The organism is Achromobacter sp. NPDC058515 (assembly GCF_042721735.1).
Taxonomy (GTDB): Bacteria; Pseudomonadota; Gammaproteobacteria; order Burkholderiales; family Burkholderiaceae_B; genus Achromobacter.
Window position 1 is genome coordinate 447838 of sequence record NZ_JBHXNI010000003.1, and the last position, 109582, is coordinate 557419.

The following is a 109582-nucleotide window of genomic DNA, read 5'->3' on the forward strand; positions in this document are numbered from 1 at the left end:
CTCTCTGGATTCTTTGGGCGGGGCCCGCGCGGAATATTAAGCTCCGGCCGGCTTGGTTTATAACCCGTCGCTTCGGGTTCCCTAAATACTCGTTTGGGGGTAGGGTCGGGGCCGCCCGGGGGCGGCCGCGCCCCTAAAGGAGCGTGAGATGGCGTGTCTGTCCCGACTGTGGCGCTTGCATTCCTGGCCGATAACCTTGGGCGCTCCCGCGGGCATGGCCAGCCGCCGCCTGCGGCTGGCGCTCGCCGTGGCGGGCATGGCGGCCGGAACCAGCCTGGCGCTCGCCGGGGCCGCGCAGGCGCAGCAGGCTCCCGCTCAGGGCGCGACGCCATCCCAGGCCCAGCCAGCCTCCCCGCAGGCCGACGCCGCGCGTTCGCTGCAATGGCCGCGCAGTTTCGACGCGCCCGACGGCACGCGGGTAGAGCTGTATCAGCCGCAGATCGATACCTGGACCGCGGACCGCATCACCGGCCGCATGGCGGTGGCGGTCGGCGCGGCCAAGGGCAGTCCGACCTACGGCGTGGCGGATTTTTCCGCCCGAGCCGAGGTCAACAAGCCCGCAGGGCTGGTGCATCTGTCGGATATCCGCGTCGAGCAAGTGCAGGTGCCCACGGCGCCGCAAGAGGCCGCCAAGCTGCGTAGCCTGCTCGAAGCCCGCTTGCCCGCGAAGGGCGTGGTCACGCGCCTTGATGCGCTGCAACTGAGCTACACGCTGTCCCAGGACAATCCGGCCACCAAGACCGTGGCCGTGAACAATGCGCCGCCGCGCATCGTCTACCGAACCGTGCCGACGGTTCTGGTGCTGGTGGATGGAACGCCTGCCTACGCCGCGTTGCCCGATGCGCCGGGCTGGCGCCGGGTGATCAACACGCGCGCGCTGATCCTGGGCGACGCCGCCGGCCGCCATTATCTGCAGGCGGCGGGGCATTGGTACGAGGCCGGCAGCGTGGAGGGGCCATGGAAGGCGCTTGCGCAGCCCACCTCCGCGCTGCTTGCCGCCGCCGACGCGGCGCGCCGCAAGGCCGCGCCGGACCCCTTGATGCCCCATGGCGGCAAGCCGCCGCACCGGGCTCCGGCCATCGAGGTGTCCACGGTCCCGGCCGAACTGCTGGTGACCGTCGGGCAGGCCGAATTGCGGCCGGTGCCGGGAACCTCGCTGCTGTCCGTGTCCAACGCCGATCACGCCCTGTTCATGAACCCGGGCGACAACCGCTATTACCTGCTGGTGTCCGGCCGCTGGTTCCGCGGCGCCGGGCTGAATGGCCCCTGGTCGTACGTGCCGGGCAAGGATCTGCCGCGCGACTTCTCGCGGATTCCGCCGCAGGATCCGCAGGCGGGGGTGCTGGTGTCGGTGCCGGGCACGCCGCAGGCCAAGGAGGCCGTCATCGCCTCGACGATCCCGCAAACCGCAACGGTGTCGCGCGCGGGGGCGGCGCTGCAGGTCGAATATGCCGGCGGCTCGCCCATGCTGCGTCCCATCGAAGGCACCGCGCTGCGCTACGCGGCCAATTCGCAGGTGCCCGTGATCCAGGCGGAGGGCCGCTACTACGCCTTGTCGCGCGCCGTGTGGTTCGTATCGGACTCGCCCACCGGCCCCTGGCGCGTGGCCGACCACGTGCCGGCGGCCATCTACGCCATTCCCGCGAATTCGCCCTTGCACTACGTGACCTACGTGCAGGTCTACGGCTCGACCCCGCAGAGCGTGGTGTTCGGCTATTCCCCCGGGTACATGGGCGTGGTGGTCGCCCCGGACGGCACCGTCGTCTACGGGACGGGCTATGCGTACCCGCCCGTGATCGTGCAGGACGCCTGGGTCGGCTATCCGCCCAGCTACGGCTACGACGCCGCCTTCAATTCCGCGGCAGGCTTTGCCTTCGGGTTTGTCGCCGCCGAAACCTGGGGCGGCGCCGCGCCTTACTGGGGACCCTATTGGGGCGCGCCCTACTGGGGTGGCGTCAATGTGAACCAGGTGGACGTCTATGGCGCCTGGGGCGGGTCCGGCGTGGTCACGCACGCGGCCGGCTGGAACGGCTGGACGGGCACCGAATGGCAGGGCACCCACGCCGAGGGCTACAACCCGCAGACCGGCGCGGCGTTTGAAGGCACCCGGGGCGCGGCCTACAACGAGTACACGGGCAATGCCGCCGCCGGCCGGCGCGGCGCCTATACGAATCCCGTCACGGGCGCGTCCGGCGCCGGCCGGGCGGGCGTGGTCGAGAATGATGACGGCCAATGGGCCGCGGGCCGCCAGGACGTGCGCACGAACCCGAACACGGGCCGCACCACCGCCTCGTCCGCCACGGCGACCGGCACGGCCGGGGAGGGGCCGGGCAGCGTGGACCGGCGCGGCGCCACCTACAACCGCAATACGGACAGCGGCATGGCCTGGAACAACGGCAATGTGTACGCCGACCACAACGGCAATGTCTACGAGCACACCGATGGCGGCTGGCAGCAGCACACGTCCTCGGGCTGGCAGCCGGTCCAGCCCGGCGCGCAGTCGGGCGGCGGGAACTACCTGAACGCCCAGCGCCAGGCGCGCGATTTTTCGAACCAGCGCATGGGCGGGACGGAAGGCGGGGGCTGGCAGGGCCGAGGCATGGGCGGGATGGAGGGCGGCTTGGAAGGCCGCGGCATGGGCGGCCGCAGTTTCGGCGGCGGCGGTTTTGGCGGGTTCCGCGGCGGCGGCGGGTTCCGCCGCTGATCCGCGCAGGGGCCTCGGGCGCCCGGAAGGCGGCGCAGGTTCAATGAACCATGCCGCGTTCCGGGTGCTGCACTGCGGCAATATCGCCACAGGCATGAGACTTGCGGAGCCTGCTCTCCCGACCCGCTGGGAGACCCCCCATGACCGATTCCAAGCTCGATATCCGCACCGGGCAGTATTCCGGCGTGCTCGCGCGCGATACCTTCCGCCTGCGCTTCATGCGCCGCTTCTACGACCCTGCCTTCCAGGCGGAGAAGGACGCGCTGGAACGGTTAGAGGCCATCGCATGGGACGCCTATGAAGGCGGGCGCAAGGCGCCCCTGACGGTAAAGGCGGGCCCCGGCTACGCCGATCCCGATTACGACCTGTCGGTGGAATGGAAGGAGACGCGCGACCGCCTGGCGCGCGCCGCGCAAATCCAGCGCGATCCGCATACGCGCTCGCGCGTGCTGGTCGTCATCGGCGCATCGCGCAACGACGGCACCTGTCCGGGCGAAGTCTCCAAGACCTGGCGGCTCGCGCAGATCGTCCGGCAAGAGGTCGAGGCCGGCGGCATGCAGGCCGACATGCTCGACCTGAGCCTGCTGGTGTCGGAGTACCAGTACCTGATCCACCCCTGCAAAGGCTGCGTGTCCACGGCAATGCCGCTGTGCCACTGGCCGTGCAGCTGCTATCCCAACCATTCGCTGGGCCAGGACAACGATGCGATGAACGACATCTACGAGCAATGGGTCGCGGCGCACGGCGTGATACTGGTCGCGCCCACCTATTGGTATCAGTCGCCCAGCCCGATGAAGCTGATGATCGACCGGCTGGTGTGCGCCGATGGCGGCAACCCAGACCCCACGTCGACCGGCGGCAAGGACGTGATGAAGGCCAAGAAAATCGAAATGGACGGCTGGCCCTACCCGAAGCATCTCTCGGGCCGGGCCTATGGGCTGGTGGTGCACGGCGACGTGGCCGGCATCGAGGAACAGCGGCGCGCCCTGAGCGACTGGCTGGACTGGATGGGATTGATCGACGCGGGCGCGTCTTCCAGGCTGGATCGCTACATCGGCTACTACAAGCCCTATGCGACCAGCCACGCTGAACTCGACGAGGACAAGGCGGTGCAGGAAGAGGTGCGCAATGTGGCGCGGGCGGTGGTCAACTGCGTGCCTAGGCTGCGGGCGGCGGATTGGACGCCGCCGGACGCAGGGTTGCGCAATCCCCGGCCGAAGTAGGCGGGCGGCGGCAAAAACCGCATGAGCGGGCGCGCCCGCTTCGAGGTAAAATTTGCTTCCTCCTTGGGGAGTAGCTTCCTTTCAGAATTTTTGCCTGAAAGGGCGTGCGTCAACATTCTTGGCCTGTCCTGGCCATGGCGCACGCGGCCTGCGTGGCTTGGCGAGACCATGGATCTTTCACATTCTGCTGGGCGATGTGAACGGATCCATGTCGTTCTCGCCCAGCAGGATAGACCACCCCATGAATGCACTTTCCACGCTGGTCCTCGCGCTGGCGATGTCGACAGACGCTTTTGCCGCAGCGGTGAGCAAAGGCGCCGCGCTGCACAAACCCCGACTTTCAGAGGCCCTGCGGGCCGGCGCCATCTTCGGCGTGATCGAGGCGATTACGCCTGTCATCGGATGGGGCCTGGGTTCCGTTGCCGCGAAGTACGTCGAGGACTGGGATCATTGGATCGCGTTCTGTATGCTCTGCATCCTGGGGCTGATGATGATCCGCAACGCCTTCAAGACGGCGGACGAAGATGCCGCTCCCGTCACGCGCCATTCGTTCTGGCTGCTGGCGGCAACGGGCTTTGCCACAAGTATCGATGCCATGGCGGTTGGCGTAAGCCTTGCCTTCATCGACAACAACATCGCCGTCACGGCCATCGCCATCGGGCTTGCAACCACCACGATGGTGACGATAGGCGTCATGCTGGGCCGCGTCCTGGGCGATATCGCCGGCAAGCGCGCCGAGATACTGGGCGGGCTTGCCCTGATCGGCATCGGATCCACCATCCTGTATGAACACCTGACTGCCGCCGTTGCCTGAGCCGCGGCGCCGGCGGCGAATCCGGCGCGCGGCGCAAGCCGCTTCAGGCGGCCGGCTCCCATAGGCCGCAGTCCGGGCGCACAACGGCGCGCGCGCCGTCCAGCCAGACCTGTTCTTCATCCAGCCGCGGGGCCGCCGGCGGAGCCGCGTCGAAGGCGACGCCGAGCGCATGCGCGACGCCGGCCGCCTCGATGGGAAGCTCCCAGGTCAGGAACAGTTGCGTGCGGTCCTGGCCGGACGCGAAGTCGGCCTCGTGAAAGCCGCTGCCGTGGCGGGCAATGACGGCATGGGGCTGGCAGGTATCGAACACCATGGCCGTGCCCCGCACGAGCGGAATCCGGTGGCCGGTTCCGGGAAAATGCACATCCAGTCCCTTGTCCTCGCTCAGGAAAAGATTGCAGAAGGCGGCGCCGCCGTACTGCTCGCCGTCATGGTGATATCTGGCGCCTCGGCAGGCCATGAGCGCGATGTCGCTGGACGCCAGCACATCGCCCAGCCCCAGCGAGCGCGTCCAGGCCTGCATGGCCCGCAGGCACTGTCCGTATTCGGGCCAGCGCGCGCGGGTGCGCGCCAAAGGCATTTGCTCGACGTCCCCCGGCTCCAGGAACAAGCGCGTTGCGATCTCGCGTTCCCAATCGGCAAGCAGGCGGGCGGGCAGGGCCGGCACGTCGACCGCGCCCGTCAGCACCACGCCGCCCACACTGCGGCTGCGGATGGCGTCGCCGCTCCAGAAATAGGACGTCAGGCGGTCACGGGGGGCGTGATTCATGTCGAGCGCTGTTCTTGCGCGGCGCGGCGGCGCCGGGCAGGTTGGGAGGGCGGAGCCACGTTCAGGGCGGCGAACGCTTCCTGCACGCATTCGGCCATCCGCCTGGCCAGGATGCCGACCGGGAAGTGGTCGGAGGTCACGCCATAGCTGTGAAACTCGACCTTCTCGGAGAAGGGGATTTCACGCAGGTCCGGCACGAGGAGCGCCCGCGATACGACGGGATTGACGATCGACACGCCGAGCCCCTTGCCGACCATCGTGCATATCGTCGTGGCGTAGGGCGTCTCGATGGAGATGATTCGCGAGTCTTCGGGGAAGTGGCGGTCGATCGCCGCCCTGTTGAAGCTGCCGGCCGGCAAAGAGATGAAATTCTCGTCGTCGAAGTCGGAAGGCTTCAGCGCCTTTTTGGCGGCCAGCCTGTGCGACGCGGCCACGATGCCGACGCCATAGGCGGTATTGATCCGCTGATAGTGCAAACCCGGAATGTCGGTCTGGATCGAGCAAAATCCGATGTCGCAAAACCCGGTGGCCATCCACTTCGCCACCACGTCGGACCCTCCCGTGTTGACCACGACCGGTATGTCCGAGACCTGTTCCCGGAACAGCCGGATGGCGTCCGGCAAGACGCATTGCGTGATGGAGCCCACCGCGGCCACACGGAGCAGGCCCGTGCCCCTTCGGCGGATGGAGCTGGCGCTGTCGTTCAGGGATTCCAGGCCGATGAATGCCCGCTCCACGTCCGCATAGAACGCCTCGGCCTCCGGCGTGGGAACCAGCCGGGTGCCGACACGCTGGAACAGCACAAAGCCCAGCGTCTTTTCAAGCAGGGCGATCCAGCGGCTGACATTCGGCTGCGAGGTATGGAGCAGGCCGGCCGCCGTGGTCATGGAGCGCGTCATCATCACGGCGCGAAAAGCCTCGACTTGCTTGAAGTTCATCGGTGGGTCCCAAAACGTCCAGAACCAATCATATCAATTTTGTATTAGTAGCCGTAAATGTCTGATTTGACGTATGGATTGGCGCGGCGGGAGACTATGGTTTCCCGGTACTTACGCGATAAAGAAAATGGAATCCAAAGTCAGCAGCCGCTTGAAGCAACCTCTCGCCAAGGAGGTGCTTGAACACATTTTTCTTCCGCGCCTGAATCGGGAGTTCCACGCCAATTTCGAGATGCTCAACCAGATCAATCTTGCGCATCTGCTGATGCTGCGCGAGCAGGGCATTCTCGACGCGGGCGCGTCGGCCGGGCTGGCCGAGGCGCTGCTCAGGATGCAGGCCGAGGGGCCGGATGCGGTGGCGCTGGACCCCGCCAGGGAAGAGGCCTATTTCAACTACGAAGCGCACCTGATCAAGCTGGTGGGCCAGGAACTCGGCGGACGCCTGCACACGGCTCGAAGCCGCAACGACATCGGCGCCACCATCGACCGCATCCGCGCGCGGGATTTCGCGGCGCGCATCGGCCGCGCGCTGATCGATGTGGCCGAAGCGGCCCTGGCGCGGGCCGAGACGTTCGCCCATTGCGTCATGCCCGGCTACACGCATATGCAGGCCGCGCAGCCCATCACTTACGGCTATTACCTTTCGGCGCTGGCGGACGCCTGGACCCGCGACGTCGACCGGCTCTTGCATGCGCTGGATACCGCGGACGCCTCGCCCTTGGGCGCCTGCGCGCTGGCGGGCACGTCGTTTCCGATAGACCGCGCCGTCACGAGCTCGATGCTGGGCTTTACCCAGCCGCTGCCCAACGCGCTGGACGGCGTGGCGTCGCGGGACTTCGCGCTGGAGCTGAGCGCGGCGCTTTCGATCATGATGATCACCTGCAGCCGGATGGTGCAGGACTTCTACATCTGGTCGACGCCCGAGTTTGGATACCTGTCCTTTCCCGACAGCATCGCAAGCACCTCCAGCATCATGCCGCAGAAGAAGAACCCGGCGGTCCTGGAGTACTTGCGCGGAAAGACGGGACACCTGATCGGGCTGACGTCGGCCGCCCTTGCGACGGTGAAGTCCACCCATTTCACGCATTCGGGCGACAGCAGCCGCGAAAGCACCCGGACATGCTGGGAGGCATGCGAGGAAGCGCTGAAATCCCTGGCGCTGATGAAGCTGCTGGTGGAGCAGGTGGAGCCCAACCCCGCGCGCATGGCGTCGCGCGCGTCGGAGGATTTTTCAACCGTCACGGACTTGGCGGACCTGCTGGTCCGCAAGGCCGACGCTTCTTTCCGCGACGCGCATCACATCATCGGCGCGGTTGTCCGGCAGGCGCTGGACCTCGGCATGCCGGCCAGGGAAATCACGCCGGCGATGATCCGGGCCGCGTCAGTCCAGGAGCTGGGGCGGGAGATCCTGCTGGAAGCGGAGGACATCGAGGCATGCCTGGATCCGGTGCGCAATGTCGCGGCGCGCCAGTCGGCCGGGGGGCCGGCTCCGCGGCTGGTTCTTGAACATATCGAGGAGCAGAAAGCGCTGCTCGGTAAAAAAAGAAGCGTCATCGACGCGACGGTTCAGCGGGTCGGAGATGCCCGCGAACAGTTGCAGCGGCGCATTCGAGTGCTGGTTTCATCCGACGCCGGCGCACCTGCCGTCCAGGGCGCCTGATTGATTCAACAAGGGGAATTCAATGATGCGGAAATACTTCGTGGCGCTTGCCATTGCAGGGGCGATCTGCCCAAGCGCCCATGCCCAGACCTATCCCAGCAAGCCCATCACGCTGGTCGTGCCATTCGCCCCGGGCGGCACCGTGAACCTGATGGGGCGCCTGCTGGCCAATCATATGTCCGAGGCGCTCGGCCAGCCGGTCATCGTTGAGAACAAGCCCGGCGGCGGCGGAAGCATCGGAGCCAATGTCGTCGCAAAGGCGCCGGCGGACGGCTACACGCTGCTGCTGGCGACGATGGGGCAGCAGTCCATTCAGCCCTTGCTGACGAAGAACCTGCCCTACGACGCCGCCAAGGACTTTGCGCCGGTCGCGCTGTTTTCCACCGTGCCGAACGTGCTGGCGGTTTCCGTCGACACGCCGGCCAGCAATGTCGCGGAGCTGGTGGAGTACGCCAGGCAGAATCCCGGAAAGCTGAACATGGCTTCCGCGGGCATCGGCTCGGTCAATCACCTGACCGGCGAGCTGTTCATGTTCAGGTCCGGCGCCAGGTTCGAGCATGTGCCCTACCGGGGCGCGGGGCCGGCGACGGCCGAGCTGCTGTCGGGACAGGTGCAGGTGCTGTTCGCCAACCTGCCGAACGTGCTGGCTTACGTGAAGCCCGGGAAGGTGCGCGTGCTGGCGGTGGCCAGCGAGAAGCGCAGTCCGGCGATCCCCGATGTGCCCACGCTGGCGGAAGCCGGCGTGAAGGACGCCGTCGTCGAATCCTGGTATGGCGTCATGGCGCCCGCCGGAACCAGCGCGCAGGTGATCGCAAAGCTGCAGGACACGGTAATCGGCATCGCGAACGACAAGGCGCTGATCGCGCAGCTGGCCGAGCAGGGCGCGGTGCCGTACCCCGGCACCAGCGCGGACCTGGCCAGGCTTTCCGACGAAGAGACGGGCCGCTGGAAGCGCATCATCGAAAGCGCGAAGATCCAGACGAACTGAAGGCGGCCTGAGCCTTAGCCGCCGCGGTTCTCGTAGGCCCCTTCGCTTCCTTTGTCGTCTTCCATCGCCGCCTGGGCCCGCTCCAGAAGATGCTGCTTCAGGCGGTCCAGGGCCTCGGGCGGCCAATCGCGCACGTCGGTCACGGCCACCCAGGCGTCCACATAGTGCTGCGGCGCGTACACGTGGCCAAAGCCCATGGGGGTGTTGGTGCCCACGGCCATGTCCAGCGCAAGCTGCAGCATGGTGACCACGGGATACCAGCGCAGCTCGGGCGAGACGTCCGGTCCGAGGGGCTGCTCCATCCAGGCCGGACGGCGGTACAGGTCGTGGTAGTCGAAGAAGGTGACCGGGTCGCTCGCGTACTGCAGGTAGACGACGCGCATCGGGCCCCAGGGCGCGTCGGCGGGCACGGGCGAGCCGTCCTGGTTCATGAAGCGCACGAAGGCGCCGTCCCGCAGTTCCGGCAGCCAGGCGGGCGAGCCCGGGTTGCGGGCGTTGGTGATGGTGCGCCAGACCCGGCTTTCGAAAGGCGGGCCGCTCCACAAGGCGCCTTGGATAGGGTCGCCGATCATCTCGAAGAGTTCGGCTGAGCCGGCGGAGTTCATCGCGCCCAGGCTCAAGCCATGCAGATACAGCCTGGGCCGCCGGTCCTTGGGCAGGGCGGTCCAGTATCCATAGACTTCCAGGAAGAGGGCGCGGGCCGCCTCGGCGCCGTACTCAGGCTGGGCCAGGAGCGACAGCGGGCTGGACAGATAGGAGTACTGCATGGCGACGCTGGCGACGTCGCCATGCTGCAGGTATTCGATGGAGTCCATGGCGGCGGGGTCGATCCAGCCGGTGCCGGTGGGAGTGATCAACACCAGGACGGAGCGCTCGAAAGCGCCCACGCGCTTCATTTCTTCCAGCGCCAGCCGGGCCCGGGCCTGGGGCGTGGCGGCGCCGCGCAGCCCGACGTACACCCTGATGGGCTCCAGCGCGTCGCGGCCGGACTCCGCCTTGATCTCGCTGGCGGTCGGGCCCGAGGCGATGAATTCGCGGCCCGCCCGGCCCAGCTGGTTCCACTGGACCAGCGACGCCGGACTGCCCGTTTTCGTTGCGGCGGTGGGCTGCGGGCGCTCGGGTTCGAGCAGCGCGTCGAATTCGCGGAACGACGCATCCAGCACATGCAGCGCCCCACGGAAGAACACGTCGGTGGCCAGCAGCCAGAAGATCAGGATGGCGATCACCGCGCCCGTCACGTTGGCCACGCGCCGGGGCACCACGCGGCGCACCTGCGCGGCAAGAAAGCGCGCGACCAGCTTGAACAGCCGGGCCAGCGCCAGCAGCGCGGCGAAGGTCAGCAGGGCGATCGCGCTGACCTTGAAGGGGTGCGCGCTGGTCACGGGCTCCATGTGCATCAGGGCCCGTATCGTGTTCTGCCATTCCGCCGTGCGCCACAGGAAGACGACCGCCACCGACAGGCACAGCACGCTGATGATGGCATTGACGATCCGCCCCGCGCGCGCCCTGGGCTCGGGAAGCTCCATATAGGCCCACAGCCAGTGCCACAGCACGCCGAGCCCGTAGCCCGCGGCAAAACAGGTGCCGGCGAGCACGCCTTGGGTGATGTGGGTACGGGGAATGAGGGTGGGCGTCAGCGCCGCGGCGAAGAACAGTGTGCCCAGCATGAGGCCCACGCCGGAGAGCGATTCCAGATGAGACCGGAAAAATGAAGGCAGGTGTCGATGCAAAGTTTGCAGCACTGGTGTCATCCTCATCCGGAGGTGGGTTGGGGGATTCTCGCACACCGGGGCTGCAAATGCCGCCCCGGACGCGCCCCTTCAATCCCGGTCCGGCGCGCCAAGGGGAAAGAGCGGGCGGAATGGCCGCGCTTCCTCCACGGCCCGGGCGACGGACGGGCGGGCCAGCAAGCGCGCCCGATAGGCCCGCAGCAGGGGGAAGGCCTCGGCAATCCGGTGCGTCCAGTCCGCGTAGAACAGCGAGGGCGCGGCCGCGCAGTCCGCCAGGGTGAAGTCCGCGCCCGCCGCCCAGGTCCTGCCGGCGAGCTGCCCTTCGAGCCAGGCGTAGGCGAGCTCCAGCTTTTCCGTGGCCAGCGCCAGTCCTTCCTTGCGCTTGACCGGGTCGCCCGACAGCGCGCCGTTCACCGCGTGCTGCATCCAGTTCATGACGTGCAGGTCGAAGAAGCGGTCCAGAAAGCGCACGTCCAGCGCGGCCATCGGATCGGCGGGCAGCAGGCGCGCCGGCCCGGGATGCGCAAGCTGCAGGTATTCGATGATGATGCTGGTTTCGGCCACGTCGCGCGCGCCGTCAACCAGCAGCGGGAACTTGCGCAGCGGCCAGCGGCGCAGCCACTCGCCGGCATGTTCCGGCGTATCCGGCCCGATGCAGCGGAACTCGAAGGGCGTGGCGTTTTCATACAGCGCGATAAGCACCTTCTGCGTGTACGAGGAAAAGGGATGGCCATAGAGCGCGAGCGGCATTGCGAAAGTCTCCTGAATTTGGCCGACAGGGGAGCCGGTCCGAGTGTGTTTCACCAGACGGACGGCGGGGCCTCGCCCGCCGTGCCGTTCTTGCCCGAAAGGAATAAAGTGCATGGCAGACCCCGTGGCGCAGTGGCTGCGGGCGCATATCAGAACTGGAGACGGGATGGACACGGTAAGCAAGCAAGGCGCCGGGGTGCGCGAACAGGTCAGCGCAACGGAATGGCAGGTCCGCAAGGATCTGGCGGCGCTGTACCGGCTGGTGGCGCTGTTTGGCTGGGACGATCTGATCTTCACGCACATCACCGCCAAGGTGCCCGGCACCGAGCATTTCCTGATCAATCCCTACGGCATGATGTTCGACGAGATCACGGCGTCCAGCCTGGTGAAGATCGACCTGGACGGAAACAAGGTCATGGAGTCGGAATACGACATCAACCCGGCCGGCTTCACCATCCACAGCTGTATCCACGCGGCCCGCAAGGACGCCATGTGCGTGCTGCACACGCACTCCATCAACGGGGTCGCGGTGTCGGCGCAGAAGGAGGGGCTGCTGCCGCTGTCGCAGTTCGCCTTCATTGCGCTGCGCTCGCTCAGCTATCACGACTACGAAGGCCTGGCGCTCAACGCCGAAGAACAGCCGCGGCTGGTGCGCGACCTGGGCAGCAACAACTACCTGATCCTGCGCAATCACGGCCTGCTGACCGTGGGGCAGACCATGGCCGAGGCGTTCCAGGCCATGCACCGGCTGGAAGCGGCCTGCATGGTGCAGGTGCGGGCGCAGGCGGGCGGCGAACTGACCTTCATCCCGCCCGAGATCCTGGCGCGCGCCGCCGTGGAATCGCCGGCGGACCGGGCGCACAAGGCCTCGCTGGCGTGGCCGGGACTGCTGCGCAGGCTCGACCGCCGCAACCCCGGATACGCCGACTAGCATCGCGGTCTACTTCTTCTCTTCCGGAGAGGCCTGCAGGAATTCGCCGCAGTCCGGCAGCGGCGACGCGGGCTCATAGACCGAGCGGTCGGCCTGCCATGTGTAGGTGACCGTGTAGCTGCACTGCTTGTCGGCCTGGGGCGCCAACTGCGCCTTCGTCAGCGCGGGCATCGCGCTGGAGTCGGCATGGCGGCTGACGCCGGCGGGAAAGCGGGTCGCCTTGGTGGTGACCTGCAGGTCCGGATATTCCTTGCCCGGCAAGGGCTTCAGGGCGGCCTTGAAATCGTAGATGTCGCTGCAATGGCCGCCGCGCTTTTTCTGGTCGGCGTCGTTGAAGCACGCGCGGATCGATGCATCGGCCGAGTACGGCATGATGAACACCAGGTTGCCGCCGGGTTGCTCGCCCAGGCTGACGTCGAACAGATAAAGATCGCGACGGGTGAAGCCGCCGCCGGAGAACGGCGTTTCCGCCTTGAACTCGGGCTGCTCGGGGCCGATCACGCCCACGAGCGCGCGTTCCTCGCTCAGGCGGATCAGCTCGGGCCAGACCGAGAACTGCGAGAAATTCGGGACTTCGGGCGAATCCCAGAGCCGTTGTTCGGCGCGCAGCGTGCGGCTGGTGGCGAACGGCCCGTTCGTCTCGAAGGTGCCGTCCGTCTTGATGCCGACGCAAAAGTCGGTCTGCGCGTTGCAGAACAGCTTGTTGTCCGCATTGAGCTTTAGGGGCTCCACGGCGGGCTGCGCGAGCGCGGCGACAGGCAGGACGGCGGAGAGCAGCAGGGCGAACACGTTGTTCACAGGCATTCCTTTGATGGGGCGAGGCGCGCGGCGGATTGCCGATTTATGGTGCCGGATCGCATTTTCGAGGCTGCGGCGACGCGTCATCGAGAAACATAGTGTCAAACTATGAAAAAAAGTATCCGCATTCGGGCCGAGGCGGGCGTCGTTTACCTGGGCTGCCGCAGGCCTTATCCTGGGCAATCCGATCGCCGTCCAGGAACCGCCATGCCTTTCGATTTCTTCCAGGTCGACGCCTTCACCCGTCAGCCGCTCAATGGCAACCCCGCCGCCGTGGTGTTTGCCAGTGGCGTCCTGCATTGGTGAGCCGCCATGAAAGACCAGAAAGCAGGCGCGAAGGATGAAGGGGGCGCCAGCCCCTCCGGCCTGATCGACGCCCGGATCGCGGAACTGAACGATTGGCGCGGCCAGACGCTCGCGCGGGTGCGGGAACTTATCAAGCTGGCCGATCCCGACGTGGTCGAGGAATGGAAGTGGCGGGGCGTCCCGGTGTGGTCGCACGCCGGCATCCTCTGCACGGGCGAGACCTACAAGAACGCCGTGAAGCTCACGTTCGCCAAAGGCGCGTCGCTTGCGGACCCCGCGGGCCTCTTCAACGCGAGCCTGGACGGCAACACCCGGCGCGCCATCGACCTGCACGAGGGCGACAGGATGGACGAAAAGGCGTTCACGGCGCTGATCCGCGCCGCCGTCGCCCTCAATACCTCGCGGTAGCAGGGGCCGGCGGGCGGCGCGCCCGGGCTCAGTCGGCAATCTCGGGCTCGACCAGCCTTGCCAGCTGCCTCAGCGAGTCCTGCCAGCCCAGATAGCACATCTCCGTGGGAATGACCTCGGGCACGCCCTCCTGCACGATGGTCAGTTCCGTGCCGCACGACACTTCCCGCAATGTAATGGTGGTCTGCATCTCGCCGGACAGATTGGGGTCGTCGAATCGGTCCGAGTAGCGGATCTTCCGGGACGGCACGAGTTCGAGGTATTCGCCGCCAAACGACTCGACGTGCCCCGTGCCGAAGTTGCGAAAGGACATCTTGTGGCTGCCGCCGACCTTGGCGTCCAGTTCCTGGACCTGGCAGGTGTAGCCGTAGGGAGGAAGCCACTTGGCGACCGCGTCGGCTTCGAGGAAGGCGCGATAGACGCGCTCGGGGGGCGCCCGCAGGACGCGAAGATGGTGAATGGTTCCGGTAGTCATGGTGTATCCGCCTTTGTTTAAGGGTGGGTGTACAGCTACGACGAATCGGCGACACGGGAATCGACAGAATTTTCTAGGGGGATACCCTAGGGCCTGTTAACACTAAAGGCGTTCTGGCCGGGATTCGAGCGCAGCAGCTCAATATAGGCCGACAAGGTCTCGGCGTGCCGCTGCTCGGCGCGCAGGCCGACATGACCATCGGCGCGGACCACGAGAAGCACGACATCGCCCACGCCCAGCAGGTCGGCCGCGGCGGGCTCCAGGTAGGCGTCCACGTCCGACACCCCGGCATTGGCCGTGATGGCGATGACCATCTCGATGATGGCGCCGTCGAAAAATGGCTCCATGTCGCGGCGGACTTGCTCAAGCGCCTGCTGCGGCGTGGATGGGCCGCCGATGATCAGGGCCGTGTGGCCGGAGCGTTTGGCGTAGTCGTGCAGCTTGCCCGCGCCGCCCGCCGCAAACCGGATGTCGATATGGTCCGGCAGCCGCTGGCCCGGCCAAAGGACGGCATGCGCGTCGCCCATGACGATGGGAGAGCCGGCATAGTCGATATCCAGCTCGGCTTCCGCGACGGCTTCGTGGTGCCGGGATTCGGGATTTGCGAAGGCGGCCCGGATCGCCGCGTCGCGCTCGCGGCGCTGGCGCGGGTCCGCGACCATCTGCGCGCTCTCGGCGGCGTCGCCCGAGGCCATCACGTGGTCCGCGGCGGGACGCCGTTCCGCGTGATAGCTGTCAAGCAGCGCTTCCGAGCAATGTCCGTGGCAGACCAGCGCAAGCTTCCAGCCCAGGTTGAAGGCATCCTGCAGTCCGGTGTTCATGCCATGCCCCTGCGCGGGGCTGCAGGTGTGGGCGGCATCTCCGGCAAGCAGGACGCGGCCGGAACGAAAGCGCCGGGCGATCTTCGTGTGGCAGTCGAAGCGGGCGGGGTGGGAGACGTCTTTAAAGTCCGCCTGGGGCAGATAGCGCCTTAGCGTGGACAAGGCATCGGCGACAAGATCGGACTCCGGGGAGCTGGGCCTCAGGTAGACGCGCCAGCGCTCGCCGGGCAAGGCCGTCAGGATGACCGGTATCTGGTCCAGGTAGGCGTAGTTCGCTTCGAACGAATGCGGCCAGTCTCGGATGCCTGCGTCGAACACGGCCCAAGGCTGGCTGATGTCGTGCCCGTCCTGCTCGATGCCCGTGAGCATGCGGACGGTGCTGTGGTGGCCATCGCACCCGATCACCCACTGGGCCAGGACCTCGGACTGCACGCCTTGGTGTTCGACCGTGGCCAGCACGCCGTCCCCGCGCTCCTCCAGGCCGACGAGCCTGGTCGCGCGCGTGACCTTGCCCCCCAGCCGGGCCAGATGGTCGGCCAGCACGGTTTCGGTGACTTCTTCCGATATCCCGATGTTGAAGGGGTAGCGGCTGCCGCTCAGTTCCAGGTCGATCACGCCCAGCACGTCGCCGCCCGCATGGATGCGCGCCCGCCGCTGCTTGACCCCGGCCGCCAGCAGCGGCTCCAGGATGCCGAGCGTATCCAGTATTTCCAGCGAGCGCGGATGCACGACGGTGGCGCGGTCCCAATCCAGGGGGCGTTCATGCGCGTCGATGAGCAGGCATTCGACGCCGCGGCGCTGAAGCTCCGCGGCGGCGAGCAGGCCGGCGGGGCCGGCGCCAACCACCAGGACGGTTGTCGCGATCATGTCTGGTCCTCCGCGTACGGGGTCATCATGCCCTGCCGGATGGGAGTGCCGCTAGCCCTGGCAGTAAGGTGCAGCACCGCGATCCTGGCGGCGAGCCGGAGGACGGCAGAGGCGGCGCATGGCGCCGCCTCTGTCGATCGCGTGTTGGAAAATTAAATCAGCGCGGAGCCATCGTCAACGGTATTGCGCCGTCAAGCGGGCGCCGGACTGATGCGTCCGGCGCGGGAGTATGCGCGCATCGGTGCGCACGCCATCGGTCAACAGGATGACGAGGGCGCGCCGGGCTGCGCCCTTAGTAGGCGCCCATGTAGTCGCGCTTGCCGACTTCGATGCCGTTATGGCGCAGGATGGCGTAGGAGGTGGTCACATGGAAGAAGAACTGCGGCAGGCCATAGTGCAGCAGGTAGGCGCTTGCCGACAGCTTCTTTTCCTTCGGCGTGCCGGGGCGCAGCACGATCTCGCGCGCTTCGCTTTGCTCGAACTGTTCCGGCTTGAAGGAGTCGACATGCGCCAGGGTCTTGGCGATCAGCGCCTGCAGGTCGGCAAACGTGACTTCCGTGCTTTCCCACGACGGCACTTCGGCGCCCGCCAGGCGCGACGCGATGCCCTTGGCGAAATCCGAGGCGATCTGGACCTGGCGCGTCAGCGGGAACATGTCCGGGAACAGGCGGGCGCCCAGGTAGGCGTTCGGATCGATGTTCTTGGCGGCGGCGTGGTCTTCGGCCTTCTTCAGCACGTCGGACAGGGCCGACAGCATCTGCTTGAGGACGGGAATGGAGGCGGTGTACAGGGGGCTGGTCATGGCGCTTTTTCGCTTGATCGTTGAGGGGGGCGTGGGAGATGCCACGCGGTGGGGGCAAGACTAACAGCAAACGGTCCTGGACTTCTTTCCGCGGGCGCGCTAGCCCGGATGGGCCGCGGCGGCCAGGTAGGCCTCCAGGAATTCCACGAACACGCGCACCTTCGCGGACGAGTTCAGGCGCGACGGATACACGGCCCAGATATTGGCTTCCTGGCGGTATTGCGCAAGCACCTGCACGAGCTTGCCTTCTGCGATCAGGGGCCCGACGTCCCAGGCGGAGCGCAGGATGATGCCGCGTCCGTCCACCGCCCACTGCACCGCCATCTCGCCGTTGTTGGCCGACAGCGGCCCAAGCACCTTGACGGTGTGCTCCTGGCGTCCGCGCCGCATGCGCCAGACGCCGAAGGGATGGTCGCGCTCTTTGATGACCAGGCAATCGTGCGTGGCCAGCTCGGCCAGCGTGCGGGGCGCGCCCCGCGCTTCCAGGTAGGAAGGCGCGGCGCACAGCACGCGGTGATTGCTGGCGATCTTGCGCGCGATCACGTGCGGCGCGATGTCGTCGCCCACGCGCACGTCCAGGTCATAGCCCTCGGCCGCCACGTCGACCAGCCGGTCGAAGACCTCGAAGCGCACCTGCACCGCCGGGTGTTGGGCGACGAAGGCGGACAGCGCCGGCGCGACCACGCGCCTGCCGAAGCCGAAACTGCTGCAGATGCGCAGCAGGCCGCGCGGCTCGCGCCGCGTGACGCCGACCTCTTCGACCAGATGGTCCACGTCGTCGAGGATGCGCCGGGCCCAGTGGTAGGCTCGCTCGCCGGCCTCGCTGACGACCACCCGCCGCGTCGTACGGTGAAACAGCGTGGTGCCCAGGTGTTCTTCAAGCAGCCGGATGCGCTTGGTGACATACGCGGGCGACATGCCCAGCCCCTCGGCGGCCTTGGAAAAGCTGGAGGCGCGCACCACGGCGCAGAAGACACGCAGGTCGGCGGGCGGGAGATCATTATTCATGATTCGTGCATATTCAATTCACGGTGCGGCTCATTGTAGATGGAGCGGTGTGGCGCATACCATCGTTCCGATCCAGTTTCTCACTCACCGGTTACGCACTCATGTCTCAAGTTTTCAAGATCGCAGCCATCGCCGGAGACGGCATCGGCAATGAAGTCCTGCCCGAGGGCCTGCGCGCGGTGCACGCCGCGGCCAAGCGCTACGGGCTGTCCCTGCAGATCGACACCTTCCCCTGGGCCAATTGCGAGTACTACGCGCGCCACGGCGACATGATGCCCGCCGACTGGAAGGCCCAGCTCCAGGGCTATGACGCCATTTTCTTCGGCGCGGTGGGCTGGCCCGACACGGTGCCGGACCACGTGTCCCTGTGGGGCTCGCTCTTGAAATTCCGCCGCGAATTCGACCAATACATCAACCTGCGCCACGTGCGGCTGTTCGACGGCGTGCCGTGCCCGCTGGCCGGCCGCCGCGCCGGCGATATCGACTTCTTCATCGTCCGCGAGAACACCGAGGGCGAATACACCAACCTGGGCGGGCGGCTCTTTGCCGACACCGACCGCGAGATCGTCATCCAGGAATCGGTGTTCACGCGCCATGGCACCGACCGCGTCATGCGCTACGCGTTCGAACTGGCCAACCGCCGCGAGCGCAAGGCGCTGACGGTGGCGACCAAGAGCAACGGCATCGCCATCAGCATGCCCTGGTGGGACGAGCGCGCGGACGCCATGGCGCGCCACTACCCCGACGTCAAGACCGACAAGCAGCACATCGACATCCTGGCCGCGCGCTTCGTGCTGCAGCCGCAGCGCTTTGACGTGGTGGTGGCGTCCAACCTGTTCGGCGACATCCTGTCGGACCTGGGGCCGGCATGCGCGGGCACCATCGGCATCGCTCCGTCGGCCAACCTGAACCCGGAACGCGCCTTTCCCTCGCTGTTCGAGCCGGTGCACGGCTCGGCCCCGGACATCTACGGCAAGGGCATTGCCAACCCCATCGCCATGATCTGGTCGGGGGCGCTGATGCTGCAGTTCCTGGGCAGCCAGGAGGCGCACGACGCGATCCTGCGCGCCATCGAGCACTGCCTGAAGGACGGCCCGCGCACGCCCGACCTGGGCGGCCAGGCCAAGACCGAAGACATCGGCCGCGCCATCGCGGAGCACATCGCGGCGCACGGCTAGGCCTGCTCGCGCGGGGGGGCGCCTAGCGTGTGGCTGGGGCCGCCTCTTCCTGGCGCAGCGGCCGCAGGTCCACGCGGGCGGTGAGCAGCGTCTGGCCGGGCGCGGATACGACTTCAAGCGTGCCGCCCGCCCGGGCGATGCGGGTGTGCATGCTGCGCATGCCGACGCTGACGCCGGCTTGCCGCACCGCCCCGACATCGAAGCCGACGCCGTCGTCCTCGATGCGCAGCTCCAGCACGTCCGCTTCGGGCTGCCGGATCTGCAGCCGGATGCGCCGCGCGCGGCTGTGCTTGATCACGTTGGTCAGCGATTCCTCCACCAGCCGGGTCAGCGCCAGGCACTGCAAGGCGTTGGGCGCGGGTTCCCATCCTGGCGGAATCCCCCATTCCGAGGCGATGTCCAGCTCATCGAACAGCTGCACGAAGCGGTGGCGCAAAGGGGCGATCCATTCTTGCGGCGTGGCGGGCACCTTGACGCCCGCGCTGGAGCCGCTGTCGATGGTCTGGCGCAAGTCGTCGCGCAGCAGCTTGAGCATGGACAGGAACTGCCGGCTTTGCAGCGGCGCGCCGGACTGCTCCACCACCGCCATCATGCGCACCAGCGAGCCGCCCAGCCCGTCATGCAGATCGTGGGCGATCTGCAGCCGCTCGTGCAGCCGGGTGTTGGCCATTGCCAGCGCGTGCTCGCGCTCCAGCGTCGTGGCCAGGTCCGTGCGCGCCTGCTCGATCCCGTCGGCCAGCTCCTGGTTGAAGCGCTCGATGCGCCGCACATTGCGGGCATGGCGCAGCCCCAGGATGGCGGATAGGCACAAGGTCACCACCAGGCTGCTGAACGGCGTGTATGCGTGTTCGCTGTCGATAAGCTTCAAGATCAGCAGCAGGTCATGGGCGCTGACGAAGAAAAAGATCAGCAGGCAGACCGCCAGCATGCCGTGCTCGGGCCGCCGGGTTCGCATTGCGTGCAGCGGAAACTGCAGGCAATTGGCGAAGAACACGGTGGCGGCGACAAGCGTGACGGTGATCTGCGCCCAGGGCAGGCTAGCGTCCGGCGTGAGCGCGGCAATGGCCAGCAGGGCGGCCGAGAGCATCCACAGCGCCTTTTCCGTGCGCGGCAGCGATTGCCCGCCAAAGCGCCAGGTGAAGATGCAGAAGCACGCCACGTACAGCACCAGCACCATGGCATTGGCGCGGGCCGCCATCAGCGTCGTCGGAAAGGGCCACGGGCTGGTGACCAGCACGTTCGCGATGAACAGCACCCAGAACAGCGCCATCAGCGCATACCAGCCATACGTGCGCTGTTCGCGGCGCACGACCCAGATACAGAAGAACAGCCCGCCCAGGACGGCGGAGACGATCAGGTTGACCTGGAACAGGGTGCGGCTGTGCCACACCTGGTCCTCGTACCGTTGCAGGACCGCCAGCGGCTCGCCAAGATGGACCGGACCCAGGCCCGGCGACTGCCCGGCCACGCCGACCACCCGGATCCACAGCGTGTTCACCCCGTCGCGCATCAGGGCCTCGGGGATGAGCCAATAGCGCGGCATGTTCCAGCTGCGCGACAGCGGCTCGGTCAATTGCGGGTCGCGCCAGATCAGCGCGTCGTTGATGAACACTTCTCCCGCCATGATCACCGACTCCAGCGCCAGCGCGACCTGCCCGCCCGCGCATGGCCGCCGCCAGTCGATCCGATACCAGGCCGTGCCGCCGTAGCCGGGCCAGCGGCGGCTCCAGTCATCGGGCAAGGTTGCGGGCTGCCAGGAGCCGGCTCCTGGCCGGCTGCCATCGTCGGCGCCCTGCGCCACGTCGATGGACAGCACCTGCGCGGCGCAGGCCGCCGGTTCCTGCGCCCAGGCCGGCATCAACAGCAGCGCCAGCCACAGGCCGACCAGCCACCTCAGTCGAGCAAGCCCCGCGACCGCGCCGCGTGGACCGCCCGCGTGCGCGAGGAGACGGCCAGCTTGCGGTAGATGTGCTTGATGTGGCATTCGACGGTGTAGCGCGACAGGTGAAGTTGCTCGGCGATCTCGCGATTGCCCAGTCCTTCGGCCACAAGGCGCAGGATCTGGCTTTCGCGGGGGCTAAGTATCTCACCCGTCGCCGTACCGGCCTGTTCCGCCGGCCGCGGGCGCAGCTCTTCGATGATGCGCCGGGCGACAAAGGGGTCGATAGGCGCGCCGCCGCGCAGGACGCTGCGGATGGACAGCGCGACCTCCATGTCGTCGCGTTCTTTGAGCACATACCCCGTGGCGCCCGCGCGCAGCGCCGAGAGAATCGCGTCCTCGGTGCACCAGGCGGAAATGACCAGGATGGCCAGGCCGGGATCGCCCGCATGCATCTCGGCGATCAGATCGATGCCGCTGCCGTCGGGCAAGCCCAGGTCCACCAGCGCCAGCGCGACCGGCTGGCCGGCAAGACAGGCGCGGGCCTCGGCGAGCGATGAGGCGTAGATCAGGGCATCGGGCTGATAGCCCAATTGCAGCAGCAGGCCTTCCAGCCGGCGGCAGACCAGGGGTTCGTCCTCCACGAGTAGTACCGGGGCGGGTAGGGCGAGCTCGGAAGTCAGCATGGGGGAGGCGGGCATGGGGGAAGGCTGGGGGGCAGGGGCGGCGGCGGGCCAGGCGCGATTGTGACGCGGTGGGGTGGGGGTGGGTATCCCTTGAATTGGGTATTTTTCGATTCGGACCGGCGCAGTGTGCCATTCGCGCCGCACGCTACGCCGCTTGGCCTATGCACCAGGACTCGACCGCTCGTGTGTCATCCGGCTGCGTGATGTCGAAGTCGTGTTCCAAAAAAGAGTCTGGGACCACGAATCCGAGACGCTCGGAGAGAAGCTATCTGCCTCATGATCTTCCTTCCATCGGCATTTACTCGGGCGTGGCCGCCGGTGCCGTGCTGGCGAGCGCCATCGCGCGCTGATTATCACTTAGCGATTCTCCGCCATGTCGTTAGCGAGGACGCGCGGTTCGAGGAGTGATTATGACGGATCAGGCGAAGGGTGGTGCTAGTTCGCTGGGGACCGTTTCCGCGTTGGCGGACTAACAGGGAAGGGCTGCTTCCGGCCAGACGCAGTCGCGCCAAGGTTGAGTCGAGCCGGGTGCAAGCGCACAGCTAAAGATTCGAATTTGCAGGCTGATCTGGAGGCGTGCAAAAGTCGAATCCAGTAGGATGTCCAACCCTACTGTCGCGCCAGCACGCCACTCATCATCGACCCGGCTTACTTTCATGTACTAAGTGCGGCGCTCGTCAAAGAGAAAACCACATGCATCGACGTTTTCCACTTGCCCTGTTGATCGCCCTAGTGAGCAGCTCCGGCGCTTTTATCGCTCCGACGCACGCCCAAGTCCCATCGACGCCAAAGGTGCAGCCTGGCGACGGCCACCCCTACGAAATCGCCGACAGCGAGGTATGGGACGTGCCCGATCCCGTTTCTAAACGCGGCTACCAGGTCTTCGTTGCGCTGCCGCCGTCCTATGCCAAGCAGCCGCAGCGGCGCTACCCCGTGCTGTATGTAACCGACGCCGACTACGCCTTCCCGATCATCCGCCAGCTAGGGCGCCGCCTGAATGTTGAAGGTCCCCAGATCGAAGAGTTCATTCTCGTCGGCCTGTCCTATGGAAAGGGCGAGGACGGCGGTGTCAGCCGCCAGCGTGATTACACGCCGACACCGAACGGCCCAAGTACTGCACCACGCAATTCGATCCACGGTCAGGCGCACGCCTATCAACAATATCTGCGCGATCAGGTAAAGCCCTTCATCACCGCTCGCTACCGGGCGGACCCTGCCAGGGCGATCTTTCTGGGCCATTCCTACGGCGCACTGCTTGGGACGCAGATTCTTTTCACCGAACCTGGCTTGTTCAGCAGCTATATCCTCGGCAGTCCGTCTCTCTGGTACGACAAGCGACATGCCTTGACGCTCGAAGCGGGCTACGCCAAGCAGAATCAGGACCTGAGGGCAAATGTCTATCTTTATGTCGGCGCCTTTGAGGCCTTGCGCAAAGGGGATCGACGCTACAACCAGACGGTGGACATGGTTGCCGACAACCGGGCGTTGGAAGCGGCGCTGCAAAGCAGAAAGTACCCGAGCTTGAAACTGAAGTCAGCGGTCTTGAACGACGAGGATCATCTCACCGTCGCACCACGAGGCTTCACGCAGGGGCTGAAATATCTGCTGCCGGTGCGGTGAACCATTACATAGCACCGACAAGTCGCAGCCAGGCTTTGCCGAATCTTGGCACCCGCTGCGCGCAACCGGGTGGCCGCTAGGAGTCGGATGCGGACAATCGAGAAAGCCCGCTCCCGGCCAGAAGCCGACGTTGGTGGCAACAAGAAGACCGCACATCATTGTGACGTGCGTGTGGGCTCATTATGGCTAGAAATCATTGCTCTTCTATCTCGGGCAGCACCGTTGGATCGAGCAGTATAGTGTGTTGCCTCGGATTTCTCTCGCAAATGAACATATCGTCGCGAGGACCATCTTTTGGACCGACGTTTCGAAGATTCATTCTGGAGCCACACCAAGGACAGGTTGCTGTGAAGCTCGTCAGATATAAACTACCCTGGGTTCCCGACTCCAAGTAGTACTTACGCAAAAGGAAGTTTTCGAATTTCCTTCTTTTTAGCACTCGGGAAATAACAAAAGATGTCGTCGCGACAGCGAATAAAAATAGAAATAGTGTTGACCACGAAGAAGGAATTGGTTGTGCGAAGGCTTGGAACAATGTGAGATAGAGCCCTACTAGGCTTGCTATTCCAGTGACTATGCCAAAGGTGCCAAGGCTTTCGCTCTTGACACTACGCCCGCCAAAGGCGGGATGTCGTGTAACTCCCATCTGCTCAGGAGTAAAGGTCGGCTTTCCACCACCTCCAACATTGACATTCGCTCCTCGGAAATCGCCAACACCCACATTGATGCCGCCATCTCCGCTCTGTGAACCATTATTTTTGTACACAAAAACTCCCCGATTTCGAACGTATCGCGATCCTTGCAAACCTCTGCTCACCTATAGGACTTGCAAGAAATTTAACAAATGGCATGCCATCGCCTAGACAGGCGGCTTTCCACACGACCTTAAAAGACCGCTCAGGGTCGAGAACAGTCGGCCATCAAAGGCTGCTCCCGGCCAGAAGCAGACATCTGGACAGCCAACTTGACAGTCAACACTGATCCAATTTCCGGGGATACAGCAGCAGTCTGACGAACTCTGACAAGTAACGCATTGGTTTGTACTTTAATCGTCGGCCCCGGGGTATGTGGTCAGATTGAGAGCTTCCCTCATCCAAAGATTATGTCGGGTGAGGGAGATCGCCTCCTGTTCCTTGAGGCCGAGGCGCGAGAGAATTTCAAGGTTGGACAATGCCATTAGGAAATCACCATACCGAAACAACAACCATCCTTTCGCGGCCTTGGCCCTGAGATCTGCTGCTGCATGAGCATGATAGTGGCGACTGTCCTTAATATGACGAAGAACGTCATCGGATGGCATTCGGTGAAAAGCTCCAGCCCATCGGTCTCTCATCGCTTTAAGCCGATCAATCAGATCTAATTTCTTTCTGCCAAAACGCATCTTGTGCAGTTCTTCTAACGCGGCCACGTTCCAGACAAAATGAAGTACACGATCTTTACGCTGCCGATCGAACGCGTGGAAGTAGTGCTGGAGCGGCGCGGGATGCTCCGCCATAAGTTCCATCCATCTGTTTATTAACGCATTGACTTTACCCTCTACTTCATGGGAATAAATAAGAAACTCGTGTCGGTTTAGCCGCTTCTGATCGTTTGAATTTGATTCAATATGATGGATTTTGACGTCCGGTTCATAACTAGTTGTGAGGGAAATATCATATATTTTCACGCCCTCATAAAACAGGCGGTGCTGTATCAAAAATTCAAATAACCGCTTCAGTTGATTCATCATGGCCCAATGCTCATCGAGGTTCAATCGGCTGTCGGATTTGAGTCGATAAATCATCTTTCTAACTATCTCATAACTCTCTGTACCGCTCCGATTTCCTGCAATTGATGCTCTGTAAGTACGCTCTAACGTCACGCCGTTGGTTAAAACGGACTCGAACGACTCCCAAGCTTTGAAATGAAGATGCATTTCTTGAGCATCTCCGATTTTTAGATCAAAGCACGGGTCGTTTAGCCATTTTTCACTGCCTGGTAAACGAAATTCACAGCAATAGCCGCCAACATCTTCCCGGATGCAGCCCATCGCTACCAAAGTCGAACTCACTCGAGAGGACAGAATTTCCCTCGTTCCATTTCGCGTCCAGGAACCGTAGCAATTGAAAAGCGTGGCCTGGGTGCAGCGCCCTTGCAGACGGGCAAAGATGGTCGCGTCATCCAATTGCTCACCGTCAAGTAGATCGCGAAGCTGGATCGTAGCGCCATCCTTATCTAGGGTCATCACTCCCTCCACGGCGCTATCCTCGCCCCTGTGAGGTAGCCAAAAGCGCCCTAGATAGGTTTTGTCCGCATCACGATCAGTCAATTTCCATACCCCACAAGTGCCCCATTTAATTCTTTTCACGCTCAAATTACAGGCTCCGGCTGTCTACCGTACCGGGGAAAGTCCACAACAGCCATTTTTCGTGGAGGCTATAAAGCAGTGCATCAACCGCGAAAGTCGAGTTTTTATTTGGAGATCACCAGGAAAGCTCGCACCTGGGCCACTTCCGTCGGTGACATATCTGCTTTCTCGGGCCACCCTCGGGTCTCGGGTGGAGCAACTTAAGTCAGCTTTGGCTCGGATTCTGCCCTTTAGTGGTTTGGCTAAAATCGGCCAAAAGCGGTCAATAGAACCTGGCAAAAGCGGTCGCCCGACGATCGATTTAGCCAGTACCTCGTTGCAAACACATCGAATGTTGACTGCCATTCAGTACCGGTCTTGACCCGTCTGTTATGCCTAGTGACCCTTCGGAACGATAAGAACCTTAACCTCAAGGTCTCCCTCGTTACGCGACAAGTCGTTCTCAAGACCTCGTGGATTTGCCACCCATCCTTCAGGGTCATAAACAAAGCAAATCAGCTTCTTACAGTCAGGGTGAGAACGATAGCGTTGTATGTCGATAATTAGCTGCTCCCCAACGTCCTTCGCCTTCAAGGTTGCCCGTGTCTTCTTCACTTCGACAATGATCTGTTCTTCCTTTAGTAGGAAGTCAACTCTTGAACTCGCACCTGCATAGCTTGGAGTCCACTCTTCAGGTCGAATATCCTCGAAGTGGACCCTCAACAGCGCGTGCAAAAGGTCTTGCACGTCATACTCATCATTCACCAGCAACGAAGGTCGATCCGCGTGTCTCGTTCGGAGTTGCTTCGCAACTAAATGGAAACGGCTACAAATGTGCTCGAGCAATTTGAAGCCATCCGATGTGGTGTCCGCGACTGCGGCAACGAACTGCTTTTTCTTCTCTGCCCATGGGAATGACGTGCCGCAGTCTTCACAGTGGGTCGGAACAGGAGTGTTAAATCCAATCGCTACCACCCCTTCCACATGGTAGTCGCCACGAATGTTCGTGCCGCAAGATTGGCATTTGTGTATCGTTTCTGCCCCACAAGTTGAACAGTGCTTTCGTCGGAATTGTGGCGATCGGTTATACGAATCGGTTATCTGATGGCCGTTCAGGCAGACTTGCTGGACGTCGTGATATCCCACGGGTTCTCCCAAGAGGCGTAAAAAGGGGCGTGTATCAATCCGGGCATAATATCCGGCCATGGCGGTTTAAAGGAGCGAACCAAGAATGTCAGTGTAGGCTGATAAATCAACTTCGGATCTAGTCTTACACCCAAAATACCCTGCCGAATTTTTCATCAAGAATTTGCGAATATTTCCTCACGAGGCTCTCCGCCGCCATGAGCCGACATTGGTGGAATCAAAAAGCAGACAGTGCAAGCCCTTAGGCTGCAATTGCACGCAGTGCAATTGACGTCAAGTGGAGCGTCTGGCTAGCGTCTATTTTCAATCTCTGTGACGGGATGCTCACCCAAATCTTTTGGAAGTTCTTCTAGCAATTCTGCAGAGTGATATTTAAGCACTATCTCTCCCCTTGTTAACCTTTCTGTCCAATACCTACCCACCAATTTTCGTTCTGGACTTTCAATAATATTGAACACTGCTGTTCCATCATGAGGGACACTTCTTTCATTCAGGCTTAACCTAGGCTTGCTGCTATAGGAATATGCGACATTTTTTTTCTGTCGGTCAGGGTCTATAAGAAATCCTTCAGAATAAGAAGAGCTCTCCATTTCGCTTGTTCGCATCATGCAGCTAATGTGGAAAAACGACTGCTTCACGGTCAACATTACAGGTATAGGAGGTGGTTTCTCTCCTGTCTCTGGGTTTTTCCAATCTGAATATATGTGTCCCACCCAGCTTCCGTTTAAATCTGGAAATGGAACAAGCCACCCACGAAACAGTCTAAGTTTCCAGCCCCATTTAACAAACACGGCGACAACCAAAAGGTCGATACTCACGACTTTTGGAACAAGTCCAAAAAAGTCTATTAATTTCGATAAGTCTAGTCCGTTAAGATGCGCGAGTAAAAACCAAGCAACCGCTGAAATTCCCACCAGCAGATATAGCGAGTTTTTAAGTGTTACATTACGCATTACTTGAATCCCAAGTAGTTCCAAGCAGCATTAGCAAAATCTCGACCGTCGGCGCGTGACCATTTTTGCTTGGGGTGAAATAGATAATAACAGTCGTTTACCTCAACCCACCGCCCCGAGCTCGGCTCATCGCCCTGAAGTTGGTCCCAAATGTGAAAAAGCATTCCGCGGAGACAATCCGTCCATGTTGAATGATTAAATATTGAATCCGGGCAGTTGTATGCTAAACATTCCATGAAGTAAGACGGCAGGGTCCGAAACGATCCGCCTTCGACCATTGAATTCTCAATGCGTTTTAAAAGTCGCACCCCTTTTTTGTACGCGTAGCCGGTTCGATTGTTCTTGGCTATTCCATTTTCCAATTGCTGAGCAGGGTAGTTGACGACATTGCCACCATTGGTCTTGAATATCTTTGTTCCAGACCTTTCCCCATACTTCATAAAGTATTTGTAGCTAAAACAAGGAACGACATCCGCATCAACACGCGAAGAACTGGAGTTCACTTGTATAGCCGTCGTTCCCGTATCATCGACTTGATTTGGAAATTTCTTTTTCAGCGCAGCAACTAGTTCTGATCTAAGCTTTTCTGGAGTCCACATGCCCTTGTATGGGGCTCCCGGCGTGTGCGATCCCGGCTCATCCTCCTCCCAGTAAAGAACGTCTACACATTCAACCGCAATATCTACGTCGCTGTCTGACCGGACATTCGTATTATTTGCATAAGACCCTTTAGCATATATCTTTAGGGAGCAATTGTTGAACGGAGCGTGAGAACTAACGGCGTCTCGTATCATTCGTTCTGTCCGGTCCTGTTTGTCTTGTTCTGTGTCACTCGAAGGACCAATCCAACCACACAGCTTTTCTTCTAAGCTCATGACCTCTCCCGTTGTAATACGCTGACGCATTGTGGAATGAACTATGTCGAAAGTCGGATTATGGCGTTTGCGGCCTAAAGTGACGGCAAAGAAATTCCTCAAACGACTGACACCCTAACTCTGCGGCACAATGCAATAAAAATTCGACCGCTATATTTGGCCATGAAACCCGCAATCGTTACTGCGTGTGCCTCACGGTTGTCAAGCAAGGTTCGCGAGCGATTTAGTTACAACTACTATAACCGACGCGCCGGCCCGGAGTGTTTACAGTGAGTGTTCGTGAAATGGCACGGTTCGCCACATACATGAGACCCCGGACCAAAGCACATTGAAGGTGTTCTGGACATGTTGGCCACCGAGGTGCGAGTGGCAGAAGCTAGGCACAAGTTGGCGTTGAGCACATCGCTATTCGTCCACCGCAAAGTGCAGGAATTGCTAGGGCATTCGGATGTGAGCTCGACCATAATCTATAGCCATGTCCGGAAAGTCGCTGCGGGCGAAACCTCCGGACAATTAGAAGCCTTAACGTTGAATTTGCTTCGTGCTGAATGACGACTTTGGAGCTTGTATCGGGATGTCCGTTCCGGGCCGGTAGCGGACCATCGCGAACGCGGGTTCCGCACTGAAACCACCCATTGAGCAAACGTGTCATATGTCCTTCAAGCCAGAAACGAGCGGCCGTAGCTTCGATATGTTTTATCTCCATCGACCTGGAATCTGACCAAGGCGCATATGCGCCAAGGCCCTTCTATTTCAAGCCATCACCAGCACCAGCTTCCCGGTAGTAGCACGGCTCGCCATATCCGCATGTGCCCTCGCGGCATCCGCCAGCGCATACTCGCCGCCAACATGAACCTTCAGCTTCCCATCGCCAATCCAATCAAACAGCCTCTTCGCCCGCGTCCTTAACAATTCCGGCGTGTGAATATGATCAAAGAACGTCGCATACCCCAATTTGATGCTCTTCGGCAGGCTCATGATGTCCAGCGGCCCAGGTCCACCCAGCACCGGCCCATACCAGCAAAACGTCCCGCACCGGCGCAGCACATCCAGCGACCCCTGGAAAGTACTGGGCCCGGACCCGTCGAACACCACATGCACGCCTTCCCCGCCGGATAACCGGCGAGCTTCTTCGACAAACTCCCCCTCGGCATCGACGATCACATGATCCGCACCTGCCGCCCTGGCCACCGCCACCTTCTCCGCCGATGAAACGCGGCCGATCACCTGCCCGCCGCGCAGTTTGATGATCTGGGTCAGCAGCAGCCCGACCCCGCCGGCCGCCGCATGGACGAAGGCGATGTCGCCCGGCTGGGTGGGGTAGAAGTCGGTGGCGAAATGGCTGGCGGTGAGGCCTTGCATCATCACCGACGCGGCGGTCTTGTCGTCGATGGCATCGGGGATGGGCACCAGGGAGGTGGCGGCGATGGCGATTCTTTGCGCGTAGCTGCCGGGCGCGTAGACCCAGGCCACGCGTTGGCCGATGGCGAAGCCTTCGACGCCCGCGCCCAGGGCCAGCACGCGGCCCGCGCCCTCGACGCCGAGGATCTTCGGGTTGGGCGATTCGTTCCATGCCATGCCCTGGCGCACGCCGATGTCCATGAAGTTGACGCCGGCCACGGCGATCTCCACCAGCACCTGCCCGGCGCCGGGCGCGGGGTCCGGCTGGTCCGTATACGCCAGCACGTCGACACCGCCTGTTTGGTTCATTACGACAGCCTTCATTGCTGCTCCTTCAAGGTGGTTTCAAGAGATCGATGGCGTCCATGGTATTGAGGCATAGGTAGACGAACAATTCTCAAACGTCTATTTTTATAGTCTGATCGTCCAATTCTGGAGAATCATGGACCCCTTGGCGGATATTCTTATGGGCCAGCGCGTTCGCGCGGCCAGCTTTACGCGGATGGACGCCAGCGCGCCGTGGGGCGTCAAGTCGCCCGGCGAGCGTGGCGTGAACTTCGTGCTGCTGGTGCGTGGCTCGGCGATCCTGGCCACGCCCGGCAGCCCGCAGCCGATTGCGATGCGCAGCGGCGATGTGTTCATCAAGCTGGACGACACGCCCTATCGCCTGTTCGACCGCGAGGACTCTGTCCTGATCGATTGCGTGGAGGTGGAGAAGCTGCGTGTCGGCAACCGCATCCAGGTGGGCGGCGGCGGAGCGCTCACGACTTTTGTCAGCGGTTCGTTCGAGTTGGATGCGCTGGAAGCCCGGCCCTTGCTGCGCGCGTTGCCGTCGCTGCTGCATCTGAAGTTGGATCAGCATCGCAGCCTGGCCTTTCAATCGGTGCTGGAGATGCTGGCCCTGGAGACCGAGTCACCGGGGTTGGGTTCCGAAGCAGTGGTCAGCCGTCTGTTCGAGTTGCTGTTCGTGCATGCGATCCGCGCGTATTCGACGCAGCCTGACGGTCCGACTCGCGGTTGGCTGGGCGCCATCGCCGACCGCCACCTGGCGCTGGCGCTGCAGGCAATGCACGACGCCCCGGCCCGAGGCTGGACGGTGGAGTCGCTGGCGCACGTGGCCGGCATGTCGCGCTCTGGTTTTGCGGCGCGCTTCAAGGCGGTGGTCGGCCAATCGCCGCTCGACTATCTGACCCAATGGCGCATGTACTGCGCGAGCCGGCTGCTGCAGGGCAATGTGGCCCTGTCCGACGTGGCGCGCCAGGTTGGCTATGAGTCGGCGGCCGCTTTCAGCCGCGTTTTCCGCCGCGAGATGGCGGTGACGCCGGGGGCGTTTCGGAAGGCCGGCCCGGTGAGCCCGGCGTTTGCGGGTGCTTGATCTGCGGCGGCTCCGAGCAATGACCCCACTCCAAACCGATTTTTTCTTCGACCAGGGCTATTTGCTGCTGAAGGGATTCCATCCGAAGAAGCGGATGAGCGCGATCCGTCAGAGCCTGCTGGACGAGCTCAAGCGGCTGTCCGGGGGCGGCAGTACGCCCGGCTCCCTGCATAGGCTCCCCGTCTTCCAGCAAATCGGGAAGTTGTCCTCGCTTGTAAAGTCTCCTGGTCTGCATGAAGCGCTGATGACCGGCGAGCTGGTCGATCACGTGGCCCGCCTGGCCGGGCGGGCGCCGGTCGCCATTCAGGCCACGCAATTGCTGCTGTCGCCGGCCCGGCAGGGGCCTTGGACGCTGCAAGGGCTGAACTGGCATGTGGACGCGAAGGCCCGGACGCCGGACCTGCTTCCAGGCATCCAGGCGTTTTTTCTGATCGACGATGTGGCGCCCCGTGGCGGCGCGACGCTGGCGTTGGCCGGGTCTCATCGGGCGGCGGCTTCAGGCTCGCCGCTGCGGGAAGCGCTGAGGGCGGGAGTGGACTTGGAGCGCAAGCTTCAAGAGCTGGGCATTACGGTGGTCGAGATGGCCGGACGCGCCGGCGATGTTTTTCTGATGGATATGCGCCTTTTGCACACGCCGTCGATCAATTCGACGGCGAACGTGCGGATGATGGCGACGTCCCGTTGCCTGCTGACTGCTTGACGGCGCGAAAGGTCCATTACTATCCCTTTCATGAGCCAGCGTAAGACTTCCTCCAAGACCCGCCCCGACGACTGCATCCGCGTGCGGGGCGCGCGGGAACACAATTTGAAGAATGTGGATGTGAGTATTCCGCGGGATGCGCTGGTGGTGTTTTCCGGCGTGTCGGGGTCGGGGAAGTCGTCGCTGGCCTTCGGCACCTTGTATGCCGAGGCGCAGCGCCGTTATCTGGAATCCCTGTCTCCCTATGCCCGGCGGCTGATCGATCAGGTCGGCGTGCCCGATGTGGACGCCATCGACGGGCTGCCTCCGGCCGTGGCGCTGCAACAGCAGCGCGGCACGCCCAACGTGCGGTCGACGGTGGGCAGCGTGACGACGCTGTCCAGCATGCTGCGCATGCTGTATTCGCGAGCCGGCGCTTATCCGGCGCGCCAGCCCATGCTGTATGCGGAGGACTTTTCGCCCAACACGCCGCAGGGCGCGTGTCCGAACTGCCATGGCCTGGGTTATGTGTACGACGTGACGGAACAGTCGATGGTGCCGGACCCGTCGCTCACCATCCGCGAACGCGCCATCGCGTCCTGGCCGCCGGCCTGGCACGGGCAGAACCTGCGCGACATCCTGGTGACGCTGGGCTACGACGTGGACAAGCCGTGGCGCGATCTGCCCAAGAAGGACCGCGACTGGATCCTGTACACGGACGAACAGCCGACGGCGCCGGTCTACGCCGGCTTCACGCCCGCCGAGACCCGCGCCGCCTTGCGCCGCAAGCTGGAGCCCAGCTACATGGGCACGTACACGGGCGCGCGCCGCTATGTGATGCATACCTTTGCCACGACGCAGAGCGCCATGATGAAGAAGCGCGTGGCGCGCTTCATGACCGGCGCGCCGTGTCCCGAGTGCAAAGGCCGGCGGTTAAAGCGCGAGGCGCTGTCCGTGACCTTTGCCGGCCTGGATATCGGCACCTTGTCGCAATTGCCGCTGAGCCGGATCGCGGAGGTGCTGACCCCCGCCGCCGAAGGCCGTTTCGATGAGCCCGCGGGCGCGGCAGCGGGCTCCACGCGCAGCAAGGCCGCGGGACGCAAGGACAACGCCAGGCGCGTGGCCGCAGGCGGGCTGGCGCACGCCGGCAGCACCGACATCCGGCGCACGCCGGATTCGTCTCCGGAAAAGCGCATCGCCGCGCAACGCATCGCGCATGACCTGGTGGAGCGCATCGGCACCTTGCAGGCGCTTGGACTGGGGTATCTGGCGATGGACCGGTCCACCCCGACCCTGTCGCCGGGCGAGTTGCAGCGGCTGCGGCTGGCGACGCAGATCCGCTCCAATCTCTTTGGCGTGGTGTATGTGCTGGACGAGCCGTCCGCCGGTCTGCATCCGGCCGACGGGCAGGCGCTGCACCGCGCGCTGGATCAGCTCAAGGCGGCGGGCAATACGCTCTTCGTTGTCGAACATGACCTGGATACGCTGCGGCGGGCGGACTGGCTGGTGGACGTGGGCCCGGGCGCGGGCCAGCACGGCGGGCAGGTGCTGTACAGCGGTCCGCCGGACGGCTTGCGCAAGGTGAAGGAATCGCTCACGGGCCAGTATCTGTTCGGCGCCCGCGCCGGCGGCCGCCGCGTTCCGCGCGAGCCGTCGGGGTGGCTGGAGCTGCGCGGCATTCATCGCAACAACCTGCACGGCATCGATGCGCGTTTTCCGCTGGGCGCATTTACGGCGGTGGCCGGCGTGTCCGGTTCGGGCAAATCCAGCCTGGTAAGCCAGGCGCTGGTGGAACTGATAGGCGAACACCTGGGCCAGGAGCCGGCGGTCGAGGAAACCGATGGGGACCTGCCGCAGCCCGGCAATCTGCCGCGCACGACGGGCCGCATCCACGCGGGCGCGGAGGCGATCAAGCGGCTGGTCAATGTGGACCAGAAGCCCATCGGGCGCACGCCCCGGTCCAACCTGGCGACCTACACGGGCCTGTTCGACCATGTGCGCAAGCTCTATGCCGACACCAAGGCCGCGAAGTCGCGGCGCTATGGCGCGGGCCGCTTTTCCTTCAATGTGGCGCAAGGCCGCTGCGAGACCTGCGAGGGCGAGGGCTTCGTCCATGTGGAGCTGCTGTTCATGCCCAGCGTGTACGCGCCGTGCCCGGCCTGCCACGGCAGCCGCTACAACGCCAAGACCCTGGAAATCGAATGGAACGGCCGCAACATCGCGCAGGTGCTGGCGATGACCGTGGACGAGGCGCTGGCCTTCTTCAAGGACGAGCCCGTGGTGCAGCGCCCCTTGGCGCTGCTGCACGAGATCGGCCTGGGCTACCTGCGCCTGGGCCAGCCGGCCACGGAGCTGTCCGGCGGCGAAGCCCAGCGCATCAAGCTGGCCACCGAGCTGCAGCGCAGCCAGCGCGGCAATACGCTGTACGTGCTGGACGAGCCCACCACGGGCTTGCATGCGGCGGATGTGGACAAGCTGATGGCGCAGTTGCACGGGCTGGTGGACGCCGGCAATACGGTGATCGTGGTCGAGCACGACCTGCGCGTGGTGGCGGGCAGCGATTGGATGATCGACGTCGGACCCGGGGCGGGCGAAGAGGGCGGCGGCATCGTCGCGGCCGGCACGCCGGAGCAGGTCTGCCTTGCCAAGGTCGGCGCGACCGCGCCGTTTCTCCAACGCTTGTTTGCATGAGCGGATATGAGCATTTCCTATAGAGCCGCGCGTCCGGAAGACGTGGCGGCATGCATCGACATACGCGGCAAGACCCGCGAGAACGCCTTCTCGGCCGAGGATCTTGCCGCCGTCGGCGTCACGCTTGAGAGCTGGAGCGCGGCGGTCGCGGATGGTTCGCTGCCGGGCTATGTCGCGACGTCCGGCGGCCGCATCGCGGGCTACTGCTATGGCGACCTAAGCACGGGAGAAATCGTGGTCCTGGCGCTGTTGCCCGAGTACGAGGGCGCAGGCGTCGGCAAGACCTTGCTCAACCTCGTGGTCCGGGTGTTGAAGGAACAGGGGTTCGACAGGGTGTTCCTGGGCTGCGCATCCGATCCGCGCGTCCGGTCCTACGGCTTTTACCGGCACCTGGGGTGGCGGTCCACGGGCACGTTCGACCTTGCGAACGACGAGGTGCTGGAGTTCTTTCCCTGAGCTTGCAGGCGCGCGCGTGCGCTACTGCTTCAGTTCCTGTTCCAGCGTCGCCTGCATGCGCTGCATGCTTTCCTGGCTGACCTGGATCAGCCCGCTGCCGGTCTGGTCGATGTCCACGATGAAGGTCAGCACCAGTGAGATTAGCGCGGCGAACATGCCGGTCGAGATGAGGCGGCGGCGCCCGTGCAGGCCGGTGCTATAGGCGATGTAGGCCATGGAGCCGGAGGCGACGATGAAGAGCAGGTAGTACACCGGCTCGGGAACGTGATTCTCCAGCGCGACCCGGCGCTTCTCGTTGATCTGCGCCATTTCGTTGATGGCCTGGATGAACATGATTGTGGAGATCGAGGGCGGGTTTTCCGCGGCGGCGGCGACGGAGGTCCGGATCTGGCGTTCGATGCGTCGCGCCGTGGCGTTGGCGGCGTTGAAGCGGGGCGAGTCCTGGTCGGCCAGGTGGTAGTCCAGCGACGCGGACGTGTACTCGTGCAGCAGGCCCGCGACCATGGGGCGGTGGCCGGCGGGGATGAGCTGCGAGCGCCAGTAGGCGTTGCCGATGGCGTTGGCTTCTTCCAGCACCAGGTTCTTGCGCGTTTCAAAGCGCGTGACGGACATGGCGAAGGTAAAGCCCAGCAGCAGGGCCAGGAGGCCGAGCAGGGCGGTTTGCAATGTGGAAATGTGGCTTTTGGCCGAATCGTCGGCAGGCTTGCGCAGCCTGCGGCCAAGCCGGTAGCTCAGCTCGATGATGCCGAGGAAGATGAGGAGCCCGGCGAAGAAGAGGAGGGTCTCGTCCAGTTCCGTGAACATGCGGTCTCCCAGGAGTTATTTTTCGGTCCAGCGTATGCCGATTGGACGGCGCAGGCAAGCGCGCTTCGCAGGCGGGCGGCGCGCCGGGCGCGGCCCTGTCAGCGCAATGCCAACATCCTGGAGTAAGGTGTCGCTTCCCCTTTACGAGATCCCGCACGGAGCAGAACTTGAAATACCGCAAACTCGGCCGTACCGACCTGGATGTCAGCCTGATCGGACTGGGCACCATGACCTGGGGCGAGCAGAACACCGAAGCCGAAGCGCACCAGCAGCTGGATTACGCGCTGGAGCGCGGCGTCAATCTGGTCGACGTCGCCGAGATGTACCCGGTGCCGCCCAAGCCTGAAACCCAAGGGCTGACCGAGACCTGCATCGGCACCTGGCTGGCGCGCGGCAAGCGCCGCCAGGACATCGTGCTGGCCAGCAAGGTGGCCGGCCCCGTGCGCGACCCCAAGCGCCCCGGCCATATCCGCGACGGCAAGACCTTCCTGGACCGCAAGAACCTGACCGCCGCCCTGGACGCCAGCCTCAAGCGCCTGCAGACGGACTACCTGGACCTGTACCAGCTGCATTGGCCCGACCGCACCACCGCCACCTTTGGCCAGCTGAACTATCCCTGGGTCGAGGACGAGCACACCGTGCCGATCGAGGAAACGCTGTCGGTCCTGCAGGATTTCGTGCGCGCCGGCAAGGTCCGCCACATCGGCGTGTCCAACGAAACGCCGTGGGGCGTCAGCCAGTTCCTGCGTCATGCCGAGAACCAGGGCCTGCCGCGGATTGCGTCGATCCAGAATGCGTACAGCCTCTTGAACCGCGTGTTCGAGATCGGCCTGTCGGAATTCACGCACCATGAAGGCGTGGGCTTGCTGGCCTATTCGCCGCTGGCGATGGGCATGCTTTGCGGCAAGTACCTGGATGGCGCCCGGCCGGCCGGCGCCCGCCTGACGGTGTATTCGCGCTTCACCCGCTACAGCAACGCGCAGGCCGAGGCCGCCACGAGCGAGTATGTGGCCCTGGCGCGCCAGCATGGCATCTCGCCCACCCACCTGGCCCTGGCCTGGGTGAACCAGCGCCCGTTCGTCGCCAGCAACCTGATCGGGGCGACCTCGCTCGCGCAGCTGAAAGAGAACATCGACAGCGTGGAGGTGAGCTTGTCGCCCGAGGTGCTGGAAGCGATCAACCAGATCCACGTGCGCCACCCGAACCCGGCGCCCTGATCGTGGACTGATCGCAGACGGAAGGGAGAAAGCCCATGGCGCCAGGAGCGTTGCGGGTTTTCCGGCATAGGTGTCCATGAGGCTCTGACGGTGAGACAGGGCTTCGCATTCGAGCAAAGTAGGCCTAGCTGCATTGCGGGTCTACGCCCTTCGATTATGGGGACAAATCTATGCTCTTTGGATCCAATGACTTACACTCAAATCTGGCCCGCACTTGGGTCTAGCCTAGAGTCAGGAATCATGTCGAAGCGCGAATGGGATTATGCCTTACATATCAAGGGGGTTAGCTTCAATACCCTTGGTTTGGCACGCCTCGCGGATTACATGAAGGAATTCGCGTCGCTACTCGGCGACGATGCGCGGCCGACTTTCGCGGGGGCGGTGAAAGGCAGCGTGGTGTTGCGGGCCCGAGATCATAGCGAGTATCCCGTCCTAACAAAGTCGCGAGTGCGGCAGGCCGCGGCGGGCACTGAATCGCCTGGCCATAACGCCTATGAGAGGATTTCGTCTTTGATGCGCCGTGATGGCGCGCGAGGACAGATCATTGATCGCACGGATAATGTTCTCGCGACCTTCGCACCCCATGTGCCTGCCAACGACGAGATGCCGGAAATAGTCATCCCTGATGAAGGGGAGTTGGATGGCGTCGTTGTGGGAGTTTCCGGGGCCGATGACACAGCGCACATCCGACTACAGGCCTCATCCGGCTCGATCTATAGCATCACTGTGCGGGATATGGCATTGGCGCGAGATTTGGCAACACGATTTCGCGCAAGCACGGTTCGCCTTCATGTTCACGGGACATGGAAGCGTACTGCGGCGGGTGTGTGGGAGCCGCATGCTCTATATGGTGATCGCTTTGAAGATCTGAATCAAAGCGATGCATATGAGACGTTCTTGGAGTTGGCTGCCATACCTGGAAATGGCTGGGCAACCACTGAGGATGCCGACGAGGTATGGAAAAGGATCCGGGGAATAGATGATAGTCGCGCTTGACGCTAACTGTCTCGTCAAATGGGCTGGTCAATCGAAGTCGGATGATATCGCCCGGCTTGATGATCTGTTGAAGTCGGTGGCTGCCAAAAACGGCAAGATTGTCATTCCCATGCCGTGTTTCGCCGAATATTTAGTCGGCACGGACGAAGCCACTGCTGCTTGGATTGGCGCCCTTGAACGAAGGAAATCGGTTGCACTCGCGCCGTTTGACCGCCGTGCTGCCTTTGAATGCGCATTGCTTGACCGTCGAGCGTTGTCCGCAGGGGATAAGAAGGGAGGACGCCAGGAACCTTGGCAGAAGATTAAGATTGATCGGCAGATTATCGCTATAGCTCGTGTGCAACGTGCAGATGAGCTGATCTCCGATGATGGTGGCCTGCGGTCAACAGCATTGTCGACCGGGTTGGTCGTGCGAGCCATTTCGGATTTGGATCTACCCAATTCCGCGAGGCAAACGACCTTGGATCTTCCCGAGACCGAATAGGCTCCAGAACCACTTGGGGCCTCCATCTGCTACCTAACGGGCGCAGAATGCGTCAACTTATCCCTCTTGATAAGTGCTGCCTCTCATCGATCTTTCAGGGCGTGAATCGTGCGTGGTCATCATTGTTTAAGGCCCCTCAGGTAAGACCGCAAGTACTCCGACAAAACGGGATGTTTCTTCAAGTCATCCAGATCCTCTTCTGCGAACATCACTCGGTCTATAGGATCCTGAACGCCGCTCCAGCCGGAAAACTTGACAATTACAAAAGCTGAGCGTGGCTCGATTTTTCTTCCGGCTTCTATCTGGTCATAGAAACCATTTTCGAGGCAAATGGGATGCAGAAAGTCGTAGAAGCGGTAGCGCCAGTATTCCTCGTGTTCATCTAGGACGATTTTATGTGCGTCAGGGCAATGCATGAGACTACGGAGGCACACGAAGCGTTCAAGATGTCGGGCGGTGGTGAGCCAGATAACTCGATCCGCTTTCGGACGACTGGCTTTGCCCCTGTCGGTAAAGATATCCCATGCGCGCTCAAGCGACAGGATCGCTTGTCGCGCCAGAAGATCATTTCGCTTGAAAGTGGAATCGGATCGGTAGACCAGAAGTCCGATTAAAAAAGCTAGACTCGTGGCTACCGCACCGAATGCCTGAAAGGCATTGGAAATTTCCGTTTCCATGTTCAACTCTCTCGCCAATTTCGAAGGCTGCATTGTGCCAGCGAGGGGCGAATGAGTCTTCGAACCTTTCCATTTTCTCGGGAGCTTCATACCCAGTTTCGACAGGCTGCGATCGAGCGTTTGTAGCATCATTGCAAGAATCCATGCCTATAGATCCTCGGAAATGCCAGCCTCAAGTTCCAGGCGGACGCCGGCCCGCCGGGATCACCTGGCGGGCGCCGCCACGTCCCAGATCCTGTCGGGCGCGAAGTTCTGCTGTTCCCCCTTCTTGGCATAGCCCAGGGGGTTGGCGATGATGCGGCAGCCGTCCTTCACGTAGTCTTGCGCGCAGTGCAGGTGGCCGTGCAGCCAGTAGTCGGCCAGCGGCAGCAGGCCGTCGAGCGCGTTGCAGAAGCCCGCCGTGCCGGCGGTGACGCCGTAGCGCGGGTCGGCGCTGGCAAGCGTGGGCGCAAAGTGGGTGATCGCGATGGTCGGGCCATCGAAGGGCGCGCGCAGGGCGGCGTCCAGCCATTGCTGGCAGGCCAGGCCCTGTTCGCGCATCTGCTCCGCCATGAAGGGCGCGCCGTGCCGGCGCATCTCGGCCTTTTCCAGATAGAAGTCCGCCGCGCGGAACGCCTTGGCGCGCTTTTTCAGGACATCGCCGATGGTGTCGCCGGCGGCGGCCAGCGCGTCGAAATCCGTCCACAGCGTGGTGCCCACGAGCCGCACGCCGTCGATCACGCAGGTTTCCCGTTCCAGCCATCGGATGTCCAGCGAGTGGCACAGTTCGCGCAGGCGGTCGTGCGTGTCGTCGAAATCCAGGTTGTCGTATTCGTGGTTGCCCGGCACGTACACCACGGGCGTGGGCCAGCCGTTGCGCGGCGAATAGCTTCCCAGCCCGAAATCCGTTCCGTTCAGCCGCGAGCCCCGGCGGTACGAGCCGATGTCTCCCGCCAGCACGAGCAGGTCGGCGCCGGGCGCGGGCTGCGCGAGGAAAGTGGGGTCGGACTCTAGGTGCAGGTCGGAAAGCAGTTGGATCTTCATGGCCGCTATCTTAGGCGACGCCGGCCGGGGCTGCCGCTGCGAGGCAGGCCCCATCCGTGCGACACTTTCCACAAGGACCGACCCACCCCGCAACCAGGAGGAAATTTCATGCGTATAGCAATCGCCGCGGCCGCCGCGCTCTTCATGGCGTCCGGCGCCCAGGCGCAGGTGCTCAAGTGCGACAAGGCGTCCACGCAGACCGACATGAATCTGTGCGCCGACCAGGCCTACCGCAAGTCGGACGCCGACCTGAACGCCGCCTACAAGGACCTGATGACGCGCCTGAAGGACGACAAGAACGGCGCGACCCAGTTGCAGGCGGCCCAGAAGGCCTGGCTGTTTTTCCGCGATGCGGAATGCGCTTTTTCGTCCGGCGGCACCACCGGCGGCAGCGCCTATCCCATGGTGCTGAGCATGTGCCTGGACAAGCTGACGCAGGCGCGCACCAAGGAGCTGCGCGCCTACCTGAAGTGCGAGGAAGGCGATACGAGCTGCCCCGTGCCGGCCAAGCCGTGATGGCCGCCCAGCAAGCAGGCGCGGCCATGGCCGAGCCGGACCCGGGCCTGATCCTCGATGACCGGGGCGTGCCGCGCTGCTTCTGGCAGCCGTCCATGCCCGACTATCACGACCACGAATGGGGGAGGCCGGTGGCCGACGACCGCCGGCTTTACGAAAAGATCTGCCTGGAGGGCTTCCAGGCCGGCATGGCGTGGATCACCATCCTGCGCAAGCGCGAGGCGTTTCGCGCAGCCTTCGATGATTTCGATTTCGAGCGGGTGGCGCGCTACACCGACCAGGACGTAGACCGCCTGATGGCGAATGCCGGCATCGTGCGCAACCGCAGCAAAATCCTGTCGGCGATCAACAACGCCCGCCGCGCGCAGGCGCTGGCCGAGGAAACGGGCTCGCTGTCCGGCTGGCTGTGGAAGCATGAGCCGCCCGCGCACGAGCGCCCCGGCACGGTGGACCGGGACTACTGGGACAGCAATCCGACGTCGACGGCGTCGGTCGAACTCTCGCGCGCCTTGAAGCGGCGCGGCTGGACCTTTGTGGGGCCGACGACCATCTACGCATTCATGCAGGCCGTGGGCATGGTCAACGATCACATGAGCGGCTGCGTTTGCCGCCAGGACATCGAAGCCGCGCGGGCGCGCTTCAGGCGGCCCGGATAGCGGGGCTTTCTTGATCCAGCCTTTGTAGGTGCTTGAGTTAGTTGCGGTTCGCAAGTATATTGGTTGCGCACCGCAACTTCAGGCGAGCGCCATGGATCTCATCGACTTTCCCTCGCAGTCCCGAGAAAAGACCATCCAGGACCTGCGGGAGTTTTCCCGCAAGCTGGTTCGCGAACTGGGCTTCATGCGCGCGTCGCTGGCCGGCAGCGACCTGGCGCCCTCGGCGGTCCACGCCATCATCGAGATCGGCCTGCAGCCGGGCATCCAGGCGCGCGACCTGGCGGCGATCCTCAGGCTGGACAAGTCCAATACGAGCCGGCAGGTGGCCAAGCTGGAATCGGCCGGGCTGCTGGCGCGCGAGGCCGCGAGCGACGACGCGCGTTCGTCCAGGCTCTACCTGACCGACGCCGGCAACAAGCTGCGCGCGCGGATCGACCAGTTCGCCACGGACCAGGTGTCGCACGCGCTGCGGCGCCTGTCGCCGGCCGATCAGGAATCGCTGATCCGCTTTCTGTCCTTGTACGCCGACGCGCTGTCCAGCGAAAACCCCAACGTGGCCGCCGCGAATGCGGCCGGCGGGATCGAGGACCAGATCCATCAGGGCTATCTGCCCGGCTGCATCGGCGACGTCGCCAGCCTGCATGCGCGCTACTACGCGCAAGCCTCGGGCTTTGGGGTGTATTTCGAACGCAAGGTGGCGACGGAGCTGTCCGGATTCGCGGAAGGCTTGCCCGAGGCGGGCAAGAACATGTGGCTGTACGTGGACAACGGCAGGACGCTGGCCTCCATCGTCATCGACGGAGACCTGGCCGCCCGCCAGGCGCATTTGCGCTGGTTCATCGTCGACGAGTCGCTGCGCGGCATGGGCGTGGGCCGGGCCTTGCTGGCGCGGGCCATGGCCTTTGCGGACACGCACTACGACGAAACCTATCTGTGGACCTTCAAGGGCCTGGACGCCGCCAGGCACCTGTATGAAGCCGCGGGCTTTACGCTGACCCACTCGTCGGAAGGCAGGCAGTGGGGCAGCGTGGTGGTCGAGCAGCGGTTCAGCCGCCGCCGCGGGGCCTGACCGGTCGCGCTTCAGATCACGCTGATGCGCAGCTCGGCCAGCAGCGCTGCCGCCTGGGTCTGGGAGATGGTGGCGCCCGCCAGGCGCGCCGCGGCGGTCAGGTCTATGCCGCTCAGGTCGACCTCGCGCAGGTCGGCGCCTTCGAAGCGGACGTTCTTCAGGTTGGCATTGCGCAGGCTGCCGCCGTGGAAGACAGTGTCGCGGAAATCGCTGCCGGCCAGGTCGGCGTCCGAGAAGTCCAGCTGAAGGATGTCCGACTTCCGGAACGACACGCCGCGCAGCAGGGCGCCGACGAGCAGGCATTCTTCCAGGGACCAGCCCAGGCATGCCATGCCGTCGAAATCCGAGCCCGTCAGCTTGCAGCCCTGGAACCGGGCCGAGGCCAGCCTGGCGCGGCGCCAGTTGGCGTTGTTGAGGTCGCAGTTCTGGAACGCGGCGTCGCTCGCGTCAGCCGAGGCGAAGCTGGCTTGCCCGCCGCGGCAGCGCAGCCACCGGGTGTCGGCCAGTGTGGCGCCCTGAAAGGAGGCGCCGGCGATTGCGCAAGCGGTGAACTGGAAGCCGCGCAGGTCCAGGCGGGAAAAATCCGCGTCCTGGAAGTCGCAGTCCTGGAACGACAGCGCGTTGCCAGCGGCCTGTTCGATCAAGGCCTGCATGGCCTTTCTATCCACCTGCTGGCCCGCCAGGGGCTCGATGGTTGCTTGCGTCATGCCATTCGTCTCTGTTGATTCAGCCGGTGCGGCGGAGAGCCGCGCAGGCCCCAAGGATAGCAAGCGGCCCCATCCCGCGCAGGCCGGCTACAGGAACATCTCGCTTTCCACGCAGAAGGCCACCAGTTCCTGGTCGGTCTGCACGTTCAGCTTGCGCATGGCCGAGATCTTCTGGCCGCTGACGGTCTTGACGCTGCGCTTGAGCGTTTCCGCCACCTGCATCATGGATTCGCCGCGTATGAAATGGCGCAGCACTTCGAATTCCTTGGGCGACAGGCTGTTGATGCGCTCGCCGATGAATTTGCTGCGGGAATCCACCGTGTCGTCGCGCTGAAACCCCGGGGGATAGTATTTCCGCCCCGCCTGCAGCGTGTGCAGCGCGGTGACAATTTCAGCCAGGTTGTCGCGCTTGAACACCACGGCGGCGACGCCCGCGTCGTAGAGCGCGGAGATGATCATCGGGTTCGACACCATGGTCAGCACGACGACCCGCGCGGGCGGGAAGTGCCGGGTCAGATACTTGACGAGGCGCATCCCGTCGCCATAGCTTTCGTCGCCGGGCATGGAGTAGTCGGTGATGACCACATGCGGCAGCTCGCGGGCCAGGTGGTCGACCAGCGCGGTAGGGCTGGCCAGCGCGGCGATGACGTGGAAGCTCAGTTCCTTCTCGAGCAGGTCGCGCATGCCCATCAGGACCAGCGGGTGGTCGTCGGCGAGGACAATTCTGAGTCTTTCCATTCGATAGCGCTGTCAGATGGACCTTGGGGTTATCGGGTGGATTTTGCATCAAGCGTCAGACTTGAACCAGGAGATTGCGGAGTTCACGAACCAGGCCGGACGCGTCCTGAAAGGCCCTTGCGCTCGGGCCGCCGCGGATCAGTTTTTCCTCGATGGCGTGGACGCTTGCCGACAGCGCCGCCATTCTCATCAGCAGCAGCGCGCCGCTCATGCGGTGCAGTATCTGCAGGGCGAGCCGCAAGTCGTGGCTTGCGATCGCGCTTTCCAGCCTGGCCAGGTCGCTGTTCATGGTGTCCAGGAACAGGGTCCGATACCTGGCCGGGAGCAGGGGTTCGATGGGCTTCACTGCGCCGCGCGCTGAAGGGCGCGGCCGTCCGCAACGAGCATCTTGCAGTCGCCAGGCATGTTCAGTTCCGGGGTTCCTTCACTGCCTGCAAGGTTTGCCGCAGGAGGGGCAGGGGCAAGGGCTTGACCAGCAGGGTGTTCATGCCCGCGCTCGTCCCGCGCCGCAGTTCTTCGGGAAAGGCGTTGGCGGTGATTCCGAGGATGGGCTTTTCATAGCCGCGCTCCCGCAATCTGCGGGCCAGTTCATAGCCGTCGACCCGCGGCATGTTGAGGTCGGTCAGCACGGCGTCGAAGCTCATCAGGTCGGGCAGGGCCAGGGCCTCCTGGCCATTGGCCGCCAAGGCCACCGAGCAGCCCAGGTGTTCGAGCTGCTCGCGCAGGATCACCTGGCTGATGGGGTTGTCTTCGGCGACCAGGATGCGCAGCGCCAGCGGGTCTGGCTGCGCATGGGGGCCGTAAGGCGCTGCCAGCGCCGCGCTGCCCTGCGCCTGTTGCACCGCATGTCCGATGCCGGCGAGGCTATAGGCGCTGGCGAACCAGCGGCGGGGGGCGTCGTCGGCGCGCGGCCGCAGCCCCGGAGGGTGGACGATGACCCGGGGCCCGCTCCAGTTGGCGGGTTCCGGGGCGGGCGGCCAGGCCTGCAGCAGGACCGCGGGTTCGGCGGGAGGCGCGCCGTTCGACGGATAGGGCGGCGCCATGGCCCCCCAGCGGCGCAGCCAGCCGCGCAGGTTGGCCACGACCTCGGGGACGGCGCCCAGCACGTATACGGTCATGCTGTCCAGCCTGAGCGGATCGGCCTCGGGCGTGTCCGGCGCAAGCGGCAGGCGGATGTCGAACGTGATGCTGGTGCCCAAGCCCGGCTCGCTGACGGCGTTGAGCTTGCCGTTCATCAGGTCGGACAGGCGCCGGCAGATGGACAGCCCCAGGCCGGTGCCGGGCGTATGCACCCGGCTGTCGCCGTCCACCTGGTAGTAGGGCTCGAAGAGGCGCGCCTGGTGTTCCGGCGCGATGCCCAGGCCCGTGTCCGCGACCTGGAAGCTCAGGCCGGCGCCGTCGGGGCCGATGCCGGCCAGTTTCAGGCGCAGCACGATCTGTCCGGAATCCGTGAACTTGATGGCGTTGCTGACCAGGTTGTCCAGGATCTGCCGGATGCGGGTGGCGTCGCCGACCACGGCATCGGGCGTGTCGGGGGCGGCCACCGCGTAGCTGCGCAGGCCCTTGACGTGCGCGCGGGCGGCAAAGCTTGCGACCACGTCGTTCAGGAGTTTGGCCGGCGAGAACGGGGCGTACTCCAGCATGGCGTGGCCAGCCTCGATGCGGGACAGGTCCAGCGTGTCGTTGATGGTGCGCAAGAGCGTCGCGGAGGACTGCTGGATGGTTTCCAGGTACTGGGCCTGCTGGCTGCTGACGGGCGTCAATGAAAACAGCTCGAGCGTTCCCAGGATGCCGTAGAGGGGCGTGCGGATCTCGTGGCTCATCGTGGTGAGGAACACCGTCTTGGCGTGGCTGGAGGCTTCCGCGTCGCGCTTGGCCTGAAGCAGCGAGTGTTCGACGCGCTTGAGCGCGGAGATATCGCTGATGCCGCAAAGCACTACGGCCTCGCCGCGGTAGGTCATGGGCGCGAAGGTCAGGTAGGCGCTGCGGCCATCCCGCAGCTCGTGTTCCCGTCCGGCCTGCTCGCCCATGCAGGAGAGGATATCTTCCCGCCAGATCGGCGAGCCACGGAACCAGCGCCGCGCCATGTCGTTGGACAGCACGACCGCGCCGTCCGAGCGCCGCAGCAGGCAAAGGCCCACGGGCGCCGCTTCGATCAGCTTGCGGTTCAGGGCCTCGGTGTCCGCCAGGGCTTCGTACTGGCGCCGCGCGGGCAGGACAAGGCGGCGGCGGATGTGGCGCACCAGCAGGATGACGATGGCAAACAGCAGCAGCGAGACGATGGCTGCCGCTTGCAGCGCAAATGCGTTCTCTTGCAGCACCCGCCGGAGCGGCGTGTAGTAGACGAGCCGCCAGCCGTTTTCGCCAACGGACTTGCTGAGCGCCAGGCGGTCGGGCAGCCGGCCGTTGCCGTACAGGCCGAAGGAGTCCTTCGCGATGGCGTGGCCGAACACGCCGTCCGCGATGTTCGCCCCTGGGCCATGCAGCATGGTCCGGCCCTTTTCATCGAGCAGGACATAGCTGCCGCCTGTCTCGCGCGAGAGATCCACGGCGGCGTCCACGCCGGCGACTTCCAGCCCGAGCCAGCCGGCCTGCGGGTTGGCGAGGTCCAGCGGCGTATAGAGGAAGAGCTGACGCGCGGAGTCGTCCCTGGGGGCGTGCAGCCATACGATAGGCGCCTGCCCGTCCGCCTGGTTCTGGGTTTTGATTTTGGCCAGCGTGCTGGCCAGCCACTGCTGCGTGTGCGCGGCGATGGCCGGCGGGGCGGGCTCGCCGTCCGCCGCGATGCGCACGGTTCTGGCGTGGCGCATCGAGCTGTAGACGAGGCCGGATTTCGCCTGGGCGATGTCGTAGAGGTCGCGGTGGGTGAGGATGAGCGCCCAGTCGAACGCGGCGGGCTCTTCCTGCAGCGGCAGGACTTCGACCTGCCGGGAGGCATCGAGGTAGGAAGGAGCGTCCGCAAAGGAGATTCTCCTGGCGTTGAGCACCGCCGATGCGGAGATGGACCGGAGCAAGGCTTCGCGCCGGTCGAAGAAGAGCTGCGCCTCGTAGGCCGCCGCGTTCATCTGGCGGCGGTAGGTGGACACGACGTTGCTGAAGGCCCAGTACAGATAGAGGGTGGCGCCCGCCGCGATGCACGCGAGCAGGGCCGCTGCAAGAAAATGCAGAAGCAGGGAGGCCGTGCGCGGTGCGGCCTGGGGGTCGAGCGAGAGGGCGTCACGGTCGTCTACCAGCATTTGATGCATGGTAGGAACGCGCGCCCGGTCAGAGAATAAGAAGAATCTCAAAAGCGCCGGCGGCGCTGTGCGAGAAAATCGTGGCGCGGCCGCGCCTGGTTGGCCGCGCCTAGCCGGCCACGCCTAGCCGGCCGCGCCTAGCCGGCCGCTTCCGATTGCAGCCGGCCCAGGATGAAGCCGTCGACGGCGCTGGTGCGTCCGCGCCACAGCGTGGGCTGGCCGGCGATGGGCGTGCCGTCCGCCGTGAAGAACAGGGCATCCGCAAGGTGGATGTAGTTTGGCAGCGGGTCGGCCGGCTGGGGCAGGCGGAAGACGTCGCCCAGTTCCGCGAGCGACGCGCGCACCGTCTTGCGGGTGTCCGCATCCAGCGAGTCCAGCGAGCTCGTGAAATTGACGGCGAAGCTGTCGAAGTACTCGGCGCCGGAAATGATGGACCCCGACACCAGCATGCCGCCCATTTGCAGCGTGACGCCGATGCTCTCGATCTGGCTGCCGTTGTTCACCAGGTTGACCAGGAACTGCAGGAAGGCGTCTGCCTCGGGGGCGCCGCCGGCGGTCTGGCCGAGGGTGGGGGCTATGGTCATGGAAGGGATCTCTGGAAGGTTCGCAAGAGCCACAAGATACTCGAACGGCGTGAAAAATACACAGCCGCAATAGGGGGATAAAAGGCCGATTCGGGTATCTGACCGGATCTTCCCGCCGCCCGCATGCGCGGTAACTTGCCAGCCTGAGGGGCAGTCCCGCAACGGGCGGGGAGCCCGCGGCGCACCGTATTCTTTTGGAGCACTCCATGAGCATCGTCAATTCCTTGGGCATTGCGGCCGGTTCCAAGCCATCCGCCGCGGCCTCCCGTTCCGGCTCGGCCGACGGCGATTTTCGCGCCGCCTTCGCCAGCGCGACCGAGCGCGGCCGTTCGGCCATGGCGGGTGGCGTCTCGGGCGCTTCCCAGGCGGCGCCTTCCCAGGCCGAACAGGAATTCATGGACTATGCCTCGATGTCGCTGGAGGACAAGATGTTCTATGCCGCGCTGGCCAGCCTGGGCATCTCCAAGCAGGAGTACGACGCCATGTCGGCGGCCGAACGCCTGGAAATCGCCGAGCAGGTCTCGCTCGTCATGCAGCAGCTCGCCAAGGCCGAGAACGCCCAGGAAATGCTCTGAGGCGGCTACAGGCCGCCTGCCGAGCGCGCCAGGCTGCGCGCCAGGCGGTCTTGCGCGAGTCGCAGGCGGTCCTTCAGCTCGGCGGGCGCCAGTACGTCGAACTCCACATCCAGCGCCATCAACCAGTACACCAGCGAATCCAGCGCATGGTTGGCGCAACGCAGCAGGCAGCGTTCGGCGTCCAGCGCCTCAAGCTCGCCGGCTGACGCGGGTATGCGCGCCGCCATGGCTGCGCGCGGCGCGTGCAGGATGACCCGGGCCAGCTCGGAATAGGGCGGCGCGCTCACCGAGCGCGATACGTAGGCGCGCAGGTCCCCGCCTTCCGGCGAGGGGCGCGGCGCGAAATGGCCGCCCACGCTGGGCGCGCCCGCGATGCGGTCGATGCGGAAGGTGCGCCAATCGTCGCGCGCCGGGTCCCAGGCCACCAGATACCAGCGATGCCCCGTGTGCGCCAGTCCCTGTGGCTCGACCTGCCGGGTGCTGGCCTGGCCGCGGCCGTCGGAGTAGTCGAAGCCGATGCGCAACTGGTCGCGGCAGGCGGCCGCCAGGGTGGCGAGCACGGCCGCGTCCACCCTGGGGCCGGCGCGCTCCATCGGCACGATGGACGAACGCAGCGCGTCGACCCGGCCGCGCAGCCGCGAGGGCATGACCTGCTCCAGCTTCACCAGCGCGCGCAGCGCGGTTTCCTCGATGCCGCCCACCGTGCCGGTGGCGGCCGTGCGCAAGGTGATCGCGACGGCCAGGGCCTCGTCGTCGTCCAGCAGCAGCGGCGGCAGGGCCTGCCCGGCGCGGAAGGCGTAGCCGCCCGCCACGCCGCTGCTGGCGTGTACCGGGTAGCCCAGCTCGCGCAGGCGGTCGATGTCGCGGCGCAGCGTGCGGGGGTGGATCGCAAGCGCCGCGGCCAGCTCGGGGCCGGCCCAATGGCGGCGGGTCTGCAGCAGCGAAAGCAGGCGCAGGAGGCGGTTGCTGGAGGTGAGCATGGCGGCACGATAGTGCGAATCGAGGGCGGAATCTGTCCGCAATGGATTCTACAGTGGACCCCGTTGTCAGCGGCATGCGCCGCGGCCTTCCCCCCTAACGAATTGGAGATTCGCCCATGTCTATCGTCCTGTATTGGCACCCCATGTCCAGCGCCTCGCCGGTGGCCAGCGCCCTGGCTGAACTGGGTGTGCCCCACGAACGCGTCAAGGTGGACATCAGGACGGGCGAACAGCGCCGCCCCGAATTCCTGGCGCTGAACCCGAACGGCAAGGTCCCGACACTGACGGTGGACGGCGCGCCCATGTTCGAAACGCTGGCCATCCAGCTCTGGCTGGGCGAGCGCTACGGCGTGGAGCGCGGGCTGTGGCCCGCCGCCGATGCGCCCGAGCGCCTGTCGGCGATGTCCTGGTGCGCGTGGGCTTACGTCACCTATGGCGCGGTGATATCGCGTTTGCACGTGGCCGCGCACGGGGATGAATCGCGTCGGGACGCCGCCCAGGCACAGGCGGCCATCGACGATCTCAGCGCCTTGCTCGCCGTGCTGGACGGCCATCTTGCCGCGCGCGCATGGGTGCTGGGACCGGCCTACTCGCTGGCCGACCTGGTGGTGGGCTCGGTGATCGGCTACACCGCCTTCCTGGGCGCGCCGGTGGCCGCGCACCCGCATGTGCAGGCCTGGCTGAGCCGGGTGCAGGCCAGGCCCGCGATGCAGGGCGACATCTAGGCCCCGGGGGGCCGGCGTTCAGCGCAGCGGAATCGCGACGGGGCGCAAGGGCGCCGCGTCGCCGCCGCGGATCTTCAGCGGACCGCCGATGAAGGCGAATTCATAGACCTTGTCGCGCGACAGCTCGTCCAGCGCGATCAGCTCGATGATGGGCACGCCCTGCTGGGCCAGCAGGTAGGTGTGCAGCGGCACGTAGTCGTCGGCGACCTCCGACGGGAACGTCTCGAAGCTGAGGTTGTCGGCGCCCACGATCATCGCGCCGCCTTCTTCGACCAGATAGCGCGCGGCGTCCAGGCCCATGCCCGGCGGATTGGCCATGTAGGCCTTGGGATCGCCGTAGTGCTTCATGCGACCGGTGCGGATCAGCACGATGTCGCCGCTATGCAGGGTGGTCTTCTGGCGGGCGAGCGCCGCCTTGAGGTCCTGGCGGGTGATGCGGTATTGGTCCGGCAGCTCCTCCACGCCTTTTGCCGCCGCCACGTCGATCATCACGCCGCGCGCGATCAGCGGCGGGAACTTCTCGATGCCGCCGCGCTTCCAGCCCCGGTCGCCCAGGTGCTCGTCGGCGGCAAAGCCGTTCCAGATCTTGCCGTGGATGCCGAAGTGGTTCAGCGCGTCGATGTGCGTGCCCGTGTGGCTATACATGGAGAACGCGGTGCCGGTGTAGCTGCGGGCGGTGTTCATGTCCCGGCCGACGCCCATCGGATCGTCGATCTCCGTGCCGCGCGGCGTGTGCGTCATCCAGAACTGATACTTCGGGTCGCCGGCGTCCTGCCAGCTCGGCATGCCGACGTAGTAGTCGGTGGCCAGGTCGTACACCTTGTCGCCCTTCAGGCGCGACAGGACCGCGGCGCGGGATTGCGGCGTGATGAGGTTGAGGCGCCCGATCTCGTCGTCCGGCCCCCACGGGCTGACGCCGACCTGCTGCGCGGGCGCATGGTCGGCCATGGCGGCGGGGCGCTGCGGCCCGCCGTGGGCGTGCGCGGCCAGGCTGCCCGCGCTCATCAGAATCAGGCCGAGCAGGCGACGGGAAATGCGGAAAGTCATGACGGTGTTCCTGTAGGAATGGCATCGATTGCCGATGGATGCCAGCTTACGGAGCAGGGGCCGTCCGAGTAAGCACGCCGCGGTGCGGACAGTATTCGCTGGCGGTCAAGAATCCGCGGGCATGGCGGCGGGAAGATGCTCGGCCAGGAAGTCGATGAAGGCGCGGACCTTGGGCTGCAGATGCCGGTTGGTGGGATAGACCGCGTAGACGTGGCGCGCCGGGGCCGCCAGCGCCGGCAGCACGCGTTCCAGTTGTCCGGCGGCGATGGCGGGATGGGCCAGGAAGGACGGCAGCGCGCCGATGCCCAGGCCGGCCACCAGAAGGTCGCGCAGCATCAGGCTGTTGTTGACCTGCGTATGCGCGCCCGCGGGCAGCGCGTACGCGGGCGCGTCGGCGTCGTCGTCCTGCGCAATGCCTGCCGCATGCGCCAGGCTGTAGGCCAGCATGCCGTGGCGTTGCAGATCGCCGGCCGTCGCCGGGCGTCCGCGGCTGTCCAGGTAGGCGGGCGCCGCGCACAGCACCTGCGTCAGCGAAGCCAGGCGCCGTGCCACCAGCGTGGAGTCGTCCAGGCTCGCGCGCAATCGGATGGACACGTCGAAGCCATGCGCCACCGCGTCGACCAGCCGGTCTTCCATGGCCAGGTCCAGCGTCACCTCCGGATACTGTTTCAGGAATCGCGCCAGCAAGGGCGACAGCACGCTCAGCGCGAACGACAGCGGCGCGTTCACGCGCAAGCGTCCCGAGATGCGCTGCGATTGCTGCTTGACCGATTTCTCCAGCGAGTCCAGTTCGTCCAGCAGCCGGCAGCAATCGGCGTAGTAGCCCAGCCCGACCTCGGTAAGGCTCATCTTGCGCGTGGTGCGCTGGATGAGCACCACGCCCAGGTGCGCCTCCAGGGCGCGCAATTGCTTGCTCAGGCCCGCCGATGACATGCCGAGGTCTTCGGCAGCCTTGGCCAGGCCGCCAAGCTCGACGATGCGCCGGAACGTGCGCATGGTGTTGAAGGTATCCATGGACCGCTCACCACCCCCAGCAAGTGCCGGCCGCCGGCTTTCCGCAAGTGCGGTAGTTGACGGCGAACCACAGCTTGCCGGCCCCGCGCGGGCTGGTGTCCGCCTTGACGTCGTTGCGCGGAAGTTCCTCCAGCGTGTCGCGCGCCTTCTTGGTGGGCGTGCCGCTGGCGGCGTTGGGAACCAGGGCAATGCGGCCCAGGCTGGCCGCGTCGCGGTCGTCGAATACGATGTCGGCGTCCTTCAGCGCGCTCATCTTCAGCGATGCGTCGCGCACGGCGGCGGCGTAGCTGTCGTTCGAGCCGGCGCCGATCAGGTCCTTGTCCAGCGTGCTGACGGCGAGGATCTGCGCGGCGGCGGCCGGCGCCTGCGTCTTGTACTGGTCCAGCGCGGGCAGCTGGCCGCCCGCGGCCTGGCGGCGCAGCCAGTCGCCCCACAGGAATTCGGCGAATTCCGGCAGGTTGCCGTTGCTGTAGGCGATGTCGCGGGTGAAGTACACCAGCGAGCGATAGCGGTCTTCCTGCATGCCGCCGGCTTCCTGGGCGTTGGGCAGGCCCAGGCGGACGGGCAGCTGATCGACGGTGATGGGCTGGTTCTGGCCGTCGCGCAGCCAAGCGCGGCGTTCGTCGACCATGCGCTGCCAGAAGGCGGCGGCGGTGGCCAGGCTGCTGTAGTTGGCGTCGACCTTGACCCAGACGGGCAGCTTGGGGCCGCCATCGGATATCTCGCGCAGCGCGGAAAACGTGTGATGGCCGTCGGTCAGGTAGAGGTTGCCGTCCCAGCCGACGACGACCGTCTTCAGGTTGGCGGCGAGCGAGCCCGGCGCGCTTGCGCAGGTGAAGGTGGCGGGCTGGTCCAGCCGGGCGGTGCGCGCCTCGGCGATGCTCTGGAATTTCTGCGCGCGCTTGCCGCCGCCCATGTCTTCGCAGTAGTCGTCGAACTTCTTGCCGACGGTGTTGTCCAGGTAGTCGAGCTGTTGCGCGGGGCTGGCAGCCCATGTCGCGCGGTCGAAGTCGCCTTGCCAGCGGCCCAGCTTGTAGTAGATCTGGTCGTAGCCGATGGCGGCCTGGGTGGGATGCAGTTCCTCGATGAGGACCTGGATGACATCGCCCGGCTTGGTTTCCAGCCAGGCCGTGTTGCGCGCGGGCGTTTCGGGCGGCGGCGCCGGGGTTTCGACGACGGGCGGCGTGGCCGGGGCGTCATCGCGGTCGTCGCCGCCGCCGCCGTTGCACGCGGCAAGGGCTAGCGGCAGCAGGGCCAGGGCGAGGGCGCGCAGGAGGGCGCGCGGCCGGGCCGGCATCGGGAAGGATCGGTCGGAAAGCGAGGTCAGGGGCATGGCAGTTCTTGGGGCGGCATTAAGTGAGGCTCGATCATGCCGGACGCTTGTTGCCCGGGCATTGCACCGCGGGTCGCGCAGGCAAGCCCGGCTGCGTCCCGCGCCGCCGCGCGGCGTTCATAATACTTTGGCATTCATCAAAACCACGACTTATCGACAACGGAGGCTGCCGACCATGGCAATCATCAAATTCTGGCGGGTTTTCGTCGTGCTTGCGCTGGCCGCCATCGGCGGGGGCGCCGTAGCGGGCGACCGCGCCGCCCAATTGCTGGAAGCCTCGGGCAAGGGCGAGACCGCGCGCGTGCGCGAACTGCTGGCCCAGGGCGCGCCGCTGGAGGCGCGCGATGCGCAGGGCAATACGCCCCTGCTGCGCGCCACCCAGGGCAATCACGCGGATGCCGCGGGCGCGCTGATCGAGGGGGGCGCCGATGTCAACGCGCAGAACCGCATGCAGGACAGCGCCTACCTGCTGGCGGGCGCGCAAGGCTATCGCCAGATCCTGGACCTGACGCTGCGCCACGGCGCCGACTTGAAGAGCACCAATCGCTATGGCGGCACGGCCCTGATACCCGCCTGCGAGCGTGGGCACGTGGAAGTGGTGCGGACCTTGCTGCAGGCCGGGGTGGACCCCGACCACGTCAACCGGCTGGGATGGACCGGGCTGCTGGAGGCGATCATCCTCAGCGATGGCGGGCCGCGCCATCAGGCCATCGTCGCGCTGCTGATCGAGGGCGGCGCGGATGTGAACCTGGCCGACGGCGATGGCCGCACTCCCTTGCAGCATGCCCGCCAGCGCGGGCAGGCTGCGATCGTCCAGCTTCTGGAGCGCGCGCATGCGCGTTGACGGAGCCTGCATGCGGATGGGAAGGCCGGCGCCGCAGGGCGGGCCGGCCGCCGGCAGGCTTAGAACTGGTGGCGGACGCCCACGCCCGCCGCGGTGCTCTTCAGGCCGTCGATGAACGCGTAGTCCGTGCCGTACGAACCGTAGGCGTACAGGTTGGTGCGCTTGGACAGGTCGTAGGTGTAGCCCACGCTGTAGACGTTCATGTTGGCGTCGTCGCCCGTCAGCTTGTCGTTGGACGGGGCCACGTGCTGCCACGAGGCGAACAGGCTGCTGGCGCCGCCGACGGGCAGGGTCGCGCCCAGCATGTACGAGTTGGCCTTGAAGCCGTCCACGAAGCGGTTGGTGCCGAACTCATCGCTGAAGGGCGTGCCGGCGGGCAGGTCCTGGCCGACGAACCAGCCGTCGGTGGTGCGGCCGTAGGCGGCGGCAAGCTTCACGACTTCAAGGTCATACGACACGCCCAGCGCGTATTGGCGCGGCGTGGCGCCGTTGTCGATGGAGCCGCCGTTGGCGCCGTTCAGCTGGTCGTAGGTCAGCGCCACGTTCAGCGGACCCTGCACGTAGCGCAGGCCGGCGGTGATGCCGCGCGTGTTGTCGGCGGTGCGGAAACCCGTCTGGTCCTCGGTGGTGTCGTCCGCATTGAACGAGTAGCCCACGCCGAGTTCGAACCCGTTTACGGACGGGGTGCGGTACATGACCATGTTGTCCCAGCGCATGGTGTTGGCCGCGCTGAAACCCAGGCCCAGGTTGGATTGGGTGTAGCTGGTGTCGAAGGGATCGATGGCGGCCAGGTAGTTGGAACCGACCGTGGCCTGGCGGCCGAATTCGAGCGAGCCCCACGCGTCGTTGGCCAGGCCGATGGTGGCTTGGCGGCCGAACATGCGGCCCGATTGTCCGCGCTGGCCGTTGCCGGAATCAAATCCGCTTTCCAGCTTGAAGACCGCGCGCAGGCCGTCGCCCAGATCTTCGGAACCGCGCAGGCCCCAGCGGGAGCCGGCCTGGATGCCGTTGATCATGCCGAGTTTGCTACCGCTGTATCCATCGCCCTTGATCTTGTTGTAGCCAAGGCCGGTGTCGATAACGCCATAGAGGGTGACTGACGGTTCTGCCTGCGCAATGCCTGCGAAAGAGGTCAGCATTGCGGCGGCGAGCAGCGTCTTTTTCATCCGGGGAACTCCTGGAGTGAGGGTGGGAAAAACAGAATCGGGTCAGGCTTTGCGGCGCGCGCGCTTTTCTTCGCGCACGAAGATCGCTACCCCGACGATCACCATCAGCGCCAGGGCGTACCAGGTGACGGCATAGACCAGGTGATTGTTCGGGAAGCTCAGCACGGTCAGGCCCCCGACGGGGGCCTGGGCGGGGTCGCGTCCGGCGCTGGAGGCCGCGTCGGCGTCGATGAAGAACGGCGCCACGTCCGTCAGGCCGCGGGCGGCGGCGATAGCCGGCAGGTCGCGGGAGTACCAGAGGTTGGACGCGGGGTCATTGTTGCGCAGGAAGCCGCTGCCTGGTTCGCCCATGCGCAGCAGGCCCGTGACATGGGCTTCGGCGGAGGGCTGGGCGATGGTGGCCTGGCTCTTGCGCCATTCGGGCAGCACGAAGCCGCGGTTGACCAGCACCGTGCCGCCGTCGGGCAATTGCAGGGGCGTCATGACCCAGTAGCCGCTGCCCAGTTCGGTGGCGGCCTGCACCAGCGTCTGGCGGTCGAACTGATACGTGCCGGAGGCGGCGACGTGGCGGTATTCGGCGTTGTCGGAGGTCAGCCCGGGCCATTCGGCCTTGGGCGGCGCCGGCGTGGCCGGGGCATGGGCGCGCTGCTCGACCTGCGCGATCAGCGCGCGCTTCCAGGCAAGGCGATGCACCTGCCAGGTTCCCAGGGCGCACAGGCCCGCGAACAAGGCGACAGCAAGCACCCCCAGGATGAACAGGGTGGCCTTGCTGCGCGGATTACGGGAGGCGTCGCGTGAAGAAGTGTCTTTTACTGCTGCCATCAGGGCATTTTCCGCATGTCGTGTGTGGACATGGGCATCATATTGGCGTTCAAGTGATACATGATCCAGATTGACCCGCTGAGCGTGATTACGACCAGCACCAGCGTGAATATTAACGCCAACATATTCCAGCCGCTTTCGGACTTGGTGTCCATGTGCAGGAAATAGATGATGTGGACCACGATCTGCACGACGGCAAAGGCGAGTATCACCAGGCCCGTGACGCGCGAACTGGCAATGACCCGGTCCATCACCAGCCAGAACGGAATGGCGGTCAGGATGGCCGCCAGCACGAAGCCCGTCGCATAGCTCTTGAGAGTGCCGTGGGCGGCGCCGTCATCGTCGTCGTGGTGGCCGTCGTGGCCTTGATGGCCGCCGTGGCCGGTGTCGGCCAGGTTATCCATGTGCGAGCTCATGGCAGCACTCCCATCAGGTAGACGAAGGTGAACACGCCCACCCAGATCAGGTCCAGGAAGTGCCAGAACATGGACAGGCACATCAGGCGGCGGCGGTTTTCGGGGATCAGACCGTGCATGCGCACCTGGATCATCATCGTGACCAGCCAGACGATGCCGAAGGTGACGTGCAGCCCGTGCGTGCCGACCAGCGCGAAGAAGGCCGTCAGGAAGCCGCTGCGCTGGGGCCCCGCGCCCAGGTGGATCAGGTGCGTGAACTCGTACAGTTCCAGCGACAGGAAGCCCAGGCCCAGGATGCCGGTGACCGCGAGCCACATCTGCGTGGCGCCGATGCGCTTGCGCCGCATCTCCAGCATGGCAAAGCCGTATGTGATCGAGGACACCAGCAGCAGCGCGGTGTTCACGGCCACCAGCGGCAGGTCGAACAGGTCGGCGCCTGACGGGCCCCCCGCGAAGTTGCGCCCCAGCACGCCGTAGGCCGCGAACAGGCAGGCGAAGATGAGGCAGTCGCTCATCAGGTAGATCCAGAACCCGAGCAGCGTGCCGTTCTTGGGATGGTGTTCGCCCGGAACGTAGAACACGGGTTCCGGGGACGGCGTCGCGCCGCCGGGCAGGGGAGGGGCCAGGGTATCAGACATGTTGCGCCAATAACCGTGTGCGGGCGTCTTCCGTGGTCACGACCTCGTCGGTCGGCACGTAGTAGTCGCGCTTGTAGTTGAAGGTATGAATGATGGTCACCAGGATCAGCGCCGCGAACGACAGCACGACCAGCGGCCACATGTGCCAGATCAGCGCAAAGCCCATCACCACGCTGATCGCCGCCAGCACGATGCCGGCCCAGGTGTTCCTGGGCATGTGGATCGGGATGAATCCCAGCCGCGGCCGTTCGTAGCCGTGCTGCTTCATCTGCCACCACGCGTCCAGGTCATGCACGCGCGGCGTGAAGGCGAAGTTGTAGTTGGGCGGGGGCGAGGACGTGGACCATTCCAGCGTGCGGCCGTCCCAGGGGTCGCCCGTGTAGTCGCGCAGCTGGTCGCGGCGGCGGTAGCTGACCACGAGCTGGATGATGAAGCTGGCGATGCCGCAGGCGATCAGCAGCGCGCCGAAGGCGGCCACCTGGAACCAGATCTGCAGGGACATGTCCTCGAAGTGGTTCACGCGGCGCGTCACGCCCATCAGCCCCAGCACATACAGCGGCATGAAGGCCACGTAGAAGCCCACCAGCCAGAACCAGAACGAGCACTTGCCCCAGAACGGGTCCAGCTTGTAGCCGAAGGCCTTGGGGAACCAGTACGTGATGCCGGCCATCAGGCCGAACAGCACGCCGCCGATGATGACATTGTGGAAGTGCGCGATCAGGAACAGGCTGTTGTGCAGGGCGAAGTCGGCGGGCGGCACGGCCAGCAGCACGCCCGTCATGCCGCCGATCACGAAGGTCACCATGAAGCCGAGCGTCCACAGCATGGGGACTTCGAAGCGGATCCGTCCGCGGTACATGGTGAACAGCCAGTTGAAGATCTTGGCGCCGGTCGGGATCGAGATGATCATCGTCGTGATCCCGAAGAAGGAGTTCACGCTGGCCCCGGACCCCATGGTGAAGAAATGGTGCAGCCAGACCAGGTACGACAGCACCGTGATGACGACGGTGGCGTAGACCATGGACGCGTAGCCGAAGAGGCGCTTGCGGCAGAACGTGGCCACCACTTCGGAGAAGATGCCGAAGGCCGGCAGGATCAGGATATAGACCTCGGGGTGGCCCCAGATCCAGATGAGGTTCACGTACATCATGGCGTTGCCGCCGAAGTCCGCGGTGAAGAAGTTGGTGCCCAGGTAGCGGTCCAGGGACAGCATCGCCAGCACCGCGGTCAGGACGGGGAAGGCGGCCACGATCAGCACGTTGGTGCACAGCGCGGTCCAGGTGAAGATGGGCATGCGCATCATGGTCATGCCGGGGGCGCGCATCTTCACGATGGTGACCAGCAGGTTGACCCCGGACAGCAGGGTACCCACGCCCGCTATCTGCAAGGCCCATATGTAGTAGTCGACCCCTACGTCCGGACTTTGCGCGATGCCCGATAAAGGCGGGTACGCCAGCCAGCCGGTGCGCGCGAATTCGCCTACGAAGAGCGACATCATCACCAGGATGACGCCGCCGGTCGTCATCCAGAAACTGAAGTTGTTCAGGAAGGGAAAAGCCACGTCCCGCGCGCCGATCTGCAGCGGCACGATGTAGTTCATCAGGCCCGTGACGAGCGGCATGGCCACGAAGAAGATCATGATCACGCCGTGCGCGGTGAAGATCTGGTCGTAGTGGTGCGGCGGCAGGTAGCCGGCGGAATCGCCGAACGCCACCGCCTGCTGCAGGCGCATCATGATGGCGTCCGCGAAGCCGCGCAGCAGCATCACGATGCCCAGGATCACGTACATGATCCCGATCTTCTTGTGGTCGATGCTGGTGAACCATTCGTGCCACAGATAGCCCCACTTCTTGTAGTAAGTGATGGAGCCCAGCAGCACGAGGCCGCCGGCGGCCACCATGAAGAAGGTGATCAGCAGGATCGGTTCGTGGAAAGGAATGGCGTCCCAGGTCAGACGACCGAAGATCAGCTTGGTGAGGTCTGGTTGATCAGGCATCTCGATTCCCGCGTAAAGACCACGATTTCATGAAGCCCAGCGTCGTCCGGTCCGGGCGGGCCGCTACAGCACCAGCCCTTCGGTGGACGTGCACATGGCGCCCACGTATTTGCGCGGCGGCGTATCCGTCAGCCCGAGGCGCTCGCGCATCTCCGGGTCCATGGTGGCGATGTTGCGCGCGCCCGGGATGCCCATGCCGCCCTGGGCGTCGATGGCCATCGCGTCCCGCATGCACATGCGGTTGGGCTCCACGCAGCGGTTCACGATGGCGTCGAAGAGGCCGGGCGCGACAGAGGCGTAGTGCTGGACCGGGTTGCGCTCGCTGGGCTGCTCAAGCTTCAGGTAGGTCTCGCGGCTGAGCGCGGCCGTGGACTTGCGGGCGTTTTCCACCCACTGGTCAAAGCCCTGCTGGTCCAGGCCGTGGAACTTGAAGCGCATGCCGGAGAAGCCCGAGCCGCTGTAGTTGGCGGACAGGCCCTCGTATTCGCCTGCGTGGTTGATCACCGCGTGCAGGGTGGTCTGCATGCCGGGCATGGCGTAGATCTGGCCGGCCAGCGCGGGCACGAAGAAGGAGTTCATCACCGTCGACGAGGTGATCTTGAACTGGATGGGGCGGTCGACGGGAGCGGCCATTTCGTTCACGGTCGCGATGCCTTGCTCGGGATACAGGAACAGCCATTTCCAGTCCAGCGCCACCACTTCCACCACCAGCGGCTTGGTGCCGGCGGGGACCTCGCGGCCTTCGGACAGGCGCGCCAGCGGGCGGTAGGGATCGAGCTGGTGGGTGCTGACCCAGGTCAGCGCGCCTAGCGCGATGATGATCAGCAGCGGGGCGGCCCAGATCAGGAGCTCCAGCATGGTGGAGTGGTTCCAGTCGGGGTCGTAGCGGGCTTCCTTGTTGCTGGCGCGGTAGCGCCATGCGAACAGCAGCGTCAGGATGATCACCGGCACGATGATGATGAGCATCAAGCCGGTGGAAATAATGATCAGGTTGCGTTGCTGCAGGGCGACGTCGCCGGAAGGCGAGAGCAGGACCGCATTGCATCCGGCGAGCAATGGCAGGGCGGCAAACAGGATCAATCCGCGGAGCCTTGGGAAGGACGACATGACCGTACCCCGAAACGTAACCGTGGGAAGTAAACGCAACACTACGCTGGAAGCCGCGAAAAATCTAGGGTAAAAAGAGCAAAAGTATGCACGGCAACGCATGCGGGGCAGCCCTGGAACCCTATGGCGCTTGCGGCTTGCCGCGTCATGGGCGTACCGTGACGGGTGTGTTGCAAGATCGTAGACAAGGCGTATCCAGAACCTCCTTTTGCGAGCAAACCCATGTCGACCACCACGCAATATCCCGGTCACCCCTCGGTTTCCGGTCCGGGCGCGATAAGCGGCGGGGCCAGCCATGCCAAGGTGGCTCCCGGCGAGATCGCGGTGGGCGTGGTGGTGGGACGCGCCTCCGAATACTTCGACTTCTTCGTCTTCGGCATTGCCTGCGTGCTGGTTTTTCCGAAGGTGTTCTTCCCCTTCGAAGAGCCGCTGGAAGGCACGCTCTGGTCCTTCGTCATTTTCTCCTTCGCCTTCATCATGCGGCCGATCGGCACGGCCCTCTCCATGGCGATCCAGCGGCGCTGGGGCCGCGCGACCAAGCTGACCGTTGCGCTGTTCCTGCTGGGCACGGCAACGGTGGGGATGGCATTCTTGCCCGGCTACAGCGCCATCGGCGTGCACGCCATTACGCTGCTCGCGGTGTTTCGCTGCCTGCAGGGCCTGGCGTTCGGCGGATCATGGGACGGCCTGCCGTCGCTGCTCGCGCTGAATGCGCCGCCCAACCGCCGCGGCTGGTATTCGATGATGGGCCAGTTGGGCGCGCCGGTGGGCTTCATGGTGGCCAGCGCGCTGTTCCTGTACCTGCACGTGACCCTCACCCAGGCCGATTTCCTGGAATGGGGCTGGCGCTATCCGTTCTTCGTGGCGTTCGCCATCAACGTGGTGGCGCTGTTCGCGCGGCTGCGCCTGGTGGTCACCGAGGAATACACGCAGCTGCTGGAAGAGGGCGAACTCGAACCCATCAGCATCCGCGAGATCATCAGCAAGCAGGGCTACAACCTGTTCATCGGCGCCTTCGCCGCGCTGGCCAGCTATGCCCTGTTCCACCTGGTCACGGTATTTCCGCTGTCCTGGATCGCGGTCAGCGGCACACAACAGATTTCCGATGTGCTGATCGTGCAGATCGTCGGCGCGGTGCTGGGCATCCTGGGCACGATCGCCTCGGGCTGGCTGGCCGACCGGATCGGCCGGCGCACCACGCTGGGCCTGCTGGCCATGCTGATCGGCGTGTTCGCGCTGGTCGCGCCCTGGCTGCTGGGCGGCGGACCGAAGGCGCAGGACGCGTTCATCCTGATCGGCTTCGCGCTGCTGGGCCTGTCCTACGGCCAGGCGTCGGGAACCGTCACCGCCAACTTCACGCGGCGCTTCCGCTACACCGGCGCGGCGCTGACGTCCGACCTGGCCTGGCTGTTTGGCGCGGCCTTCGCGCCCCTGGTGGCGCTGGGGCTGTCGGCGCGCTTCGGACTGGTGGCGGTCAGCGTCTACCTGCTGTCCGGCGCGGCCTGCACGCTGCTGGCGCTGCGCATCAACAAGGTGCTGGAGACGCGCGACTGAGCGTCGCGGCGCTCAGCCGCCATAGCCTTCCAGCACGTTTGCCACGTTGGCGCCCACGTCCGCCACGGCATAGCCGCCTTCCATCGTGAAGACGGCGGGCAGGCCCAGGCCGGCCAGCAGGCGCCCGACCTGCAGGTAGTCGGCGCTTTTCAGCTTGAACTTCGAGATCGGATCGCCTTCGTAGGTGTCCACGCCCAGCGCGATGACCACGGCATCCGCCTTGAATGCGCGCACCGCCGCCAGGCCCTGCTCCAGCGCCTGCGTCCACGTGGCGAAATCCGTGCCGGCGGGCAGCGGCAGGTTCAGGTTGCAGCCCTGGCCCGCGCCCTGGCCGCGCTCGTCGGCGTAGCCCAGGAAGAAGGGGTATTCGGTGGTCGGATCGCCGTGCACCGACACGGTCAGCACGTCGTCGCGCTCGTAGAAGATGCTCTGCGTGCCGTTGCCGTGGTGATAGTCCACGTCCAGGATGGCGACGCGCGCGGCGCCCGCATCGCGCAGCGCCTGGGCCGCCAGCGCGGCGTTGTTCAGAAAGCAGTAGCCGCCGAAGAAGTCCGCGCCGGCGTGATGGCCGGGCGGACGCGTCAGCGCCATGGCCGTGCGCGGCCCGTGGCCGGCAGACACGGCGCGGGCGGCATCGATGGCGCAGGCGGCGCCCGCGGTGGCCGCTACCCAGGTGCCCGAGGTCAGCGGACAGCCGCTGTCGAAGGAGAACAGGCCGACCCGGGCGGCGAAGTTGGTGGGCTCCACGTCATGGCGAAAGCCCCGCACCGGCCACACCGAGGGCAGCACGTCCAGCTCGGCATTGGCGGGGTCCAGCGCGATCCACTCCCGCCAGGCGCTGGCCAGGAAGTCCACATAGCGCGGGGTGTGCACGCGCTTGACGAGGTCCAGGTCCGCGGCCGACGGCGCGCGCAGTTCGCCGATGCCGCGCTGGCGCAGCGCATCCAGCACATACTCCAGGCGCGCAGGCGTTTCATGGCAGGGCACCAGCCTGCCGCGGAACATCTCCTGGCGGCCGCTGTGTTGGTCATGGACGGGGTTATGGAAGATCAGCACGGTTGGGATTTCCTTGGATTGTTTGGGCCGGAAAGCGGGCGAGCCGCTACAGCGGCCGGAAAATATACAGCGCCACGGCCGGCAGCTCACGGAAAGCGGAGTAAAGGTCCGCAGTTCAAAGTAGCGCGGATAGCCGCCGCCCACGTCCGCCACGCCCTGGCGCTTCAAGGCCAGCATCGTTCGGGGCACATGGAAATAATGCGCCTTTCGGATGCGAGGGCCGGAGCTTAAGGCAAAGGAGGTGGCCGTTTCGGGAACGGGTAGTCGAACTGGACTTCGTTCGAGTAGAGCGGCTCCGCCAGATTGCCGGGATCGGTCAGGACGACGGCTGCGCGGTAATTTCCGGGGGCAAGCTCGGGCACGAGCGCCACATGGCCGCCGGCGCCGTCCTTGATCATGTAGGCTGACGCGCCGTTATCGTCCTTGCGCCAGACCACCGGCTCGTCCGCCAGGCCGATGTTCGAGCCAGGCGGGCGCGCGCCGGCCGCTTCCAGCGCGACGGCATCGTGCTGAAATAACGGCTGCACGATGCGGTCGCCCTGCGCGTTGATGAGCAGCAGCCAGACGCGGGGGGAAGACAGCCTGGCCGGCGCCGCGCCCTGGTTGTCCAGCCGCAGCGTGAAGCGGCCGCCTGATGCTTCGTCGTCCCATTCTGCCAGGTAGTTGAACAGGGTCAGGTCCAGGCCGGCCGCATCGGGCTGCGCGGGCTGATACCGGTGCTTGTCCACGCGCAGGTCGCCGTAGCGCACCCACTTCAGGACCTTGCCGGCGGATTTGCTGGCGTAGCGCACTTGCAGCCAGTCGCGCGGACGCAGCGCCACCACTTCCAGTTGCTCGCCCTCGGCGGCGCTCATGGCCGGGCGGGCGTTGACGTCCGGGGTGTCGTACAGGTCCAGCCTGCCGACCGGCACCGCGCCGCCATCGAGCGGCGAGCCTTCGCCCTCGATGTCGATGCGGGCCACGGAGCTGTCCTCGCGGAAATGGCTGGTCAGGTCGGCGTGGGCGCTTTCCAGTCCGAACAGCGCTTGCGTGGTCCACGAGGCGGCGCGCGCGGTGCCGTCCGGCCGCAGCGCATATTCTTCGAAGCCGTTGCTGGCGGCGCCATAGCGGCAGGCCACGCGGATGACGGCGGCCTTGGGGTCGAAGACCGGGTTGACGAAGCCGCGGCAGGGGCTGGCCTGGCTGTCCGGATGCTGGATCTCCTGGAAGCCGCCGTCGCCGGGACGGTACAGGAACAGGCGGGCGAATACCTGCGTGCCGCCGCCGCTTTGGCCCAGCACCAGGTCGCGGTAGCCGTCGTGATTGATGTCCACCGATTCCATCTGGTCGATTTCTTCGTCGAAGACGCCCAGCAACTGCTCGGGGCCGTTGCCCACGCGCACCGTGGCGCGTTCTTCGGCGCCGCCGCTGGTCGTCGCCACGGCCGATAACCCCGCCTTGATGGGATAGGGAAAGTCGCGCGCGCAGGCGCCTTGTCCCAGCGTCGCCAGCATGGCCGCAAGCAGAATTCCTTTCACCTGTTCCATCCTCGCATCGGGTTTTGCCGCGCATTATGCCCCAGCGCCTTGCGGGTAAACGAGCAGTGCATGTGCGCGGGCGGCCCGTCATCCTGGGTAGAATTCAACGATAGGCCTTGCTTGCTCCGCCGGGTCCCGGCAGCCCTCCGCCATGAACTTCCCATTTCCGATCCGCCAAGAATGTCCGCCGGGCGCCTGCGTGTGCGACCGCGACCGACTGCTGGCCGATCCCGCGGCGGACGTGCGCATCCTGCGGCTGACCAAGGAAGAGGAAAAGCGGCTGGTGGCGCGCCTGGAGCGCATCGCCAGCCTGGAGGACCTGCGGGCGATGCAGGGACGCATCCATGCGCAATTGGGCATCCTGATCCGGATCACGCCCAGCGATAACGAGGTGCGCACGTCGCGGGGCATCTCGATCCAGCTCGAAGACCTGCCGGGCCTGTGCCGCAAGACGCGCGCATCGCTTCCGGCGGCGATCCGCCGCGGTTTCGACAACCGTCCCGAGATCGTCTATGCGCTGCTCAACGAGCGCGACCTGCTGAGCGGGACCTGAGCCGCGCGCTCAGGATTTCCTGCCGCCGGACGGGGCCTGGCAGGGCGCCAGCGGCACGACGTCGGCCGGGGCGCGCCCGGCCTCGGGGTGGATCGCATCCCGCTTCTTGCCGGCGCGCGCGGGGTAGATGAGCAGCACTGCGCTGCCCGCTTCCAGCTTGGGGCCCTGCTCGGAGCCGTAGGCCACTGTCCAGCCGCGCACCGCAAGCGGGGCAAGCGTGTACTGAAGCGCCGATCCGGGCGACACGTGCGCGACCTTGCCGGCGTACAGCTCCTGTTGCGGCGTGTCCACGCCGTCGACGATCTGGTAGGTGGCGATGCTGACGAGCGAGGCGGATTCCCCGCCGCGCGCCAGGATCGCGGTCTTGTATTTGCCGGGAGGGATGTCCGTCAGGCTGACGCTGATGTTCCCGCGGGCCTGGCCGCTGGCGTCCAGATGGACCCCGATGACGTCGGCGTGGGACAGCGGCGCGGCACCTGTGTTGCGCACCCGCACGCTGTACTGCCCCGATGTGCCCGTCACCGTGCAGGCTTGCACCCCGTGGGGGGAGGGCGAGGCTTGCGCATTTGCCATCGAGGCAGAGGCAAGCAGCGCCGCCAGGGGCAGGAATAGGGCACGGGGAGATCGAGAGGGCACGGCACGCTCCTGGTGAGGGCAGCGTGCCGGGCGGCGACGTTGCCTGCCCTTATTACACCACTTGACGGCCAGAGGCCGCGTCCCGCTCGCGCTTGCCCGCCAGCCAGTGCAGGATCAGCGCCAGCACCAGCAGGCCGGCCATGATGAAGCCCCAGCAGATCCAGCCCAGCACCGAGATCAACGTGCCCAGGCTGCCCGCAAACGGCAGCACCTGGTTCAGGCCTTGGGCGGCCCAGACCAGGCCGCCCTGCAGCGACTGCAGCCAGGCGGGGTCGAGCCAGGCGGCCGCCCAGCCGGGCGCGACCCACTGCGAGGTGTCGATTGCGGCGCCCGGCACCTGGGCCGTGGCGATGGTTGCCAGAACCCAGTCGGTCAGCTGCAAGGTCAGCGCCACCAGCCCGGTCCAGAGTGCGGCAAGCACGGCGAAAGCGAGCCAGATGATTTTTTTCATTGAAGCGGTACTCCGATATTTCAAAAGAGGGACCACGATAAAGCGGATTCTATTTCTGAAAAACCAGAATGGATGTGACAAACATTAAGAAAAAACCGAAGTCTTGGCCTGGGCGAGTACCGCCTGCACCAGCGGATGATGCTGGCCGCGGCGGTTGCGGATGGCGTGGATCTCTTCGTGGACGTCCTCGCGCCGGGCCAGCGGGCGCAAGCCGCGCAGCAGGCCGATGTCGTCTCCGCCCAGGCGGCTGAGCGGGAATACGCCCAGGCCCCGGGCCGCGAATACCGACATCAGCGCGCTGTCCTCGAATTCGCCCACCACATTGGGATACACGCCTTGCTCGCCGAACCAGCGGTCCAGCGTCTGGCGCAGCACGGAATGGCCTGTGGGAAGCAGCACGGGCAGGCGTTCCAGGCAGCGCGGAAAGTCCAGCGTATCCGATTTGCGCACCAGTTTGGCGGGGCCGTACCAGTCGACCGGGGACGACACCAGGCGATCGCTGGTGAGCCGCAGGTTGGGGTTGGCGGGGGCGCCCTGGCCGGCCAGCACCAGATCGAGGTGGTGCCGGGCCAGTTCCCCCAGCAGTTCCTCGACCTCGCCTTCGTGGCAGGTCAGCCGCAGGTCGGGAGTGTGCAGCACCGGGCCGAGCAGCGCGTGCGCGGCCAGCTTCGAGATGCCGTCGGATAGCCCCACCGACAGGCGGATGACCGGCTTGGTAGCCGCCGCCCGGACTTCCTGCGGCAGCTCCTGGCCGATCTGGAAGATCTCTTCGGCGCGCGCGAAGGCCGCTTCGCCGGCGTCGGTCAGCGTCACGCCCCGTCCGGCGGGCTTGAGCAGCTGATGGCCCAGGTTTTTTTCCAGTTCCCGCACTTGGGCGCTGATGGTCTGGATGGCCATGTCCAGCCTTTCGGCGGCGCGGGAGAAGCCGCCTTCCTTGGCGACCATCCAGAAGTAATACAGGTGTCGGTAGTTCAGCATGACTCGGCTCGCTTCGGTTTTTTCGAACCTTAACTCACTTTCAGGCTGATTTCTCCGGGGGCGCGGTATCCGGATCATGAACGCCTTCGAACCTAGCGGGGCATACATGGACACCTTGATCACCTTCTTCAACGCCGATTTCCTCGGCACGCCAACCTGGAGCTGGCTGCTATTCATCGGCATCGTCGTCAGCCTGCTGGTCTTCGACCTGGGCGTGCTGCACAAGGAAGACCGCGAGATCGGCGTGCGTGAAAGCCTGCTGCTTTCGGCCGGCTACATCACCGCGGCGCTGCTGTTTGGCGGCTGGGTCTGGTGGCAGCTGGGCGCGGCCAGCGGCATGGCCTATTACACGGGCTTCATGATCGAGAAGTCGCTGTCCATGGACAACGTCTTCGTGATCGCGCTGATCTTCAGCTTCTTCGCGATTCCGCGCCAGTACCAGCACCGCGTGCTGTTCTGGGGCATCCTGGGCGTGATCGTGCTGCGCGCCATCATGATCGGCCTGGGCGCCGCGCTGGTCAGCAACTTCGGCTGGCTGCTGTATCTGTTCGGCGCGTTCCTGGTGTTCACGGGCATCAAGATGTGGATGATCGCCGACCAGACGCCGGACATCGCCACCAACCCGATCCTGAAGTTCCTGAAGCGCCGCATGCGCGTCACGGACGGCCTGCGCGGCAATGCCTTCGTCGTGACCGAAACCGATCCGGCGACGTCGAAGAAGGTGCGTTGGGCCACGCCGCTGCTGCTGGCGCTGGTGCTGATCGAGTTTGTCGACCTGGTGTTCGCGGTGGATTCGGTGCCGGCCATCTTCGCCATCACGACCGACCCGTTCATCGTCTACACCAGCAACATCTTCGCCATCCTGGGCCTGCGCGCGCTGTACTTCGCGCTGGCCGCGATGATCCACCGCTTCCACTACCTGAAGTACGCCCTGGCCCTGGTCCTGGTGTTCATCGGCACGAAGATCTTCCTGGTGGGCTTCATCGGCAAGGTGCCGGCGGCGATCTCGCTGGGCGTGACCTTCAGCCTGATTCTTGGCGGCGTGCTGTTTTCGCTGTGGAAAACCAGGTCGGATGAATTGAAGCCGCAGTAACCGCGCCGTTCTCCACGGGGCCAGCCCGCCCGCCGACTCGCATCGGCGGGCGGGCTGTTTATTGATGGATATTCATATCGGCAGGATATGGCAGGGGTGGTGTTTTTGGATTTGTCATATGGGTGGCCCAGGCGTAGAGTCGGGCGATACACAGTGCCTCGCAGGAGCGATCATGACAAGCTGGTCCGCCAAGCAGTATTCCGCCTTTGAAAACGAGCGCACCCGTCCGGTGCGGGACCTGGTCGCGGCCTTGCCGAACCAGGACGTCAGGCGCGCGGTGGACCTGGGCTGCGGGCCCGGCAACTCCACGGAAGTGCTTGCCAGCCGCTACCCCGATGCCGAAGTCGCGGGCATGGACAGCTCGCACGACATGATCGTGGCCGCGCGCAAGCGCCTGCCCGCGCTGTCGTTCGAATTGGCGGACATCGCCTCCTGGAATCCGCCGCAATCCTATGACGTGATCCTGGCCAACGCGGCCCTGCAATGGGTGCCCGACCATGACACGCTCTATCCCAGGCTGGTGTCCAAGCTGGCTCCGGGCGGCAGCCTGGCGGTGCAGACGCCCGACAACCTGGAAGAGCCCGCCCATCGGCTGGCGCGGCAGGTGGCGGGCGAAGCGCCGTGGGCGGCAAAGACCGGCGGGGTCAAGCACCCGCCGCGCCACAGCGCCGCCTGGTATTACGAATTGCTCAAGCCGCATTGCGGAGTGCTGGATGTGTGGCGCACGACCTATCACCATCCGCTGGCGGGCGCCGCGGCCGTGGTGGAGTGGTTCAAGGGCACGGCGCTGCGCCCGTACCTGGATAAGCTGGACGCGTCCGAGCAGGCCAGTTTCCTGGCCCGCTACCAGTCGCTGATCGAAGCGGCCTATCCCGCGCTGGCGGATGGCACCGTGCTGCTGCCGTTTCCGCGGCTGTTCATCGTGGCCGGCCCCAAGCAGGGATAACGCGGGGGCGGCGCGGTGGGCCGGATCAGGCGTCGGCGCCGGGCGCGCCGGGCTGCCCGTCGGTCTTGTCGGCGAAGTAGCGGGCGGGCGTCTTGCCCAGCGTCTTCTTGAACATGGTGATGAAGGCGCTGACCGACTCATAGCCCAGGTCTTCCGCGGTGCGCTGCACGGAAACGCCCGCGGACAAGCGCTGCAGGGCCAGGATGATGTGCAGCTGCTGGCGCCAGCGCCCAAAGCTCATGCCGACTTCCTGCTGCACCAGCCGCGCCAGGGTGCGTTCGCTCATGGCGACGCGCTTGCCCCACTGCGCGACCGTGCTGCGGTCGGCGGGGTCCGCGTTCAGCGCGCCGGCGATCTCGCGCAGGCGGGGGTGATCGGAGATCGGCAGATGCAGGTGCTCGGTGGGCATGCGCGTCAATTGCTCGACCAGCACGTCGGCCAGCTTGCGGCTGGCGGCGGACGTGGCGTCGGCCGGGGGCAGGCCGGCCAGGTGCACGACCAGCTCGCGGACCAGCGGCGTGATCGCCAGCGTGCAGCACGCGGTGGGCAGGCCCGGCGCGTCGGCCGGGACAAACAGGAAGCAGACTTGCCCGTTCACGGTGACGCGGTTGCTGTGCGGCACGCCGCCGGGAATCCAGACGCCGCATTGGGGCGGCACCATCCACAGCCCTTGCGGCACCGAACAGGTCACCCCGCCTCGCAAGGCCAGCACGAGCTGGCCCATGTGATGGCGGTGCGTCGGGGATTCGTTGTCCTGTTCGGCCGCATGCACGGGCATGGCGAAGGTCCACTGCGTGGCGGAATCGGGATCGAAGGGAGGGAGCGGGCTGGCGGGTGTGTGCATGCGGGGCCGGCATGATCGTGGGCCTGCCGGTTGGCGGAATTTAGGGATAGTTTGTCATTGTCTCGAAATTCGGTAAAGCAGCGCCTGCGTAAGCTTGTGGCGTCGGAATGCGGCTTGTGCGCGCATTCCCCTTTCGATTCCGCAGGTTGCCGCCATGACTCACGTCCCTCTCCATACCCGCCCCAACAGCCGCCCGGTGCTGCTGATCCTGGGCATTCTTTGCATCGCCATGGCCTTGCGCGCGCCGGTCACCGGGGTGGCGCCGCTTATCGGCATGATCCGCGAACAGCTGGCGCTGTCCTCGGCCGCGGCGGGCATGCTGATCACGCTGCCGCTGCTGGCCTTCGCGGTGGTATCGCTGTTTGCCGCGGGGCTGGCGCGCCGTTTCGGGCTGGAGCGCACGCTGTTCGGGGCGCTGCTGCTGATCGCCGCCGGCATCGTCGCGCGCACGCAGGGCGCGGCCTGGGGGCTCTACGCGGGCACGGCCGTCATCGGCTCGGGCATCGCCATCGGCAACGTCCTGCTGCCCAGCCTGCTCAAGCGCGACTTTCCGCAGCGCGTCGCCGGGCTGACCTCCGCGTATGTGCTGACCATGAGCGTTGCCGCGGGCGTGGCGTCCGCCATCGCGATTCCGCTGGCCAATCTGTCGACGGGCGGCTGGCGGTTTTCGACCCTGTGCCTGCTGGCGGTGCCCGCGGTCAGCCTGCTGCTGTGGCTGCCCCAGCTTGCCAATCACACGCCGCCCGCGGCGACGACCGCGCACGCCCCGCATGGCCCGCGCCTGTGGCATTCCCCGCTGGCCTGGCAGGTCACGCTGTACCTGGGCATCAATTCCTTTGTGTTCTATGTGGGCGTGAGCTGGCTGCCCGCCATCCTGCGCGACGCCGGCTACTCGGCCGAGCGCGCCGGGTCCCTGCACGGGCTGCTGCAGATGATGTCCGCCGTGCCGGCGCTGTTTCTTGCTCCGGTGGTGCGCCGGCTGAAGGACCAGCGCGGCGCGGCGTTCTGCTCGGCGGCGGCTTCCTTCGTCGCGCTGGCGGGCCTGATCGCCGCGCCCGCCTGGGCGACGCTGTGGATCGTGCTGCTGGGATTGGGAACGGGCGGCGGCATCATCCTGGGCCTGGCATTCGTGGGCCTGCGCGCGAGCCATGCGCAGCAGGCCGCGGCGCTGTCGGGCATGGCGCAGTGCATCGGCTATCTTTTCGCGGCGACGGGCCCTGCCCTGGTGGGGGCCTTGCACGACGGGCTGGGCGGCTGGGGCGTCGCGCTGGGCGTGTGCGCCGGCCTATGCGTGGCGATGGCGCTCGTCGGCCTGTATGCGGGCCGGGCCATCCAGATCGGCCAGCACCGCAGCCGGACGCCGGCGGAACCGGCGCCGTCCGCGCGCTGAGCCGGCGCCTTACGGCCGGCCGGCCTGGTCCTTCCAGAGGCGCACCAGCGTGTCGGGCGTGTCTGCCTCGGGTACGTCGAAGCTGATCTGCGACGTCTCGGCGCCTTCGTACACCACTTCCACATGGAAGTAGCGCTGGTCGCCGCCGGCGCCGGCGTTCGCGGGCACCGCCTTGGGCGCGGCAAGCTGCAGCGCGTCGCACACCTCTTGCCGCACGCCCGGCGGGCAGGTGGCCAGGTCGATGTGGCGGGGCTGCGCCAGGCCGGGCAGGTAGGCCAGGCCGCCCTCGCGGGTCAGGCGCACCAGCTGGGCCAGGTCGAGCGGAGGCAGTTCGATCATGGCAGGACTCCCACGGTCTTCCAGGCCTGCTCGACGGCGCGGCGCACGGCGGCGTCGTGCCGTTCGCCCGCGACGTCCAGCGTCAGGCTGGCGAAATCCTTGAACTCCGCGTCGTGGCGCAGGCGCTTGTCGCACAGCGTGTCGTACCAGACCCGGCCGGCGCCGTTCCAGGCGTTGCCGTCCAGCGCGGTGGCGGCCAGATAAAACGCGCGGTTGGGGATGCCGGAGTTGATATGCACGCCGCCGTTGTCGTGCGGCGTGTCGACGTAGGCGCTCATGTGCGCGGGTTGCGGGTCCTTGCCGAGCACGGGATCGTCGTATGCGGTGCCCGGCTCGGCCATGGAGCGCAGGGCGCGCGCCTTCACCTTGGGCGTGAACAGGCCCTGGCCCACCAGCCAGTCGGCCTGCCGGGCCGTCTGGCCCAGCGCGTACTGCTTGACCAGCGCGCCGAACACGTCGCACAGCGATTCGTTCAGCGCGCCGGACTGGCCCTGGTAGAGCAGGGCGGCTTCCGTGTCGATCACGCCGTGCGTGAGTTCGTGGCCGATGATGTCGACCGCGATGGTGAAGCGGTTGAAGATCTCGCCGTCGCCATCGCCGAACACCATCTGCGCGCCATTCCAGAAGGCGTTTTCGTAGTCTTCGCCGTAATGGACGGTGCCCACCAGCGGCAGCCCGTGGGCGTCGATGGAATGGCGCTTGTAGACGTTCCAGAACAGCTTGTAGGTTGCGCCCAGGTGCGCATAGGCCTCGTCCACCGCGACGTCGCCGCTGGCCGGCTGCCCTTCGGCGCGCACCAGCCGGCCGGGCAGGCTGGTGGTGTTGGCCGCGTCATGCACGGCGCGCTCCGGCGTGCCCGCCGGCGCGGCGTGCTGGGCCGGCGCCAGCGTGGCGCGGGGCGGCTGGTCGGCCATCTCGCGCAAGCTGCGCTGCTGCTGGTCGATGATCAGCGTCTTGACGGCGGGCATGCTGACGCGCGCATCGGCGTGTTGCGCCAGGCGGTCCAGCATGTAGGGCGGGACCACTCCGATAAGGGGAGCGGACTCGGAAGGACGTGGCATGGTCGGTCTCCATCGTGGGCGCCGGATACAAGCCTGGGCGCGGGGCAGGATTACGGTAGCAGACGGGCCGGGCTGGAGGACGTAACAGTGTGCGGCGCGATGCGAGCATAGTGAAAATCCGCTCCGGGAATGTCCGGCTACCTTCTGCAAAACATGGAAACACTCGCGGCGGCTTGCGGGGTCCATCCGTCCCCCTCCCGGGATAGAATCCGTGGCTTCTTTCCCGGGGGGGACGCTCGATGAGGTATTTCCTGATCTTGGTGGGGGCCGCGGTGGTCGCCTATCTGCTGGCCCGCGGCATCGCGGCCGTGCTCTCGGACCGTAAACGTACAAAATCAGACAAGGACTACAAGTGAAGCCGACGGACATCCAGATGATCAAGACGATAGGGGTGGCCAAGCCGCGCAGCCTCAAGGTCGCCATCGGCACCGGCATCCTCTTCCTGCTGATCCTGTTCATCGCCTTTGGCTCGTGGTTCCAGGTCGACCAGGGCGAGCGGGGCGTGGTGCTGCGCAACGGCAAGCTGGTGCGCGTGTCCGAGCCCGGCCTGGATTTCAAGACGCCCTTCATCGACAACGTGATGACGGTGTCCGTGCGCGACCACACCTTTGTGTTCGAAAAGCTGGAGGCGTACAGCTATGACCAGCAGCCGGCGTCCCTGCGCGTGTCGGTGTCGTACCGCGTGCCGCCCGAGCACGTGGCCGAGCTGTATTCGGAATACGGCACGATCGCCAATCTCCAGATGCGCGTGCTGGAACGCAAGACGCCGGACGCGGTGAAGAACGTGTTTGGCCAGTACACCGCGGTGCGCGCCATCCAGGAACGCCAGAAGCTGGGCCTGGACGTGAACAACGCCGTGCTGAAAACGATGGAAGGCGCGCCGGTGCAGGTGGTGGGCGTGCAGATCGAGGAAGTGGGCTTCTCGCAGGCCTACGAGCACTCGATCGAGCAGCGCATGCTGGCCCAGGTGCAGATCGAGACCACGCGCCAGCAGAAGGAAACGGCGATGATCAATGCCGAGATCCAGGTGGTCAAGGCGAAGGCCGAAGCCGATGCGCGCCGCCAGCAGTTCACGGCCGAAGCCGACGGCATCCGCATGCGCGGCGAAGCCGAAGCGGCGTCGATCCGCGCCAAGGCCGAGGCGCTGGCCGCCAACACCAACCTGGTGAGCCTGAACGCGGTTGAAAAGTGGGATGGCGTGCTGCCGTCCACGCAGGTGCCCGGCGCGGCGCTGCCGTTCATCGGCATCAAGTAGCCGCGGCGCCCGACGGGTGCGCCGGCATGGCGGGCATCTGCTGCCGCCGGCGCGCGAAGTCCACGATATGCTCGCCGGGCACCGCCTTGCTGTAGTACCAGCCCTGCACGATGATCTCGGCGCTGGAGGCGAGCGATGAAAGCTGCTTGTCCGTCTCCACGCCTTCCACGATGATCTGCAGGTTCAGCGCCTCGCAAAAACGCAGCAGGCCGCTCATCACCAGCGCGCCGCGCTCATGGCTTTGCGCCAGCACGAAGCTGCGGTCGATCTTGACCGCGTCGATCTGGAACTGATGCAGGTAGCTCAGCGCCGAGTACCCCGTGCCGAAGTCGTCGATATAGACGCGCGCACCGATGTCGTGCAGGCGGCCGAAGGCGGTGTGCAGCGCCTGGGCGTCCTCGACCAGCGCGTCTTCCGTCAGCTCCACGGACACCTGCCCCTGCGCCTGTTCCAGCACCTTGATCAGCTTGTCCAGGTCGGCGGCCGAGGTCAGCGTCCCGCCGGTGACGTTGATGGTCATCGGCAGCGTGAAGCCTTGCGCGCGCCAGGCCTGGCATTGCAGCACCGCCTGCCTGGCGACCCACAGGTCCACGTCGCGCATCAGGCCGGCCTGCGCGAGCCAGCGCAGGAACTCCAGCGGCGCCTGCTGAGCGCCTTCCGGCCCGGTCGCGCGCAGCAGGGCCTCGCAGCCGGTGCACAGGCCGCTGCGCAGCGACACCTGCGGCTGGAATTCCAGGTAGAAGTCGTACTCGCTGATGGCGCGGATGCGCGAGATCTCGGCGCTGCGCCGCGCGCGGTTGGCATAGGTGGCCACGACGGGATCGTGCGCATACAGCAGCGACTCTTCCTGGAGCCGAGGGAAGGTGGTGTCCAGGGACTTGAAATACACCGTGGCGTCCGCCTTGCGCTGGCGTTCCAGGGCAATCACGCAGGGGGCGTAGAGGCAGGCGCCCAGCATCACCAGGAACAGTTGCAGCGCGACGCCGCCCAGGTGTTCGCCCGCGCCGACGTAGGCATTGAACAGCACGGGCGAGGTCAGGGGCAGCGCGACCGTCGCCTGCGGCAGCCAGCCCAGCTGCACCACGGCCAGCGCAATGATCACGTTGGTCACCGGCGCCAGGATGAAGGGAAGCAGCAGCCGGGGATTGAGGATCAGCGGCACGCCGAACAGCAGGATCTCGTTCACGTTCAGCAGCGATACCGGGATGCTGGCCAGCGCCAGCAGGCGCAGCGACTCGCTGCGCGAACAGAGCAGGATGGCCGCCGCCAGCGATAGCGTCGCGCCCGATCCGCCGATGAAGACAAAGGCGCCCAGCAGGGTGCTGTTCAGCGCATAGACGCTTTCATAGCCCGCCGCGACGGTGGTCGCGTTGAGCTGGGTGGCCTGGTCCAGCACCTCCATGATGGGCGCCATGGCGTGGACACCGTGGATGCCGAAGAACCACAGCAGGGAGTTCAGCGCGGCGACCAGCGCGCCGGTGGTGTAGGGGTTGTCCAGCGAGGCGAGGCTGAGCGGGATGTTGAACTGCGCCACGGCGGGAATGCGCAGGGCGGCGTGCAGCAGCGCCGTCACCAGGCAGGCTGTCAGCAGGCCCGGCATCACCATGTTCAGCGTGTCGCGGACGTTGTCGCTGATCAGGCCGTCGGGCGCCAGCCGCGTCCAGCGGCGGCGATGCAGCCATGCCATCAGCGGCACGGTCGCCAGCGGCGAGACGATGGCGATGAAGAGCATCAGGGTGGACGCCGCCTGGGGGTAAGGCGCCAGCAGGCTCTCGGCGATGACGACATAGGACAGGCAAAGCAGCGCCGTCGGCAGATGGGGCAGGCGGTGACGGATCGAGAGCATATAGCCGATGGACATGCCGGCCAGCAGCGGCATGATGCCGTTGAGCTTGCGGTGCACGCCGGCCAGCAGGTCGGCGATGCCGTCCGACAGGCCCAGTTGCCGGGCGAAGACGGACAGGACCAGGAACATCGCCGAGACCAGCAGGCAGGGCATGGTCCACAGCAGGCCTTCGCGGATGGCGCGCAGGCCGTTGGCGCTCGCCAAGGCGGCCAGCCGATCTTGTGGATAGCGCAGGAAGATCGATTTCGGCATGGCCGTCGCTCCCCCGGGTTGACCTGAGCGATGACGCCGCCGCCGCCGGGCATTGTAAAAATCCGTTGCCGCATCCTAGCGCCTGTGTTCACGCTTTAGCAATGAGATCGCCGAATTATCTTAGGGATTCCCCTCTGTCAAGAATTGAAAAGCGGGCGCATCGTGACAGGACAATCAAGACCAGGGCGCTATACGATCGGTCGGGATGCCGCCCGTTCGCGGGGTGTGCGCGCTCACGCATAAGCTTCACCAAGAAGGAGACATGGATGTCTCAGTTGGATTGGACGCCCGGCGATACCGCGCCGGATCGTCAGGGCTACTACGAAACGCGGCTGGACACGGGGTCCACCGCCATTTCGCTTTACAGCGTATTGGGCTGGATGCCGGTGAAGACGCCGGGCAACATGGTGAGCTGGCGCGCCTTGCCGCCTGCCGCCGAAAAAGAAGAGGCGGAGCGGCACCTGCAGGAAATCCGGGCCGCGCAAACCCATTTCCCCATGGATTACTGACGGCGCGAAGCGGCGGGACTGCGCGGCGTTGCGCCGCGCAGCCTTCGGCGACGGTTCCTTGCAAAGACAAAAACCGCAACTATAATTGCGAATCATTTTCATTTTGTCTTGTTCCCTGGCGGCGACGCCGGGCCGGACCGCCATGCCATCCTCTTCATTCGCCCCTCGCGCAGAGGTGCAATCCGTCTACCTTGCCCATCACCAATGGCTGCGCGGCGTGCTGCAGCGCAAGCTGGGCAATGCGTCCGACGCGGCGGACCTGGCGCATGACACCTTCGAGCGGCTGATCCGCGCCAACGTCCGCGAACCCCTGAGCGAGCCCCGCGCCTACCTGCGCACCATCGCCACCCGCCTGCTGATCGGCCGGGCGCGGCGCGCGGCGCTCGAAACCGCCTACGCCGAGACGCTGGCGCTGCAGCCCGTGGCCGTCGAACCCTCGGTGGAGGCGCGCGCCTTGATCATCGAGGCGCTGGAGCAGGTCTGCGAACTGTTGGACACCCTGCCGATGACCAGCCGCCGTATCTTCCTGATGGCGCAGATCGACGGCCTGTCCTACGCCGAGATCGGCGAGCAGCTGGGCCTGACGCCCAATGCCGTGCAGAAGTCGCTGGCGCGCGCGCTGGTGCATTGCTACACGGCCGTCTACGGGTGAGCCGCGCCGCGACGGAAGGCGCCCGGTTGCTGCGCCCGCACGCGCCCGAGGCGGGCGCCATCGATCCCAAGGTGATCCGGCAGGCCGCCGACTGGTGGACGCGGCTGCGCGAAGACGCCAGTCCTGCCGAACGCGAGCGTTTCGACCAGTGGCGCCGGGCGCAGCCCGCGCACGAACTGGCCTGGCAGCGGATCGGCGCGCTGACGCGCGACTTGGCCATGGGCGTGGCGCAGGCGGGGCCGGCCGTGGCCTCGCGCACCTTGCTGCAGGCGCCGCTGATCCAGTCGCGCCGCGCCGCGATCCGCCTGTTGGCGTCCGCCGTCGGCCTGGGCCTGGGCGCCTGGGCGGTGGGCGAGCGCGACACGATCCGCAACCTGTCCGCCGATCTGCGCACCGGCACGGGCGAGCGCCGGGCGCTGACCCTGCCGGACGGCACCCGGGTCGAGCTGAACACCGGCACTGCCGTGGATCTGCGCTATACCGCCAGCCGCCGCGAACTGGTGCTGCTGGAAGGAGAAATCCTGGTCGCGACCGCCCGCGATCCGGCGGGGCGGCCATTCACCGTGCGCACCCGCAGCGGGTTGCTGACGCCGGTGGGCACGCGCTTCGTGGTGCGCGACCTGGGGGCGGGCCGGATGCGGGTGGCGGTGCTGGAAGGCGCGGTGGACGTGCGCGGCCTGGCGCCGGGCGATGCGGCGCGGCGCGTGCCGGCCGGGGAACAGGCCGAGTTCTCGGCCGCGGGCGGCTTTGCGGCGGGGCCCCTGGAACCGGGCGCCTCCGCGTGGCTGGACGGCATGCTGATCGCCGACGAAATGCCCTTGTCGGACTTCCTGGCGGAACTGGGGCGCTACCGCCCCGGCGTCCTGAATTGTTCCGGCGGGGCATCCGGCTTGCGCGTGGTGGGCGCTTTCCCCCTGGCCGACAGCGACAAGGTGCTGGCCATGCTGCAGGAGGTCCTGCCGGTGCGCGTGCGCCGCTACACCCGCTACTGGGTGACGGTGGGGCTGGCCTGAACCTCGTCCGGCCCTGCCGGTATTTTGTAACCGCAACGGCGGATATCCCGATCTCGCGCTTCATGTAGGGAAAGCAGCCCGGTTCCGAGGCTGCGCCGATCCTTCATGAGCCCAGGGAACCCATTCATGTCTTCTCGTCCTGTCCGCGCCGCGCGCATCGCGGCGCTTGCCCGCCTACCCCTGCCGCGCACGGCGCTGAGCGCCGCGCTGCGCTATGCGCTGCCGGGCGTCATGGCCGCCGCCTTGTGGCCGGCCGCGGTGCATGCCCAGGCGCCCGCGCCGCGCGCCATTGCCTTCAGCATTCCGGCCGGCCCGCTCAGTGCGGCGCTGGGCGCGTTCGGCGTGCAGGCGGGCGTCATGGTGGCCTCCGATCCGGCCTTGACGGCCGGCGCCAGGACCGAGGGGGTGACGGGCACCTACGCCGTCGACGCGGCGCTGGAGCGCCTGCTTGCCGGCACCGGCCTGCAGGCCGTGGCGCGCGCGGAGGGCGGCTACCGGCTGCGGCAGGCGGCGTCCGGCCAGGCCACGACGCTGGCGCCGGTCACTGTGACGGGCAGCTACAACCCGACGACGGAGGGCACGGGCTCGTATACCTCGCCCGCCGTCACCATCGGCAAGACGACGCAGGCCCTCAAGGACATCCCGCAATCCATCACCGTGCTGACGCGCCAGCGCATGGACGACCAGGACATGACCAGCCTGCCGGACGCCGTCAACAACACGGTCGGCATGGTGGGGGTGCAGGGCGTGGGGCCGGGGGTGGCGATCAACTCCCGCGGCTTCCCGGTGGACCTGCTGCAATACGACGGCGTGTCCCTGCTGCGCAACAGCTACAGCCTGGGCAACTGGGAACAGGATTCGCTGGTGTTCTACGACCGCGTGGAAATCCTGCGCGGCGCGGCCGGCCTGCTGCAGGGCGCGGGCAGTCCGGGCGGTGCGATCAACCTGGTGCGCAAGCGGGGCGGAGCGGAACCGTCGGTGGTGGTGACGGGCAAGGCCGGCTCCTGGGACCACTACGGACTGCAGCTGGACGCGGGCGGGCCCCTGAACGAATCGGGCACGCTGCGCGGGCGCATGGTGCTGGATGAGGACCGGAGCCATTCCTTCGTCGACTACGTGTGGGACAAGACGCGCAACCTGTACGCGGCGCTGGACTACGACGTCACCGAGAACACCACGGTGGGCCTGGGCGTGAGCAACCGCTACAGCCGTTCGCGGCCGATGATCGTGGGCTACCCGCGGTTTGAGGACGGCGGCGATATCGACCTGCCGCGTTCGACCTTCACGGGCTCGACCTGGAACCGCGCGAAGAACGACCAGACCATCCTGAACGCGGACGTCACCCACCGCTTCAACGAATCCTGGCGGTTCAGGCTGGCCGGCGTCGCCATGAACGAGGAGAACACGACGGTGCACCAGCGCGTTACGGGCCCGGTGGCGCGCGACGGCAGCGGCCTGTCCTACGGCAACTTCGGCGTGGACTTCGACAGCAAGCAGCGCGGGCTGGACATGTCGGTCAGCGGCGAGTTCACCGGCTGGGGGATGCAGCAGGAAGTGGTGGTGGGCGCGAACTATTCCAAACTGACCACGAACGACCGGTTCGCGCGCGCCTGGGAGGACGGCGGCAATATCTTCGATATCGACCACAATCGTCCCTGGCAGGACATCGACTCCATCGCCGAGGCGGGCAACTACGACTCGCGCAGCGCCTACGATATCCGCCAGAAGGGCATCTATGGCACATGGCGCGTCAAGCCCACCGAGTCCCTGGCGCTGATCGGCGGCGGCCGGGTGGGCTGGTTCGACTACAGCTACAGCGGCGGGGGCAGCACCACCACGGCGAACACGTCGAACAAATTCATCCCGTACGCCGGCATCGTGTATTCGCTGACCGACAGCTGGTCGGTCTACACCAGCTACACCACGGTATTCGAACCGCAGACCGAGCGCACCGTGTCGGGCAGCCTGCTCAAGCCGATCGAAGGCAACAACTACGAAGTCGGCATCAAGGGCGAACTGGCGGACGGCCGCGTCAACACGTCGCTCGCGGTGTTCCGCTACGACCACAAGAACCGCGCCGTCAACGATTACGACGCCGGGTTCGCCTGCAACGGCTGGTACTGCTCGCGCGCGGCGGGCAAGGTGCGCAGCCAGGGCGTGGAGGCCGAGATCTCCGGCGAAGTGGCCAGGGGCCTGGAGCTGTATGCCGGCTACACCTACAACACCACCAAGTTCCTTGAGGACCCCGACAACCAGGGCAAGGTCTTCAGCACGTGGACGCCCAAGCACATGCTGCGCCTGTGGGCCAACTACAAGCTGCCGGGCACGCTGAACCGCCTGAGCGTGGGCGCCGGCGTCAATGCGCAGACGCACACGATCAGTTCGGACCGCGAGTTCAAGCTGGCGGGGTTCACGGTCTGGAATGCGCGCCTGGGCTATCAGGCCACGCCGGAGCTGAGTTTCGGGCTGAACTTCAACAATGTGTTCGACAAGAAGTACTACGTGCCTTCCTACAACACGCTGTCCAGCAACAACTACTACGGCGAGCCGCGCAACGTAATGCTGACCGTGCGCTACGCGCCCAAGCTGTAGGGTGGCGCGCCCAGGTTAGGCGCGCATCAGCGCATCCACGCGCTGCGCCAGGTCTTCAAGCGCAAAGGGTTTGGGCAGGACCGGCGTGCCCGGTTCCAGCCCGCCCTCGCCGTACGCGTTCTGGCCATGGCCCGTCATGAACAGCACCTTCAGGCCGGGCCGCAGCACCCGCGCCGCCTCGGCCACCTGGCGCCCGCTCATCCCACCGGGCAGGCCCAGGTCGCAGACCAGCAGGTCCAGCCTCATGTCGGAGGAAAGGCGCCGCAGCGCGCTGGCGCCGTCGGTGGCTTCGACCACGGCATACCCCAGTTCCTGCAGCACCTCGGCCGTCACCGCGCGCACCGCGGGCTCGTCCTCCGCCACCAGCACGGTCTGGCCTTGCGAGGCGCGCGGCGGCTCGGCCCTGTCCGCCGGTTCGGTCTGGCCCACGGCGCCGGCATGGCGCGGAAAATACAGGCTCATGGCCGTGCCCTGGCCCGGCTGCGAGCGCACCTGCACCTGCCCGCGCGATTGCCGCACGAAGCTGTACAGCATGGACAGCCCCAGCCCGGTTCCCTGGCCCGCCGACTTGGTGGTGTAGAAGGGCTCGAAAATGCGCTGGACGGTTTCCGGCGTCATGCCGCAGCCCGTGTCCGATACGCGCAGGAGCAGGTAGTCGCCGGCGTCGAGCCCGCGTTCGCGCGCCGGGCCGGCGGGCAGGCTGACGTTGCGCGTTTCGATCCGCAGCGCGCCCTGGCCGGACATGGCGTCGCGCGCATTCAGGCACAGGTTGAGCAGGGCATTTTCCAGCTGGTGCGGATCCACCCAGGCGGGCCACAGCGGGGGCGAGCAAGCGATGTCCAGCGTGATCCCGGGACCGGCGCTGCGGCGGATCAGATCCTCCATGCCGCCGACGAGCTGGTTGATGTCGAGGGCCGCAGGGGCCAGCGGCTGGCGGCGGGACAAGGCGAGCAGGCGTTGCGTCAGGGAGGCGGCCTTGCTGGCGCCGCTGCGCGCCACCTCGATGTGGCGGGCCAGGTCGTCGTGCCGCTGCTGCGCCAGGCGCAGGCTCAGCAATTCCAGGCTGCCGGAAATGCCCATGAGCAGGTTGTTGAAGTCGTGCGCCAATCCGCCCGCCAACTGCCCCACGGCCTCCATTTTCTGGCTTTGCCGCAGCGTGTCCTCGGCCAGGCGCAGGGCCTCCGCCTGCGCCCGTTCCGCGCTGACGCGCGAGGTGGTTTCTATGACCGTGTCTATCATGCCGGCCACGGCGCCGTGCTCGTCGCGCACCGGGCTGTAGCAGAAGGTGAAGCTTGCCATTTCCGCCTGGCCGTAGCGGTGGATTTCCAGCGAGTAGTCTTCGATGAAGGTGGCCTCGCCGGCGTAGGCGCGTTCGGCCAGCGGGCCGATCATCGGCCAGGCTTCGCTCCAGATGTCGCTGAACGAGCGTCCCAGGGCGTCGGGCTTTGCGCCCAGGATGGGGACGAAGGCGTCGTTGTAGATCGCGGTCAGGCTTGGCCCCCAGACCAGGCAGCTGGGGAACTTGGACGCCAGCACCATGCCGGTCGCGACACGCAAGGCGCCGGGCCATTCGGCGATGGGTCCCAGCGGCGTGGCGGCCCAATCGTGGCGGTGGACCCGCGCAGCCATTTGTCCGCCGCCAGCAAGAAACAGAGGCATGGACGGATCTTTCTGCATGGGGGCGCGAGGGTAGCCGGAGGGTGATTGATTCTATCCCACGGCCATTGCGGTGTTAAGCAGCGGCCAGGCCGTCAAGGCCGCCGAACCGGCCGGCCCGGAGATCATATAAAATAAAAACCATTCCTATTTACAAATTCTCTTGAGGTGCGCCTTGCCTCCGCCCGACTCCCTGCCGATCGACACTGTCACGAAGCTTTATCGTGACCATCACGGCTGGCTGGCGGTATGGCTGCGCAAGAAGCTGGGCAACTCCTTCGATGCCGCGGACCTGGCCCACGACACCTTCGTGCGGCTGATGGCCGGACGGCGCAAGGAAGGGGCGGGCGCCGAACCGCGCGCGCTGCTGACCCACATCGCCAAGGGCCTGGTGGTGGACCATTGGCGCCGCCGCGCGCTGGAAGACGCCTACCTGGCCGCCGTCGCGCGGCTGCCGGCGCCGGAGGCGCCATCGCCCGAAGCGCGGACGCTGATCCTGGAAACCCTGCACGCAATCGACGCCGCCTTGCGGGCCTTGCCCGCCAAGACGCGGGAGATCTTCCTGCTGTCCCAGTTCGACGGCATGGGCTACGACGCGATCGCGCAACGCCAGCGCGTGTCGCTGTCCACCGTCAAGCGCCATATGCAGGCGGCGCTGACGGCCTGCCTGATCGCCTACCAGGTCGACGCGCCGTGAGCGTGGCCATCGATCCCTCCATCCTGAAGGAAGCGGCCGGCTGGCTGGTGCGCTTCCAGTCCGAGACCCTGTCGGCGTCGGACCGTGAGGCTTTCGACCGCTGGCGCGGACGCAGCGCCGCGCACGCCGCCGCCTGGCAGCGGGCGGAGGAAATGCTGCGCGGATTTGGACAAGTGCCGCCGCGGATCGGGCGCGACGCCCTGCGCCGGCTGGATCGCCCGGCGCGCCGGCAGGCCATGCGCGCGCTGGCCGGCCTGCTGGTCCTGGGGCCGGCGGCCTGGCTGGGCGGGCGCCAGCTGCCATGGCGGGAGTGGAGCGCGGATGCGCGCACAGCCACCGGCGAGCAGCGCCGCATGCAGCTGGCCGACGGCACGCAGCTGGTGCTGAACACGGCCACCGCCGTCGATATCGACTACACCCCGGGGCAACGCGTGCTGTGGCTGCGGGCAGGCGAGATCCTGCTGACGACCGGCGCCGATCCCGCGCCCGGGCATCGCCCCTTCATCGTCCAGACCGGGCAGGGCTCGATACGCGCGCTGGGCACCCGCTTCATGGTGCGCGACGAAGGCGGCAGCGTGCGCGTGGCGGTGTTCGAGGGCGCGGTCGAGATCCAGCCCCTGTCGGCGGGCGCGTCGGCCGTGGTGCTGCCGGCCGGACAGCAGACCGTCTTCAACGCGCGCGAGGTCGAGCCCCAGGCGGCGGCCGACGCGTCGGCGGCGTCGTGGGAGCAGGGCATGCTTGCCGCCCGGAACTGGCGGCTGGCCGACCTGGTGGACGAACTGGGCCGGTATCGGCGGGGCGTGCTGCGGTGCGACCCGGCCGTGGCCGGGCTGCGGGTGTCGGGCGCGTTTCCGTTGAACGACATCGACGCCAGCCTGCGCCTCTTGGAAAAGACCCTGCCGGTGAAGGCCAGCCGGGTGACGCCGTTCTGGACCACCGTGGCGCCCCGCGCCGCCGTTACAAACTAATTGCCGACCGGCTGACACTTTTTTCCGCTTCGTCCGGTGTACCGGGTGAATCGTCGCGACATGCGAGCGTCACCCAGACCCCAACGAAGGATCGTTTCATGCTTTCCCGAATTTCCCGTTCGCCACGGCCTGCCCGTGGAAAAGCCGCCCTGCTGCCCATCGCGGCGCTGATCCGCGCCGCCGGCCTGGCCCTGGCGCTGCCGGCCATGGCGGGGGCGCCGATGCTGGCCATGGCCGCCGACGCCGACGCGGCGCGCAAGTCCTACGCCATCGCGGGCGGTCCGTTGGGCGATGTGCTGGCCCAGTTTGCCGCGCAGGCCGGCGTGCCGCTGTCGTTCGACCCGGCGATGGTGTCAGGCAGGCGCAGCGACGGACTGAACGGGGACTACACCGTGCGGGAAGGCTTTGCCCATCTGCTGGCCGGTTCGGGCCACGTCCTGTCGGAGCAGGGCGGCGGCGCGTACTCCCTGCGCAAGCTGCCGTCCGGTCCCGGCGACGCAGCCACGGTGCTGCCCGTGGTGACGGTCGACGGGACGGGCGTGCACCCGTCGGCGCTGCCGGCCGAGTTCGCCGGCGGCCAGGTGGCCCGGGGCGCGCGCCTGGGCCTGCTGGGCAATCGCGACGTGATGGACACGCCGTTCAACGTCACCAGCTACACCTCCGCCCTGCTGGAAAACCGCCAGGCCGTGACCCTGGCCGACGCGCTGAACGTCGAGCCCTCGGTGCGCTTCACCGGCCAGATCGGCGGCGTGACGGATTCGTTCTACATCCGCGGCTTTCCCATCGGCGAAGGCAACCTGGGAGAGATCGCGTTCGACGGCGTCTATGGCGTGGCGCCCAACTATCACGTCTTCACCGACTACATCGAGCGGGTCGAGGTGCTGAAGGGGCCCGCGGCGCTGCTGTACGGCATGTCGCCCAACAGCGGCGTGGGCGGGGTGATCAACATGGTGCCCAAGCGCTCGCTGCCGCAGGACCTGACCCGCCTGTCCGCGGATTACGTCGGCGACTCGCAGTTCGGCGGCCGGGTGGACCTGAGCCGCCGCTTCGGCAACGAGGGCGAATGGGGCGTGCGGATCAACGGCATGCACCGCCAGGGCGACACGCCGCTGGACAACTTGTATTCGCGCACCGACATCGGCGCCCTGTCGCTGGACTACCAGGGCGAACGGCTGCGCGCCTCGCTCGACCTGCTGACCCAGCACGAGAAGATCGACGCGCCGACCCGGCCGTTCCTGGTGGCGGCGGGCATAGACGTGCCCCGCGCCGCGGACGGCCGGCGCAACGCCACGCAGCCCTGGGGCTGGTGGAAGTCCGACGGGCAGTCGGCCCTGCTGCGGGTGGAGTACGACATCAGCGACCGCCTGACGGTGTTTGCCGATGCCGGCGGATCGGACACCACGGTCTCGCGCCTGTCGGACCAGACGCCCACCATCGTGAACTCGGCCGGCGACACGCTGGTGACGCCGAACAATTTCAGGTTCGAGGTCAACCGCAGCACCTACAACGCCGGCTTGCGCGCCAAGCTGGACACGGGGCCGGTGCGCCACGCCATCAGCCTCATGGGCAGCCTGTACAGCGACCGCAACCTGCAGGCCAGCGTGTCGGGCACGCCGCTGACGTCCAACATCTATCGTCCGATCACGCGCCCGGAGCAGCACATACCCGCCCCGGCCAACGTGCCCAAGGTTTCGTCGTCGGATCTGTCCGGACTGGCGCTGGCCGATACGCTCAGCATCCTGGATGAGCGCGCGCAGCTGACGCTGGGCGTGCGCCAGCAGCGCATCGAATCGCGCAACTTCAATGCGGCAACCGGCGCGCGCACCGTCAGCTACGACGAAAGCGCGACCACTCCGCTGGCGGGGCTGGTCGTCAAGCCGTGGAGCAACGTGTCGCTCTACGCCAACTACATCGAAGGGCTGAGCAAGGGCGACGTCGCGCCCGCCACCGCGTCCAACTCGGGGCAGGTGTTCAAGCCCTACAAGGCGAGGCAAAAGGAAGTGGGCGTGAAGGTGGAGCTGGACAGCGCCATGTTGACCGTGAGCGCGTTCGAGATCACCAAGCCTAGCGGCCAGCTCACCAACGGCGTATACGGCGCGGACAGCGAGCAGCGCAACCGCGGGCTGGAGCTGAACCTGTCCGGCGAGCCCTGGCGGGGCCTGCGCCTGCTGGGCGGCGTGACGTTCCTGGACGCGGAGCTGACGCGCACCAACAGCGCGGCCACGCTGGGCAACCAGCCCGTGGGCGTGCCCAAGGTGTCGGTCAACCTGGGCGCCGAATGGGATACGCCCTGGGTGGCGGGGCTGACGCTGACCGGCAGCATGATCCACACCGGGCGCGAATACATCAACCAGGCCAACACCCAGTCCGTGCCGTCATGGACCACCTTCGACCTGGGCGCGCGCTACGCCGTCAAGGTCCAGGGCAAGGACGTGACGCTGCGCGCCAATGTGGTCAACCTGTTCAACCGCGCGTACTGGTCGGGCGTGGCGTCCTACGGCACGATCTCGCAGGGCGTGCCGCGCACGCTGATGCTGTCGGCGTCGATGGACTTCTGAGGGCGTGGCGCCGCGCGCGGATCACGTCCGGCGCCGCGCAAACGCCATGCACACCGGGCTGCCGACCCGCAGCTCGTAGCCGTCCTGGATCAGCGTGCCGTCCCGCGGGCTGACGCGAAAGCGCACCAGCGTGTCGCTGTCCTCGTTCAGCGCGAACAGGAAGCGGCCGTCGGGCGACAAGATGAAAAAGCGCGGCGTCATGCCCTGGGTGTGGGCGTGCTGCACCGCCGCCAGCCTGCCGCTGACGGGATCGACGCGGAACACGGCAATGCTGTCGTCGCCCCGGTTCGACACGTACAGATGCAGGCCGTGCGCATCCATCGCGATGCCCGCGGCGCGGCTGTTGCCGGTGTAGGTGTCGGGCAGGGTGGGCAGCACCTGGAACGGGCGCAGCGCGCCTGCCTCCAGCCCGTAGGCGGCGACGGTGTTGTCCAGTTCGTTGACCACGTACAGCCAGCGCCCGGCCGGGTGAAAGGCCGCGTGGCGCGGGCCCGCTCCCTCGCGCGTGGCGGCCACGCTGGCCGGCTCGGCGCTGATGCCGCTGGCGTCCAGCGTGAAGAGGAAGACGCGGTCCAGGCCCTTGTCCGGCACCACCACATAGCGGCCGGACGGATCGACCAGGTTGTAGTGCGGCTTGGCGAAAGGCTGCTCCTTGCGGTGCGGGCCGGGTTCGCCGGTCAGCGGCACGGTCTGCGACACGGGGGCGAGCGCGCCGTCCGCCGCCACGGGCAGCACGGCCAGCGTGCCGGTCAGGTGATTGGACACCATCAGGTAGCGGGCCGACGGGCCCAGCGCCAGATGCACGGGATTGCGTCCGTCGCAGGCCTGCATGCGCCACGGCTTCAGCGACCCGCTGCGCATGTCGCGGCGCAGCGCGCTGACCTCCTGGCTGTCGCCGTGCACGGTGTAGAGCACGGGCAGGGAGGGGTGCGGCAGCAGATAGGACGGATTGACCAGGCCGCCCACGACTTGCGTCAAGGTCAGCGATCCGGTGTCCGGCGAGTAGTCGAACACGCTGATGCCTTCGCCGCGGGCATTGCGTTCGCGCGTGGTGCGCGAGCCGATATAGACGTGCATGGCGCGAGCCTCTTCAGATCGATATGGGCGGCCGCGGGCTGCGCGCCGCCTAGGAAGTCAGGATGCCGCTGATGCGGGCCAGGTTGTCCAGGGTGCTGCGCAAATGGCTGGCGAGCGCCGCGGCGGCGTCTTCGTTGCGTTCGCGTTCCAGCAGGTCCAGGATGGCCAGGTGCTGGTCGCAATGCTGCTTGTAGCGGCTGCGGTCCTGCATGGAGCGGTAGGACAGCAGGCGGCGCACGCGGTTGACGCGCTTGATCGTGTCGATGAAGAACGGGTTGCCGGAGGCCTCCACCAAAGACTCGTGAAAGCGCACGCCGCGCTCGTGGAGCTGGTCGGCCGTGTCGGTGGCGATGCCGCCGTCCAGCAGGTGCTTTTCGGCGGCGCGGCAGCGCGCCAGCACGTCCTTGCCTATACGAAAGCCCGGCTCCAGCAGCGCCGCCGGCTCCAGCGCCAGGCGCAGCCGGTAGGACTGCAGCAGGCTGTCCGGCGTGGTCATCATGGAAGAGAATTCCCAGCCGTAGCCGGGCCGGCGCTGCGCCCAGCCTTCCTGGGAAATGCGAGCGAGCAGGGCCTGCGTCTGCGCGTTGGTCAGCGCGTAGCGCGCGCGCAGCAGGGCTTCGCTGCATTGCATGGGCAGTTCGCCGCGCAGGAGCTCGTCAGCCAGCTTGAAGTAGCTTTGCGTCACGATGTCGTCCGCGGACGGCGGCGCGATGCCGGCATCCGTGTCGGCCACGGCGGCGTAGTCCTGTTGCAGGAAATAGCCGCGGTTGGGCTTGCGCGCCACGACGCCGTGCTGCTCCAGGATGCCCAGCGCGTCGTTGACCGGCGAGCGCGACAGCCGCAGCCGGTCGGCGAGCTTTTGCGCCGTGAGGTGCGCGCCTTCGGGCAGGCGGTCTTCCCTGATCAGCGCCAGGATCTTCGTGACGGTATTGGTTTGCGCGCTCATGGCTTGTGGACAGCGGATTCGATGGTGTCCGATAGGATAGCGGGAATGACGCCGCCCTTGCGCAACAGGCTGACTTCCAGCCGGGTCTCGACGGCGGCGGTGGCCGCGAGCGGCTCGATGGCGCCGTTGGCGCGCAGGATGCGCACCGGCACGGCCAGGCGCGGCGCCAGCGCGGCGGCGTCGGCGTCGATCTCGATCCGGTCGCCGGACTGTATCCGCAAGGTCTCGGGCGTCACGCCTTCGGGCAGGCGCAGGGGCAGGATGCCCATGCCGATCAGGTTCGACCGGTGGATGCGTTCAAAGCTGACGGCCAGCACCGCGCGTATGCCCAACAGGCGCTGGCCCTTGGCCGCCCAGTCGCGCGACGAGCCCGTGCCAAAGCGGGCGCCGGCCACCAGCACCACGGGCTGCCCGGCCTGGGCGTAGTGGCCGGCGGCTTCCCAGATCGGTTCCATCCTGCCGCTTGGCGCATGCAGCGTATGGCCCACGGGCGCGTCCGGACAGAGCAGGTTCGCAAGGCTTTTGCTGTAGAACGCGGCGCGCATCATGACTTGCCAGTTGCCGCGGCGCGAGGCGAAGACGTTCAGGTCGCTGCGGTCGTCGCCGCGCTCGACGAGGAAGTCGGCGATCAGGCTGTCGGGCGGGATGGCGCTGGCCGGCGACAGGTGGTCGGTCGTCACGTCGTCGCCCAGCACCAGCAGCGGATGCGCGGCGTAGCGGCCCAACTGGCTGCCGGCCTCGGTGGAGGCGAACGGCGGGCGGCGCAGCGCGGTGGACGCCGGGTCCCAGGGAAAGCGCGCCGAATCCGGCGACTGCAGCGCCTGCCAGGCGGGATTGGCGCTGGCGATCCTGAAGGCGGCGCGATAGTCCGCGGGACGCAGCCCGGCAGCCAGCGCCGCGTCGATGTCGGCCTCGGCGGGCCACAAGTCGCGCAGATGGACGGCGCGGCCGTCGGGCGCGTATTGCACCGGTTCCTGGCTGAGGTCCTTTTCCGCGTCGCCGGCCAGCGCGAAGGCGATGACCAGAGGCGGCGACATGAGGAAGCCCAGGTCCAGGTCCGGATGGATGCGGCCCGTGAAATTGCGGTTGCCGGACAGCACGGCCACGGGATGTACCGTGCCGGCGGCCATGGCCTCGCGCACTGCGGCGGGCAGCGGCCCGGAGTTGCCGATGCAGGTGGTGCAGCCGTATCCCACGATGTCGAAGCCCACGGCGGCCAGGTCGTCCATCAGGCCGGCGCGCGCCAGGTAGCCGGCGGCGGCGGGCGAGCCGGGGCCCAGGGAGGTCTTGACCCATGGCGGCGCCTTCAAGCCAGCCTGGCGCGCCTTGCGGGCCAGCAGCCCCGCCGCCATCAGCAGGCGCGGGTCCGAGGTGTTGGTGCAGCTGGTGATGGCGGCAATGGCGATGGCGTGCCGGGGCAGGGCGCCGCCCGTCGCGCGGGGCGTGAAGTCCAGGTCCGCGAGGATGGCTTTCGTCTGGCCGTAGGGGTGCAGGTCCTGTGGGCGCTTCGGGCCGGCCACGTGCATCCGCACACGGTCCAGCGCGATCTCGACCACACGGGTGTAGCGCGGCGAGGCGGCGGGATCCAGCGCGATGCCGGCGCGTTCGGCATAAGCCCCGACCATTGCGATGTGCGATTCGGGCCTGCCGGTCTGCCGCAGATAGGCCAGCGTCTCGCCGTCGATGGGAAAGTAGCCCGTGGTGGCGCCGTACTCGGGGGCCATGTTGGCCACCACGCAGCGGCTGCCCGCCGACAGCGTGGCCGCGCCGGGCCCGAAGAACTCCACGAACTCGCCGGACACCTGGATGGCGCGCAGGCGCTGGGTCACGGTCAAGGCCAGGTCGGTCGCCGTCGCGCCGGCCTGCAGCGCGCCAGTCAGCCGTACGCCGACGACGTCGGGGATGCGCAGCATCGTCGGCATGCCGAACATGACGGTCTGCGCCTCCAGTCCGCCCACGCCCCAGCCCAGCACGCCGATGCCGTTGATCATCGGCGTATGGCTGTCCGTGCCGATCATCATGTCGGGATGCAGCGCAATGCCGTCCGCGCCCGGTTGCCGGCAGACCACCGTGGCCAGCTGCTCCAGGTTGATCGTGTGCATGATGCCGGTGCCCGGCGGGTGGATGCGCACGTTCGACAGCGCCTTGGACGCCCAGCGCAGGAAGCGGTAACGCTCCGCGTTGCGGCGCAGTTCCAGGTCCAGGTTCAGCGCCGCCGCATCGTCGCGCGCATAGGCCTCGACGGCCAGCGAATGGTCCACCGACACGTCCACCGGCAGCACCGGATTGAGGACGCCAGGGTCGACGCCGGCCTCGGCCAGCGCATCGCGCATCGCGGCGATGTCGACCAGGGCGGGGGTGCTGGTGGTGTCGTGCATCAGCACGCGCCCCGGCTGGAAGGCGATCTCGGATTCGCTGGTGCCTTGTTCAAGCCAGCTGAACAGCGAGCCGACAGCGGCGTCGCGCTCGGCGTCCTGCATGTTGCGCAGCGCGTTTTCCAGCAGCAGCCGCAGCACGACCGGCAGGCGGAAGTAGTCCGCGCCGTACATGCCGGGCAGATCCAGATGGGTGTACAGCGCGCCGTCCAGGGTGAAGCTGGCGCGGCGCAGCGGGGCATTGGTGTTTTCCATAGCTGCCAGTTTTGCATATTGCATCTATAAAATGCAATTAAGTAAAAACCCGGCCGCAATCGAAGCAGGCCAGACAGGAGACAGACCATGCCCCGAATTCGCACCCTGGCCGCCACCGCGGCCCTGGCGCTCGCCGCCTCGACCCCGCTGCACGCCGCCGACCCGGCCGCGGGCCGTCCCATCACCCTGATCGTGCCCTTTGCCGCCGGCGGCGGCGTGGACGGCATGGGCCGGCTGCTGGCCGAACGGCTGCGCAGCGAATTGCCGCAAGGCGTGGTGGTGGAGAACCGGCCGGGCGCCAGCGGCATGCTGGGCGCGCAGACGGTGGTGCGTTCCGCGCCGGACGGCACGACCCTGCTGCTGGGGTCCGCCGGAGAAACCGCCATCAATCCCCTGGTCTTCAAGGGCAAGATGCAGTACCAGCCGGAAAAGGACCTGGCGCCGATTGCGCTGATCGCCCGCGTGCCCAATGTGCTGGTCGCCAACCCCAAGCTGCCGGCGGCCAATGTGGAGGAGCTGGTGGCCTATGGCCGCGCGCACCCGGACAAGCTGACGTACGCGACCAGCGGCGTGGGCAATCCGCAGCACCTGAACGGCGAGCTGCTGCAGTCGCTGGCGGGGATCAAGATGGTGCACGTGCCGTACAAGGGCGCGTCCGCGCAGCTGGTGGACGTGGCGGCGGGCAGCGTGGACCTGACCTTCGTCAGCCTGGCGGGCGCCTTGCCCTTCATCAAGAGCGGCAAGGTCAAGCCCCTGGCGGTCACTTCCGCCAGGCGCGCATCGTTCGCGCCCGACATCCCCGCCGTGGCGGAATACGCGCCGCTCAAGGACTATGCGCTGGAGAACTGGTTCGGCGTGTTCGTGCCCGCGGCCACGCCCGCCGAGACACAGCAAAAGCTGGCCGACGCCATCGGCCGCAGCCTGAAGGACGAGAAGTTCGTGGCCAGCATCCGCGAGCTGGGCGGCGAAGTGCAGCCCATGAGCCGGGACGAGTTCCGCGCCTTCATCAAGGCGCAGACCGCGGTGTTTGCCAAGGTGGTGGCCGATGGCCACATCACGGCGGAAAACTGATCGCGGCGCAGGGGATGCCGGCTAGCGCGTGACGGCGTCCAGCGCGCTCAGGGCAGGGGCGATCAGGGCCAGCAGCCGGCCCTTGCCCACGCCGTCGCGGGCTTGCACGGACAGCCCGTGCAGCACCACCGCGTAGTAGTCGCCCAATGCCTGCACGTCGGCGCCGGGCTTGAGTTCCCCCGCCTGCATTGCGGCTTCCAATCGGTCGATGATGGATTGCGTGCGGGCCTTGCGATGCGTGGTGAGCCACGCCATGACGGCCTCGTTCTCGGCGGCGTAATTGGTGGCGGCCGAGACCACCATGCAGCCTTGAGGACGGCCGCGCTTCGTGTAGGTGGCCACGGCGTCGCTCAGCAGTTTCTCGATGGCGTCGCGCACGCCTTCCCCGCCTTCCAGCGCTTTCTCGGCGAACGCGCCGTCGCCCGCTTCATATCGCGCCACCGCTTCGCGGAACAGGTCCTGCTTGGAGCCGAAGGCCGCGTACAGACGCGCCGACGCCAGGCCCGTCGCCGCCACCAGGTCCGCCATCGACGTGCCTTCGTAGCCTTGCTTCCAGAACGCCAGCATCGCCTGCTGTAGCGCCAGGTCGCGGTCGAATTCTCTGGGTCTGCCTGCCATGTCGATCTCGGTGCAATGAACTGGCGAGCAGTGTAGCGCGATGGCCTCCGGCGGCATCGCAAAGCCGCGGATCAAGGCCGAACGTCGCCACGGCCGCTTGCAGCGCCGCCGCATATCGCCTATTCTTTGTCGTTCGACAAACAATTGAGATGAAAAATCATGCAAACGATCAAAGGCCCCAGCCTGCACCTGGCGCAATTCAGCGATGCCGCCGCCCCGTTCAACAGCTTGCCCGCCATCGCGCAATGGGCGGCGGACGTGGGTTTCAAGGCCTTGCAGATTCCCGCCTGGGACAAGCGCTTCTTCGACGCCGCGACGGCGGCGGTCAGCCAGGACTATTGCGATGAAATCGTGGGCGTCCTGGCCCGCCACGGATTGGTGATCAGCGAATTGACCAGCCATATCTTTGGCCAGCTCCTGGCCGTGCATCCGGCGTACGACGCCATGGTCGACAACTTCGCGCCCATCGAGGCGCGGGGCAATCCGCAGGCAAGGACGGCGTGGGCCAGGCAGGGGCTGCTGGACACGGCGCGCGCGTCCAGAAGGCTGGGCCTGACCGACATGGGCACGTTCTCGGGGTCGCTCGCGTGGCCTTACCTGTTTCCGTTCCCGCAACGGCCGGAAGGCCTGATCGAGGCGGCGTTCGACGAACTTGCCAAGCGCTGGCGGCCGGTGCTGGACGAATGCGACGCCCAGGGCGTGAACCTCTGCTTCGAGATCCACCCCAGCGAGGACCTGCACGACGGGATCTCGTTCGAAATGTTCCACGAGCGCGTCGGCGGCCACGCGCGCTGCGCCATTCTTTTCGACCCCAGCCATTTCGTCTTGCAGCAGCTCGACTACCTGCAATACCTGGACATCTACAAGGACCACATCCGCATGTTCCATGTGAAGGACGCGGAGTTCAACCCGACGGGCCGGCAGGGCATCTACGGCGGCTATCAATCGTGGATAAACCGGGCCGGGCGCTTCCGCTCGCTGGGCGACGGGCAGGTGGATTTCAAGGCCATCTTCTCGAAGCTGGCGCACCACGACTATCAGGGCTGGGCCACGCTGGAATGGGAGTGCTGCCTGAAGGACCAGGAGACAGGCGCGCGGGAGGGCGTGGACTTCATCAACCGCCACATCATTCCGGTCACGTCGAAGGTATTTGACGACTTCGCCGGCGCCGCCATCGACAAGCAACAGATCAACGCCCTGCTGGGCATCGCGTAAGCGGCGAACGCCGCCTCAGGAACCATGGCAATGACACATCAGAATTCTTCCGCCGACGCCTGCACGCATCAGTACGTCAACGTGAACGGAAACCGCATCCACTGCGCCATCGCGGGCCGCGGCACGCCCGTGCTGCTGATCCCGGGCTGGCCCCAGACCTGGTACACCTGGCGCCACATCATGGCGGCGCTGGCGCAGGCGGGCTACCTGGCGATTGCCGTGGATCCGCCGGGTACGGGCGACTCCGACCGCCCGGCGGACGGCTACGACACGGGCGCAGTCGCCGCAACCCTGCACCAGCTGATGTCGCAGCTGGGCCATGCGCGCTACCAGGTGGTGGGCCACGACATCGGCATGTGGGTGGCGTATGCCCTGGCCAGCGACTTCCCGGCTGCCGTGAGCCGGCTGGCGCTGACCGAGGCGGTCATCCCCGGCCTGGCGCCCGCGCCCACCATCTTCGCGCCGCCCGAAGAGAACATCTTCCTGTGGCACTTCATGTTCAACCAGTTGAACGATTTGCCCGAGACGCTGATCGCGGGCAGGGAAAGGGCGTATCTGACCTATATGTTCGACAAGTGGTCGCATCGCCGCGACCGGGTCGCGGCCGACGTCTACATCGACGCCTATTCCTCGCCCGGCGGACTGCGCGGCGGATTCTCCTATTACCGCGCCATTCCGGAGACCATCCGGCAGAACACTCTGCGCGCCACGCGCAAGCTGGAAATGCCCACGCTGGCCATCGGCGCCGAACACGCGACCCGGGACGCGCCGCTCGTCACCATGCGCGAGAACGCCCGCGACCTGCAGGGCGCGATCATTCCCGATTGTGGGCATTTCGTCACCGAGGAATGCCACGAGGCTTTTCTGGAGCACCTGCTCCCGTTCCTGTCGCTGGAGGGGTGAGCGTCTACGGCGCCTCGTGCAGCGCCAGTTCCAGTCCGAGGCGTTCGCCGCCGAGCACCCGGCTGACCGCCTGGCGGGCCGTGACGCGATAGATGCCCTGCGCGCCCCGGACAGGCCGGTGCGACACCGCGATCACCGCCGCGTCGCCCCATTGCAGGGGCAGGACCATCGGGCGCGACTGCATGCGCGGGCGCTGCTCGGTCATCACGACTTCGCCGCCCGTGAAGTCCTGGCCGGGCTCCGAAAGCAGGGCGATCAGCCGCAGCGGAAAGACGCAAGCGCCGTCGGCATGCTGCAGCAGCGGCTGGTAGTCGTCCGCGCGCAGGCGCAGGATGGCGGACAGGCTGTGCCGTTGCCCGGCGCGGTGGTTTTGCTGTGTGTACGTCGACAGATCGTCGGGATAGGAAGCGTCCTGGCCCAGCGCCGCCGCCCAGGCGCGGGCGACCGGAAGCAGGCGGCGGTACAGGTCGGCGCGCAGGCGCGACAGCGCGGCAGGCAGCGGATCGGGCAGCGCATAGCGGTCCCCGTGGCCCGCCTGCGCGGGCGACGGGCGGGCCGTTGCGGCCATGGCCTGCGCCATCTCGCGCGCGGCATCCGCCGCGAAGAGCGAGGGCAGCATGGCCCAGCCCTGCGCGTCGAGATCTTGCGCGATGCGGGGCCAGTCGTAAGTGTCCAGCGGTTGGAAGGCAGGCGTCATGGTCATTCTGGAAGCGGGGGCGGGAGCGCAATGCGTCCGGAAAGCTTAGCCGCGGCGAAGGTCCGCCGCACTCCGCCGCTTGCTGCGCCGCGGCCGGCATGGGCCTGGGGGGCGTGAAGTATGCTTACCCGCTTCATGGACATTCCCGGTGTTGCCTGCAATGACTGATTTTCCTTTTGATGCCGTGCTCTTTGACTGCGACGGCGTCCTGGTCGATTCCGAACCCATCACCAGCCGCGTGCTGGCCGAGATGCTCAATGAACTGGGCTGGGGCATCACGCATGCGGAGACGATGGATATTTTTACCGGTAAAGCCGTCAAGGACGAACTGCCCCTGATCGAGGCGCGCACCGGCGCCAAGATCACCCAGGACTGGTTCGACCAGTTCCGCCAGCGCCGCAACGACGCGCTGGACCGCGACCTGCTTGAGATCCCCGGCGCGCCGGACGCCGTGCGCGCCCTGCACGAGGCGCTGGACGGCCGCATCGCCGTGGCCTCGGGGGCGGACCGCCGCAAGGTGGAGCTGCAACTGGCCAAGGTGGGCATTGCCGACTGTTTCGACGGACGCGTCTTCAGCGGCCACGAAATGCCGCGCAGCAAGCCGTTCCCGGATGTGTACCTGGCCGCCGCGAAGGCGCTGGGCGTGGACCCGCAGCGCTGCGCCATCGTCGAAGACACGGTGACCGGCGCGACCGCGGGCGTCGCCGCTGGCGCGACGGTGTTCGGCTACAGCCCGCACGCCAATGGCCACAGCGGCGCGCAGGCGCTGCGCAACGCGGGCGTGGCCCACGTCTTCACCGACATGCAGCAGCTCCCGGCGTTGCTGGCGGGCTGGCGGGCAGCAGCGGCCTGAAGGCTTGCGGGCGGCGGCGGGCGTCAGCGCCCGTGGGTGGCGTACTGCTCGCCGCCGTCCAGGTCGATCACCGTGCCGCTCAGGTAGCCCGCGCGGGGCGACGCCCCGAACACGACCATGTTCGCCACTTCCTCGGGCTCCATGAGGCGCCCGAAGGGCAGGTCCGACAAGGTTTCCTGCCAGCGCGACTCGTCGCCCCAGCGGGCCTGGGCGCGCTGCCGCGCCAGGGTCAGCACGCGGTCGGTGCGCGTGCGCGAGGGGTTCACCCCGAAGACGCGCACGCCGTTGCGCGGCGATTCTCCGCCCAGGGCGCGCGTGAAGGCGATGAGCGAGGCATTGGCCGCCGCCCCGCAGATGTAGTCCGCGCGCGGCGCCGACCCGGCCATGCCGATGATGTTGGCGATGACGCCCGCACCGGCCTCGCGCATCTTCGGGTAGTAGTGGCGCGCCAGGCTGATGTAGCCGTGCACCTTCAATTCCCAGCCGGCGCGCCAGCGTTCGTCCTGCACCTGGTCCAGCGCGCCGCCCGGCACCGCGCCGGCGTTGTTCACCAGGATGTCGATCAGGCCGGTTTCCTTGCAGAGGCGCTCCGCCGCGCCGGCCTGGCCCAGGTCCAGCGTGACCGCGTCGGCCTGCTTGCCCGTCTGTTCGCGGATCGCGGCCGTGGCCGCGTGCAAGGCGTCGTCGTCGCGCGCCACCAGCACCGGCTCCGCGCCTTCGCGTGCGAAGGCGACCGCGCAGGCCAGGCCTATGCCCTTGGAAGCGCCCGTGATGAGCACGCGTTTACCCGCCAGCTGCAAGTCCATGTAGAGCTCCTGTCGATACGCGCCCGCCGGGCGCGGGCTCACTGTCAGGTTGTAAACCAGAAGCGCGGGAACGTGCCAGCGCGGGATGTCCAGGCTTGCGCTGCCGGCGCCTGAGATCCCGCTTAGGGCGATCCCTTTCTAGCGCCGCCCGCGTGCTGCCTGCTATGCTGATTCCACCTCGGTCCCAAGGACGCGGCAATGTCGGGAATCTGGCTGGAAATCTGGTCCACGGTGCGTAGCGAGTTCGCCGACATCCCCGATGTCGGGGAGGCGACGCGCATCGTGCTGCGCCTGGGAATGGCCGTGATCCTCGGCGGCCTGCTGGGCTATGAACGCGAACGCAGCGGCAAGGACGCCGGCCTGCGCACGCATATGCTGGTGGCGCTGGGGGCGGCCATCTTCGTGCTGGTGCCCTTGCAGGGCGGCATGCAGGTGGGCGACCTGAGCCGCGTGCTGCAAGGCGTGATCGCCGGCATCGGCTTTCTGGGGGCGGGCGCCATCATCAAGCTCAGCGACGAACGCGAGATCCACGGGCTGACCACCTCGGCCAGCATCTGGATGACGGCCGCCATCGGCGTGGCCGCCGGCATGGGGCGCGAGGCGACCGCGCTGGTCAGCACCCTGATGGCGCTGTTCGTGCTGGCGGTGCTGCGCCGCGTCGAAGCGCGCATTTCGGCCAGGGCGGACAAGCGCGTGGTGTCCTCCGACGTGAAATAGCCGCGGCCCGGCTCAGTTGCCGCCCGACACGTCGATGAACGAGCCGCTGGTGTAGCCGGCCTCGTCCGAGAACAACCACATCACGGCGCCGGCGACTTCGTCCACGGTGCCGCCGCGGCGCAGCGGGATCACGCTCTTCAGGCGGTCGACGCGTCCGGGCTCGCCGCCGCTGGCGTGCATCTCGGTGTAGATCGTGCCGGGGCGCACGCCGTTCACGCGTATGCCCTCCGGGGCCACTTCCTTGGACAGGCCGATGGTCAGCGTGTCCAGCGCGCCCTTGGAGGCCGCGTAATCCACATATTCGTTGGGCGAACCCAGCCGCGCGGCGGCGGAAGACACGTTGACGATGGCGCCGCCCTGGCCGCCATGGCGCGTCGACATCCGGCGCACCGCTTCGCGCGCGCACAGGAAGGCGCCGACGACATTGGTGGACAGCACGCGCAGCAGCCGTTCGGCGCTCATGTCGTCCACGCGCATCTGCTTTTCCAGGATGCCGGCGTTGTTGACCAGCGCGTCGAGGGGCCCCAGGCGTTCGTCGAGCATGCGGAACATCCGCACGACCTGGTCTTCCTGGGAAACATCGGCCTGGATGGCGATGGCGCGGCCGCCGTCGCGTTCAATGTCGGCCACGACCGCCTGGGCGGCGTCGGCGTGCGAGTGGTAGTTGACGCCTACCGCGTATCCGCGGCGGGCGGCCAGCTTGGCGACGGCGGCCCCGATGCCGCGACTGCCGCCCGTGATCAGCATGACTTTGGACATGGTTGTCTCCGGTATGGACTCCACAGTAGCAGAACGGCGGGCGTTCAGATCCAGACGTCGTTGGGGGCGCGGCGCTCGCCGCCCTGGTCGCCCGTGTTCGCCACGCCGCGCGGTTCGATGAGCATGAGCTGCACCTCGCCGCGCGCGCAAGGCTTGTGCTCCACCCCCTTGGGGATGACGGTCATTTCGCCCGGGCCCAGGTCGACGTGGCCGTCGCGCAGCTCGATGCGCAGATGGCCCTGGATGACGATGAAGGTCTCGTCCGTGTCGGGGTGGGCATGCCAGAGGAAATCCCCTTTGAGCTTTGCCAGCTTGAATTGGTAGTCGTTCATCTCGGCGATGACCTTGGGCATCCAGTGCTCGTGGATCAGCGCCAGTTTGGCGGCCAGATTGATGGGTTCGATGCCGGGCATGGCGTCACCTGCGGAAAGGGGAAAGTCCCCACGATAGCGGCCCGGCGCCCGGGCGTCTTGTACGATCGAGCAGGTTCTGGCGGCGGCGCCGCGTCAGCCTTGCAGCATCCGCCGCCAGCGGTCCGGCGTCAGGCCGTAGGTCTGGACATGGCGGCGCGTCAGGTGGCTTTGGTCGGTGAAGCCCGCGTCCGCGGCGGCGTCCGCCAGCGGGCGGCCCGCGGCGATCAGCCGGCGCGCCTGATCCAGGCGGCGCAGCATCACATAGCGGTAGGGGCTGGTGCCGAACAGCGCGCGGAAGTCGCGCGACAGGCTCCAGCGGTCGGCGCCCGCCGCGCGCGCCAGCTGCTCCAGGGTGATCGCCTGTTCCAGCGACGCATGGATGTAGTGCCGGGCGCGGTTCGCGGCGGCGTAGTCTGGCAGGCGACGCAGGGCCTTGTGGCCCGCGGCGGCGCACAGCGCCTGGGCCATTTCATAGAGGGCGTCGTCTTCCCGCAGCGGATCGATGGGGCGGGTGGTGCTCTGCAGCAGCGCCTCGGTGGCGGCGTACAGCCGGGGATCGGCCGAGATGCCGTCGCGGATGAAGGGTAGCGGCCGTCCGCCCAGGATCTGCTGGATGAGCGCCGGCTTCACGTAGACCATGCGGTAGCGAAAGCCCGCGTCGGTGCCGGCCTGGCCGTCGTGGACTTCGTCGGGATGCAGCACGATGGTGCCGCCCGGCAGGCTGTGCCGGTAGCCGCGGCGGTAGTGGAAGCTCTGTACGCCGGCCAGCGTGCGCCCGATGGCGTAGGTGTCGTGGCGGTGCATGTCGTAGCCATGGCCGCGGAAGTAGGCCTCGATGCGCTCCACGTGGCCTGAAGGTTCGGCGCGCTTGATCCAGTCCTGCGCGGGCTTGGTCGCGGTCATGCTGGAACCTGCGCGCCGAGGCGTTACGCCTGCTTCACCTGGACCAGCACGAACTCGTTGCCGTACAGGTCGATGAAGTGGGCATAGACAGTGGTTTCGTCATGGACGGGCTCCTTCGTGAAGCGCACTCCCTTGGCCACGAACCGGCCGTGGTCGCGCAGCACGTCGTCCGTGTAGAACACGCCCACCGGCTGGCCGCCGGTCTGGTCGCCGACGCGGTCGCGCTGCGCCTGCGTCAGCGCTTGCAGCAGCCACACGCCGACTGCGGGCTGCTCCGGCAGGCGCAGGTGCACGTACCGTTGCTGCCCGACGGGCATATCGGCGAAGACCTCCATGCCCAGCTTGTCTTGGTAGAAGGAGATTGCGGTGTCGTAGTCGTTCACGAGAAGGACGAGACGGCCCAGCGAATGCATGTCAGGACTCTCTTTGAGGTTTTGCGTGCGGCTATGCTAACCCGCCGGGCCGTCTTCCTCTTTAATCGGCCTCGCGCAGCAGGCGCAGGCCCACCAGCGGGTAGCGCGTTTCGGGGGTGTTCCAGTTGCGGTAGGACGACCGCGTGTACAGCGCCCAGGTGTGCCAGGAGCCCCCGCGCCTGACCCGGACATTGCCGGTGGCGGGTCCTTGCGGATCGTCGGCGGGAGAGTGCGCGTAGTAGTCCTCGCCGTACCAGTCCGACACCCATTCCCAGGCGTTGCCGTGCATGTCGTACAGGCCGAAGGCGTTGGGCGCATAGCTGGCCACGGGCGCGGTAAAGGCGTTGCCGTCAGGGCGGGCCGAGGCGTAGGCCTGCCATTTCGGCCACAGCGGCTGGGCATCGGCGTCAAAGCCGTTGCCGATGTCGGGCATGGCCGCGGGGTCGTCGCCGTTCTGATAGCGGCTGCGCGCGCCGGCCCGGCAGGCGTATTCCCATTCGGCCTCGGTGGGCAGGCGGTACACCCGCCCCTCTTTCTGGGTCAGCCATTGCGCCAGCGCCGTGGCGTCGTTCCAGCTGATGTTCACGACGGGATGGTCGTCGCTCTGCGCAAAGCCCGGATTGCGCCAGGAATAGCGGTGGTCGCGGCCTTCGAAGGCGTCGCCGTGCGCGGATTTCTCGGGTTCATAGGCGGCGTTGTAGCCGTAGCCGCCCGTGCCGTCGGCCTCGGACTCCGGAACATAGCCGGACGCTTCGATGAACCGGCGGAACTGGCCCACGGTGACCTCGGTGCGTTCCAGGTAGAACGGCCGCGTGATTCGCACGGTATGCACCGGCGCCTCGTCGAACAGCTGGGTGAACCGGTCGGCGGGATAGTGGGGATAGGCGGCGGCCAGCGCCTCGGGCGCTTCGTCACTGCCCATCTGGAAGGTGCCGGCGGGCACGCGCACGAAGCTCATGCCCAGCAGGTTTTCGATGACGTCAGGCGCTTCCGCGGACAGGGCGGGCGCCGGCAGCAGGGAGCAAAGCAGGACCAGGGCAGGGCATGTACGCATGGTTGTCTAGGGCGCGAGGCGTGAAGGTGCGCAATAGTATTGCCGCCGCGCCCGCCCTGCCAGACGCGGGGAACCCTCATGCCGGGGAGGCGCCGCCGCGGGGGGGCCGGACGGACCCGCCGCGTCGTCAGGCCGGCCGGTCCTGGCATTCCAGCCATTGCCGCGGCGACGCGCCCATCTTCTGGCTGAACACGCGCGACAGCGCCGAGGCGTTGGCATAGCCCAGTTCGGCCGCGATCGTCTTGACCGCGTGGCCGTCCCGCAGGCGCGACTGCGCCAGCGTCAGGCGCCAGTCGGCCAGGTAGTCGGCGGGCGGCTGGCCGACCACGTTCCTGAAGGTCGCGGCGAATGCGCTGCGCGACATGCCGGCCTGCGCCGCCAGCGCGGCCAGCGTCCAGGGGGCGCCCGGCGTCTCGTGCATGGCGACCAGCGCGCGCGCCAGCCGGGGCTCGGACAAGCCCGTCATCACGCCGACCTGGATGCCCGCTACTTCGTGATGGTCGATCAGCCAGCGCAAGAGCTGGATCAGCACCACCTCGAACAGGCGGTCCGCCAGCAGCCGCTGCCCGCAGCGGACCTGCTCGGTTTCCTCGAACAGCAGCGCCAGGGCCTGTTCCAGGCCGCGGACGCGCGCCAGCGGCAGCGCGATCAGGGGCGGCAGCGCGCGCACCAGCGGGTGGCGGGCGCCGCCGTCGAAGTGCAGGGTGGCGCAGGTGAAGTCCGGCCCGTCTTGCGGCGGATTGTGGAATTCATGGTGGACCGGGCGCGGGTAGAACAGCAGGGTGGGTTCGGCGATGCGCAGCCGCCGGGGCAGGCCGCTGCCGGGGCGGTGGCTGACCTCCAGTTCGCCGCGGCGCAGCACATGCAGGAAGCCGCGGCCCGCTTCGGGGGCGAACCGGTTCAGGCCGCACAGCGGTCCGCTATGGAACAGCTGGGCGCGCACGCGAAACCGCTCCAGCAGGGCGGACAGGCGGTCGATGGCGGGAAGCATGATGGGATGGACGAATAGATATGAATCATGGACGTTAAGTATCCAATATAACTCCCGTCGCGAACATACTGACGCAAAGGCAGACGGCAATCGCCCTGTCTTTCTTCCCAACCTTTCAAAGGAAACATCATGTCCCGCGTTCCCCTTATCGATGCCTCCCTTGCCCCCGCCGCCAGCAAGGGCCTGCTCGACCAGATCCACGGCGCCTTCGGCGCGACGCCCAACATGTTCCGGGCCGTGGCCAATTCGCCGGCCGCGCTCAAGAGCATGTGGGGCGCGTTTGGCGCCCTGGGCGGCGGCGTGCTGCCCGCGCAGCTGGCCGAGCAGATCGCCGTCGCCGTGGCCGACAGCAACCGCTGCGAATACTGCCTGGCCGCGCACACCGCGCTGGGCAGGAAGGCCGGCGCCAGCGCCGAGCAGATGGCCGCCGCGCAGGCCGGCCGGGCGGACGATCCGCAAACCGCCGCCGCGCTGGCCTTCGCGTTGAAGCTGGTGCGCCAGCATGGCCAGGTGGGCGAGGCCGACGTGGCGGCGCTGCGCTCGGCGGGATTCAACGACGAGCAGATCGTCGAGATCCTGGCGCACGTGGCGTTGAACCTGTTCACCAACTACGTGAACGTCGCGTTCGACGTGCCGGTGGACTTTCCCCGCGTGCAGCTGCGCGTGGCGTAAGCGCCCGAAGGCGCAGGGCGGGCGTTCAGCCCGCCTTGCGGATGGTGAAGTTGATGCGCAGGCTGCCCAGCCGCGGATGCGGCCGGTCTTTCAGGGGCATCACGCCGTGGTAGCGCAGCCGGTCCACGCCGCCCCAGACGACGACGTCGCCGTGAAACAGCGGCACCCGCGCGGTCTTGTCCGCGCGCGCGTCGCCGCCGAAGAGGAACATGGCCGGCATGCCCAGCGACACGGAGACGATGGGCGCGCTGTAGTCGCGCTCGTTCTTGTCCTGGTGCAGCGACAGGCGCGAGCCGGGCTCGTAGCGGTTGACCAGGCAGGCGTCCGGCGCAAAACCGGGAAAGCCGGCCTCGGCCGCGGCGTCCCGCGCCAGTTGTTCGAAGGCTTGCGGCATCGCCGGCCAGGGCTGGCCGGTCATGGGATCGATGCGGCTGTAGCGGTAGCCGCGCGCATCGGTCGTCCAGCCCAGCGCGCCGCAATTCGTCAGCGCCACCGACATGGTGTAGCCGCCGGGCGTGTCCATGTGGCGGAACGGAGCCTGCGAGGTTACGGCGTCCACGCCGGCCAGCAGGTCTTCGATCGCAGGCAGCGCGAAGCCGCGTAGGACCACGGACTGCGCGCCCAGCGGCACCCGCCCGCGCTGCGTGGCGTCGTCGTCGCCGAAGAGGTCCAGGTTCGAGTCCATGTCAGAGCGCGTCGTGGAAGATGATGCCCAGCGTATGGCGGCGGCCGGAGAGCAGCGTGCTTACGCCATGGCGCATGGCCGCCTTGCGCCAGCCGCGCACGCCTGGCACCGGACGCTGGTTGACGGTGAAGACCAGCGCGTCGCCCTGCCGCAGGGGCAGGACATCGGCGCGCTGCTCGCGGCTGCTGGTTTCCGTCATGACGAATTCGCCGCCGGTGAAATCTTCGCCGGGCCGCGACAGCAGCACGGCGACCTGCAGGGGGAACACATGCTCGCCGTACAGGTCCTGATGCAGGCAGTTGTAGTCGCCCGGCCTATACTCCAGGATCAGCGGCGTGGGCCGAAGCTGGCCCGCCGCATGGCATCGGGCGAGGAAGGCCGCGTGTTCGTCCGGATACCGGACCGCGATGCCCATCTGCTGGTTCCAGCGGTTGGCGATCGGCGCCAGATGCGGGTACAGGGCGCTGCGCAGCCCCTGCAGCAGCTCGGGCAGGGGGTAGGAGAAATACTTGTACTCGCCCCGGCCAAAGCCATGGCGCGCCATCACGACCCGGCTGCGGTAGCGGCCGTTGTCCGCGTAGGCGCCGGCCAGGGCCGCGCATTGCGCGGGCGTCAGCAGGCCGGGCAGGATGGCGTTGCCGTGCGCGTCGAGCGCGGCGGCCGTTTCGGTCCAGTCGCGCTGCTGCAGCGCGGCGTCGGTGGGCAGGAGGTTCATGATGCGGGGTGCAAGGGCAGGAAAGCGCTATGGCCAGTCTACGCCCGCAGCGCGCGCCGGCCACTCCGCTTGTTGCGCCGGCCTATAGCAGGGGCTCCAGCGGCAGCAGGGACGCGAACCCCACCCACCACCGTTGCCACAGGCCGGTGCCCGGTTCGGTGTCGTGGCGGATGGTCTTGCCGTCGCGCTGCTCCAGCCAATAGAGTTCGCCCCTGTCGTCCAGGCAGACGCGGTAGGCAGTCTTCGGAACCTCCTGCTCGAAGGCGCCCGCGACGCCGCGGGCCAGCGTCGGGCTGTCGATTACGAAACCCAGTTCGGTGTTCAGCCTGGCCGAACGCGGATCGAAATTGAACGAACCCACGAAGACGCGCCGGCCGTCCACCGCGAAGGTCTTGGCGTGCAGGCTGGAACCCGAGCTGCCGAAGGGGCCCATGCTCTTGTTGCGCTCGGCGCCGCCCGCCATGCGCTTCATTTCGTACAGTTCCACGCCGGCGGCCAGCAGGTCCTTGCGGCGCTTTGCGTAGCCGGAATGCACCACCGCCACGTCGGTGGCTTCCAGCGCATTGGTCAGCACCCTGACCTTGACGCCATCGCGCGCCATCTTGGCGAACGCCTGCGTGCCGGCGGCGGTGGGCACGAAGTAGGGGGAAACCAGCTCCAGGTTCGCCTCGGGCGCGCCCAGGATGTCGTGCAGCTGATGCGGCAGCATCGCCTCGCGCGGCGCCGTGCCCAGCGTCTTGCGCGGATCGTCGCTCACCATGCGCGTGTCCGCCCATTCCAGGCGCAGCTCGCCCTGCAGCAGCTGCCGGATGAAGGGCAGCTCGCGCATGGCCTGGGCATAGGCGGCGGCTTCGGGCGAATCTTCCAAGCGGGCGGCGTCCGCCTGCAGTTCGTCCAGCTCGCCGGGCGAGGCCGTCTTGAGCAGGCGGTCCACCGGGTAGGCGGAATCGCTGGCCCAGTAGCGGTCGAAATCGGTCGACACGTCGTTGACCGCGGCGCCGATGGCCAACACGTCCAGGTCCGTGAAGAGCACGCCGCTGGCCGCGCCGAAATACTCGTCGCCGACATTGCGTCCGCCGACGATGGTGGCCTGGTTGTCGGCGGTGAAGGACTTGTTGTGCATGCGGCGGTTCAGGCGGCTGAAGTCCGTCAGGTAGCCGAGCGGCTTGGGCCAGCGCAGCGTAAAGGGGTTATACAGGCGCACTTCGATGTTCGGATGCCCGTTCAGCGCGGACAGCGTCTGGTCCAGGCCGGAGGTGCCGTTGTCGTCCAGCAGCAGGCGAACGCGCACGCCCCGGTCGGCGGCTTCGTGCAGCGCCTCCAGCAGCATGGTGCCCGTCATGTCGCCGTGCCAGATGTAGTACTGCACATCCAGGCTGCGCTCGGCGGCGCGCGCCAGCATCATGCGGGCGGCGAAGGCGTCATGGGCGTTGGACAGCGGGTGGATGCCCGACTTGCCGGGGTGCGCGGCCGCCAGCGGCGCGATGCCCCGGCCCAGCGGGGTGGCGAGGGATTCTTCGGGCGTCAGCGCATGCGACACGCTGCGCTTGTCCAGCGAGGGCAGGGAACAGCCGGTCAGGAATGCGCACAGGGCGGTCATGAGTAGGGATTTGGCAAATTGCATCCCCGTATTGTGCAGGACGACCGTTACGTGGCGTTCAAGCCGCGCCCGGCGTGCCGCAACGCGGGGCTGGGGCTTGACGAATTTCCAAATATGGGAGAAATTCTCGTATATGGAAAACAATGCTTCCCCTGATCCCGATCTGGACCGCCGCATGGCCGCCAGGCTCAAGACGCTGCGCCAGGACCGCGGCTGGTCCCTGGACGATCTGGCCGGCCGCGCGGGCGTCAGCCGCGCGACGCTGTCGCGCCTGGAAAACGCCGAGGTCAGCCCCACCGCCAGCGTGCTGGGCAAGCTGTGCGCCGCCTATGGGATGACGATGTCGCGCCTGATGCTCATGGTGGAGGACGACTTCGTCGCCTGGGTGCCCGAGCGCGCGCAAGCCGTGTGGGTGGACGAGAGCGTGGGCTTTCGCCGCCGTTCGGTGTCCCCGCCGGCGCAGCAGCTGGCGGGCGAGGTGCTGGCCTGCGAACTGGCCGCGAACGCCCGCATCGCCTACGACCATACGCCGCGCCCGGGGCTGGAACACCATCTGCTGATGCTGGACGGCGAGCTGTCCATCACGGTGGACGGCCAGGCCCACGATTTGCGTCCCGGCGACTGCCTGCGCTATCAGCTCTTCGGCGCCAGCGCCTTTGCCACCCCGCCGCACAGCGGCGCCCGCTACCTGCTCTTCATTGTCTGAGTCCGCCATGTCCCATCCAAGCCCTGAATTGACCCTCCTGTCGGCGCAAGACGCCGCCGCGGATCTGCCCGAACTGGCCAGCCTGCTGCACGCCTGCGTGCAGGGGGGCGCCAGCGTCAGCTTTGTCCTGCCGTACTCGGAAGAGGATGCCCAGGCCTACTGGCGCGGCAAGGTGCTGCCCGCCGTGGCTGGCGGCGCGCTGAAGCTGTGGGTGGCGCGGCAGGACGGGCGGGTGGCTGGTTCGGTCCAGCTGGATACCGACACGCCGCCCAACCAGCCGCATCGCGCCGAGGTGCGCAAGCTGCTGGTGCATCCGGATTTCCGCCGCCGGGGCATCGCTCGCCGGCTGATGCGCGAGGTAGACGCCATGGCGGCGCGGCTGGGCCGCAGCCTGATCACCCTGGACACGCGCACGGGCGACAGCGCCGAACCTTTGTATGCGTCGCTGGGCTATCAAACGGTGGGGGTGATCCCGGGCTTCAGCCGCGATCCGTTCGATGCAGCCAAAGTGGACGGGACGACGATCATGTACAAGCAGCTATGACCGGCGGTTTCGGGCGCCCCGCGAAATGGGGCGCCGCGCGCGGGCTCAGGCCAGCGGCTTGATGCCGACGCTGTAGGGCGGCGCGTTGCCACGGGCGGCGGCTTTGATCTTCAGCATGGAGCCGCCGGGCGTGAATTCGAAGTCCTGGTAGGGCACCTCGAACCACTGGTGAAAGCTGGTGCGCGAGAACTCCGGCACCCAGACCTTGGCGCGCTTGGCGTCGCAGTGGAATTCCACCAGCGTGCGGTCGATGCCCAGGGGCCGGGTGTTGCCGATGCGGTAGCTGACGCGCAGTTCGGCGCTTTCGGTCGAGCCGGGTCGCCAGGTCAGGCCGATGGATTCCATGAATTGTTCGATCGCCTGAATGCCGCGATACATAGCTGACTCCGAATGCAGGCGGGCGCAGCGCGCCCGCAAAGATCCGCCGCGTGCGGCGGCGGGAAACAGACGAATTATCCGCCATTCCGGCTTTCCGCGCCCTGGGCGGCTCCCCCGCAGAATTTCAGGATGGCGTCCGCCACGGCTTGCGGCGCTTCGCGTTGCGGGAAATGGCCCACGCCTTCGAGCACCCGGCGCTCGTAGCCGCCGGTGAAATAGGATTCCTTGCCTTCGGACGTGGCGGGCTGGTTGCAGGCGTCGGCGCCGCCGTGCAGCACCAGCGTGGGCGCTGTCAATACGGGCGCCGGCGTCAGCCGGGCCGCGTCCCCGGCATAGGCCGGATCGCCGTCCGCAAAGCCCCAGCGGTGACGGTAGGAATGCAGCACCACGGCGGGCCAGTCCGGGTTGTCGAAAGCGCGCGCCGCCTCTTCGAATTGTTCGGGCGCATACCAGGCGCCGGGCGACCAGGTGTCCCACATGAAGCGCGTGAATTCCCGGGCGTGCGCGCGCACTGCCTCGGCCCCGCGCGGCGTGGCCATGAACCAGTGATACCAGTAGTTGCGCGCCTGGGCCAGGGACAGGGCCTGGGCCGGGTCGTTGGTGCCGTAGCCCACCGACAGCAGCACCAGCCGGGACGCGATGCCCGGTTCCAGGCCGCAGGCGTTGGCCGCGGCGCGCGCGCCCCAGTCGTGTCCGGCCAGCACCGGCTGCCGCAGGCGCAGCGCGCCGATGAAATCCAGCAGATCGCGCCCCAGCGCGGCAAGCTCGCCGCTGCGCGGCGTGTCCGCGCGCAGGAAGCGGGTGGGCCCGAAGCCGCGCAAGGCGGGGCACAACACGCGATAGCCCTCGGCCGCCAGCCGATCAGCCACGATGCCCCAGGATTCGGGGCTGTCGGGCCAGCCATGCACGAGCACGGCGGTGCGCGAGCCGGCCGGATTCCATTCCTGGTAGGCGATATCGAGCAAGGGAGTCTGGATGTGGGAGTACGGACGCATGGCGGGATTTCCTGCGGGTTGGGATGCTGTCACGATAGCCGCGCCGCTTGTCATGATTCTTGATGAATGCATTGGTATTATCAGTAAATCATTGATAAAAGGAACGCGCTGCCGTGTACGCCCCGAACGAACCCGCCGGTCCCGTGCTGGACCTGACGCTGTTGCGCACTTTTCTGGA

106 protein-coding genes and 1 riboswitch (1 of these 107 cut by a window edge) are annotated in these 109582 nt (G+C 66.4%); of the genes, 44 read left to right on the plus strand and 62 right to left on the minus strand.

Going from position 1 to position 109582, the window contains the following annotated elements; genetic code table 11:
* Positions 1–256 precede the first annotated feature (256 nt).
* The 3 genes from ACFWP0_RS07970 to mntP all read left to right on the plus strand — a co-directional run bounded on the left by ACFWP0_RS07970 (position 257) and on the right by mntP (position 4741).
* The gene (locus tag ACFWP0_RS07970) at positions 257–2704 is read left to right on the plus strand and encodes a carbohydrate-binding family V/XII (protein ID WP_377841191.1); all 2448 of its coding nucleotides are present in this window, start codon (positions 257–259) and stop codon (positions 2702–2704) included.
* A 140-nt stretch (positions 2705–2844) separates the two neighbouring features.
* Positions 2845–3927, plus strand: a complete 1083-nt coding sequence (locus ACFWP0_RS07975) for a flavodoxin family protein (protein WP_377841007.1) — start codon at positions 2845–2847, stop codon at positions 3925–3927.
* Between the two features lie 58 nt (positions 3928–3985).
* A riboswitch (yybP-ykoY riboswitch) is annotated at positions 3986–4158 on the plus strand.
* 10 nt (positions 4159–4168) lie between these two features.
* Positions 4169–4741 (plus strand): manganese efflux pump MntP, encoded by a 573-nt coding sequence (gene mntP / locus ACFWP0_RS07980; RefSeq protein ID WP_377841008.1) that lies wholly within the window; start codon positions 4169–4171, stop codon positions 4739–4741.
* Positions 4742–4784: 43 nt separating this feature from the next.
* On the opposite strand, the gene ACFWP0_RS07985 is transcribed toward mntP, so the two are convergent.
* Both ACFWP0_RS07985 and ACFWP0_RS07990 read right to left on the minus strand, forming a co-directional pair.
* The gene (locus ACFWP0_RS07985; protein WP_377841011.1) at positions 4785–5510 is read right to left on the minus strand and encodes a hypothetical protein; all 726 of its coding nucleotides are present in this window, start codon (positions 5508–5510) and stop codon (positions 4785–4787) included.
* The gene (locus ACFWP0_RS07990) at positions 5507–6448 is read right to left on the minus strand and encodes a LysR substrate-binding domain-containing protein (protein WP_377841012.1); all 942 of its coding nucleotides are present in this window, start codon (positions 6446–6448) and stop codon (positions 5507–5509) included. Before ACFWP0_RS07990 ends, ACFWP0_RS07985 begins: the two co-directional genes overlap by 4 nt.
* Before the next feature lie 127 nt (positions 6449–6575).
* Here ACFWP0_RS07990 and argH point away from each other — a divergent pair, with 127 nt between their 5' ends.
* Together argH and ACFWP0_RS08000 are read left to right on the plus strand one after the other, a co-directional pair.
* Positions 6576–8108, plus strand: a complete 1533-nt coding sequence (gene argH / locus ACFWP0_RS07995) for an argininosuccinate lyase (protein ID WP_377841013.1) — start codon at positions 6576–6578, stop codon at positions 8106–8108.
* 22 nt (positions 8109–8130) lie between these two features.
* Positions 8131–9096, plus strand: a complete 966-nt coding sequence (locus ACFWP0_RS08000) for a Bug family tripartite tricarboxylate transporter substrate binding protein (protein ID WP_377841014.1) — start codon at positions 8131–8133, stop codon at positions 9094–9096.
* A 14-nt stretch (positions 9097–9110) separates the two neighbouring features.
* Here ACFWP0_RS08000 and ACFWP0_RS08005 read toward each other — a convergent pair whose 3' ends face one another.
* Together ACFWP0_RS08005 and ACFWP0_RS08010 are read right to left on the minus strand one after the other, a co-directional pair.
* Positions 9111–10838: an alpha/beta hydrolase gene (locus ACFWP0_RS08005; RefSeq protein ID WP_377841016.1), complete on the minus strand. Its 1728-nt coding sequence runs from the start codon at positions 10836–10838 to the stop codon at positions 9111–9113.
* 78 nt (positions 10839–10916) lie between these two features.
* The gene (locus tag ACFWP0_RS08010) at positions 10917–11576 is read right to left on the minus strand and encodes a glutathione S-transferase family protein (protein ID WP_377841017.1); all 660 of its coding nucleotides are present in this window, start codon (positions 11574–11576) and stop codon (positions 10917–10919) included.
* Positions 11577–11742: 166 nt separating this feature from the next.
* Between ACFWP0_RS08010 and ACFWP0_RS08015 the strand changes: the two genes are divergently transcribed.
* Positions 11743–12507: a class II aldolase/adducin family protein gene (locus tag ACFWP0_RS08015; protein WP_377841192.1), complete on the plus strand. Its 765-nt coding sequence runs from the start codon at positions 11743–11745 to the stop codon at positions 12505–12507.
* A 9-nt stretch (positions 12508–12516) separates the two neighbouring features.
* On the opposite strand, the gene ACFWP0_RS08020 is transcribed toward ACFWP0_RS08015, so the two are convergent.
* A complete protein-coding gene (locus ACFWP0_RS08020) occupies positions 12517–13305 on the minus strand; it encodes a hypothetical protein (RefSeq protein ID WP_377841018.1) in 789 nt (262 codons plus the stop codon).
* Between the two features lie 312 nt (positions 13306–13617).
* Between ACFWP0_RS08020 and ACFWP0_RS08025 the strand changes: the two genes are divergently transcribed.
* A complete protein-coding gene (locus ACFWP0_RS08025; protein WP_377841019.1) occupies positions 13618–14019 on the plus strand; it encodes a DUF1801 domain-containing protein in 402 nt (133 codons plus the stop codon).
* A gap of 28 nt (positions 14020–14047) precedes the next feature.
* On the opposite strand, the gene ACFWP0_RS08030 is transcribed toward ACFWP0_RS08025, so the two are convergent.
* The 4 genes from ACFWP0_RS08030 to ACFWP0_RS08045 all read right to left on the minus strand — a co-directional run bounded on the left by ACFWP0_RS08030 (position 14048) and on the right by ACFWP0_RS08045 (position 17992).
* Entirely contained in the window at positions 14048–14494 is a 447-nt protein-coding gene (locus tag ACFWP0_RS08030; RefSeq protein WP_377841021.1) for an SRPBCC family protein, read from the minus strand.
* Between the two features lie 86 nt (positions 14495–14580).
* Positions 14581–16182: an FAD-dependent monooxygenase gene (locus ACFWP0_RS08035; RefSeq protein ID WP_377841022.1), complete on the minus strand. Its 1602-nt coding sequence runs from the start codon at positions 16180–16182 to the stop codon at positions 14581–14583.
* 292 nt (positions 16183–16474) lie between these two features.
* A complete protein-coding gene (locus ACFWP0_RS08040; protein ID WP_377841024.1) occupies positions 16475–16984 on the minus strand; it encodes a DUF1993 family protein in 510 nt (169 codons plus the stop codon).
* A 99-nt stretch (positions 16985–17083) separates the two neighbouring features.
* A complete protein-coding gene (locus tag ACFWP0_RS08045) occupies positions 17084–17992 on the minus strand; it encodes a LysR substrate-binding domain-containing protein (RefSeq protein ID WP_377841026.1) in 909 nt (302 codons plus the stop codon).
* 101 nt (positions 17993–18093) lie between these two features.
* Here ACFWP0_RS08045 and ACFWP0_RS08050 point away from each other — a divergent pair, with 101 nt between their 5' ends.
* On the plus strand, positions 18094–19170 hold the full coding sequence (locus tag ACFWP0_RS08050; protein ID WP_377841027.1) for a tartrate dehydrogenase: 1077 nt from the start codon (positions 18094–18096) through the stop codon (positions 19168–19170).
* Positions 19171–19192: 22 nt separating this feature from the next.
* Here ACFWP0_RS08050 and ACFWP0_RS08055 read toward each other — a convergent pair whose 3' ends face one another.
* Together ACFWP0_RS08055 and ACFWP0_RS08060 are read right to left on the minus strand one after the other, a co-directional pair.
* Complete coding sequence (locus ACFWP0_RS08055) at positions 19193–21028, minus strand: ATP-binding protein (RefSeq protein WP_377841194.1); 1836 nt, start codon at positions 21026–21028, stop codon at positions 19193–19195.
* A gap of 35 nt (positions 21029–21063) precedes the next feature.
* A complete protein-coding gene (locus ACFWP0_RS08060; protein ID WP_377841029.1) occupies positions 21064–21750 on the minus strand; it encodes a LuxR C-terminal-related transcriptional regulator in 687 nt (228 codons plus the stop codon).
* A 678-nt stretch (positions 21751–22428) separates the two neighbouring features.
* Here ACFWP0_RS08060 and ACFWP0_RS08065 point away from each other — a divergent pair.
* Complete coding sequence (locus ACFWP0_RS08065; RefSeq protein WP_377841030.1) at positions 22429–23355, plus strand: alpha/beta hydrolase; 927 nt, start codon at positions 22429–22431, stop codon at positions 23353–23355.
* Between the two features lie 193 nt (positions 23356–23548).
* Here ACFWP0_RS08065 and ACFWP0_RS08070 read toward each other — a convergent pair whose 3' ends face one another.
* The 6 genes from ACFWP0_RS08070 to ACFWP0_RS08095 all read right to left on the minus strand — a co-directional run bounded on the left by ACFWP0_RS08070 (position 23549) and on the right by ACFWP0_RS08095 (position 30380).
* Positions 23549–24121 carry a hypothetical protein gene (locus ACFWP0_RS08070; protein WP_377841031.1) on the minus strand — a complete coding sequence of 191 codons (573 nt, stop codon included), beginning with the start codon at positions 24119–24121 and terminating at the stop codon, positions 23549–23551.
* Between the two features lie 279 nt (positions 24122–24400).
* Complete coding sequence (locus ACFWP0_RS08075) at positions 24401–25702, minus strand: hypothetical protein (RefSeq protein WP_377841195.1); 1302 nt, start codon at positions 25700–25702, stop codon at positions 24401–24403.
* A gap of 375 nt (positions 25703–26077) precedes the next feature.
* Positions 26078–26887 (minus strand): DUF2321 domain-containing protein, encoded by an 810-nt coding sequence (locus ACFWP0_RS08080; RefSeq protein ID WP_377841032.1) that lies wholly within the window; start codon positions 26885–26887, stop codon positions 26078–26080.
* A gap of 230 nt (positions 26888–27117) precedes the next feature.
* Positions 27118–27780 carry a hypothetical protein gene (locus tag ACFWP0_RS08085; RefSeq protein WP_377841033.1) on the minus strand — a complete coding sequence of 221 codons (663 nt, stop codon included), beginning with the start codon at positions 27778–27780 and terminating at the stop codon, positions 27118–27120.
* Entirely contained in the window at positions 27780–28655 is an 876-nt protein-coding gene (locus tag ACFWP0_RS08090; RefSeq protein ID WP_377841035.1) for a nucleotidyltransferase, read from the minus strand. Before ACFWP0_RS08090 ends, ACFWP0_RS08085 begins: the two co-directional genes overlap by 1 nt.
* Before the next feature lie 753 nt (positions 28656–29408).
* Positions 29409–30380, minus strand: coding sequence for a quinone oxidoreductase family protein (locus ACFWP0_RS08095; RefSeq protein WP_377841036.1), 972 nt, complete (start codon positions 30378–30380; stop codon positions 29409–29411).
* A 118-nt stretch (positions 30381–30498) separates the two neighbouring features.
* On the opposite strand from ACFWP0_RS08095, the gene ACFWP0_RS08100 reads away from it, so the two are divergent.
* Genes ACFWP0_RS08100 through ACFWP0_RS08115 form a run of 4 tightly spaced genes read left to right on the plus strand, consistent with a single transcriptional unit; the run spans position 30499 to position 35257 of the window.
* Positions 30499–31431, plus strand: coding sequence for an AraC family transcriptional regulator (locus tag ACFWP0_RS08100; protein WP_377841037.1), 933 nt, complete (start codon positions 30499–30501; stop codon positions 31429–31431).
* 19 nt (positions 31432–31450) lie between these two features.
* Positions 31451–32131 (plus strand): phytanoyl-CoA dioxygenase family protein, encoded by a 681-nt coding sequence (locus ACFWP0_RS08105; RefSeq protein ID WP_377841039.1) that lies wholly within the window; start codon positions 31451–31453, stop codon positions 32129–32131.
* Between the two features lie 30 nt (positions 32132–32161).
* The gene (locus ACFWP0_RS08110) at positions 32162–34801 is read left to right on the plus strand and encodes an excinuclease ABC subunit A (protein WP_377841040.1); all 2640 of its coding nucleotides are present in this window, start codon (positions 32162–32164) and stop codon (positions 34799–34801) included.
* 6 nt (positions 34802–34807) lie between these two features.
* A complete protein-coding gene (locus ACFWP0_RS08115) occupies positions 34808–35257 on the plus strand; it encodes a GNAT family N-acetyltransferase (protein WP_377841041.1) in 450 nt (149 codons plus the stop codon).
* Positions 35258–35278: 21 nt separating this feature from the next.
* On the opposite strand, the gene ACFWP0_RS08120 is transcribed toward ACFWP0_RS08115, so the two are convergent.
* Positions 35279–36061, minus strand: a complete 783-nt coding sequence (locus ACFWP0_RS08120; protein ID WP_377841043.1) for a hypothetical protein — start codon at positions 36059–36061, stop codon at positions 35279–35281.
* A gap of 167 nt (positions 36062–36228) precedes the next feature.
* Here ACFWP0_RS08120 and ACFWP0_RS08125 point away from each other — a divergent pair, with 167 nt between their 5' ends.
* From ACFWP0_RS08125 to ACFWP0_RS08135, 3 genes are all read left to right on the plus strand, one after another.
* Positions 36229–37278, plus strand: a complete 1050-nt coding sequence (locus tag ACFWP0_RS08125) for an NADP(H)-dependent aldo-keto reductase (RefSeq protein ID WP_377841044.1) — start codon at positions 36229–36231, stop codon at positions 37276–37278.
* A 240-nt stretch (positions 37279–37518) separates the two neighbouring features.
* Entirely contained in the window at positions 37519–38274 is a 756-nt protein-coding gene (locus ACFWP0_RS08130) for a hypothetical protein (RefSeq protein ID WP_377841045.1), read from the plus strand.
* The gene (locus ACFWP0_RS08135; protein WP_377841046.1) at positions 38258–38758 is read left to right on the plus strand and encodes a hypothetical protein; all 501 of its coding nucleotides are present in this window, start codon (positions 38258–38260) and stop codon (positions 38756–38758) included. The genes ACFWP0_RS08130 and ACFWP0_RS08135 overlap by 17 nt, the downstream gene beginning before the upstream one ends.
* 119 nt (positions 38759–38877) lie before the next feature.
* On the opposite strand, the gene ACFWP0_RS08140 is transcribed toward ACFWP0_RS08135, so the two are convergent.
* Together ACFWP0_RS08140 and ACFWP0_RS08145 are read right to left on the minus strand one after the other, a co-directional pair.
* Positions 38878–39567 (minus strand): hypothetical protein, encoded by a 690-nt coding sequence (locus ACFWP0_RS08140; protein WP_377841048.1) that lies wholly within the window; start codon positions 39565–39567, stop codon positions 38878–38880.
* Between the two features lie 72 nt (positions 39568–39639).
* Entirely contained in the window at positions 39640–40458 is an 819-nt protein-coding gene (locus tag ACFWP0_RS08145) for a metallophosphoesterase (RefSeq protein WP_377841049.1), read from the minus strand.
* Positions 40459–40566: 108 nt separating this feature from the next.
* Between ACFWP0_RS08145 and ACFWP0_RS08150 the strand changes: the two genes are divergently transcribed.
* The 3 genes from ACFWP0_RS08150 (at position 40567) to ACFWP0_RS08160 (ending at position 42699) form a co-directional block, all read left to right on the plus strand.
* Positions 40567–40974: a lysozyme inhibitor LprI family protein gene (locus tag ACFWP0_RS08150; RefSeq protein WP_377841051.1), complete on the plus strand. Its 408-nt coding sequence runs from the start codon at positions 40567–40569 to the stop codon at positions 40972–40974.
* Positions 40974–41630 (plus strand): DNA-3-methyladenine glycosylase I, encoded by a 657-nt coding sequence (locus ACFWP0_RS08155; RefSeq protein WP_377841052.1) that lies wholly within the window; start codon positions 40974–40976, stop codon positions 41628–41630. Before ACFWP0_RS08150 ends, ACFWP0_RS08155 begins: the two co-directional genes overlap by 1 nt.
* Before the next feature lie 91 nt (positions 41631–41721).
* A complete protein-coding gene (locus tag ACFWP0_RS08160; protein WP_377841054.1) occupies positions 41722–42699 on the plus strand; it encodes a GNAT family N-acetyltransferase in 978 nt (325 codons plus the stop codon).
* 11 nt (positions 42700–42710) lie between these two features.
* On the opposite strand, the gene ACFWP0_RS08165 is transcribed toward ACFWP0_RS08160, so the two are convergent.
* From ACFWP0_RS08165 to gvpU, 5 genes are all read right to left on the minus strand, one after another.
* On the minus strand, positions 42711–43406 hold the full coding sequence (locus ACFWP0_RS08165) for a pentapeptide repeat-containing protein (RefSeq protein ID WP_377841056.1): 696 nt from the start codon (positions 43404–43406) through the stop codon (positions 42711–42713).
* A gap of 87 nt (positions 43407–43493) precedes the next feature.
* Positions 43494–44144 (minus strand): response regulator, encoded by a 651-nt coding sequence (locus tag ACFWP0_RS08170; protein ID WP_377841057.1) that lies wholly within the window; start codon positions 44142–44144, stop codon positions 43494–43496.
* 55 nt (positions 44145–44199) lie between these two features.
* Positions 44200–44490, minus strand: coding sequence for an Hpt domain-containing protein (locus tag ACFWP0_RS08175; protein ID WP_377841058.1), 291 nt, complete (start codon positions 44488–44490; stop codon positions 44200–44202).
* Between the two features lie 61 nt (positions 44491–44551).
* Entirely contained in the window at positions 44552–47380 is a 2829-nt protein-coding gene (locus ACFWP0_RS08180; protein WP_377841059.1) for an ATP-binding protein, read from the minus strand.
* A 137-nt stretch (positions 47381–47517) separates the two neighbouring features.
* Entirely contained in the window at positions 47518–47964 is a 447-nt protein-coding gene (gvpU, locus tag ACFWP0_RS08185; protein WP_377841060.1) for a gas vesicle accessory protein GvpU, read from the minus strand.
* Positions 47965–48170: 206 nt separating this feature from the next.
* Here gvpU and ACFWP0_RS08190 point away from each other — a divergent pair, with 206 nt between their 5' ends.
* Positions 48171–48539, plus strand: a complete 369-nt coding sequence (locus ACFWP0_RS08190; protein ID WP_377841061.1) for a hypothetical protein — start codon at positions 48171–48173, stop codon at positions 48537–48539.
* A gap of 5 nt (positions 48540–48544) precedes the next feature.
* On the opposite strand, the gene ACFWP0_RS08195 is transcribed toward ACFWP0_RS08190, so the two are convergent.
* Positions 48545–49519, minus strand: a complete 975-nt coding sequence (locus ACFWP0_RS08195) for a helix-turn-helix transcriptional regulator (protein ID WP_377841062.1) — start codon at positions 49517–49519, stop codon at positions 48545–48547.
* Positions 49520–49635: 116 nt separating this feature from the next.
* Between ACFWP0_RS08195 and ACFWP0_RS08200 the strand changes: the two genes are divergently transcribed.
* The gene (locus ACFWP0_RS08200; RefSeq protein ID WP_377841064.1) at positions 49636–50244 is read left to right on the plus strand and encodes a glutathione S-transferase family protein; all 609 of its coding nucleotides are present in this window, start codon (positions 49636–49638) and stop codon (positions 50242–50244) included.
* 18 nt (positions 50245–50262) lie between these two features.
* On the opposite strand, the gene ACFWP0_RS08205 is transcribed toward ACFWP0_RS08200, so the two are convergent.
* The 3 genes from ACFWP0_RS08205 to ACFWP0_RS08215 all read right to left on the minus strand — a co-directional run bounded on the left by ACFWP0_RS08205 (position 50263) and on the right by ACFWP0_RS08215 (position 53638).
* Positions 50263–51291: a cyclase family protein gene (locus ACFWP0_RS08205; protein ID WP_377841065.1), complete on the minus strand. Its 1029-nt coding sequence runs from the start codon at positions 51289–51291 to the stop codon at positions 50263–50265.
* A gap of 105 nt (positions 51292–51396) precedes the next feature.
* Positions 51397–52305 (minus strand): LysR family transcriptional regulator, encoded by a 909-nt coding sequence (locus ACFWP0_RS08210; RefSeq protein WP_377841066.1) that lies wholly within the window; start codon positions 52303–52305, stop codon positions 51397–51399.
* Positions 52306–52312: 7 nt separating this feature from the next.
* Positions 52313–53638 (minus strand): ParB/Srx family N-terminal domain-containing protein, encoded by a 1326-nt coding sequence (locus ACFWP0_RS08215; protein WP_377841067.1) that lies wholly within the window; start codon positions 53636–53638, stop codon positions 52313–52315.
* A gap of 175 nt (positions 53639–53813) precedes the next feature.
* Between ACFWP0_RS08215 and ACFWP0_RS08220 the strand changes: the two genes are divergently transcribed.
* Positions 53814–54482: an ankyrin repeat domain-containing protein gene (locus ACFWP0_RS08220; protein ID WP_377841068.1), complete on the plus strand. Its 669-nt coding sequence runs from the start codon at positions 53814–53816 to the stop codon at positions 54480–54482.
* Between the two features lie 59 nt (positions 54483–54541).
* On the opposite strand, the gene ACFWP0_RS08225 is transcribed toward ACFWP0_RS08220, so the two are convergent.
* The 6 genes from ACFWP0_RS08225 to cyoA all read right to left on the minus strand — a co-directional run bounded on the left by ACFWP0_RS08225 (position 54542) and on the right by cyoA (position 60627).
* A complete protein-coding gene (locus ACFWP0_RS08225) occupies positions 54542–55648 on the minus strand; it encodes a porin (RefSeq protein WP_377841070.1) in 1107 nt (368 codons plus the stop codon).
* 42 nt (positions 55649–55690) lie between these two features.
* On the minus strand, positions 55691–56470 hold the full coding sequence (locus tag ACFWP0_RS08230) for an SURF1 family protein (protein ID WP_377841071.1): 780 nt from the start codon (positions 56468–56470) through the stop codon (positions 55691–55693).
* On the minus strand, positions 56470–56874 hold the full coding sequence (gene cyoD, locus ACFWP0_RS08235) for a cytochrome o ubiquinol oxidase subunit IV (protein ID WP_377841197.1): 405 nt from the start codon (positions 56872–56874) through the stop codon (positions 56470–56472). Before cyoD ends, ACFWP0_RS08230 begins: the two co-directional genes overlap by 1 nt.
* An 8-nt stretch (positions 56875–56882) precedes the next feature.
* On the minus strand, positions 56883–57524 hold the full coding sequence (gene cyoC, locus ACFWP0_RS08240; RefSeq protein ID WP_377841072.1) for a cytochrome o ubiquinol oxidase subunit III: 642 nt from the start codon (positions 57522–57524) through the stop codon (positions 56883–56885).
* On the minus strand, positions 57517–59520 hold the full coding sequence (gene cyoB / locus ACFWP0_RS08245) for a cytochrome o ubiquinol oxidase subunit I (RefSeq protein WP_377841074.1): 2004 nt from the start codon (positions 59518–59520) through the stop codon (positions 57517–57519). Before cyoB ends, cyoC begins: the two co-directional genes overlap by 8 nt.
* A 63-nt stretch (positions 59521–59583) precedes the next feature.
* On the minus strand, positions 59584–60627 hold the full coding sequence (gene cyoA, locus ACFWP0_RS08250) for a ubiquinol oxidase subunit II (protein WP_377841075.1): 1044 nt from the start codon (positions 60625–60627) through the stop codon (positions 59584–59586).
* A 222-nt stretch (positions 60628–60849) separates the two neighbouring features.
* Here cyoA and ACFWP0_RS08255 point away from each other — a divergent pair, with 222 nt between their 5' ends.
* Entirely contained in the window at positions 60850–62181 is a 1332-nt protein-coding gene (locus ACFWP0_RS08255; protein WP_377841076.1) for an MFS transporter, read from the plus strand.
* A gap of 12 nt (positions 62182–62193) precedes the next feature.
* On the opposite strand, the gene ACFWP0_RS08260 is transcribed toward ACFWP0_RS08255, so the two are convergent.
* Positions 62194–63237, minus strand: coding sequence for a histone deacetylase family protein (locus ACFWP0_RS08260; RefSeq protein ID WP_377841078.1), 1044 nt, complete (start codon positions 63235–63237; stop codon positions 62194–62196).
* A 227-nt stretch (positions 63238–63464) separates the two neighbouring features.
* Entirely contained in the window at positions 63465–64754 is a 1290-nt protein-coding gene (locus tag ACFWP0_RS08265; RefSeq protein ID WP_377841079.1) for an XAC2610-related protein, read from the minus strand.
* Between the two features lie 151 nt (positions 64755–64905).
* On the opposite strand from ACFWP0_RS08265, the gene ACFWP0_RS08270 reads away from it, so the two are divergent.
* The gene (locus ACFWP0_RS08270; RefSeq protein ID WP_377841081.1) at positions 64906–65307 is read left to right on the plus strand and encodes a hypothetical protein; all 402 of its coding nucleotides are present in this window, start codon (positions 64906–64908) and stop codon (positions 65305–65307) included.
* Positions 65308–65316: 9 nt separating this feature from the next.
* Here the strand turns inward: ACFWP0_RS08270 and ACFWP0_RS08275 are convergent, their stop codons facing one another.
* The 3 genes from ACFWP0_RS08275 to ACFWP0_RS08285 all read right to left on the minus strand — a co-directional run bounded on the left by ACFWP0_RS08275 (position 65317) and on the right by ACFWP0_RS08285 (position 67372).
* On the minus strand, positions 65317–65943 hold the full coding sequence (locus ACFWP0_RS08275; RefSeq protein WP_377841082.1) for a hypothetical protein: 627 nt from the start codon (positions 65941–65943) through the stop codon (positions 65317–65319).
* 52 nt (positions 65944–65995) lie between these two features.
* Complete coding sequence (locus tag ACFWP0_RS08280; RefSeq protein WP_377841084.1) at positions 65996–66394, minus strand: hypothetical protein; 399 nt, start codon at positions 66392–66394, stop codon at positions 65996–65998.
* 84 nt (positions 66395–66478) lie between these two features.
* Positions 66479–67372 carry a LysR family transcriptional regulator gene (locus tag ACFWP0_RS08285; protein WP_377841085.1) on the minus strand — a complete coding sequence of 298 codons (894 nt, stop codon included), beginning with the start codon at positions 67370–67372 and terminating at the stop codon, positions 66479–66481.
* 106 nt (positions 67373–67478) lie between these two features.
* On the opposite strand from ACFWP0_RS08285, the gene ACFWP0_RS08290 reads away from it, so the two are divergent.
* Both ACFWP0_RS08290 and tam read left to right on the plus strand, forming a co-directional pair.
* Complete coding sequence (locus tag ACFWP0_RS08290; protein WP_377841087.1) at positions 67479–68465, plus strand: TerC family protein; 987 nt, start codon at positions 67479–67481, stop codon at positions 68463–68465.
* 172 nt (positions 68466–68637) lie between these two features.
* Positions 68638–69411, plus strand: coding sequence for a trans-aconitate 2-methyltransferase (gene tam, locus ACFWP0_RS08295; protein WP_377841088.1), 774 nt, complete (start codon positions 68638–68640; stop codon positions 69409–69411).
* Between the two features lie 25 nt (positions 69412–69436).
* Here tam and ACFWP0_RS08300 read toward each other — a convergent pair whose 3' ends face one another.
* On the minus strand, positions 69437–70255 hold the full coding sequence (locus ACFWP0_RS08300) for an AraC family transcriptional regulator (RefSeq protein ID WP_377841090.1): 819 nt from the start codon (positions 70253–70255) through the stop codon (positions 69437–69439).
* 154 nt (positions 70256–70409) lie between these two features.
* Between ACFWP0_RS08300 and ACFWP0_RS08305 the strand changes: the two genes are divergently transcribed.
* Complete coding sequence (locus ACFWP0_RS08305; RefSeq protein WP_377841092.1) at positions 70410–71645, plus strand: MFS transporter; 1236 nt, start codon at positions 70410–70412, stop codon at positions 71643–71645.
* A 9-nt stretch (positions 71646–71654) separates the two neighbouring features.
* On the opposite strand, the gene ACFWP0_RS08310 is transcribed toward ACFWP0_RS08305, so the two are convergent.
* The gene (locus tag ACFWP0_RS08310) at positions 71655–71984 is read right to left on the minus strand and encodes a protealysin inhibitor emfourin (protein ID WP_377841093.1); all 330 of its coding nucleotides are present in this window, start codon (positions 71982–71984) and stop codon (positions 71655–71657) included.
* Positions 71981–73045: a M4 family metallopeptidase gene (locus ACFWP0_RS08315; RefSeq protein ID WP_377841095.1), complete on the minus strand. Its 1065-nt coding sequence runs from the start codon at positions 73043–73045 to the stop codon at positions 71981–71983. Before ACFWP0_RS08315 ends, ACFWP0_RS08310 begins: the two co-directional genes overlap by 4 nt.
* A gap of 373 nt (positions 73046–73418) precedes the next feature.
* Between ACFWP0_RS08315 and ACFWP0_RS08320 the strand changes: the two genes are divergently transcribed.
* Complete coding sequence (locus ACFWP0_RS08320) at positions 73419–74300, plus strand: SPFH domain-containing protein (RefSeq protein ID WP_377841198.1); 882 nt, start codon at positions 73419–73421, stop codon at positions 74298–74300.
* On the opposite strand, the gene ACFWP0_RS08325 is transcribed toward ACFWP0_RS08320, so the two are convergent.
* Positions 74293–76398 carry a PTS sugar transporter subunit IIC/EAL domain-containing protein gene (locus tag ACFWP0_RS08325; RefSeq protein WP_377841097.1) on the minus strand — a complete coding sequence of 702 codons (2106 nt, stop codon included), beginning with the start codon at positions 76396–76398 and terminating at the stop codon, positions 74293–74295. The two genes, ACFWP0_RS08320 and ACFWP0_RS08325, sit on opposite strands and share 8 nt — an antisense overlap.
* A 266-nt stretch (positions 76399–76664) precedes the next feature.
* Here ACFWP0_RS08325 and ACFWP0_RS08330 point away from each other — a divergent pair, with 266 nt between their 5' ends.
* The 4 genes from ACFWP0_RS08330 (at position 76665) to ACFWP0_RS08345 (ending at position 81164) form a co-directional block, all read left to right on the plus strand.
* The gene (locus ACFWP0_RS08330) at positions 76665–76907 is read left to right on the plus strand and encodes a hypothetical protein (RefSeq protein WP_377841099.1); all 243 of its coding nucleotides are present in this window, start codon (positions 76665–76667) and stop codon (positions 76905–76907) included.
* A 175-nt stretch (positions 76908–77082) separates the two neighbouring features.
* Entirely contained in the window at positions 77083–77559 is a 477-nt protein-coding gene (locus tag ACFWP0_RS08335) for a sigma-70 family RNA polymerase sigma factor (protein WP_377841101.1), read from the plus strand.
* Between the two features lie 26 nt (positions 77560–77585).
* Positions 77586–78572, plus strand: coding sequence for a FecR domain-containing protein (locus ACFWP0_RS08340; RefSeq protein ID WP_377841103.1), 987 nt, complete (start codon positions 77586–77588; stop codon positions 78570–78572).
* Positions 78573–78698: 126 nt separating this feature from the next.
* Positions 78699–81164, plus strand: coding sequence for a TonB-dependent siderophore receptor (locus tag ACFWP0_RS08345; protein WP_377841104.1), 2466 nt, complete (start codon positions 78699–78701; stop codon positions 81162–81164).
* A 15-nt stretch (positions 81165–81179) separates the two neighbouring features.
* On the opposite strand, the gene ACFWP0_RS08350 is transcribed toward ACFWP0_RS08345, so the two are convergent.
* Positions 81180–82823 (minus strand): ATP-binding protein, encoded by a 1644-nt coding sequence (locus ACFWP0_RS08350; RefSeq protein ID WP_377841106.1) that lies wholly within the window; start codon positions 82821–82823, stop codon positions 81180–81182.
* A gap of 172 nt (positions 82824–82995) precedes the next feature.
* On the opposite strand from ACFWP0_RS08350, the gene ACFWP0_RS08355 reads away from it, so the two are divergent.
* The 3 genes from ACFWP0_RS08355 to ACFWP0_RS08365 all read left to right on the plus strand — a co-directional run bounded on the left by ACFWP0_RS08355 (position 82996) and on the right by ACFWP0_RS08365 (position 87043).
* Entirely contained in the window at positions 82996–83517 is a 522-nt protein-coding gene (locus ACFWP0_RS08355; RefSeq protein WP_377841107.1) for a sigma-70 family RNA polymerase sigma factor, read from the plus strand.
* On the plus strand, positions 83514–84485 hold the full coding sequence (locus ACFWP0_RS08360) for a FecR domain-containing protein (protein WP_377841109.1): 972 nt from the start codon (positions 83514–83516) through the stop codon (positions 84483–84485). The genes ACFWP0_RS08355 and ACFWP0_RS08360 overlap by 4 nt, the downstream gene beginning before the upstream one ends.
* A 98-nt stretch (positions 84486–84583) precedes the next feature.
* On the plus strand, positions 84584–87043 hold the full coding sequence (locus ACFWP0_RS08365; RefSeq protein WP_377841111.1) for a TonB-dependent siderophore receptor: 2460 nt from the start codon (positions 84584–84586) through the stop codon (positions 87041–87043).
* A gap of 21 nt (positions 87044–87064) precedes the next feature.
* On the opposite strand, the gene ACFWP0_RS08370 is transcribed toward ACFWP0_RS08365, so the two are convergent.
* Genes ACFWP0_RS08370 through acnA form a run of 3 tightly spaced genes read right to left on the minus strand, consistent with a single transcriptional unit; the run spans position 87065 to position 91696 of the window.
* Positions 87065–88120 carry a lactonase family protein gene (locus ACFWP0_RS08370; RefSeq protein WP_377841112.1) on the minus strand — a complete coding sequence of 352 codons (1056 nt, stop codon included), beginning with the start codon at positions 88118–88120 and terminating at the stop codon, positions 87065–87067.
* Between the two features lie 49 nt (positions 88121–88169).
* On the minus strand, positions 88170–89066 hold the full coding sequence (locus ACFWP0_RS08375; RefSeq protein ID WP_377841114.1) for an FCD domain-containing protein: 897 nt from the start codon (positions 89064–89066) through the stop codon (positions 88170–88172).
* Positions 89063–91696, minus strand: coding sequence for an aconitate hydratase AcnA (gene acnA, locus ACFWP0_RS08380; protein WP_377841115.1), 2634 nt, complete (start codon positions 91694–91696; stop codon positions 89063–89065). The genes ACFWP0_RS08375 and acnA overlap by 4 nt, the downstream gene beginning before the upstream one ends.
* A gap of 87 nt (positions 91697–91783) precedes the next feature.
* Here acnA and ACFWP0_RS08385 point away from each other — a divergent pair, with 87 nt between their 5' ends.
* Entirely contained in the window at positions 91784–92767 is a 984-nt protein-coding gene (locus ACFWP0_RS08385; RefSeq protein ID WP_377841117.1) for a Bug family tripartite tricarboxylate transporter substrate binding protein, read from the plus strand.
* Between the two features lie 21 nt (positions 92768–92788).
* Here ACFWP0_RS08385 and ACFWP0_RS08390 read toward each other — a convergent pair whose 3' ends face one another.
* On the minus strand, positions 92789–93385 hold the full coding sequence (locus ACFWP0_RS08390; RefSeq protein WP_377841119.1) for a TetR/AcrR family transcriptional regulator: 597 nt from the start codon (positions 93383–93385) through the stop codon (positions 92789–92791).
* 159 nt (positions 93386–93544) lie between these two features.
* Here ACFWP0_RS08390 and ACFWP0_RS08395 point away from each other — a divergent pair, with 159 nt between their 5' ends.
* Entirely contained in the window at positions 93545–94600 is a 1056-nt protein-coding gene (locus tag ACFWP0_RS08395; RefSeq protein WP_377841120.1) for a sugar phosphate isomerase/epimerase family protein, read from the plus strand.
* Between the two features lie 30 nt (positions 94601–94630).
* The gene (locus ACFWP0_RS08400; RefSeq protein ID WP_377841122.1) at positions 94631–95503 is read left to right on the plus strand and encodes an alpha/beta fold hydrolase; all 873 of its coding nucleotides are present in this window, start codon (positions 94631–94633) and stop codon (positions 95501–95503) included.
* Between the two features lie 4 nt (positions 95504–95507).
* On the opposite strand, the gene ACFWP0_RS08405 is transcribed toward ACFWP0_RS08400, so the two are convergent.
* Positions 95508–96200, minus strand: coding sequence for a 2OG-Fe(II) oxygenase (locus ACFWP0_RS08405; RefSeq protein WP_377841124.1), 693 nt, complete (start codon positions 96198–96200; stop codon positions 95508–95510).
* Between the two features lie 160 nt (positions 96201–96360).
* Between ACFWP0_RS08405 and ACFWP0_RS08410 the strand changes: the two genes are divergently transcribed.
* Positions 96361–97053, plus strand: a complete 693-nt coding sequence (locus ACFWP0_RS08410) for an HAD family hydrolase (RefSeq protein WP_377841126.1) — start codon at positions 96361–96363, stop codon at positions 97051–97053.
* Positions 97054–97076: 23 nt separating this feature from the next.
* Here the strand turns inward: ACFWP0_RS08410 and ACFWP0_RS08415 are convergent, their stop codons facing one another.
* Entirely contained in the window at positions 97077–97859 is a 783-nt protein-coding gene (locus tag ACFWP0_RS08415) for an SDR family oxidoreductase (protein ID WP_377841127.1), read from the minus strand.
* A 198-nt stretch (positions 97860–98057) separates the two neighbouring features.
* On the opposite strand from ACFWP0_RS08415, the gene ACFWP0_RS08420 reads away from it, so the two are divergent.
* Positions 98058–98576: an MgtC/SapB family protein gene (locus tag ACFWP0_RS08420; RefSeq protein WP_377841129.1), complete on the plus strand. Its 519-nt coding sequence runs from the start codon at positions 98058–98060 to the stop codon at positions 98574–98576.
* A 12-nt stretch (positions 98577–98588) separates the two neighbouring features.
* On the opposite strand, the gene ACFWP0_RS08425 is transcribed toward ACFWP0_RS08420, so the two are convergent.
* The 6 genes from ACFWP0_RS08425 to ACFWP0_RS08450 form a co-directional block, all read right to left on the minus strand.
* Entirely contained in the window at positions 98589–99335 is a 747-nt protein-coding gene (locus tag ACFWP0_RS08425; protein ID WP_377841130.1) for an SDR family oxidoreductase, read from the minus strand.
* Between the two features lie 44 nt (positions 99336–99379).
* Positions 99380–99748: a cupin domain-containing protein gene (locus ACFWP0_RS08430; RefSeq protein ID WP_377841132.1), complete on the minus strand. Its 369-nt coding sequence runs from the start codon at positions 99746–99748 to the stop codon at positions 99380–99382.
* A 93-nt stretch (positions 99749–99841) separates the two neighbouring features.
* Positions 99842–100651 (minus strand): AraC family transcriptional regulator, encoded by an 810-nt coding sequence (locus tag ACFWP0_RS08435; RefSeq protein ID WP_377841133.1) that lies wholly within the window; start codon positions 100649–100651, stop codon positions 99842–99844.
* 23 nt (positions 100652–100674) lie between these two features.
* Positions 100675–101064 (minus strand): VOC family protein, encoded by a 390-nt coding sequence (locus tag ACFWP0_RS08440; RefSeq protein ID WP_377841135.1) that lies wholly within the window; start codon positions 101062–101064, stop codon positions 100675–100677.
* 61 nt (positions 101065–101125) lie between these two features.
* Positions 101126–102118: a formylglycine-generating enzyme family protein gene (locus ACFWP0_RS08445; protein WP_377841136.1), complete on the minus strand. Its 993-nt coding sequence runs from the start codon at positions 102116–102118 to the stop codon at positions 101126–101128.
* Positions 102119–102245: 127 nt separating this feature from the next.
* Positions 102246–103109 carry an AraC family transcriptional regulator gene (locus ACFWP0_RS08450; RefSeq protein WP_377841138.1) on the minus strand — a complete coding sequence of 288 codons (864 nt, stop codon included), beginning with the start codon at positions 103107–103109 and terminating at the stop codon, positions 102246–102248.
* A 129-nt stretch (positions 103110–103238) separates the two neighbouring features.
* Here ACFWP0_RS08450 and ACFWP0_RS08455 point away from each other — a divergent pair, with 129 nt between their 5' ends.
* Positions 103239–103781 (plus strand): carboxymuconolactone decarboxylase family protein, encoded by a 543-nt coding sequence (locus ACFWP0_RS08455; RefSeq protein ID WP_377841140.1) that lies wholly within the window; start codon positions 103239–103241, stop codon positions 103779–103781.
* Positions 103782–103806: 25 nt separating this feature from the next.
* Here ACFWP0_RS08455 and alkB read toward each other — a convergent pair whose 3' ends face one another.
* From alkB to ACFWP0_RS08470, 3 genes are all read right to left on the minus strand, one after another.
* Positions 103807–104466, minus strand: a complete 660-nt coding sequence (alkB, locus tag ACFWP0_RS08460) for a DNA oxidative demethylase AlkB (RefSeq protein WP_377841141.1) — start codon at positions 104464–104466, stop codon at positions 103807–103809.
* 1 nt (position 104467) lies between these two features.
* Positions 104468–105181: a 2OG-Fe(II) oxygenase gene (locus ACFWP0_RS08465; protein WP_377841142.1), complete on the minus strand. Its 714-nt coding sequence runs from the start codon at positions 105179–105181 to the stop codon at positions 104468–104470.
* An 82-nt stretch (positions 105182–105263) separates the two neighbouring features.
* Positions 105264–106805 (minus strand): phospholipase D family protein, encoded by a 1542-nt coding sequence (locus ACFWP0_RS08470; protein WP_377841144.1) that lies wholly within the window; start codon positions 106803–106805, stop codon positions 105264–105266.
* A 109-nt stretch (positions 106806–106914) separates the two neighbouring features.
* On the opposite strand from ACFWP0_RS08470, the gene ACFWP0_RS08475 reads away from it, so the two are divergent.
* A complete protein-coding gene (locus ACFWP0_RS08475; RefSeq protein WP_377841145.1) occupies positions 106915–107487 on the plus strand; it encodes a helix-turn-helix domain-containing protein in 573 nt (190 codons plus the stop codon).
* A 7-nt stretch (positions 107488–107494) separates the two neighbouring features.
* The gene (locus tag ACFWP0_RS08480; protein ID WP_377841147.1) at positions 107495–108031 is read left to right on the plus strand and encodes a GNAT family N-acetyltransferase; all 537 of its coding nucleotides are present in this window, start codon (positions 107495–107497) and stop codon (positions 108029–108031) included.
* A 45-nt stretch (positions 108032–108076) separates the two neighbouring features.
* Here the strand turns inward: ACFWP0_RS08480 and ACFWP0_RS08485 are convergent, their stop codons facing one another.
* Entirely contained in the window at positions 108077–108409 is a 333-nt protein-coding gene (locus ACFWP0_RS08485) for a hypothetical protein (protein WP_377841149.1), read from the minus strand.
* A gap of 74 nt (positions 108410–108483) precedes the next feature.
* Positions 108484–109404 carry an alpha/beta fold hydrolase gene (locus ACFWP0_RS08490; RefSeq protein WP_377841150.1) on the minus strand — a complete coding sequence of 307 codons (921 nt, stop codon included), beginning with the start codon at positions 109402–109404 and terminating at the stop codon, positions 108484–108486.
* Positions 109405–109517: 113 nt separating this feature from the next.
* Here ACFWP0_RS08490 and ACFWP0_RS08495 point away from each other — a divergent pair, with 113 nt between their 5' ends.
* On the plus strand, positions 109518–109582 hold the 5' portion of the coding sequence (locus ACFWP0_RS08495; RefSeq protein WP_377841151.1) for a LysR family transcriptional regulator. The gene runs 823 nt beyond the window's last position; the window shows 65 of its 888 coding nt (coding positions 1–65); the start codon lies at positions 109518–109520; its stop codon lies off the right edge, out of view.

Bases quoted from the DNA above. Each gene is read 5' to 3' on its own strand.
- ACFWP0_RS08190 (WP_377841061.1), top strand. From the start codon at position 48,171: ATGAGCATCGTCAATTCCTTGGGCATTGCGGCCGGTTCCAAGCCATCC.
- ACFWP0_RS08085 (WP_377841033.1), bottom strand. From the start codon at position 27,780: ATGCGTAATGTAACACTTAAAAACTCGCTATATCTGCTGGTGGGAATT.
- ACFWP0_RS08270 (WP_377841081.1), top strand. From the start codon at position 64,906: ATGAACTTCCCATTTCCGATCCGCCAAGAATGTCCGCCGGGCGCCTGC.
- ACFWP0_RS08140 (WP_377841048.1), bottom strand. From the start codon at position 39,567: ATGATGCTACAAACGCTCGATCGCAGCCTGTCGAAACTGGGTATGAAG.
- ACFWP0_RS08060 (WP_377841029.1), bottom strand. From the start codon at position 21,750: ATGCCCGCCTCCCCCATGCTGACTTCCGAGCTCGCCCTACCCGCCCCG.
- ACFWP0_RS08195 (WP_377841062.1), bottom strand. From the start codon at position 49,519: ATGCTCACCTCCAGCAACCGCCTCCTGCGCCTGCTTTCGCTGCTGCAG.
- ACFWP0_RS08445 (WP_377841136.1), bottom strand. From the start codon at position 102,118: ATGCGTACATGCCCTGCCCTGGTCCTGCTTTGCTCCCTGCTGCCGGCG.
- ACFWP0_RS08145 (WP_377841049.1), bottom strand. From the start codon at position 40,458: ATGAAGATCCAACTGCTTTCCGACCTGCACCTAGAGTCCGACCCCACT.
- ACFWP0_RS08365 (WP_377841111.1), top strand. From the start codon at position 84,584: ATGCTTTCCCGAATTTCCCGTTCGCCACGGCCTGCCCGTGGAAAAGCC.
- ACFWP0_RS08390 (WP_377841119.1), bottom strand. From the start codon at position 93,385: ATGGCAGGCAGACCCAGAGAATTCGACCGCGACCTGGCGCTACAGCAG.
- gvpU (WP_377841060.1), bottom strand. From the start codon at position 47,964: ATGACCATAGCCCCCACCCTCGGCCAGACCGCCGGCGGCGCCCCCGAG.
- ACFWP0_RS08010 (WP_377841017.1), bottom strand. From the start codon at position 11,576: ATGCCGCTCGCGCTCTATGGCCATCCCTTTTCCTCGTACACGCAGAAG.
- ACFWP0_RS08440 (WP_377841135.1), bottom strand. From the start codon at position 101,064: ATGCATTCGCTGGGCCGTCTCGTCCTTCTCGTGAACGACTACGACACC.
- ACFWP0_RS07990 (WP_377841012.1), bottom strand. From the start codon at position 6,448: ATGAACTTCAAGCAAGTCGAGGCTTTTCGCGCCGTGATGATGACGCGC.
- ACFWP0_RS08480 (WP_377841147.1), top strand. From the start codon at position 107,495: ATGTCCCATCCAAGCCCTGAATTGACCCTCCTGTCGGCGCAAGACGCC.
- ACFWP0_RS08200 (WP_377841064.1), top strand. From the start codon at position 49,636: ATGTCTATCGTCCTGTATTGGCACCCCATGTCCAGCGCCTCGCCGGTG.
- ACFWP0_RS08315 (WP_377841095.1), bottom strand. From the start codon at position 73,045: ATGCCACGTCCTTCCGAGTCCGCTCCCCTTATCGGAGTGGTCCCGCCC.
- ACFWP0_RS08320 (WP_377841198.1), top strand. From the start codon at position 73,419: ATGATCAAGACGATAGGGGTGGCCAAGCCGCGCAGCCTCAAGGTCGCC.
- cyoA (WP_377841075.1), bottom strand. From the start codon at position 60,627: ATGTCGTCCTTCCCAAGGCTCCGCGGATTGATCCTGTTTGCCGCCCTG.
- ACFWP0_RS08105 (WP_377841039.1), top strand. From the start codon at position 31,451: ATGACCCCACTCCAAACCGATTTTTTCTTCGACCAGGGCTATTTGCTG.
- ACFWP0_RS08485 (WP_377841149.1), bottom strand. From the start codon at position 108,409: ATGTATCGCGGCATTCAGGCGATCGAACAATTCATGGAATCCATCGGC.
- ACFWP0_RS08230 (WP_377841071.1), bottom strand. From the start codon at position 56,470: ATGGCAGCAGTAAAAGACACTTCTTCACGCGACGCCTCCCGTAATCCG.
- ACFWP0_RS08410 (WP_377841126.1), top strand. From the start codon at position 96,361: ATGACTGATTTTCCTTTTGATGCCGTGCTCTTTGACTGCGACGGCGTC.
- ACFWP0_RS08345 (WP_377841104.1), top strand. From the start codon at position 78,699: ATGTCTTCTCGTCCTGTCCGCGCCGCGCGCATCGCGGCGCTTGCCCGC.
- ACFWP0_RS08030 (WP_377841021.1), bottom strand. From the start codon at position 14,494: ATGACTACCGGAACCATTCACCATCTTCGCGTCCTGCGGGCGCCCCCC.
- ACFWP0_RS08110 (WP_377841040.1), top strand. From the start codon at position 32,162: ATGAGCCAGCGTAAGACTTCCTCCAAGACCCGCCCCGACGACTGCATC.
- ACFWP0_RS08055 (WP_377841194.1), bottom strand. From the start codon at position 21,028: ATGCCGGCCTGGGCGCAGGAACCGGCGGCCTGCGCCGCGCAGGTGCTG.
- ACFWP0_RS08035 (WP_377841022.1), bottom strand. From the start codon at position 16,182: ATGATCGCGACAACCGTCCTGGTGGTTGGCGCCGGCCCCGCCGGCCTG.
- ACFWP0_RS08165 (WP_377841056.1), bottom strand. From the start codon at position 43,406: ATGACGCAAGCAACCATCGAGCCCCTGGCGGGCCAGCAGGTGGATAGA.
- cyoD (WP_377841197.1), bottom strand. From the start codon at position 56,874: ATGGATAACCTGGCCGACACCGGCCACGGCGGCCATCAAGGCCACGAC.
- ACFWP0_RS08425 (WP_377841130.1), bottom strand. From the start codon at position 99,335: ATGTCCAAAGTCATGCTGATCACGGGCGGCAGTCGCGGCATCGGGGCC.
- ACFWP0_RS08395 (WP_377841120.1), top strand. From the start codon at position 93,545: ATGCAAACGATCAAAGGCCCCAGCCTGCACCTGGCGCAATTCAGCGAT.
- ACFWP0_RS08435 (WP_377841133.1), bottom strand. From the start codon at position 100,651: ATGACCGCGACCAAGCCCGCGCAGGACTGGATCAAGCGCGCCGAACCT.
- ACFWP0_RS08385 (WP_377841117.1), top strand. From the start codon at position 91,784: ATGCCCCGAATTCGCACCCTGGCCGCCACCGCGGCCCTGGCGCTCGCC.
- ACFWP0_RS08150 (WP_377841051.1), top strand. From the start codon at position 40,567: ATGCGTATAGCAATCGCCGCGGCCGCCGCGCTCTTCATGGCGTCCGGC.
- ACFWP0_RS08310 (WP_377841093.1), bottom strand. From the start codon at position 71,984: ATGATCGAACTGCCTCCGCTCGACCTGGCCCAGCTGGTGCGCCTGACC.
- ACFWP0_RS07985 (WP_377841011.1), bottom strand. From the start codon at position 5,510: ATGAATCACGCCCCCCGTGACCGCCTGACGTCCTATTTCTGGAGCGGC.
- ACFWP0_RS08350 (WP_377841106.1), bottom strand. From the start codon at position 82,823: ATGCCTCTGTTTCTTGCTGGCGGCGGACAAATGGCTGCGCGGGTCCAC.
- ACFWP0_RS08100 (WP_377841037.1), top strand. From the start codon at position 30,499: ATGGACCCCTTGGCGGATATTCTTATGGGCCAGCGCGTTCGCGCGGCC.
- ACFWP0_RS08040 (WP_377841024.1), bottom strand. From the start codon at position 16,984: ATGACCAGCCCCCTGTACACCGCCTCCATTCCCGTCCTCAAGCAGATG.
- ACFWP0_RS08205 (WP_377841065.1), bottom strand. From the start codon at position 51,291: ATGACTTTCCGCATTTCCCGTCGCCTGCTCGGCCTGATTCTGATGAGC.
- cyoB (WP_377841074.1), bottom strand. From the start codon at position 59,520: ATGCCTGATCAACCAGACCTCACCAAGCTGATCTTCGGTCGTCTGACC.
- ACFWP0_RS08330 (WP_377841099.1), top strand. From the start codon at position 76,665: ATGTCTCAGTTGGATTGGACGCCCGGCGATACCGCGCCGGATCGTCAG.
- ACFWP0_RS08290 (WP_377841087.1), top strand. From the start codon at position 67,479: ATGGACACCTTGATCACCTTCTTCAACGCCGATTTCCTCGGCACGCCA.
- mntP (WP_377841008.1), top strand. From the start codon at position 4,169: ATGAATGCACTTTCCACGCTGGTCCTCGCGCTGGCGATGTCGACAGAC.
- ACFWP0_RS08470 (WP_377841144.1), bottom strand. From the start codon at position 106,805: ATGCAATTTGCCAAATCCCTACTCATGACCGCCCTGTGCGCATTCCTG.
- ACFWP0_RS08370 (WP_377841112.1), bottom strand. From the start codon at position 88,120: ATGCACGTCTATATCGGCTCGCGCACCACGCGCGAACGCAATGCCCGC.
- ACFWP0_RS08015 (WP_377841192.1), top strand. From the start codon at position 11,743: ATGGACACGGTAAGCAAGCAAGGCGCCGGGGTGCGCGAACAGGTCAGC.
- ACFWP0_RS08220 (WP_377841068.1), top strand. From the start codon at position 53,814: ATGGCAATCATCAAATTCTGGCGGGTTTTCGTCGTGCTTGCGCTGGCC.
- ACFWP0_RS08415 (WP_377841127.1), bottom strand. From the start codon at position 97,859: ATGGACTTGCAGCTGGCGGGTAAACGCGTGCTCATCACGGGCGCTTCC.
- ACFWP0_RS08215 (WP_377841067.1), bottom strand. From the start codon at position 53,638: ATGCCCCTGACCTCGCTTTCCGACCGATCCTTCCCGATGCCGGCCCGG.
- ACFWP0_RS08300 (WP_377841090.1), bottom strand. From the start codon at position 70,255: ATGCACACACCCGCCAGCCCGCTCCCTCCCTTCGATCCCGATTCCGCC.
- ACFWP0_RS08160 (WP_377841054.1), top strand. From the start codon at position 41,722: ATGGATCTCATCGACTTTCCCTCGCAGTCCCGAGAAAAGACCATCCAG.
- ACFWP0_RS08080 (WP_377841032.1), bottom strand. From the start codon at position 26,887: ATGGCCGGATATTATGCCCGGATTGATACACGCCCCTTTTTACGCCTC.
- ACFWP0_RS08095 (WP_377841036.1), bottom strand. From the start codon at position 30,380: ATGAAGGCTGTCGTAATGAACCAAACAGGCGGTGTCGACGTGCTGGCG.
- ACFWP0_RS08135 (WP_377841046.1), top strand. From the start codon at position 38,258: ATGATAGTCGCGCTTGACGCTAACTGTCTCGTCAAATGGGCTGGTCAA.
- ACFWP0_RS08065 (WP_377841030.1), top strand. From the start codon at position 22,429: ATGCATCGACGTTTTCCACTTGCCCTGTTGATCGCCCTAGTGAGCAGC.
- ACFWP0_RS08375 (WP_377841114.1), bottom strand. From the start codon at position 89,066: ATGAGCGCGCAAACCAATACCGTCACGAAGATCCTGGCGCTGATCAGG.
- ACFWP0_RS07975 (WP_377841007.1), top strand. From the start codon at position 2,845: ATGACCGATTCCAAGCTCGATATCCGCACCGGGCAGTATTCCGGCGTG.
- ACFWP0_RS08155 (WP_377841052.1), top strand. From the start codon at position 40,974: ATGGCCGCCCAGCAAGCAGGCGCGGCCATGGCCGAGCCGGACCCGGGC.
- ACFWP0_RS08475 (WP_377841145.1), top strand. From the start codon at position 106,915: ATGGAAAACAATGCTTCCCCTGATCCCGATCTGGACCGCCGCATGGCC.
- ACFWP0_RS08465 (WP_377841142.1), bottom strand. From the start codon at position 105,181: ATGAACCTCCTGCCCACCGACGCCGCGCTGCAGCAGCGCGACTGGACC.
- argH (WP_377841013.1), top strand. From the start codon at position 6,576: ATGGAATCCAAAGTCAGCAGCCGCTTGAAGCAACCTCTCGCCAAGGAG.
- ACFWP0_RS08450 (WP_377841138.1), bottom strand. From the start codon at position 103,109: ATGCTTCCCGCCATCGACCGCCTGTCCGCCCTGCTGGAGCGGTTTCGC.
- ACFWP0_RS08180 (WP_377841059.1), bottom strand. From the start codon at position 47,380: ATGCTGGTAGACGACCGTGACGCCCTCTCGCTCGACCCCCAGGCCGCA.
- alkB (WP_377841141.1), bottom strand. From the start codon at position 104,466: ATGGACTCGAACCTGGACCTCTTCGGCGACGACGACGCCACGCAGCGC.
- ACFWP0_RS08325 (WP_377841097.1), bottom strand. From the start codon at position 76,398: ATGCCGAAATCGATCTTCCTGCGCTATCCACAAGATCGGCTGGCCGCC.
- tam (WP_377841088.1), top strand. From the start codon at position 68,638: ATGACAAGCTGGTCCGCCAAGCAGTATTCCGCCTTTGAAAACGAGCGC.
- ACFWP0_RS08225 (WP_377841070.1), bottom strand. From the start codon at position 55,648: ATGAAAAAGACGCTGCTCGCCGCCGCAATGCTGACCTCTTTCGCAGGC.
- ACFWP0_RS08455 (WP_377841140.1), top strand. From the start codon at position 103,239: ATGTCCCGCGTTCCCCTTATCGATGCCTCCCTTGCCCCCGCCGCCAGC.
- ACFWP0_RS08170 (WP_377841057.1), bottom strand. From the start codon at position 44,144: ATGGAAAGACTCAGAATTGTCCTCGCCGACGACCACCCGCTGGTCCTG.
- ACFWP0_RS08130 (WP_377841045.1), top strand. From the start codon at position 37,519: ATGTCGAAGCGCGAATGGGATTATGCCTTACATATCAAGGGGGTTAGC.
- ACFWP0_RS08025 (WP_377841019.1), top strand. From the start codon at position 13,618: ATGAAAGACCAGAAAGCAGGCGCGAAGGATGAAGGGGGCGCCAGCCCC.
- cyoC (WP_377841072.1), bottom strand. From the start codon at position 57,524: ATGTCTGATACCCTGGCCCCTCCCCTGCCCGGCGGCGCGACGCCGTCC.
- ACFWP0_RS08050 (WP_377841027.1), top strand. From the start codon at position 18,094: ATGTCTCAAGTTTTCAAGATCGCAGCCATCGCCGGAGACGGCATCGGC.
- ACFWP0_RS08490 (WP_377841150.1), bottom strand. From the start codon at position 109,404: ATGCGTCCGTACTCCCACATCCAGACTCCCTTGCTCGATATCGCCTAC.
- ACFWP0_RS08090 (WP_377841035.1), bottom strand. From the start codon at position 28,655: ATGAGCTTAGAAGAAAAGCTGTGTGGTTGGATTGGTCCTTCGAGTGAC.
- ACFWP0_RS08120 (WP_377841043.1), bottom strand. From the start codon at position 36,061: ATGTTCACGGAACTGGACGAGACCCTCCTCTTCTTCGCCGGGCTCCTC.
- ACFWP0_RS08255 (WP_377841076.1), top strand. From the start codon at position 60,850: ATGTCGACCACCACGCAATATCCCGGTCACCCCTCGGTTTCCGGTCCG.
- ACFWP0_RS08115 (WP_377841041.1), top strand. From the start codon at position 34,808: ATGAGCATTTCCTATAGAGCCGCGCGTCCGGAAGACGTGGCGGCATGC.
- ACFWP0_RS08420 (WP_377841129.1), top strand. From the start codon at position 98,058: ATGTCGGGAATCTGGCTGGAAATCTGGTCCACGGTGCGTAGCGAGTTC.
- ACFWP0_RS08400 (WP_377841122.1), top strand. From the start codon at position 94,631: ATGACACATCAGAATTCTTCCGCCGACGCCTGCACGCATCAGTACGTC.
- ACFWP0_RS08430 (WP_377841132.1), bottom strand. From the start codon at position 99,748: ATGCCCGGCATCGAACCCATCAATCTGGCCGCCAAACTGGCGCTGATC.
- ACFWP0_RS08000 (WP_377841014.1), top strand. From the start codon at position 8,131: ATGATGCGGAAATACTTCGTGGCGCTTGCCATTGCAGGGGCGATCTGC.
- acnA (WP_377841115.1), bottom strand. From the start codon at position 91,696: ATGGAAAACACCAATGCCCCGCTGCGCCGCGCCAGCTTCACCCTGGAC.
- ACFWP0_RS08405 (WP_377841124.1), bottom strand. From the start codon at position 96,200: ATGACGCCTGCCTTCCAACCGCTGGACACTTACGACTGGCCCCGCATC.
- ACFWP0_RS08280 (WP_377841084.1), bottom strand. From the start codon at position 66,394: ATGAAAAAAATCATCTGGCTCGCTTTCGCCGTGCTTGCCGCACTCTGG.
- ACFWP0_RS08305 (WP_377841092.1), top strand. From the start codon at position 70,410: ATGACTCACGTCCCTCTCCATACCCGCCCCAACAGCCGCCCGGTGCTG.
- ACFWP0_RS08045 (WP_377841026.1), bottom strand. From the start codon at position 17,992: ATGAATAATGATCTCCCGCCCGCCGACCTGCGTGTCTTCTGCGCCGTG.
- ACFWP0_RS08210 (WP_377841066.1), bottom strand. From the start codon at position 52,305: ATGGATACCTTCAACACCATGCGCACGTTCCGGCGCATCGTCGAGCTT.
- ACFWP0_RS08285 (WP_377841085.1), bottom strand. From the start codon at position 67,372: ATGCTGAACTACCGACACCTGTATTACTTCTGGATGGTCGCCAAGGAA.
- ACFWP0_RS07970 (WP_377841191.1), top strand. From the start codon at position 257: ATGGCGGCCGGAACCAGCCTGGCGCTCGCCGGGGCCGCGCAGGCGCAG.